The organism is Pseudarthrobacter sp. PH31-O2 (genome assembly GCF_030063265.1).
Lineage (GTDB): Bacteria > Actinomycetota > Actinomycetes > Actinomycetales > Micrococcaceae > Arthrobacter.
Genome location: NZ_JASIST010000001.1, coordinates 697533 through 812875 on the forward strand (window position 1 = coordinate 697533; position 115343 = coordinate 812875).

The window sequence follows — 115343 nt, forward strand, 5'->3', positions numbered from 1 at the left end:
CTGCTGCCGCTGCTTGACCTGCGTGAACAGGTGGTCTCTTTCCCGCCGCAGCCGGTGATCACCGAGGACAACCTCGTCGTTTCGATCGACACGGTGGTCTACTTCCAGGTCACCGATGCGCGGGCAGCCACGTACGAGATCGCGAACTACATCCAGGCCGTCGAACAGCTCACCACCACGACGCTCCGAAACGTTGTGGGCGGCCTGAACCTCGAAGAAGCCCTCACCTCACGTGATCAGATCAACGGCCAACTCCGCGGTGTGCTGGACGAGGCGACCGGCCGCTGGGGCATCCGTGTCTCGCGGGTGGAGCTCAAGGCGATTGATCCGCCGCACTCCATCCAGGATTCGATGGAGAAGCAGATGCGCGCCGAACGGGACCGGCGCGCCGCCATCCTGACGGCGGAGGGCACCAAGCAGTCCGCCATCCTCACCGCTGAAGGCCAGCGGCAGTCCTCGATCCTGAAGGCCGAAGGCGACGCCAAGGCGGCGATCCTTCGGGCCGACGGTGAAGCCCAGGCCATCCAAAAGGTGTTCGGTGCGATCCACAAGGGCAACCCGGACCAGAAGCTCCTGGCCTACCAGTACCTGCAGACCCTGCCGAAGATCGCCGAAGGCTCGGCGAACAAGCTGTGGATCATTCCGAGTGAAGTCGGCGAGGCGCTCAAAGGTATCGGCAGCGCCCTCGGCGGAAGCAAGGACGGCCAGGCCAACGATGGGCTTTTTGGGCCTGATTCTGACGCGGCCAAGGCCGAAACCGCCGGACCGGCAGCGTCCGCGGGAGGCCCCGCCGACGGCGGAGTGGATCTCAAGGGCCGGCAAGAGCCCTAAGCGTTCCCGGTCAAGGGGAGGTATCCGCCGCTGGCGGGTGCCTCCCCTTTCCGCATCCCGCGAGGGCAGCCCGTTCCCTAAGCTTTACCGGGGACGGCCCGTTCGCGTATACTTAAATATTTGTCCGGCCGGTTCGGTCCGGCGGAACATTTAAGCTTCGCAAAGCGTTTTCTTTAGTGACGTTGTATCCGTTAAGGGTCCTGTGAGAATGCGCAATGCAAACCGTAGTCCGGCGCGGCCCCACAGCCCCCGGCTCACGCAGGGCCTGACCCTGCGAACCGAATAGAGGGAGAAAAGATGAGCGATCGCAGCCTGCGGGGTATGCGCCTTGGCGCCCAAAGCATGGAGACCGAGTCCGGTGTCGAGCCGGCTCCGCGCCAGCGGGTCGAGTACCGGTGCGCGGACGGCGAGCAGGTTTTTGTGACCTTCTCCTCCGAAGCCGAGATCCCCCCGGTGTGGGTCTCCAAAACAGGCAAAGAAGCCCTGCTCGTTGATGGCGAACGCCCGGTGAACCTCAACGAAAAGGCCGTTCGAACGCACTGGGACATGCTCCTGGAACGTCGCTCCCTGCCGGAACTTGAGCAGATCCTCGAAGACCGCCTGACGATCCTGCGCGAACGCCGGGGCGAACGGCGCTCCGCCTAAGGAACCCGCAGTCCAGGCACAGCAAAGGGGCCGGCCCGCACCGTCACAGACGGTGCAGGCCGGCCCCTTTTTTGTCCCCGGACGGGCGAGGGCTAGCGCTTGTGGCTGCCAAGCTTGCCGGACAAAGTGTTCCAGCGTGCGGCCAGGCCCCACTTGGTGACGTTGATCATGGCTTCGACCACGATGTTTCCGCTCATCTTCGAGGCGCCCAGTTCGCGTTCAACGAAGGTGATGGGCCGTTCGACAATTGTCAGACCCAGCTTGGCCACGCGCCAGGCAAGGTCCACCTGGAAGCCGTAGCCGACGGAATCAACCGCGTCCAGGTTCAGCTTCTCCAGGGTGCTGCGCCGGAACGCACGGAAACCGCCGGTAACATCCTTGATTTTCAAACCCAGCAGGAGCCGGGCATAGGTGCTGCCGACCCGGGAGATGGCTTGCCGGTACAGCGGCCAGTTGACGACGCTGCCGCCCGGTACCCAACGCGAGCCCATGGCGAGGTCGGCGCCTTGTTCGACGGCCTCGAGCAGTTGCGGAAGTTGCTCCGGCTGGTGCGAACCGTCAGCATCCATTTCGACGAGCACGTCGTAACCGGCGGCGAGGCCCCATTTGAACCCGGCGATGTACGCTGCGCCCAGTCCGGCCTTTCCCGCTCGGTGCAGGACGTGGACCTGGCTGTCCTCAGCGGCAAAGCGGTCCGCAAGCTGCCCGGTGCCGTCGGGGCTGTTGTCGTCGACAACCAGGACGTCGGAGCCAGGCACAGCCGTGCGCAGGCGCCCGAGAGTCTTGGGCAACGATTCCAGCTCGTTGTAGGTCGGGATGATCGTGAGGACACGCACAGCGAGGCCTTTCCTTGGAGGGAGCGGTCAAACGCCCGGCCAGTCACTTCAGAACTGACACCAGGCGCAACTCTCCATTATAGGCAGTCACCGGGCCCGCTGGGTCCGCGGCAGGTCCCGGGGCAGATCCACCCGCTTCGGGCCAGTTGCGGCGGCCAGCGGATAGGGCCGCAGAAACCGTTTTCTGCTGCGAAGTGGACCTGCCCCCTGTGGTACCCGTGGCCATGACCAAGTCAGCTGCCGGCTTGCGGCAACCTGGAAATGACCGGGGGACGTCCGGAGTCTGCGGCGTACGCAACCCTCCGTTGACCCTCAATGCTACGGGCCGGCCCCGATCTGTCAACCGCTTCCTGACCTGCCGGTTTATCCGTTGCCGCAGGTCAGGCGGGCTTGTCGGGGCTCGAATTTTCCGCTGGCAGCGGCCGGATCCGCAGTCGGTCAGCCTCGCAGCGAGCCGCTGGAATATAGTTCGCGGCCGTCCTTGACTGTCTGCAGGCAGACCGGCTCGGAGCCGGTATCCAGGGCAGGCAGCAGCGGCGTCCTGGCGCGGGGGTCCGTGCTCCAGGACTGGACCCGGCCGTCAGCTACCTGCACCATAAGTTCCTCTACTTCCCAGACTGCGAAGCTGGCCGGGGCGCCAGGTACCAGCTGGCCGGCCATCGGGTTGCGATACCGGGCGGCGCGCCAGCCTGCCCGGGTGTGGCCGAGGAACGCCGCGCGGGCCGAGATCTGCTCCGCGGGGTTGTTGTGCTGCAGGCAGGCCCGGACGCTTGCCCAGGGCCGCATCGCAGTGACCGGACTGTCACTGCCAAAGCAGATCGGCACACCCGCGGCGTAGAAGGATGCAAAAGGATTCATGCCGTCCCGCCGGGACCCGAGGCGCTGCTGGTAGAGACCGTCCCCGCCGCCCCATGAAGCATCAAAGCCGGGCTGGACGCTGACCGTCACCGAGTAGGCCGCCAGCCTGCGGATGGAGTCGGCGTCAGCGAGCTCGACATGTTCGAGACGGTGGCCCGCTGCCCGGACCCGTTGTTCACCGACGTCTGCCGCCGCCAGGTCCAGGGCCTCCAGCGCCGCATCCAGACCGGCGTCGCCAATGACGTGGAAGCCCGCCTGGATGCCCAACAGCGAGCATACGGACAGGTGCGCGGCGGCTTCCGCGACCGACAGATAAAGGCTCCCGCGTTCGCCTGGGGCGTCACTGTAGTCCGCCCGCAGTGCCGCGGTCCGCGAACCGATGGAGCCGTCCATGTTCAGGTCCCCTGCCAGCCCGAGTACCGGCACGCCCAGGCTGTCGAGCAGAGACCGGGCCTGGTCTGCCGAGGTTGCCAGTTCACCCCAGTAGGGCAGGACCTCCGGAACGGCGTCTGCGCCCGAGTTCCAGGCCGCGGCGAGCTGCAGGTCCTCGATACTGCCAATATGCGGCGCGGCCATTTCCGCCACGGCGACATAGCCGTTGGCCGCTGCCTCGGTGAGCGCCCGCCGCTGGTAGCCGCGCAAGGCGGCGGCCGGCAGTTGACGGGCAGCGAGCCGGGCGGCGGTGTGCGCCGCGCGCTTGACCTGGCTGCCCTCGCCAAAACCGTCCCTCCCGTGCAGACCGGCGGTTGCCGCCAACGAGGAGGAGACGATTGCCGAGTGCACGTCAACACGGGACAGGTAGACGTCCCGTCCCCCGGCGGCACGTTCCAATTCTTCGCGGGAAGGCAGTGCTGAGTCCGTCCACTGGGTGTCGTCCCAGCCGTGGCCGAGCACTGTGCCGTTGGCTGTGGAACCGGCGACGGCGTCGAGCAGTTCCCGGGCAGAGCGGACGTCGCCGAGCTGCAGCGAGTCCAGGGCAATCCCGGTTTCCGTGAGATGGACGTGGGAATCGACAAATCCGGGGGCCAGGAGCGCACCCTTAAGGTCGATGATCTCCATCGAGGCGTCCGCGATCGAGCCGGCAGCCTGCTCGGACCCGACCCAGGCGACGGTGTCGCCGTCGACCAGCAGCGCCGTCGCGAAGGGATCCGCGGCCGTGTAGACGGAGCCGTTGCGGTAGAGCGTTACCTTGCGCGGCGCGGGGATGGCCGGTGAATCTGTCATGGGTCTTGGACTCCTTGCAACTGGTGGCCGGTGTGGCCGGACATGTTCGACGACGGTGGGGGCCCGGCCCGACGGCCGGCAGCGGCGGTCAGGCCACTGAGGAGTACGCGACGACGCCGCGCTTGATGAGTTTGATGGCCTCGGCGCACAGCCGCGAGACCCGCGGGTCCAGCGTCGGGATTTTCGCCAGCTGGTCCAACAAATCGATGACCTGTTTCACCCACCGGACAAAGTCGCCGGCGGCCAGGTCCGTCCCGCTGAGGACCTCCTGCAGGTGACGGCCTTTGGCCCACTTAAACATCGGCCAGGCCAGGCCCAGTTCGGGTTCGCCGGTCAGCGGGAGCTTGTTGGCTTCCTCAACATCCTCCAGGGCTGACCATTCGCGCACCACAATGTCGACGGCGGATTCCAGCGAAACACTCGGCAGCTTGGGCCGGAGGCCACGTTCCTCACGTTTGGCCTGGTAGACCAAAACGCTGGCCAGGGCGGCCACTTCGGCGGCGTCCAGGTCATTAAAGGCGCCGAGGCGAAGCGACTGCGAAATGAGCAGGTCCTTTTCGCCGTAGATCCGGCGCAGCCGTTGACCATCCGCTCCGATGGTGAGCACGCCGTCCTCCGACGTCTCCAGGTACCCGTAGCCGGAGAGGACTCCGCACACCCGGTCGAAGGTTTTGGCGATGGTGTTGGTCCGGCCCTGGATCTGGCGCACCAGCCCGTCCGTCTCCTGCCGAAGCTTCCAATAGCGCTCCGACCAGCGCGCGTGGTCCTCCCGTTCGCTGCACCCGTGGCACGGGTGGGCGCGGAGTTCGCGGCGCAGCTCAGCGATCCGCTTTTCCTGATCCGGCTGCGCAGCGGCGCGGCCAAAGTCATCGTTCCTGCTCGGCGGCGCCGGCGGCCGGTTTTCCCGGAGGGCGTTGCGGACCGAGGACGCCAGGTCCCGGCGTGACTTGGGCACCTTGGCATTGAATGACTTAGGGATCCGGACCCGGGTAATCGGGGCCAGCGGCCCTTCCACGTCCTGGGTTCCGATCCGCCGCAGCTGGTTGTCCAGCGTCATCACCGCCGGCCGCGGCTCGCGGGAGTGGTGGTCGGAGCTGAGGACCACTGCAAGTCCGGGTGCCCGCCCGGTCGGTACGTCCACCACGTCCCCGGGAAGCAACCGGCTCAGGGAGTCCTCGGTGACCGACTTCCGGGCCCGGGAGCTGGTCTTGGAAGCGTTCTTCTCTGCATCGGAGAGGGCGCGGCGGATTCGTGAGTAGTCGGTGAAATCACCCAGGTGGCAGCTCATCGATTTACTGAAGCCGGCCAGGGACTCCTCGCGTCCGCGTACCTGTTTCGCCAGCCCGACGACGGACCGGTCGGCCTGGAACTGGGCGAACGAGGACTCGAGGATTTCCCGGGCCCGGGGGCGGCCGAACTGCGCCAGCAGGTTGATGGACATGTTGTAGGTGGGCCGGAAGCTCGAATTCAGCGGATAGGTGCGGCGTGAGGCGAGCCCGGCTACTGCCGCCGGGTCTGTCCCGGGCTGCCACAGCACCACGGCGTGGCCCTCGACGTCGATCCCGCGGCGCCCGGCGCGTCCGGTCAGCTGGGTGTACTCCCCCGCGGTGATGTTAACGTGCGCCTCACCGTTGAACTTATCCAGCTTTTCCAGGACCACGGAGCGCGCCGGCATGTTGACGCCGAGCGCCAGGGTCTCGGTCGCGAACACGGCTTTGACGAGTCCGTCGACGAAGAGCTTCTCCACCACTTCCTTGAAAGTGGGCAGCATTCCGGCGTGGTGGGCCGCGAGGCCGCGGAGCAAGCCGTCGCGCCAGCTCCAGAAGCCCAGCACGTCCAGGTCGTCGGGCGGGATGTCTTGCGCCGCTTCATCGACGCGCCGGGCAATGATGAGCTGTTCCTGCTCGGTGGTAAGCCACAACCCTGCCGCGACGCACTGAGCCACGGCGGCATCGCAACCGGCCCGGGAAAAGATGAACGTGATGGCCGGCAAGAGGTCCTGTCTGTCCAGGCTGGCGATGACCTGGGGGCGGCTGGCTTTCCGGACGGGGCTGCGCGGGTCGCCCTGCGGGGCCTCGTCGCGCCGGCTGCTTTGGCGCCGGACGTTCCGGCCGCCGTGGCCAAAACGTCCGCGGAAGTTCATCTGGCTCTCGGCGCGGGCCATGGAGAGCAGCTCGGGATTGACGTCAAAGCCCGGCCGTTCGGTGCTGACGGCGCCGGAGCCCGCGGCCTTCAGCCGGGCGGGCACGGCGGACACGGCGGCCTCGCCGGCCGGAGCGATCTCATCGAAGCTGGTATCGCCGGCGAAGAGGTCCACGATCTTCCGGCCCACCATCACGTGCTGCCACAGCGGAACGGGACGGTGCTCGGAGACGATGACGTCGGTCTGGCCGCGCACAGTATCCAGCCAGGCGCCGAACTCTTCGGCATTGGAGACCGTTGCGCTCAGCGAGGCAAGCTGGACTTCGCTGGGCAGATGGATGATGACTTCCTCCCAGACCGCGCCGCGGAAGCGGTCCGCAAGGTAGTGGACCTCATCCATCACGACGTAGCCGAGGTCGCCCAGAGTGCTCGAGTCGGCGTAGAGCATGTTGCGGAGCACTTCGGTGGTCATCACCACCACCGGGGCGTCCCCGTTGATGTTGGTGTCGCCGGTGAGTAGGCCCACCTGGTCCGCACCGTATTTGTCCGCGAGTTCAGCGTACTTCTGGTTGGACAGCGCCTTGATCGGTGTGGTGTAGAAGGCCTTGAGGCCGCGCTGGAGCGCCAGGTAGATGGCGAACTCCCCCACGATGGTCTTGCCGGCACCGGTAGGGGCGGCCACCAGGACACCGCGGCCGGACTGCAGTGACAGGCACGCTGCACGCTGGAAGTCATCGAGTTCGAAGGCGAGCGAACGGATAAATCCGCCCAGGTAGGTTTTGGCTTCGGCGGCCCGCTCGGCACTGGCGCGGTAGCGTTCAGATGGCGATTCCGGACCGGGTAGTGAGGACATGCTTCCAGCCTAGTGCGCCGGGAGCTAGAGATTCTCCAGCTCGGAGCCGGGAGTCGCCTGGTCTGCGGTGGCTTCGGTCTCGGCGGCCCGTTTGACGGCACGCCGTTCCCGCCGGCGGTCGTTCAGCAAACACAGCCCGATGGCGCTGAAGAAGAGCACAAGCATGGGTCCGGCAAGGTAGAACATGCTCATCGCGTCGGCGCCGGGTGCAGCCATGGCGGCGAAGAGGCAAACCAGGAAAACTGTGATCCGCCAGCTTTTGACGAGCTGCTTTCCCTTGACGATTCCCGCCAGGTTCAGCCCAACAAGGACAACGGGCAGCAGGAAGGCGATGCCGAAGGCGAGCAGGAGCCGCAGCACGAACGAAAGGTACACCTGGGCGCTGATGAAGTTGGATCCGCCGGATGGCGTGAAATCGGTCAGCACCCGGACGGCGTTCGGAAGCACCAGCCACGCCAGCAGGACTCCGCCAATAAAAAGTGGAACCGCGACTGCCACGAAGGACAGCGCCATCCTGCGTTCCTTTTTGTGCAGCCCGGGCACAATAAACGCCCACAGCTGGTAAAGCCAGACCGGGCTGGCGACGATCAGGCCAAGGAACACCGAGACCTGGATCATCAGGTCAAACGAGCTTGCCACGCCGTCGAAGTTCAGCGATGCCTGCCGGCCGGAGTGCTGGTTGAGGTCGCTGATCGGCTTGATCAGCGCCGCGAGCATCGGCTGATAGACGAGGAACCCCACGACGGTGCCCAGGATCACGGCGATCGCGGACCGGAAGAGCCGGTTGCGCAGCTCTTTGAGGTGATCGAGGAGCGCCATCTTCCCCTCGGGGTTCGACCGGCGGCCCATTGTTACTGCCATTCGGTGTTAGGCGCGGTTCGGCGGCGGAACGTCGGTTCCGCTTTCGGCGCGGGATTCCGTGCCGGCGGATTTCGGATGGTTGACGACCTTGCCCTCGACAGGCTCGGAGCCCTCTTTGTCGTCGGTAGCGCCGTCCTTTTTCATTTCCCGGACTTCCGACTTAAAGATCCGCATCGACTGGCCCAGGCTCCGGGCCATGCCGGGCAGCTTGGGTGCCGCGAAAAGCACCAATGCCAAAACAACGATGATGATGAGATGCCAGCCTTCAAGTCTCATGACAGGAGGTCCTTTCGTTTGGTTACATCTTACGTCTTAGTGAATTCGATGTCGCTTAGCCGTTGGGGCTGGCCGCGGTCCATCTTGCGCCTGACGCGCCGCCGCCGGCGGGCTTCCTGCCGCGCGGTTTTGGCTGCCCGGTAATCGTGCCGCAGCTGGTCCGGAGAGGCAAATACGGCCGATCCGGGTTCCCCCGCGAGCACGGATCGGTCCTTGCCCCCGGCGTCACCCGCGCCGTCCGGCCGGGTGTTTTCGGAGTTGCTTCCCGACGCCGGACCGGCCGACGGGAAGCTGGCGAACCTCTCGGCTGCTTCCCCGAGCTCCTTGACCGTGGCCATAAAGGTCCGGAACAAGCGGACGCCGAGCGCGACGAAGAGCAAGAGCGACAGCGCGACGAGCGCTATCCAGATCACGATCCAGGACCACCAAGGCATGCTGACTACTCTAGCCGCCGGAGCGGCTGGTCTTCATATTGGGCAAGTGCGGCTGCGAGCCATTCGCGGGAACTGCCGGCAAGTTCTTCGGGCTCCAGGATCCGTGCAGTCCCGCCGTGCTGGGCCACGAACATCGGCAGCCAGCCAGTGCTGCCGAAGCGGATTTCGGCCAGCAGACCGCCGTCGGTCAGCTGTGCCGTCCGTTCGGCGTAGTATTCGTCGGCGAGGCCGGCGCCTTGCCGGGTCAGCTGGACCACCACCACCGCGTCGTCGTCGTTCGGGGTGAAGAGTTTGACCGGCAACTTCCCGTCTGGAGCTGCCTCACCGGACACTGGCTGGCCGGTGGTTTCCAAGGCGTCGATCCGGTCCAGCCGGAAGTTCCGCAGGGCACCCGCGGAATGGCAGAACGCCTCGAGATACCAGGTGTTGTCCAGCGAATACAGCCTGAGCGGATCAATGTTGCGGGTAGAGGCGGTATCGCGGAGCGGTGAGAAATAACGCAGCCGCAGCTGGGCGCCGTTTCGGATGGCCTGGCGGGCCGTCTCCAGGGCCGCAGTATTCCCCGGGGCCACCTCGGGTCCGGACAGGACGGCCGCCTTCAGGCCTTCCTCCCCGGCCGCGGCCAAAAGTTTGAGCGTAACGGATTCCAGTGCCCCGCCCTCGGCAAGTTCGGGCAGGCTGTTGAGTGTTTCCAGCCCGGTCAGCAGGGCGCAGGCCTCTTCCACTGTGAAGCGGACGGGCCGGTTCAGGTCGAGGTCCTGGGTGATGGTGACGTGGTCGTCCTCCCACTGGATATCGAGCAGGTCATCAGGGTAGCCCTCCGGAAGGCCCGAGCAGATCAGGATGCGCAGGTCAGCTTCCAGCTCTTCCCGGGTGATGCCGAAGTTCGCCGCTACCTCCGAGATGTGCAGTCCCTGGTGGTGCACCAGGAACGGCACAAGCTGAAGCATCCGGGTGAGTTGGTCTTCGGATGTGCGCTTGCGGCCGTGCCGTGCCGAACCCGTTGCCGGGAACGCAATCGGCGGGGCCGGCGCCGCCGCGAAGTCGGCGGCGCCGGCCAGGCGCCGGCGCACGGACGTCACCAGACCGGGCGGGGATACCACCTGTACCCGGGGACCGTAGGAGGCGAGTTCCTCCGCCAGCGTCTCAGCGTCCCGGTACGGGACACTGAGGCGGTCCCGCCCGGCGGCGGTCACCCCGGCGTCTTCCGGCCCGCGGACGGCGGTGGCCCGCCTGCGGAGGCCGTGGACGCTGCCGGCCCGGACGTCCACGACGGCGGTCTGTACCGGCAGCTCCGTCAGCGTGGCAAGTTCTGCGCGTACGTTGAAGTCCGGCGGAGCCGTGAAGTTCTCCTTCGCAAGGACGTCAACGGCCGAGGTGAGCCGGGACAAGCGGAAGAAACGCTTGGCACCCCGGGTCCTGTCATGGCCGACGAGGTACCACTGGCCAAACCGGCTTCCGAGCCCCCACGGCTCCACGAGCCGGGCCTCCTCCCGTCCGGTGCTGCCGGCCAGGTAGCGGAAGCTGACGGGGTGCCGGGCGTGCACAGCGGCGACGAGGTCCTCGAATGCCTGGCCCGCGGGCCGGATCCGCGGCTGCAGCCCGGCGGGGAGCTCGGCGTCGACCAGCCCGCCGGATGCCTGCAGCTTGCGCACCGCGTTGACGGCCGCCGAACCGAGGGCTGCATGCTCCCAGAGCTGGGCTGCCAGGATGAGCACAGTGCACTCTTCCGGGGTGAGGCTGACATCGGGCAACCGGTTGGAATCCTTGCCGATCCGGTATCGGGTGGTGGCCGGATCATCCGAACCCCAGCCCTTGTCCGTCACGGTCTCGACCTCGAAGCCGAAGCGGCGCAGCTCGCCCTTGTCGCGTTCGAACATCCGGCCGAAAGCGACGTCGGTGCTGGTGGTGTCGTGATACACCTTTTGCCGCAACTCACCGCGGCGCAGGCCGTACGTGGTGTTGAGCAGGGCTATCAGGAGGTTCAGGAGGCGTTCGGTACGTGAGGCTGACACCCCGCTAGGGTACTAAAGTCTGCTCCCGAATATGGCAAAAGCGCGGCACCAGCCGGAAGAACTTCCCGGATGGCGCCGCGCCCAGCGGCTCAGGACCGCAGCCGGCGGGGCCGGCTGCGGTCACAGTGTGCCGGTGCTTAGCGGACTGCGACGAGGTCGACGACGAAGATGAGCGCCTCGTTCGGGCCGATCGCCCCGCCGGCGCCGCGGGCACCGTAAGCGAGCTCGGCGGGGATCTCAAGCCGGCGGCGGCCGCCGACCTTCATGCCCAGCAGACCCTGGTCCCAGCCCTGGATGACCTGGCCGACGCCGACACGGAAGTCGAGCGGCGCGCCGCGGCCCCAGGAAGCGTCAAACTCCTCGCCGGTGGACCAGGCCACACCGACGTAGTGGGTGGAGACGGTGTCACCGGCCTTGGCTTCGGCGCCGTCGCCTTCAATCAGTTCGGTGATGACAAGTTCGGTGGGAACGGCGCCGTCCGGGAAATCAATTTCCGGCTTCTGGCGGTCGATGTTTCGCTGTCCAAATGACATGGGTGCTCCTTCTAGCGTGACTTAGGTAGTGGGGGTGCAGCAGTTACTTCTTGCCCAGGATGTCAACGACGAAGACGAGGTCGCCCTTTGCGTCGCCCTGGCCTGCGTCGCCGTAGGCGAGGTCCTTCGGGACAACCAGCAGGACGCGGGAACCAACCGTCTTGCCGGCCAGGCCCTGGGTCCAGCCTTTGATAACGCCGGTCAGCGGGAAGGTGGCCTTTTTGCCGCTCTCAAAGCTGGAGTCGAAGACCTTGCCGGTGGCGAGGGCAACGCCCACATAGTTCACGGTAATGGTGTCCGCTTCGGTGAGTGCGGGTCCGCTGCCCTTGATCAGGTCCTGCGAGACAAGCGCTGTCGGGGCGGCGACGCCTTCGACAGAAATCTCCGGGATGCCCTTGTCGTTTTCCTTCACGGTGGGCAGGCCTGCCGGCGGGCTGACAGTCTCACCCTCGGGCTTGTCGAGGACGGGGGGTGCGTCCTTGGCGGAGATGACCTTGACGATCAGGAGCTGGGTGGGCTTGGCCTCGGCACCTTCGGCACCTTCGGCGGCTGCGGCACCGGGGACAGCGAGGGCCAGCTGGGAGCCGATCTTCGTACCGACGAACGCGTTGTAGATCACGGCGCTGTTGGTTTTGAGCTCGTCGTTTAGTTCGAGCTCCTCCGGGTCCTTCGGGAAGGTGTCTTCCAGGGTGGAGCCGTCAGTGCCGTTGAGGGCAATGATGGAAATAGCAGCGATCTGGTTCGCCTTGACCCGGTCGCCGTCGCCCTCGCTGACGACCTTGACGGTCGGTTCCTTGACGTCGAGCGGCTTGGTGAATTCAACACCGGGTGCCTTCTTGTCGCCGTTCTCCGTGAGCTTGAGGGAGTCCAGCTTGGCCGTTTCGCCGGCGGACTGGCTGGAGGGCTCCGGGGCGGCCGGTTCGCCGCCGCCGCAGGCGGTCAGGAGCAGCAGCCCGGGAAGAAGAATTGCTAGTAGTCGGCGCACTTAAGAACTTTCGTCGGGGCAGGATGGACGCCTTGCCGGGCACAGGCCAGCGGCAAAGCAAGCGGTGGCCGCGAGCGGCACTCGTCCAGAATAACGCGGAAAGCTGGGTATCAGCCCATAGAGTCCAGCAAGGCATCGACCCGTTCGTCCACACTGCGGAACGGATCTTTGCACAAAAGTGTCTGATGGGCGCGGTCGTTGAGCTTCAAATGCACCCAATCGACGGTGTAGTCGCGGCCCAGTTCCTGCGCCCGCCGGACGAAGTCCCCGCGGAGCTTGGCGCGGGTGGTCTGCGGCGGAGCGTCCACAGCATCCTTCACTGCGGTGTCATCGACCACGCGGCGGACGGCACCGCGGGCCTGGAGGAGGTAGTAGAGCCCGCGCGTGCGGGAGATGTCGTGGTAGGTCAAGTCAAGCTGCGCGATCCGGGGCGCGTCGAGGCCCAGATTGTGACGTGCGCGGTAGCTGTCCATCAGCTTCTTTTTGATCGCCCAGTCCACTTCGGTGTCGATTGTGCTGGTGTCGCCGCTTTCGATCGCATCAAGGGTGCGTTCCCAGAGATCCAGGATCAGCGGAACGTGGGCGTTGTGGGCCCCTTGCTCGGCGACGAACGCCGTGACCTTTGCCAGGTATTCGCGCTGGATCTCGAGCGCGGTGAGCTGCCGGCCGTTGGCGAGCCGGACGAGTGCGCGGCCGCTGAGGTCGTGGGAGATCTCCCGGATGCTGCGGATCGGGTTTTCCATCCGCATATCGCGCATGATCACGCCCGCTTCGATCATCCGCAGGATCAGGTCAACGGTTCCGACCTTCAGCAGGGCTGTGGTCTCGGACATGTTGGAGTCGCCCACAATCACGTGCAGCCGGCGGTAGAATTCGGCGTCTGCATGCGGTTCGTCGCGGGTGTTGATGATCGGGCGGGACCTGGTGGTGGCGGAGGAGACACCCTCCCAGATGTGGTCGGCGCGCTGCGAGAACGCGTAGGTCGCCCCGTGCGGGGTCTTGAGGATCTTGCCGGCGCCTGCGATCAGCTGCCGGGTCACAAGGAACGGAATCAGGATTTCGGCCAGCCGGGAGAACTCCCCCCGCCGCGGAATGAGGTAGTTCTCATGGCTGCCGTAGGAATTTCCGGCCGAATCGGTGTTGTTCTTGAACAGGTACACCGTGCCGTTGAAGCCCTCGGCCGCGAGCCGCTGCTGCGCCTCGTCGACGAGGTCGTCCAGGATCAGTTCCCCGGCCCGGTCATGTGCTATTAGCTGGGCGAGGTCGTCGCATTCCGCTGTGGCATACTCCGGGTGCGAACCGACGTCGAGGTACAGCCTGGAGCCGTTGGTCAGGAACACATTGGAGGACCGTCCCCAGCTGACAACCTTGCGGAAGAGGTAGCGGGCTACCTCTTCCGGCGCCAACGGACGGGACTCCGGACTTGAATAGGAAATTCCAAATTCGGTCTCAATGCCGAAAATACGCTTGTCCATCTCAGTTCTCCTCCACCAGCACTGCCGTGATGTCTGCGTCGTCCAGCCTGCGGAAGGCGCGGCGGGTACCGCGGCCGCTCTCCGAACCCCGGTCCAGTACCGCCACCTCAACGGCCGAGGCCGGCAGCGTGTTGGCCTCCTTGTCCGCGACGAGGCCCGCCAGTGCCAGCCTGATGGCCGCGGCGAAGTCGAGTTCGCCCTGCCAGCCGGCCGCCACCTCTTCGGAGACCTTGTCGGCCTGGCCGCCCATCACGATAAAACCCTTCTCGTCCGCGATGGAACCGTCGAATGTCAGCCGGTAGAGGTGGTCTTCGTCCGGGGAAGTGCCGACCTCGGCGACGGCCAGTTCGACTTCAAAGGGCTTTTGTTCGGCCGTAAACACTGCGCCCAGGCTTTGGGCGTAGACACTCGCGAGGCCCCGGGCTGTGACGTCCTCCCGGTCGTAGGAGTAGCCGCGCACATCCGCGTAGCGCACCCCGGCCTGGCGGAGGCTTTCGAATTCGTTGTATTTCCCCACGGCCGCAAAGGCGATCTTGTCGTAAATCTCACCGATTTTGTGCAGCGACGGGGACGGGTTTTCGGCCACCAGGGCGATCCCGTCACGGCAGCTGATGACCACCACGGAACGCCCCCGTGCGATGCCTTTCCGCGCGAAATCCGCGCGGTCCTTCATCAGCTGCTCGGGCGATACGTAGAACTGCTGGGTCATCTCAAGCCTCCCGCCGGGCTGCGGTCCGGGACTCTATAACGGTGCCGGCCGCTGCCGCGAGCTGACGCTCCGGAACCCGGAAGGCACCTGAGCGGTTGACGATGTAGACCACGGGCCAGAGCTGCCGGACCGGATCGGGTCCGCCGGTGGCGGAATCGTCGTCGGCGGCGTCGTAGAGGGCCTCGACGGCGACGGCCACGGCTTCCGGCTCCGTGAGGTTGGGGCGCCAGAGCTTCTTCAGCGAGCCGCGCGCGAACACCGAGCCCGAGCCGACGGTGTGGTGTTCCTGCTCCTCATAACGTCCGCCGGTGACGTCGTAGGAGAAGAGCCGGCCCAAGCCCGCCGGGCGGTCGAATCCCGCAAACAGCGGCACAACGGCGAGGCCCTGCATCGCCATCGGAAGATTGCTGCGGATCATCGCCCCAAGCCGGTTGGCTTTGCCGTCCAGGCTCAGCAGCGTCCCCTCGATCTTTTCGTAGTGTTCAAGTTCGACCTGGAAAAGCCGGGTTATGTCAAGGGCGATTCCCGCGGTTCCGGCGATGCCAAGCACGGAATACTGGTCGGCCGGGAACACTTTTTCGATGTTCCGGCTGGCGATGACGTTGCCCATGGTGGCGCGGCGGTCCCCCGCCATCAATACGCCGCCCGCATATGTCAGCGCCACAATCGTTGTCCCGTGCGGCGCTTGCAGCGGCGCGGCAGGCAGCCCGGCCGGCAGTTGTTGGCCGGAGCCTTGCAGGCCGAACGGCAACAAATCGGGGCGTTGGCGTTGAAGGTGTTCAGCGAAGGAGGACGTGGCGTTGGCGGCTACCTGGTTGGCGGTGGTTTCCTGCACTGGTGCACTCCCTCAACGTAGTGAATCAACGGCTTCCGGTCCGGAGCCCTGAGCCCGGTGCCAGCCGCGCTATTGGCCGCCCTTTTGGACAAAAGCGCGGACAAACTCCTCGGCGTTGGATTCCAAAACGCCGTCGATCTCATCAAGCAGGTCGTCGACGCCCTGGGTTGCGGCCGAGGCCTGGCCCTCCGCGGGGGCCGGCGGGGCGGCCGGAACGTCTTCGTCGACTTCCGCGTCCCGCGACTGCGGCTGCTGCTGCTCCTGGCCTGCCATGATTTTCTCCTTTTGTCCGTCCCTCCTTCGCAAGGGACTTCCTGTAAGCCATAGTGCCACGCCCGGCGGCGCTGCGGGGTCCTTTGTCCCTAGGAACCGGGTGGGAGCCCGAGGAGTTCGGCGAGGAACGGTCCGGCTTCCCGGTGCCGGGCGAACAGAGGCCCGGTGAGGGCCTCTGTTCCGCGCAGCGGTTCCCGGGTGGGGACCCGCTGCAGCCTGCCGCGGCCGGGCACATCGAAGATCACCGAGTCCCAGCTGGCACCGACCACGCCGGTCCCGAAACGGCTGATGCAGCGGCCCCTGAAGTACGCCCGGGTATCCGACGGCGGTTCCGTGACCGCGCGCTGGATCGCGCCGTCGTCGACCATCCGCCGCATTCGGTCCCGGGCCAGCAGCCGGTAGTAGAGTCCCTTCTCGGGCCGGATATCTGCCCATTGCAGGTCCACCAGGCCCAGCCGGGCGTGGCCCCAATCCAGTCCGTCGCGGTCCCGGTAGCCCTCCAGCAGCGAGAGCTTCGCAAGCCATTCCACCGAGGAGGCGGCGGCGGCGCGGTCGCTGCCCAGCTCGGAAAGCGTCGCCGACCAGCGTTCCAGCACCCCGTGTGTGTGGCCGTCACCGTCCACGGAATCGGCGACGCCGGTGTCCTGGGCATGTTTTGCGGCCGCCTCGAAGTAGATCCACTGCAGGTCCAGGGCGGTGATCCGCCGCCCGTCGAGCAGCCGCAGGGTGGCCGTGAGCGAGGTGTCATGGCTGACAGCCTGCAGCGCGGCGACCGGCTCGTGGACTTCAATGCGGGGGGCAAGCCCGGCCTCGATCAGGCTGAGCACCAGCGCGGTGGTGCCGAATTTCAGGTAATTGGACGCCTGGCTGAGGTTGGCGTCGCCAATGATAACGTGCAGGCGCCGGTACTTGTCCGCCGTCGCGTGGGGTTCATCCCGGGTGTTGATGATGGGCCGGCGGATGGTGGTTTCCAGGCCGACCTCCGTTTCGAAAAAATCTGCACGCTGGCTGACCTGGTAACCCGGGAGGGAGCCGTCCTGCTTGATACCAACCCGGCCGGCGCCGCAAAGAACCTGCCTGGTGACGAAGAACGGGGTCAGCCCCCGGACAATGTCGCCGAAGGGCACACTGCGCGGCATCAGGTAATTTTCGTGGGACCCATAGGAGACCGATTTGTTGTCCGTGTTGTTCTTGTACAGATTCAGCGGGGGCAGGTCGGGGTCGGCAGCGAGCCGCCGCACCGCCGCCAGCGCAACGAGGTCTCCAGCGGCGTCCCAGGCGACGACGTCCAGCGGGCTGGTCACTTCCGGGCTGGAGTATTCGGGGTGGGCGTGGTCGACGTAGAGACGGGCACCGTTGCCGAGCACCATGTTCATCAGCAAGGTGCCGGACTCGTCCTCGCCGTCGGCTTCCAGCTCCTGCCGTCCGTAGGCGAGGGCAACGGCTTCGGCGTCGAGCACGGGCGGCTGATCGGTCAGCTGGTCCGGTTCGGCCCGGCTTCGTTCCAGCGTCCAGCCGCGGGCATCGCGCAGCGGTTCCTCGTCGGAGTAGTCCCAGCGCGTTTCGGCCCCGCCGGCGGCGCGCTGCCGTGTCACCTGGGCATACGCCTGGATCACCCGGGCCGACATCATCGTGGCGTTCGCCCCCGGCGCGGACGGTGCGTGGATGCCGTATTCGGTCTCAGAGCCCATCACCCGCATGGCACCGCCGACGGGAAGCCCGCCGGGACCGCCGGCGGGCTTCCCCGGCACAGCGGATGTCACAGGTACTGGCCAGTGCTCGGCATTGTTTCGATGGACTTGCCGGGTTCCTGGCCGGCCTTGCCCTGGACAATGGTGCGGATATACGTGATGCGCTCGCCCTTTTTACCCGAGATGCGCGCCCAGTCATCGGGGTTTGTGGTGTTGGGCATGTCCTCATGCTCACGGAATTCGTCAATGACGGCACGCAGCAGGTGGTCGATGCGGATGCCCCTTTGGCCCACCGTCAGCAGGTCCTTGATGGCGTACTTTTTGGCCCGGTCCACCACGTTCTGCACCACGGCGCCGGAGTTGAAGTCCTTGAAGTAGAGCATTTCGGTGTCGCCGTTCGCATAGGTGACCTCGAGGTATTCGTTGGACTTGTCGGTCGAGTACATGGCCTCGACCGTGCGCTGGACCATGGCGTCCACGGTGGCCTGGATGTCCCCGCTGTATTCGGCCAGGTCCGACTCGTGGAAGGGCAGGTCGGCGGTGATGTACTTGTTGAAGATGTCCGCGGCGGCCTCGGCATCGGGGCGGTTGATCTTGACCTTGACGTCCAACCGGCCCGGGCGCAGGATCGCGGGGTCGATCATGTCTTCGCGGTTGGATGCGCCGATGACGATTACATTGTCGAGGCGTTCGACTCCGTCGATCTCGCTGAGCAGCTGCGGGACAATTGTGGTTTCGACGTCGGAGGAGATGCCGGTGCCGCGGGTCCGGAACAGCGAGTCCATTTCGTCGAAGAACACCACCACGGGGCTGCCTTCCGATGCCTTTTCACGGGCCCGGGCAAAGATCAGCCGGATGTGGCGTTCGGTCTCGCCGACGTACTTGTCCAGCAGTTCCGGGCCCTTGATGTTCAGGAAGTAGCTTTTCATGTCCGTTTTGCCGGTGCGTTCGGCCGCCCGGGCGGCCAGGGAGTTGGCTACCGCCTTGGCGATGAGCGTCTTGCCGCAGCCGGGCGGGCCGTAGAGCAGGATCCCTTTGGGCGCCTTGAGGCCGTGTTCGCGGTACAGGTCCGGGTGCAGGAACGGCAGTTCCACGGCGTCGCGGATCTGTTCGATCTGCGGCCCCAGGCCGCCGATGTCCTGGTAGGTGATGTCCGGTACTTCCTCGAGGACCAGGTTCTCGACCTCCGAGCGCGGGATCTTCTCGAGGGCGTAGCCGGTACGGGAATCGATCGAGAGTGCGTCGCCGACGCGGAGTTTCTGCGCGAGCAGGGCGCCCGAGAGCCGGATGACCCGTTCCTCGTCGGCCCGGCCAACTACCAGCGCCCGGTCCGGTCCCAGCAGTTCCTTCAGCGTGACCAGGTCGCCGGCCCGTTCGTATCCCAGCCCGGCGACCACCAGCAGTGCCTCGTTAAGCAGGACTTCCTGGCCGGCCGCCAACTGGTTTATGTTCACCAGCGGACTGATCCCCACACGCATCTTCCGGCCCGCGTTGAAGATGTCCACGGATTCCTCGGTGGCGGCCTGGCCGCCGTTCCCGGCGGCAGGTTGGCGCTTTGGATTCAGCTGCAGCACCGTGCCGAAGCTGTACGGCGGCTGGCCCTCCTGGTCGAGGGCATTCTTCAACCGCATGATTTCCGCTTTTGCGGTCTCCAGCATCGAGACCAGTTTGGAGTTGTTTTGCGTCGCAGCGCCAAGCTGGCGGTCAATCTGCCGGAGCTTGTCCCGGAGGATATTGAGCTGGCGCTCGGCCATCGACAGTTCGCCAATCGGGGGGCCAGCACCGTCAGTGGTATGCGCTTGTTCCCCGGCTGCCGCCGCGTCCTGCGCCGGCGTCCGGCCCGGATCGGTGTTCGGAGTCTCCATGGTGCATCAGCCCCTTCGTACGCTTCTCCTTAGACACTAGTCCCAAGAAGACCGGTGACGCGGGAGAGTTCCGAAATGCGGACTACTTCGTGATCTCCGGATCGTCCTTGACGTTGGTTCCGGCGATGGCGTCCCGGGCCGCCCGGCGCAGCTTCTTGTCCGACACGGCGCGCTCCCCTACGGCACCGGGCGTCCAGGCATTTACATCCTCTTCGTTGAAGCCGGTCTTCGACGGACGGCGCTTCAGGGAGATGCCCGTGACGCCGTCCGCGAGCCGCCGGGTGACGAGCAGGAAGCCGGTGTGCGCGACCATCCTGTGGTCCGGACGCACGGCGAGACCCTCGAGGTGCCAGCCGCGGACCATGGATTCCCAGGCGTCGGGTTCGGTGAAGCGGCCGTCGGCGCGGATGGCCTCCGCGGTCCGGGACAGCTGCGTGACGGTGGCGACGTAGTTGATCCACACGCCGCCCGGTGCCAGGACAGTGGCTACGGCGTCAAGGCATTCCCACGGGGCCAGCATGTCCAGGACCACCCGGTCCACCGAACCGGGCTCCTCGGTGCGGACCACTTCCTCCTGGAAATCGCCAATGCTGATCTGCCAGGCCGGGTGCGGGCCGCCGAAGATCGTCTCGACGTTGCCGCGGGCGATGTCGGCGAATTCCTCCCGGCGCTCAAAAGAGTGCAGGTAGCCGTTGTCGCCCACCGCACGAAGCAGCGAGATGGACAACGCGCCGGAGCCGACGCCTGCCTCGACCACGCGGGCGCCCGGGAAGATGTCCGCCATGGTGACAATCTGGCCGGCGTCTTTGGGGTAGACGACGGCCGCGCCGCGCGGCATGGACAGGACAAAGTCCGAGAGCAGGGGCCGCAGCGTCTGGTACTGCTGGCCAACGTTGTTGACTACGACGGATCCATCCGGCATGCCGATGATCTCGTCATGGTTCAGGAAGCCGCGGTGGGTGTGGAAAGCACCGCCGGCTTCAAGGCTGATTGTGTTCATCCGGCCGCGTTCGTCGGTGAGCTGGACACGCTCACCCTCCCGGAAGGGTCCGCGTCGGCGCGCTGACCCGACGGGGGCGGCGGCCATTCGTGCGGTCTCCGTTGCCGGTGCGCTGCTGACGGCAGCGCCGTCGGCCGTTCCGGCGTCGTCTGGGCTGATGCTGGCGGCGGTGTCGCTGCTCATGAAGATGTTCCTCGCTCCTGGAAAGCTGTGTGGACGCCGATGGTGCCGGAGGTCCGGCCCCGGGTGCCCGGGGCCGTGGCCCGGGCACGGAAATACACGACCGGCAGGTAACTCTACCGGCTTTGGCCGAACATCCGCTTGCCGGGCCCCGGACGCCGGCCCTTGAGGGCTGCCAGCACAACTGATTGTCGGAGCAGTCCGGTGACGGTGCCGTCGCGGTCCACCACGGCGTACTCCACGCCGTCGAGCTGGGCCAGGTACTGGAGCAGTTCCTGCCCCTTTGACCAAGCGGGCACGTACGCGCCGGGTCCAAGGGCGTAGGACACGGCGGTGAGGGCGGTGGTGGCAGCCGCGCCGGCAGGAACGGTGGCCACTGCCGCGCCGTCGACCACTCCCGCCGGACGCCCGTCCGGACCGTAAAGGACAATAGCCGGAACTGCCCCGGTGGCCGGATTCGGGGCCAGCGCCAGCAGCTCGGCCACGGTGGCCGACTCCGGGAAGCCGAGCGCGGGTTCGGCCAGCGCCCCGGCTTCCACCAGGGGTAGCCGGCCCCGCAGCCGTGCCTGCACAATCGAGGCGCCGGCGCCCATCCAGAGGAAGCTGCCAACGAGGGCTGTGATGAGCATCAGTGAAACATCCGGCCGGCCGCCGCTGAGCAATGGCAGCGCCACAAACCACAGCACGAGGGCGATCACAATGATCCTGCCGCCCCAGCCCGCCGCCACGGTGCCCTTCTCCTGGCTGCCCGTCAGTTTCCACACGGCGGACTCCACCAGCCGGCCGCCGTCCAGCGGCAACCCGGGCAGAACGTTGAAGAGGCCGATCAGCAGGTTGGCCCAGACGAAGATGTTGGCCAGGATGCCCGCGACTCCGCGCAGGTCGGCGCCGGTCAGCAGGAGCCAGCCCGCTGCGGCCAGGACAAAGTTCGCCGCAGGACCTGCCATCGCCACAAGGACCGACCGGCCGGGCGAAGCCGTGAAGCTTTCGAACTGGGTGTGCCCGCCCCAGAGGTTCAAGACGATCTTTTCGCTGGGCCAGCCGAAGATCCTGGCAGTGAGTGCGTGCGCGAGTTCGTGCACCAGGACTGAAATCAGCAGCAGGACAGCGTAGGCGAAGGCGACAAGGTACGCGCCGATGCCCAGCAAGGGGTTGTTCGCCTGCAGCACCGGGCCGTAGGCGATCACGGTGAAGGCGGCAATGATGAACCACGAATAGGCGAGGATTACCGGCACACCAAAGATACGCCCCAGCGCGATTCCTTCTTTGCGGCCTTGTTTCCGGGGATTCTGCCCATTGCGTCCGCGGGTTTCGGTGTCAGTCATGGTCAGGCACCTTCGCAGCGTCGGGTTCCAGTTCGAGGGGCGCACCCGGGAACTCGTGCCGCAGCGCCACGAGTTCTTCGAGGTCGGCCACCGTACGGCCCGCCAGGGTGTCCCAGCTGGCGTGGCGGGGGTCCGGCGGCAGGGGCACAATGTGCGCAATGGCGACCGTCAGGACTCCGGAGGCGACGGCGGCCGCCACTCCCGGTTCCGAGTCCTCGAGTGCGATGCAGTGGTGCAGGGCCAGCGAGGGGTCCTGCTCCTGGAGCAGTTCGACAGCCTTGAGATAGGCCTCGGGATGCGGCTTGCCCTGTGTGACGGTGTCACCGGTTACCAGGAAATCGAAGTATGGCTTGGGAAGGCTCGCCACGATCTCGCGTGCCAGCGGGGCCTCGGACATGGTCACGAGGGCACAGCGGATGCCCGCGGTGTGGAGCTCGTCCAGGAGCTCCCGGGCCCCGGGCCGCCAGGGCACGAGGGTACGGACCCGGCTGATGACATGGGCCGTGAGGATGTTGATAATCTCACGGCGTTCCAGCGCGACGCCGGCGTCCTGCAGGATGCCCGCGGAGAAGTCCAGGGACTGGCCTACCAGCTGCATCGCCTGCGGATGGGACCACTGCCCGCCGTGCGCCTCGACCAGGGCATGCTCGGCCTCAATCCAGTACGGTTCAGTGTCGACGATGGTGCCATCCATATCCCAGAGCGCGGCTTTGAGGAGGGGCTGGGAAACTGTGGATTGCATACTTTCCAGTCTACGGTGCGGGCCTGTGCGGGGCCCGAGAGTACGCCTGTGGCGAATATCCACCGCGGGACGGCGATTCCCGGCGCTTCATTCCATGCGGCGGCCGGGTCCTTGGACGTAGGGTGAAGAGATGAACAGCTTTGAGGTAGACCCCACGGAAACGGGCAGCGTGCCCGAGCCGGAACGGCTGCTGCAGCCCGTTCCCGAGGGCAGGCGCATCACCGTAATGCTCGCCGCCTTCGAAGGCTGGAACGACGCCGGTGAGGCCGCGAGTGATGCCTTGCGCTACCTGAACAAGCTCTGGGGCGGCAAAAAAGTCGGATCGGTCGACGCCGACGAATACTACGACTTCCAGTTCACCCGGCCCACCATCCGCCGCACGGCGACCGGGGAGCGGAAGATCAAGTGGCCCTCAACCCGGATCTTCAAGGCGAGTGCTCCCGGGTCCAACGTGGACGTAATTTTTGTCCAGGGCACGGAGCCGTCCTACAAATGGCGCGCCTACACCGCCGAACTGTTGGTCCACGCCGAAGCTCTCAACGCCGACTACGTGATCCTCGTCGGCGCGCTGCTCGCCGACGTGCCGCACAGCAGGCCGATTCCGGTAAGCACGTCCACCGATGACCCCGCGCTGCGGGAGCGGATGGACCTTGAAGCATCGCAGTACGAGGGTCCCGTGGGAATCGTCGGGGTCCTCGCTGAAGTAGCACTGCTCGCCGGACTGCCCACGGTCTCGCTCTGGGCCGCGGTCCCGCACTACGTGGCCCAGGCGCCGTCGCCGAAGGCCCAGCTCGCCCTGCTGCACCGGATCGAAGAGTTGCTGCAGGTTCCGCTGGACACCCAGGACCTCGTTGAGGAGTCCGACGCCTGGGAACGCGGCGTGGATGAGCTGGCCACCGAGGACCCCGAAATAGCTGCCTATGTGCGCCAGCTGGAGGAGGCAAAGGACACTGCTGACCTCCCGGAGGCCAGCGGCGAGTCGATCGCCCGGGAATTTGAGCGTTACCTCAAGCGCCGCGGCAAGGACAAGCCATAGCGCAAGGCCGGGTTCGGGCCCTAGAGTTCGACGCCCAGCAGCGCATTGATGGCGTCGCTGACCAGGGCGCCCTCCGCCGGGGATCCCGGCCGGCCGGCTGCAAGGGCGGACGTCGCCCAGTCGTCCACGGCCGCGACCGCCCCGGGAGCGTTCAAATCGTTCGAGAGTTCGGCCCGCAGGCGGGACAGCAGCCCGGCACCTGAGCCCTCCGGCGCGGCGTCGGCCGCAGCCCGCCAGGTGCGGAGCCTGTCCTTGGCAGCGGCGAACCCGGCCCCGGTCCAGGACCAGTCACTGCGGTAGTGGTGGGCCAGAATGGCCAGCCGGATGGCGGCCGGCTCCTCGCCGGCGGCGCGGAGTTTCGAAACCAGGACCAAGTTTCCCTTGGACTTGCTCATTTTCTCGCCGTCCAGCCCGACCATCCCGGCGTGCGCAAAGTGCTGCGCCAGCGGGACGCCGGAGAGGGAGTGTGCGTGCCCGGCACTCATTTCGTGGTGCGGGAAGACCAGGTCCGAGCCGCCGCCCTGCACCGTAAAGGGCGCCGGCAGGTACTCGTGCGCGATGACTGTACATTCGATGTGCCATCCGGGCCGGCCCTCCCCCAGTTCCCCGCCGGGCCAGCTGGGTTCGCCAGCCCGCGCAACCCGCCAGAGCAGCGGGTCCAGGGCCTGATGCTTGCCGACGCGCCCGGGGTCCCCGCCGCGTTCGGCGAAGAGTCCCAGCATTTCGGCGTCGGAGAGTCCGGAGAGCGCGCCGAGGGTCCAGGCATCGGTGGCCTCGGCGGCGTGCTTGCTGGCGGCTTCGACGTCGTAATAGACATCACCGTCAGGCTCGCCGGCTGTGCCGGGGACCCGGTAGGCGAGACCCCGGTGCAGCAGCCGCTCAATGGCCGGCACAATCAGCGGGACAGATTCAACGGCGCCCACATAGCGGTCCGGTGCCAGTACATTGAGGGCCTCCATGTCGGTCTGGAAGAGCTCGATTTGGCTGGCGGCAAGCTCCCGCCAGTCCACGCCGGTCGCCGTAGCGCGCTCCAGCAGGGGGTCGTCGACGTCGGTGACGTTCTGCACGTAGGCGACCTGCTGGCCGCCGTCCCGCCACGCTCGGTTGAGCAGGTCGAACGCGACGTAGCTGGCGGCGTGGCCCATGTGGGTGGCGTCGTAGGGGGTGATTCCGCAGACGTACATCGATTGTTCACCCGCTGCCCCAAGGGTGACGACGCTGCCCTGGGCAGTGTCGAAGAGGCGGAGGGCAGGCATGTTGCCCGGCAGGTGGGGGACGGGGCGGGAGATCCAAGACTTCACAGTCCCAGCCTAGTGCTAGGCGCTGATGACGTTAAAACCGAGCAGCACGTACAGGGCCAGGCCCAGGCCGATCCGGTACCAGACGAAAAGACGATAGCTGTGGGTGGATACATATTTCAGGAACCAGCCGATGATGATGTACCCCACCACAAACGCCACGGCGGTGGCGAGGGCCGTTTCCGGGAGACCGTACGGGCCGCTGATGCCGTCCTTGGAGACCACCTTGTAGAGCTGGTACAAGCCGCTGCCAAAGACGGCAGGGATCGCCAGCAAAAACGAATAGCGGGCTGCCGCCTCGCGGGTGTAGCCCATTAGCAGCCCGGCTGTGATCGTTCCGCCGGAGCGCGAGACCCCGGGGATCAGGGCCATGGCCTGGGCCAGGCCGTAGAGGATGCCGTGTTTGTAGCTGAGCCGGGTCAAGTCGCGCTGCTGGCGTCCGACGGCGTCGGCGACTGCGAGGATCATGCCGAAAACAATCAGTGTGGTGGCAACGATCCAGAGGCTGCGGAGCACGGATTCGATTTGGTCCTGGAACAGCAGCCCGAGGACGATGATCGGCAGGCTGCCGAGGATCACCAGCCACCCCATCCTGGCGTCAGGGTGCTGCCGGGACACCCTGCCGGTCAGGGATCCGGCCCATGCCCTCACGATCCGCACAATGTCGCGGCGGAAATACACAATGACAGCGGTCTCCGTGCCGAGCTGGGTGATGGCGGTAAACGCGGCACCGGGATCGGCCGCCGTGGGCAGGAACGAGCCAACGATCCGCAGATGGGCGCTAGAGGAAATCGGAAGGAATTCAGTCAGACCCTGTACAAGGCCCAGAAAGGCCGCTTCAAACCAGTTCACGTTTATAGACCCTACGTTATGAAGCCGTCCTAATCCCCGTAAGCTTGCTGACATGCAGCAGCGTTATGTCGGCAACAGTGGGTTGCGCGTGTCCTCCCTTTCCCTCGGCACCATGTCCTGGTCCCGGGAAACAGATGAGCAGGATGCCTCGGCCCTGCTCCGCACTTTTCTGGACGGAGGCGGGACCTTGCTGGACACTGCAGCGTCCTACGGCGAAGGCCGGGCCGAGGCGATGCTGGGCGGCATGCTGGGCGACGTCGTGGCGCGCTCGGAGGTAGTCATTTCCACAAAAGCCGGGCTGTCGACGGCGGATGGCCGGCGCAGCGTGGACACCTCGAGGAACGGAATGCTTGCCGGCCTGGATGCGAGCCTTGCGCGGCTGGGGACCGACTACGTGGACCTCTGGTTCGCTCAGGCCTGGGATCCGAACGTCCCGTTGGAGGAGACCTTGTCCGCACTTGAATTCGCGGTGCGCTCGGGCCGTGCCCGCTATGCAGGCGTCTCGAACTTCAACGGCTGGCAGACGGCAAAGGCGGCAGCGGTGGCTGGTTTCCCGCTGGTCGCCAACCAGTCCGAATACTCCCTCCTGTGCCGCTCCCCCGAAGCCGAACTTATACCGGCCGTCGAGGACGCCGGATTGGGCCTGATGGCTTGGGGCGCGATGGGACGGGGGGTGTTGAGCGGGAAGTACCGCGGCCAGATTCCCGCGGATTCTCGGGCCGCCCAGGAGCGGTTGGCAGGATATGTCGAGCCGTACCTTGAAGGTTCGGCATCCAGCGTGGTGGAGGCTGTTGCAATGGCGGCGAAGGGCCTGGGCCGGACAGCCATGGACGTCGCCCTGAGCTGGCTGTTGTCCCAGCACGGTGTGGCAACGGCGGTCGTGGGACCGCGGACCCCGGTCCAGCTCAAGGAGATCCTGGATGCGACACTGGCGCCCCTCCCGCCGCAGATCGCGCAGGCCCTCGAAGATGTGTCCCGCCCCGTTTAGGCGGCGACCCCAGCCGGCTTCACCGCCGGATCAGTTCTGGAGGATTTCGAGGTCTTCTTCTTCGTCGGTCTCGTCCTCGTCCTCAGCACCGCCGTCGTCCATAACCTCAAGCCCGGTCACTTCGCCGTACGCTTCATAGAGGGCATCGTCGTAGACTTCAAAAGCATCGGCAAGGGTGAAAAACGCCGCCTCGACTGCTGGGTCCCCGGGCCGCCGCTGGGATGACGCCGCGGCAAGGTGTTCTTCCAGCGCAGCCGTGAGGGCTCCAAGCGCGACACGCGGATCGATGCTCATGACTTCACGTTAGCCGGAAATGGACGAAAATGGAGAGCAATGAAAGAACATTTTCTCAACAGCTCAGTCCGGCGGGAACGGGGCTACGCCAAGCAGTACGAGTACCTCGTGGTGACGGTCAGTCCTGACGATTCCCTGCCCGAGGCGCACCGCCGTCTGGTCGAACATTCCGAGTACGGAAAATGGGAGCTGGAACGCAGTGTGCTGTATCTGGGCGGCGGCCGCCGCTTCTGGCTCCGCCGCCGGGTGACGCAGGTCCAGCGAACCGTTTAGGGCGCCTCCAGCGGACCACCTAGGCGTCGGGGTCCAGCGGACCCAGCCATGCGCTGGCTACGGTGTTGTGTGCCGATTCGTCGTCCGAGGGATGGAACATGCCCGCAAGTACGTCACGGTACAGCCGTTCCAGTTCGGAACCGCGAAAGTAGCTCGATCCCCCGGAGACCCTGATGGCCAGGTCCACGACGGTACGGGCCGTCTCGGTCGCACTGACTTTCAGACCGACCAGTTTCGGGAACCACTGGCCGCCGTGATCGGCAAGCGAGTCGACGTCCGTCGCGACGCTGGCCAGCTGCGGGTATAGCGCGTCCATCGCCATCGCTGCGTCGGCCACCTTCCAGCGGATGTCAGGGTCCTGGGCGTAGCTTCGCCCGCCGTTTTTGAACGACGTCCGTCGCTTAACGGCCTGGACGCCCAGGGACAGGGCGCGTTCGCCGATGCCGGTGTACACCGCGGCAAGGAGCGTCTCGAAGCACGCGAAGATGGCGAAGATCAGCGGATCGGCGTTCGGGCCTACCGGCAACTTCCGGAAGATCCGCTCCGGGGGCACCACGGCGTCCGCCAGGACCGTTGTGTTCGATTGGCTGGCCCGCATGCCCAGCGTGTCCCAGTCGGGCAGGATTTCGTAGCCCGGGGTCTCCCTGGTGATAAAACCGTGGACCAGTTGCCCCGCGCCGTCCGCGGCGGCGGAGTCCTTTCCAAAGATCCCGAGCCGGGTCCACACCGGTGAGAGGCTGGTGAAGATCTTTCGGCCGGTGAAGGCGTAGCCGCCGCCGGCCTGCGGAACAGCTGTGGTGCGCGAATCAAAGAGCACCGAGTCGTTGCCGGGCTCCGAGTTTCCGAACGCGAAGATCTCCCCCTGGCCGGCTTCCTTCAGGACATAGTCCAGCGACGAATCACCGCGGGCCGCCAAAACATGCGCGACGCCGGTCCACACCAGGTGCATGTTGATTGCCAGTGCGGTGGCCGGCGCGGCCGTCGCCAGCCGGCGCTGGAGCGCGGCTGCCGCCGCGAGCCCGAGTCCGAAGCCGCCGTCGGACTCGGGCACGAATATCTTCAGGTAGCCGGCCGCGGCCAGGTCCGCCAGGTCCTCGTGGAAAAAGGCGTTGTCCCGGTCGTAGCCGGCGGCGCGGCCGCGGATCCGGTCCAGCAGGGCGTCGGACAGCACGTCTTCGGGGCGCATGCGCGGTGCCTTTCGGGTGTCTAGTAGTTGGTGAGCAGGGTGTCCAGCACCCGCGAGCCGAACTTCAGGGACTCGGTGGGGACTCGTTCGTCCACGCCGTGGAACATTCCGGTGAAGTCCAGTTCGTCCGGGAGCTGGAGCGGGGCGAAGCCGTAGCCGGTGATGCCGAGCCGGCTTAGGGACTTGTTGTCCGTGCCGCCGGAGAGGGTGTACGGCAAAACCTTCGCGCCCGGGTCCTCCGAGTGCAGCGCATCAATCATGGCATCCACGAGGTTGCCGGCGAACGGAACTTCGAGGGAGACATCGTTGTGGACGTAGCTGACGTCGACGCCCTTGCCTGCGAGTTCGCGGACGATTTCAAGGACCTGCTGCTCCTGCCCGGGCAGGGTGCGGCAGTCGATGAGGGCCTCCGCCGATTCGGGGATCACATTGTGCTTGTAACCGCCTTTAAGCAGGGTGGGGTTGGTGGTGTTCTGCAGCGTGGCACCGACAAAGCGGGCCACGGTACCAAGTTCCTTGAGGATCTTGTCCGGATCGTCTGGATCGAATTCGACGCCCGTGAGTTCCGTCACGCCGTCCAGGAACTGCCGGGTTGTGGGAGTCAGCTCCAGCGGCCACCGGTACTCCCCGATCCGGGACACCGCGCTGGCCAGCCGGGTGACGGCGTTGTCCGTGTTGATCTGGGAACCGTGTCCAGCCCGGCCATGGGCGACAAGCCGGAGCCAGGAAATTCCCTTTTCCGCGGTCTGCAGCAGGTAGGTGCGCTGGCCGCCGATGGTGGCGGAGAAGCCGCCCACCTCGGAGATGGCCTCGGTGGCCCCGTCAAAGAGTTCGGGCCTCTTCTCAATCGCATAGCGGGCGCCGTAAGTGCCGCCGGCTTCCTCGTCAGCGAAGAACGCGAAGATCAGGTCGCGTTTCGGTTTGCGGCCGGTGCGGGCAAAATTCCGCAGGACTGAGAGGATCATGGCGTCCATGTCCTTCATATCCACGGCACCGCGGCCCCAGATCATGCCGTCCTTGAGTTCGGCGCCGAAGGGATCCACCGACCACTGGTCACGCAGGGCCGGGACGACATCCAAATGCCCGTGCACCACGAGGGCGCCGGCGGACGGGTCCTCCCCGGCCAGCCTCGTCACCACGCTGGCCCGGCCGGGAGCGGATTCGAAAATCTCGGCGTCGAGTCCCACTTCGGTCATCAGGCCCGCGGTGTATTCGGCGGCTGCCCGTTCGCCCGGGCCGGAGCCGTCTCCGTAGTTGGACGTGTCGATCCGGATCAGTTCCTGGCAGATCCTGACGACTTCGTCCTCGGGCCTGATTTCAGTCATGGTCGCTCCTCCTGGCGTCGGGTGGTTGTGCTCACTTCAGCCTACCCACCTGCGCCCCGGGGCCCCGATTATTTGTTTCCGGAAACTTCATGCTAGAGTCTTTCTCGCTGCTTCGGAGAAAACCGAAACGCTGAAAGGCGAAAAGGTTCACCGAACACCACCTGCGCGGGTGGCGGAATGGCAGACGCGCTAGCTTGAGGTGCTAGTCCTCGAAAGGGGGTGGGGGTTCAAGTCCCCCTCCGCGCACAACAGGAAAAGGCCCTGGAATCCGTATGGATTCCGGGGCCTTTTTTGGCTTTCAGGACTGGGTGCTTGGTACGGCCACGAGCCACGTGCCCTTCCCACCATCCCGGCCAAGGTCCGGACGGGCCGGTCGGATCTGCGTGGTGCAACTGGGCACATCCGGTTCGCATCTGGGAGCCCGCCTAAGCTATCCGGTACCTGGTCGGCGGGCGCGGCCGGAATCAGGGCCACTGCCCGCCAGCGCTGGCGGTCTCCTCTGGCCCCGAGGGTCTGCCCCGAAGCCCGGCAGGCTCCCCCAAGGCAGCGCGCACGACGGTGAGCAGCGAACGGAAACGGGGGTCTTCCGGCAGCGTGTCCAGCAGCACGGGTCCCCGGGGTCCGGCCAGCGGGATGCGCCAGTTGGGATACTGCGTGCTGGTTCCTGGCTGGTTCTGCGTGCGGGTTTCGCCCACCGCATCAACCAGGGCGACGCCCAGGAGCGACGATGGTGCCAGCGCGGTGAACGCGTACAGCGCCTCGACCGTGCCCTGCACGTCCGGATGCCCCGGCACTTGTGGGCGGCTTTGCTCGGGCAGGAGTCCACGGTCCCGGAGCAGGCTGAGCACCGCAGCCTGCTCTGCGGCGGCCGCGGCCAGTTCCTCATCCACCGGACGCTGCAGCAGCCCCAGGGATTCGCGGAGGGTGACGTGCTCGCCGGCCAGGAAGCCTGCTGTCGGTGGCAGGTCGTGGGTGTTGACGCTGGTCAGGCACTGCTGCCGGTACCGTTCCGGCGGGATGGGGCCCTCGGCGTTGTGCTCGAACCAGAGAATTGAGGTGCCGAAGATCCCGCGTTCGGCCAGGTAGTCCCGGACCCACGGCTCATACACCCCCAGGTCCTCGCCGATCACTATCGCGCCGGCCCGCTGCGCCTCCAGGGCGAGGATGCCGATCAGTGCCTCGTGGTCGTAGTAGACATAGGTGCCGTGTTCGGGACCGGCACCGGCCGGGATCCACCACAGCCGGAAAAGGCCCAGGATGTGGTCCACCCGGATCCCGCCGGCATGGCGCAGCACTGTCCGGAGCATGTCCCGGTACGCGGCATAGCCTGTCTCCGCGAGCCGCCCCGGGTGCCAGGGGGGTTGGGTCCAGTTTTGTCCCTGCTGGTTGAACATGTCCGGCGGCGCGCCGACTGTGACATCGCTGGCGAGTACCCCGGCCAGCGACCAGTTGTCCGAGCCGCCTTGCTTCACCCCGACCGCAAGATCATGGATGACCCCGATTTCCATACCGGCGCGCCGGGCCGAGCGTTGGGCTGCTTCGAGCTGCTGGTCGCAGAGCCACTGCAGCCAGCGGTGGAATTCGATCCGGCCGGCGAGCAGTGTGCGTTGCTCCTTGCAGTAGGCGGTGTCGGGCGCGGCTGCCTCGGCAGTCCACTGCGGTGCCTCCGGGGGCAGTTTCTCGGCCAGGGCGCACCAAAGCGCGAAGTCGTCGAGTCCTTGGCCCTGCCCTGCACAGAAATCCTGAAAAGCCACTGCGCGGGCCGGGCCCCGCGGGACGCCGAACACCAGTTCAAGGGCCGCCAGTTTTCCGGCGAAACTGGAGTTCCGGTCAAGCAGTCCGGTCGCCTGATTGGCGGTGTGCTGCTGACCGGCCAGGTTCTCCACTTCTGCCCGGCCTGCGGAGTCGAGGTAGCCGTACTCGGGGACCTCCTCCACCCGGAGGTAGAGCGGGTTGAAGAAGCGGCGGGTGGTCGGCAGGTATGGCGAGTCTTCGACCGGGGGGCGGGGTTCGGCGGCATGCAAGGGGTTGACCAGCAGGAAGCCTGCACCCTGTTGCCCGGTGATCGCGGCGAGGTCCGCGAGGTCCGCGAAGTCGCCGATGCCCCAGGACCGGGAGGACCGGACCGAATACAGCTGGGCGGTCAGTCCCCAGTTCCGCCGCCCGGCGAGCGCCTCGGTGGTGCTCAGCGTCAGCGGCGTGACGATGAGCGGACAGTGCGCCGCGGTGCCTTCGTTGTCTGCCAGCAGGGTGTGCCAGCCGAGGGGCACCCCGTCCGGAATCACGAAGGTCGCACGGCCGGTGAGGACGCCGTCGACGTCGACGGGGCCATCCCAATTTTCTTGTTGAGTCGTTTTGTACCTGCTTCCGTCCTCGGCGACAATCCACACCCGGACGGCGGTCCCATGGGGTACATGGACATCAATGGCGAGCGGCTGACCTGCACGGGCCACGGCGACCGCTGGCAACAGTCGCCGCCACGGTGCCAGTTGAGCCTCAGCCAGTGAGCGTTCCAGCTCCGCGGGGTCCCCGGCCGGCACACCCAGGGCGCCCAGGACGCTGCGCAGGGTCTCGTCTGCAACGGACCGTTCAACGCCGTCCCAGCCCCGGTAGGAGGTTCCGACACGATGGGCCGCTGCAAGTTCCCTGAGCAGTTCGGCTGTGCCGGTCGAGCTGTTGTGGTGCGTTCGGTCCGCCATGTGGCAACTGTAGACGCTTGCCGTCCGCCCCGTCCCGTCCCGAGGGAAGCAAGTTCTGCCCGGCGGTTCCGGCTAGCTATGCTGGCCCGCCGGCTTTAGGTGCAGGGCTCACCTCCAAGCTAGCGTTGCGTCCTATGATCGACGTCGAACGATTCCGGGTGCTTCTTCAGGAGGAGCGCCGCCGGAAACTTGCCCTCCTCCCCGCACTCAGCAAGGACATCAGCTCGGTCAATGCCGCCCGTCAGGACTCCAACGTCGACGACGAGCACGATCCGGAAGGTGCCACGATCGCGTTTGAGCTCTCGCAGGCGTCGGCCCTGCTGGAACAGAGCCGGCAGGGGCTCGCGCACATTGAAGCGGCCCTGGAACGGATTGAGGCAGGCACGTACGGCGTCTGTGCGGTGTGTGGTGAACAGATCGCAGAGGCCCGGCTGGAGGCCAGGGCGTGGACTCCGTTCTGCATCCGCCACAGTGCAGGTCCTGCGGGCCGGGCCGGAAGAACAGGACAACCGAAGCCATGACCAACGCCGCCGAGACCTGGTGGAGCCGGATCCTGGCAGGGTTCACCCACTCCCCCCTGCCCCACGTCACCGGCATTGAACTGGCGCTGGTGGTCCTGCTCGCTGTTGCGCTGTCCCTGCCACGGGTGACCTGGCGGTATTTCGGCTTGCTGGCCACCGTGACCCACGAACTCGGCCATGCTTTCGCTGCGCTGATGACCGGCCAGCGGCTCGGTGGAATCCGGCTGAGCCTGGACCACTCGGGCACCACCACCACCTACAGCCGCCGCCCGCTGGCAGCCGTCTGGTCGACGTTCTGGGGCTACCCGGTGCCGGCCGTCGTCGGTGCAGCCATGGTCTGGTGCGGTTTCAACGGCTGGGGTCCGGCGGCGATGTCGGTAGGAACCCTTGTGCTGCTGGCCTCATTCCTGTTCATCCGCAACGGGGTCGGACTGCTCATCACCGCGGCCGCTGTCCTTGCCGCCGTGCTGCTGGTGCTCTTCGTCCCGCCCGAATTCAACGGACACGTGGTGATCGTGCTCGGCCTGGCGCTGCTGGTCGCCGCCGTCCGCGACCTTGGGAAGCTGGCCAATGTGCACCTGCGGCACCGGGACCGGCTCGCATCCTCGGACGCGTACCTGCTGGCCCGGGCCACGCGTGTTCCTGCGGGGCTGTGGATCGTGCTCTTCGCCGCCGTCGTCGGGGCCGCCTGGTGGGTGGCCTGGCAGCCGATGTTACAGGTGTTCGACGTGCTGGTCGGGGCCATGCTGCCGGGCTCGGCCGGCTTCCCGGACTTGGGGCATAGGCTGGGACCATGAATATGAAGCATACTGATGACCCGGCATTCAGCACTAAGGGTGCCTACGTCACCGGCGGCGGGGAGTTCACCCGCGACACCAACTACATCGAGGACCGGATTACCCGCGACGGCGCCCCGGGCCTGAAGGGGGAGCCAGGCTGGCCGGTGGAACCCGGACGGTACCGGCTGATAGCGGCCCGAGCGTGCCCCTGGGCCAACCGTACCGTGATCGTGCGCCGGCTCCTGGGCCTTGAGGATGTCATCTCCCTCGGCCAGCCCGGACCAACCCATGACGCGCGCTCGTGGACTTTTGACCTTGACCCCGGCGGCAAGGATCCGGTCCTGGGCATGGAACGGATCCAGGAGGCGTACTTTCGCCGGTTTCCGGAGTACCCCCGGGGCATCACCGTCCCGGCGATTATCGACGTCGGCAGCGGCGAGGTGGTCACAAACGACTTCCCGCAAATCACCCTGGACTTCTCCACCGAGTGGGCCGGTTACCACCGCCCCGGTGCCCCCGAGCTGTACCCGCAGGCCCTCCGCGGCGAAATCGACGCGGTCAACAGGCGGGTCTTCACCGAGGTCAATAACGGCGTCTACCGCTGTGGCTTCGCCGGCTCCCAGCGGGCCTATGATGCTGCATACGACCGGCTCTGGACGGCGCTGGACTGGCTGGAGGAACGCTTGACGGGCCAGCGGTACCTCGTTGGAGACACCATCACCCAGGCCGACGTCCGGCTCTTCACAACACTGGCGCGGTTCGATGCCGTCTACCACGGGCATTTCAAGTGCAACCGGCAAAAACTCAGCGAGATGCCGGCGCTCTGGGGATATGCAAGGGACTTGTTCCAGACCCCCGGCTTTGGCGACACCACCGACTTCGTGCAGATCAAGCAGCACTACTACATCGTCCATGAGGACATCAACCCCACCGGGATCGTGCCGATGGGCCCCGCGCTGGGCAACTGGCTGAGCGCACACGGCCGCGAAGCCCTCGGCGGCCGGCCCTTCGGGGATGGAACACCTCCGGGCCCGGTCCGGGCAGGGGAAGAAGTGGCCCCCGGCCACGGGGCCGGCTGAGGGCGCGGGCTGCTGACGGGAGAGCAACGCTCCCGACAGCACCAGGGGTGAGCTGCTTGGCCGGCTCAGCGTTCTTCCAGTTGTAGCAGCAATACCACCGCCCTAGGGTGGGTTCTGATGACAACTACAGAAGAGGCCACCCAGGCCGGGCGCCCCTCGCTGTTCCGGCGGTCTTGGGGGGTAGTGGCCAGCAACGCTTCCGTTGTGCTGCTGTGGCCCCGATTGCAGCTGGCGGTAAAAGCCGGACTCGCCGCGGGCATTGCGTTCGCCATAGCTCCCCTGATGCCGGGCTCGGCCGCCAATTACCCCTATTACGCGCCGCTGGGAGCCCTGGTGGTGATGTATGAAAACGTTGCGGGCTCCATGCGGCAAGGTGTGCAGACGCTGGTGGGGCTTGCCATCGGCATTGGCTTGGCCTTTGTGCTGTTCCTGCGCGGCAGTCCCACGCCGCTGACAGTCGCTTTGGTGATGGCCCTCGGCGTTGTTTTGGCGGGGCTGCCGAAGCTCGGCGCTGGCCGGGACTGGATTCCGACGGCCGCGCTGCTTGTCCTGCTGGTCGGCGGCCACGACCCGGACCAGTTCTCCTTCGGGTATCTCCTCCAGATGGGAGCCGGGGTCAGCGTGGGCATCCTGGTGAACCTGCTGGTCTTCCCGCCGCTGCACTTCCGCGCCGCTGAGCTTAGTATTGCCGAACTCCGGCTGGCACTCGCCAGTCAGCTCAGCGACATGGCAAAGGCATTAAAGGAGAGTTGGCCGCCGGAGCACAAAGAGTGGTCCCGGCAGTCCGACACCCTTGAAGCGTCCGTCCGCTCCGTTCGGCTGGCCGTGGAGAAGGCCGATGCAAGCCGGCGCGCCAACCCGAGGCGCAGGCTCCATCCGCGGGATATCGAGCGGGACTACCGCAACCTGAGGGACCTGGAGCGGGTGACCTTCCACGTCCAGGACGTGACGCAGGTGCTCTCGGATGTCATTTGGGCCACGGACACGCCCTTTGTGGTGCCGGATGAATACGCAGCACCACTCGCCGACGCCATGTTTGCGGTCGGCGACGTGCTGCGCGCACTCCAGGAGGAGGAACCGGAACGCCAGTCGGAACTAAGTGAAGAAGCCGACGCCGCCGTCAAGTCCCTGACGGCGCGCCTCGGCGCCGAGGACGTGCAAACTGAGGGCCCCAGTGCCGTCGAATCGATCCTTTTGAGCCTGCACCGGATGCTGCGTGTGGCGAGGGCTTTCGCGAACCAGGCATAGCGTCCGGCATTCGCATCCCGCACGGCCGCCTTCGCCCCGGACCGGGGCGAAGGCGGCCGTCGCTGGTTGCCGCGGCGCTACGGCAGGGCAGCAACCGAGCCGCTGAAGTGTTTGCGTCCGGTACGCGGGTTCCAGGCGACGAAGTCGGAGCGCCGCCACGCCCCGTCATCGGTGTGGCCGGTCCCGATCTCAAGGGCCACGCGGGCCGGCAGGAAAACCGGCGCTTCAAACGAAACCTCCCAGCTGAATCCGTCGGCCTTCGCGGCGCCCACGTCCGCAAGCGCCCTCGACGCCAGATACATGCCGTGTGCTATCGACCGGCGCAGCCCCAGGGCCTTGGCCGAGAGGACGCTCAGGTGGATCGGGTTGAAGTCGCCGGACACGGCAGCGTACGCGCGTCCCGTGTCCACGCCCAGCTGCCATAGCGCGGTCGGATTCGGTGCCGCAAAAACGGCCGGAACCGGAGCGGCCGTGGGCTTGTCGATTCCCGGCAGGAACACCCCTTTCGCCAGGTACGTCGAAACACCTCGCCAGCTCACAGCGTCCTCCCCCGCGCTGCGCACCTCGGTGACGAGATCCAGCTGGGTCCCTGAGCGGTGCCCCCTCAGGTTCTCCGCCCAGGAACGGATGTCCAGGGCCTGGGTGAAACGCAACGGCCCGGATTGCACTACCCGGTTCTCCAGGTGGATCATCCCCAGCAGCGGCAGGGGAAAATCATCCCGGTTCATAACGCTCATTGCCAGCGGGAAGGACAGCGCGTGGACAAATCCGGCCGGCAGGATGTCGCTGGCGGTCTCACCGATCAGGTGCTGATAGGCCGTGAGGTTTTCCACCGCCGCCGTGACGCCGCGAACCTCGTGCTGTGTCTCGGGGAGTCCGGCGCCGGCATGGGTGCCCAACACCCGTCGTCGGGCAGCGGTGGCCGCAGCGTTGACGTACAGCTTGGACAGTGACGGCAACTCCCCCAGGATGAGCGGCCGTGATGGGTTCATGCCCCCACCAGGTTCTGCCCGCAGACGCGCAGTACCTCACCGGTTATGCCGCCGGCCGCGTCACTGGCCAGGAACGCGATAGCCTCGGCCACGTCGCCCGGCCGGCCGCCCTGTTGGAGCGAGTTGAGCCTGCGCGCGATCTCGCGGGTGGCAAACGGGATCCTGGCGGTCATCTCCGTTTCGATAAAACCAGGAGCAACGGCGTTGATGGAGCCGCCGTGCGTGCCGATCAGCGGGGCCGTCGCCCGGACCATTCCCATCACGCCACCCTTCGAGGCGGCGTAGTTGGTCTGGCCGCGGTTGCCGGCAATCCCGCTGGTGGACGCGACGGAGACAATCCGCGGTGCGCTCCGAAAGTGTTCGGAGGCGAGCAGTGCCGCATTGATCCGCAGCTGCGCGGCGATGTTGACCCCGATGACGGAGTTCCAGCGGCCCTGGTCCATGTTGGCCAGCAGCTTGTCCCGGGTGATGCCGGCGTTGTGGATAACAATGTCCAGCCGCCCGTGGCGTTCCACGGCGTGGTCAATAATGCGCTGACCGGCGTCCGTGCCGCTGATGTCCAGCTGCAGCGCCGTGCCGTGCACTTCGTTGGCGACTGCTGCGAGGTGATCCCCGGCCGCCGGGATATCAACGGCTACGACTGTTGCACCGTCACGGTGGAGGGTACGCGCAATCGCAGCGCCGATTCCGCGCGCGGCTCCGGTCACGACGGCGACCTTGCCCGCCAGCGGCTTCTCCGCGTCGGCCGGCAGTTGCCCTTCGGTGCTGCTCACGGTCAGAAACTGTCCGTCGATGAACGCCGAACGGCCGGAGAGGAAGAACCGGAGCGCGCCGAGGGCGCTGGGGCTTGTGGTCCGGGCGTCCCCGGACAGCAGGATCCCGTTGGCCGTTGCACCGGCACGGAGCTCCTTCGCAAGCGAGCGCAGGAGACCGTCGACGCCTTGGCGGGCCGCCGCGGCGGCGGGGTCCGCGTTGGCGGTCGCGGTGCGGGAAACGGTGATGACGCGCGAGTGAGCGGCCAGGTCCCGGAGCGAGGCGGCTGCCGTGAGGACCGGCTTCTCGAGGTCCTCCGGCCGGGTCAGCCCATCGAGGACCAGGATGATGGCGCCAAGCTTCTCCTTGGGAACCGCGTGACGGCGAACATCGAGATTCCAGGACAGCAGGATCGACGCGAGATCGTCTGCTCCGCTGCCGGTACCCTGGACCAGAACAGGGCCGCTCACGAACGGCTGCCCCGGTGTGTAGCGCCGCAGAACCACCGGCTGTGGCAGGCCAAGTTTGCGCGCGATGTCCCGGCCGAGCCCCCGGCTCACCAGTGCGGTGTATTTATCAGGCATGGGATCCCCCTAGTGAGATTCAAGAATAGCGACGACGCCCTGGCCGCCGGCGGCGCAGATGGAAATGAGTCCGCGGGCGGGACGGCCATTAACCGGGCCCCTGGCGTGGAGCATCTTCGCGAGCGTGGCGACGATTCGTCCGCCGGTGGCGGCGAACGGGTGGCCGGCGGCGAGGGAGGATCCGTTAACGTTGAGCTTGGACCGGTCAATGCTGCCGAAGGCGCCGTCCAGGCCCAGCCGGGTACGGCAGAATTCCTCGTCTTCCCACGCGGCCAGGGTGCTCAGTACGGTGCCGGCGAAAGCCTCATGGATCTCGAAGAAGTCAATGTCCGCAAGGCTTAGTCCGTTACGGGCCAGCAGGCGGGGAACGGCGAAGGCCGGCGCCATCAGGAGCCCGTCCTTGCCGTGCACAAAGTCGACGGCCGCCGCTTCGCCGTCGACGACGGTAGCCAGCTTGGGCAGGTCGTGGGCGTCGGCCCATTCCTCGGCGGCGAGCAGGACTGTCGAGGCGCCGTCAGTGAGCGGGGTGGAGTTGCCGGCCGTCATGGTTGCCGCTGTGCCAAGGTTTTTGCCGAAAACGGGTTTGAGCGTGGCCAGCTTCGCCAGGCTGGTGTCGGAGCGCAGATTCGAGTCGCGGGTAAGGCCGCGATACGGAGTGAGCAGGTCATCGAAGAAGCCCGCGTCGTAGGCAGCGGCCAGGTTGCGGTGGCTGTTAAAAGCCAGTTCGTCTTGCGCTTCCCGTGTGACCTTCCACTGCGCGGTGGTGAGCGCCTGGTGTTCGCCCATGGACAGGCCGGTGCGCGGTTCGCCGGTGCCGGGGGCGTCCGGGGTGAGATCCTTGGGCCGGAGCCGGCTCAGGACCTGCAGGCGCTGGGGCAGCGTCTTGGCACGATTGAGGTCAAGAAGCACTTCGCGCAGTCCCTCGCTGACGGCAATCGGAGCGTCAGAGGCGGAGTCGACGCCGCCGGCGATGGCCGAATCGATCTGGCCGAGCTTAATCTTGTTGGCCAGGCCGAGGACCGTTTCCAGTCCGGTGGCGCAGGCCTGCTGCACGTCATAGGCGGGGGTCTCTGCGGACAGTGCGGAGCCAAGCACGGCTTCACGGGTCAGATTGAAATCACGGGAGTGCTTGAGTACGGCTCCGGCAGCTACCTCACCGATGCGTTCGTCCTGGAGGCCGAACCGTGCGATCAGCCCGTCCAGCGCCGCCGTCAGCATGTCCTGGTTGGAGGACTTGGTGTACGCGCCACCGGTCCGGGCAAAGGGGATGCGGTTTCCGCCCACGATGACCGCCTTGCGGAGCTGCGGCGCCGCCGTGCGCGCGGCGGGGGCGGTGGCGATTCCCGCTGTGCCTCCTGCCGGCGCCGTGGCTGCGGGAGTCGGTTCCTGCGGTCCGGGTGTGGACTGTCCGTCGACGGTCATGGGCTGTCTCCTTTGATCAAAGCGGGTTACCGATACCCAGCGTACCTGATACGCTGGGTATCGTGAACATTCCCCAGCCTGATCTTCCCGGCGGCAGTACCTCCGGCACCCACGCCGCCGGCAGCGGCAGCGTGGATGGCCGGGCCTCGCGCTGGCAGCCGCATCGCGAGGAGCGGCGCCGGGAGCTGATCAAAGCTGCCCGCAAGGCAGTGCACAGGCTCGGCAGCGACGCTTCCATGGAGGACATTGCCGCCGCGGCCGGTACGTCGAAGTCAGTCTTCTACCGATACTTCGGGGACAAGGCAGGGTTGCAGCAGGCCGTCGGCGAAGTGGTTCTGAGCCAGATGCAGCGCCGCATCCAGGAAGCCGCGCAGGGAGCCCAGACGCCCCGCGAAGGACTGCTTGCGATGGTTTCCGCCTACCTCCAGATGGCGGAGACAAGCCCCGCCGTCTACACCTTCGTTACGCGCTACACCCCCGGCGAGGCGGATGCCGGGGGCGCCAGCATCCCCGCAGCCGGCGCCCTGGGCCACTTTTTTGCGGCCATTAGCGGCATGATCGCCCGGCCCATGCACAGCCACCTCGGCGACTCGACGGGGCGCGAAGCCGTACTCGGGTACTGGCCGACCGCCGCGATCGGCCTGGTCAGAAACGCCGGTGAGCAATGGCTTGCCAGCCCGGCTACGCCTGCCAAGCCCGGCCAGGAAGCGATGGCACGCCAGATCACCGACTGGCTGTGCCTGGGCATAGCCCCGGAGCTCCGCCCGGCCACCGCTGTGTCCGCGCCGGCCGGCGCGGCTCCGGCATCACCGTGAGCCGGCCGGCCCCAGTTCCAGTACCGACTTTTCCAGAATTCAAGTGTTAGAACCCAAGTGTCAGAACCAAAGAAGGAATCGACATGACCGAACTCGCCGACCGCCACGCGGTCCCTGCCACGCCCCGACCTGCTGCGGAGCGCAAGTCCGCCCGGCCGGCGAACTTAACCGGGATGGCGGCTCCCGTCGTCGATGTTGAACTGCTCGGCGAGCTGCTGCTGGGAAAGTGGGCCGACACCCGCCGGACCGCACGGGCGCTCGCAGGGCACCCCGAACTGCACAAGACGGAGGGGCTTACCCATACCGAACACCGCCGGCGTGTCTTCGGCCAGCTGAAGATCCTGGTGGAGAACGGCGCCGTACACCGTGCTTTCCCGGCGGCCGTCGGCGGCGCCGACGAGCACGGCGGCAACGTCGCCGGGTTCCAGGAACTTGTTATCGCGGACCCTTCGCTGCAGATCAAGGCCGGCGTCCAGTGGGGTCTGTTCGGCTCCGCCGTCAACCACCTCGGCACCGAGGAGCACCACAAGAAGTGGCTGCCCGGCATTATGAACCTTGACATCCCGGGCTGCTTCGCCATGACGGAGACCGGCCACGGATCGGACGTCGCCAGCATCGCCACCACAGCCACCTACGACCCGGACACCGCGGAATTTGTGGTCCACACGCCCTTCCGGGCCGCGTGGAAGGACTACATCGGGAATGCCGCCGTCGACGGACTCGCCGCCGTCGTCTTCGCCCAGCTGGTGACGCAGGGCGTCAACCACGGTGTGCACGCCTTCTACATGAACCTCCGGGATCCCGAAACCAGGGAATTCCTGCCCGGCATCGGGGGCGAGGACGACGGGGTCAAGGGTGGACTCAACGGCATTGACAACGGCAGGCTGCACTTCACGAGCGTCCGGATCCCGCGCACCCACCTGCTGAACCGCTACGGCAACGTTGATGACGATGGCAGCTACAGCTCGCCCATCGCCAGCCCGGGCCGCCGCTTCTTCACCATGCTTGGCACCCTGGTCCAGGGCCGGGTCTCCCTTGACGGTGCCGCCGTGACCGCGTCGAAGCTTGCCTTGAAAACGGCGATCCAGTACGCCACAGAACGCCGCCAGTTCAACGCTTCCTCGCCAACCGATGAGGAAGTACTGCTCGATTACCAGCGGCACCAGCGCCGGCTGTTCACCCGTCTGGCCACCACGTATGCCGCCGGTTTCGCCAGTGAGCAGCTGTTGCAGAAGTTCGACGACGTTTTCTCCGGCCGGGCCGACACTGACGAGGATCGCCAGGATCTGGAGACCCTCGCGGCGGCGCTTAAGCCGCTCAGCACCTGGCACGCCCTTGACACCCTGCAGGAATGCCGCGAAGCCTGCGGCGGGGCAGGTTTCCTGATCGAGAACCGCTTTGCCTCGCTGCGTGCGGACCTCGACGTCTACGCCACCTTCGAAGGCGATAACACGGTGTTGCTGCAGCTGGTCGCCAAGCGGCTGCTGGCCGACTATGCCAAGGAGTTCCGCACCGTGAACTTCGGTGTGCTCGCCCGCTATGTGGTGGGCCAGGCCACGGGGGCCGCCATCCACCGGACGGGCCTGCGCGGCGTCGCCCAGTTTATGGCTGATTCCGGGTCGGTTCAGAAGGCGGCCATCGCGATTAAGGACGAAGCCAGCCAGCGCGCACTGCTGACCGACCGGGTGCAAACCATGGTTGCCGAGGTGGGCGCGGCGCTCAAGGGCGCCAACAAGCTGCCCCAGCAGCAGGGCGCCGCCCTGTTCAACAGCCACCAGGACGAACTCATCGAAGCCGCCCAGGCGCACGCCGAGCTGCTGCAGTGGGAAGCCTTTACCGAGGCGCTTGGCACGGTCACGGACCCGGGAACCCGAAAGGTCCTGACCTGGCTGCGCGATCTCTTCGGCCTGGCCCTGATTGAAGACAACCTGTCCTGGTACCTGATGAACGGCAGGCTCTCCATGCAGCGCGCCCGGACCGTGGGCGGCTACATCAACCGCCTGCTGGTGAAGATCCGTCCGCATGCCCTGGACCTGGTCGATGCCTTCGGGTTCGGGCCGGAACACCTCCGCGCTGAGATCGCAACGGGCGCTGAGAAGGTCCGCCAGGATGAGGCCCGCGAGTACTTCCGCAGGCTGCGCGCCAACGGGGATGCCCCCGTGGACGAGAAGATCCTCTTGGCACGCAAGGGCCACGGGAAAAAGTCCTAAGGTCCCTGCCCGGTCCGGAACACCACAACGGCGCCGCCCCCGCAAGGGGGCGGCGCCGTTGTGGTGTGTGGCCGGATGCCTGCGGTCAGGAGTTCGTGGGGAGCACCGAGCGGTAGACCGCAAGAGTGGTTTCGGTGATGGATTCCCAAGAGAAGTGTTCTTCGGCGCGGCGCCGGCCGGCCTGGCCCATGGCGCGGGCCCGGGCGGGATCGGTGACAACTTCGGTCAGCGCGGCAGCGAATTCGGTGACAAATTTCTCCGGATCCAGCGGAGTGCCGGTCCCGTCCGTGACTTGCTCGATGTCCACCAGCAGTCCGGTCTCGCCGTGCTGTACCACCTCCGGGATTCCGCCGGTGGCACTGGCCACCACGGCGGCACCGCAAGCCATGGCCTCAAGGTTTACGATGCCAAGGGGCTCATAGATGGACGGGCAGGCAAAAGCAGTGGCGTGGCTGAGCACCTGGATCAGCTCGTTGCGCGGCAACATCCGCTCCACCAGGATCACACCGCTGCGCTGGGTCTGCAGCTGCGCGATCAGGCGGGAGGTCTCGGCGGCAAGCTCGGGGGTGTCTGCGGCACCAAGGCACAACACCAGCTGCACGTCGGCCGGCAGTTTGGCGGCCGCGCGAAGCAGGTAGGGCACGCCCTTCTGGCGGGTATTGCGGCCGACGAAGACTACGCTCGGCCGTGCCGGGTCAATCCCCAGGGCGCGGACGACGTCCTCTCCTTCGTCCCGGTTCCAGAGGCTCACATCGATGCCGTTGTGCACTACCTTGACCTTGGCGGGGTCCACCTCCGGGTAGCTGCGCAGAATGTCCTGGCGCATGCCCTCGGAGACTGCGATGATGGCGGCTGCGGCCTCGTAGGCAGTCTTTTCCACCCAGGAGGACACGGCGTAGCCGCCGCCAAGCTGCTCGGCCTTCCACGGGCGCAGCGGCTCCAAACTGTGGGCACTGAGCACGTGTGGAATGCCGTGCAGCAACGAGGCGATGTGCCCGGCCATGTTGGCATACCAGGTGTGTGAATGCACGATGTCGGCGCCGGCAATATCCGGCACAATCCGCAAATCCACTCCGAGGGTCTGCAGCGCAGCGTTCGCCGTGCCCAGATCCCCGGGCACGGCGTACGACGTGACGCTCGCGCCGTGATAGTCGGGTTCACGGGCCGCGCCGAAGGCGCGAACCTGCAGATCCACGTGCCGGGCCAGCACACGGCTGAGCTCGGCCACGTGGACCCCGGCGCCGCCATAGATTTCGGGCGGGAATTCTTTGGTCACAATGTCTATACGCACAAACTCCAAGGTAGTCGTTACGGTGGAACTGATCTAGTGTGAAGACGTTCGGGCGAGCCGGACTGTTTGTGGAAGTACAAAGGCGTTCAGGAGCGATCACTATGCCGAATAAGAAAGTTTTGGCCATTGTCCTTGCCGGTGGCGAGGGTAACCGGCTTATGCCATTGACGGCGGACCGGGCCAAACCCGGCGTGCCCTTTGCCGGGAGTTATCGCCTGATTGACTTTGCGTTATCCAACCTGGTCAATTCCCGCTATCTGCAGATCGTTGTGCTTACGCAGTACAAGTCGCACAGCCTGGACCGTCACATTTCCGAAACCTGGCGGATGTCCACCCAGCTGGGCAACTACATCGCCTCCGTCCCGGCGCAGCAGCGAGTGGGCAAAAGCTGGTTCCTCGGCAGCGCGAACGCCATCTACCAGTCGTTGAACCTCATTCAGGATGCCAATCCCGACATCGTCGTCGTCGTCGGTGCAGACCACGTATACCGGATGGACTTCGGGCAAATGGTCGACCAGCACGTCGCCAGCGGCGCCAAGGCCACAGTGGCCGCCGTACGACAGCCGCTGCACATGGCCGACCAGTTCGGTGTGATCGAAGTGGACCCGGATAATCCGGGGAAGATTGCCGCGTTCGTCGAGAAGCCCGCCACCACCCCGGGGCTCGCCGCCGACCCCACCCAGTTCCTCGCCTCCATGGGCAACTACGTGTTCAGCACCGACGCCCTGGTCGAGGCCCTGCACCTCGATGCCGAGCGACTTGATACCAAACACGACATGGGCGGGGACATCATTCCCTACTTCGTTGACCAGGGCGAAGCCGGCGTCTACGACTTCACCCTGAATGAGATCCCGGGCTCCACGGAACGCGACCGCACCTACTGGCGCGACGTGGGCACCATCGACTCGTTTTACGATGCGCACATGGACCTTATCTCTCCCGTTCCGGTATTCAACCTGTACAACTCCGAATGGCCGATCTACACGCGGCAAAGCATTTCCCCGCCGGCCAAGTTCGTCCGCGGCCAGAAAAACACTGTCGGCACAGCGATGGATTCCATCGTTGCCAGCGGCACCGTGATTTCCGGCGGCATCGTGGAGGGCTCAGTTCTCTCCAACGACGTCTACGTCGGCACCTCCAGCCGGGTCCTCGACTCGGTGCTGATGGATAAGGTCACCATTGGCTCCGGCGCAGTCGTCAAGCGCGCCATCATCGACAAAAACGTCAAGGTCCCGGCGGGTGCCGCGATCGGCCTCGACCACGATCTGGACCGGGCCCGCGGATTCAAAGTCACAGACTCCGGCATCACTGTCCTGTCGAAGGGCCAGCATGTTCCCGAACCCGGCGAAGCTGAACGCGCCCTGGCCGCCGCCAACCTGATCCTGGTGCCGAACGCAGTCAAGGCTGCCACGGAAAACTGGCCCGCGCTTCGTGAATCCGTGCACAAGGTAGCCGAAGTGCAGGCTGCCGCGGTGGGCGTGGCTGCTCCACAGCCGACCGAAGCCCACTGATCCGGCGCTGCTGCGCCGGGAGCCCGGTACCGGCGTCGGTCCGGGCTCCCGTCAGGCTGTAAAATTGGGGCAATGAGCTCTCCCGATGTGCCGTCCGATCTGACTCCCGAGGAAATCCGGGCCTGCCTAAAGGTCCTGAACAGCATCCACGTCTACGACGAGGCGCACCCGGACTACGTCTCGGTGCGCCGCGCCACCGGGAAGATGTTCAAGGCCGTGAAGCGGCACCGCCGGGTCAGTAAGCGGGACATGATCGCCGAAGCGGACCGTGCCGTGATCGCACAGACCGCTACGGCGGCCCCGGACCGGATCGACGACGAAACCCGCGGTAACAAACTCGCGCCCTCGGCCACCGGCGAGATTGCCGGGCACTTGATCAAATCCAGGCCCTGCTATATCTGCAAGCAGCATTACACCCAGGTGGATGCTTTCTACCACCAGCTGTGCCCTGATTGCGCCGCCTTCAGCCACAGTAAGCGGGACGCACGGACCGACCTGACCGGACGCGCAGCCCTGCTGACCGGCGGCCGGGCGAAGATTGGTATGTACATTGCGCTGCGGTTGCTCCGCGACGGCGCCCACACCACCATCACCACCCGTTTCCCCAAGGACGCTGCCCGCCGCTTTGCCGCGATGGAAGACAGCAGCGAATGGCTGCACCGGCTCAGGATCGTTGGGATTGACCTCCGCGACCCCTCCCAGGTGATGGCACTGACCGATTCGCTCGAGGCGGCGGGTCCGCTGGACATCATTATCAACAACGCAGCCCAAACCGTCCGGCGCTCCGGCAATGCCTATCAGCCGCTCGTCGACGCCGAGGATGAACCCCTCCCCGCGGCGCTCCAGGCGGCCAATGGCGGCCCGGAACTAGTCACCTTCGGCCACGCCCACGACAAGCACCCGCTGGCCCTCGCCAGCACCGTCCTGGATCACCCGGTGCTGGCTGGAGACGCCATCACCTCGCTGGCGTTGTCCGCGGGTTCCGCATCCTTGGAGCGCATCGCTTCCGGCACCGCCATCGACGCCGGCGGCCTGGTCCCGGACCTGGCCAGTATCAACAGCTGGACCCAGGTGCTGGACGAGGTGGATCCCCTGGAAATGCTGGAGGTCCAGTTGTGCAACGTCACCGCGCCGTTCCTGCTGGTTAGCAGGCTTCGAGGGGCGATGAAACGCTCAACCGCCCGGCGGAAGTACATCGTCAATGTCAGTGCCATGGAGGGCCAGTTCGCCCGAGCCTACAAGGGCCCCGGCCACCCGCACACCAATATGGCCAAAGCGGCGCTGAACATGATGACACGGACCAGCGCCCAGGAGATGCTGGACGCGGACGGCATCCTGATGACCGCCGTCGATACCGGCTGGATCACCGATGAGCGCCCGCACTACACCAAGGTCCGCCTGATGGAGGAGGGTTTCCACGCTCCCCTGGATCTGGTCGACGGGGCCGCCCGGGTCTACGACCCGATTGTGGTGGGCGAGTCCGGCGAGGACCAGTTCGGCGTCTTCCTGAAGGACTACAAGCCTAGTCCGTGGTGAGCGCGGGCTGGTTTCACGCCGGTGCCGGGAGGGTCCGGGCCCTATGGCCCTAATGGGTTCCCGGCAGTGCCCGTAACGTTGGTGCACATGAATACAGAGACGACGCCCGCGCCCGAATTCGGGCTGTCCATTGACCAGTGCTGGGTCCTGCTGGACACGGAAGTGGTGGGGCGGATCGCCCTGATTGTGGATGGGCACCCGGAGATATTTCCGGTGAACTTTGCGCTGGACCGCCGCTCGATCGTCTTTCGCACCGCCGGTGGCACCAAACTCTGGGCGGCTATGACGGCGAAGCCGATCGCCTTTGAGATCGATGGCTACGACGCCCACGAACAGCAGGCGTGGAGTGTTGTTGCCCGCGGCGAGGCGCAGCTGATTGAGAGCCAAGAGGACAAGGACGCCGTCGACGCCCGCCTCCTTGAGCCGTGGCAGCCGGGCGACAAGGGCTACTATGTGCGGCTCTCCCCCAAGGCCTTGACGGGTCGCCGGTTCACAGTGAGGAACCCGGATCTCTGGAACACCCGCCTCTCTGATCCCCGCCGGGCCTCTTTCGAGTAGCTTTCGAATAGCTGCCGCCGGGCTGGAGCCTGCGGGCGCTACCTCGCAGCTTTGGGTTCCGGGGAATGGACCACCAGCACCGGGCAGTGGGCGTGTGCCACCAGGGCGGAGCTGACCGAACCGATGAGCAGTCCGCCGAAGCCGCCATGGCCCCGGCGCCCTACCACCAGCAGTTCGGCGCTCCGGCTGGCCTCAAGCAGGGTATGGCGGGGGTGGCCCTGGACGAGTCGGGTTTCGAGGTTGGCGGGGACGTCCGCCCCGAACGCCTTCTCCACGGCTTCCTGCAGGATTTCATCGGCGCGGACATCGAAGTCGTCGATGCCCATGGCGACATATCCGTCGTAGACCGGGGGGACGTCCCAGCAGGCCAGCGCCACAACCGTCGCGGAGAGCGCTGCGGCGAGACTCTGGGCCTGGCGCAGGGCTTCAACCGATGCATCGGAACCGTCGACTCCCACCACAATGGTCCGGACTTTGGTGGCTTCGGTCATGGCAGATCCCTTCGGTATACAACTGGCACGTCCTGCCTACCATGACCTGCTGGCCGCAGCAGCGCCTAGGGCCAAAAGGCATGGGCAACACACGCCGGAACTGTCCCGGCGGGACCTAGGACCCTTGTCCGGTCCCGGGACACGGAGAAGAATGGCAGTCGTTGGGAACGGAACCGGCGGCCGGAGCGGACAATGGGGAGTCTGGGAATCCCGCGCCGGCATAATCGTCGGAGCGGGCCTCGGAGTATCCGCACCATACACGGCAGCATAAGCCGCCGGACAGGAGAATCATGATTGCCTGGGCAGACGCAGGTCTCACTGCAGCCGACGGGGCACCGGCCGTTATCCGGGTCTTTATCCTTGATGACCACGAACTCGTCCGGCGCGGGCTCCAGGAGCTCCTCGAGGGTGAGGGCTTCCTGGTGGTGGGCAGCTCGGGTTCCGCCGTCGAGGCGACCCGGCGCATTCCGGCCCTCCATCCTGACGTCTGCGTCCTGGACGCCCGTCTGCCGGACGGGACCGGAATTGAGGTCTGCCGCGACGTACGTTCGGTGGACCCGTCGCTGAACTGCATTATTCTGACGAGCTACGACGACGAGCAAGCACTGCGCGGAGCGGTTCTGGCGGGCGCGAGCGGCTATGTCCTAAAGGAGATCGGTGGCACTGACCTGATCGGGGCGCTGCGCCGGGCTGCTGCCGGCGAGTCCCTCTTCGCGGAGGGCGTCGCCGCCGGAATCGTGGACAGCTTGGTGGCGGCCGAAGATGTGGACCCCAGGACTGCCTCCCTGACGCCGCAGGAGCGGCGGGTACTGGAGCTGGTGGGCGGTGGGCTCACCAACCGCCAGATTGCAGCGGAGATGTTCCTCGCCGAGAAGACCGTCAAAAACTACGTTTCGTCACTGCTGGCCAAGCTGGGCTTTGAACGGCGGACGCAGGCTGCGGTGTTTATCGCGAGCCCCGCGTCGCCGGCACCGCAAGGAAGCCACGCGGAAGCACACCGACCCCACAGCGTCCGTTAGCCGGCGGGCCTCGAACCGCGATCACTGCCCGCGACGGCTACTGCTATAGCGGCACGGACCATTCAAGGCTGGTGCCGGCGTCCGGAGCGCTCGTGATGGTGCAGCTGCCGTCCAGCATCCGGGCACGGTCCTCAAGGTTGGCCAAACCCCGGCGTTTTCCGGGTTCGGTGAAGCCTGCTCCGTTGTCCGTGATGACCACTGTCACCCTGCCTTTGACGACACCTACCGACACGGAGATGGCGTCGGCGCCGGAATGCCGAAGTGCGTTGCTGAGGCCCTCCGACACCACAGCCACAACATTGTCCGCTTTATCAGGGGTGACGGCGTCCACCGGTCCGGTGATGGTCAGGCTGGGTGCGAACGGCATGGACTTCGCCGAGCTGCGTGCCACCCGGCGGATCCGTCCGCTCAGCAACTCGGTTTCGCTGCTGCTGCTCTTGAGCGAATAGATCGTGTCCCGCAGGCTGCGGATCGCTTCGTCAAGTTCGCCGGTGATGGTGCGGATCCGATCGGTCGCGAGTTCGTCCTTGGTAAAGCGGGTCAGGCTCTGGACGCTCAGTCCGGCCGCGAACAAGCGCTGGATCACCAGGTCGTGCAGGTCCCGGGCGATGCGTTCCCGGTCCGTGAATACCAGCAGTTCTTCCCGGAGCCGGTGCACGCGGGCCAGTTCGAGGGCGAGGGCAACGTGGGAGCCGAAGACGGCGCCCATCTCGATGTCGGTCCGGGCGTACTGCAAAGAATCCGTGTCCCGGACCAGGATCAGGAGTCCGTGATGGGCGCCCTGGGTGCTCAGCGCCACCGCCAGCAGCGGGCCGGTGATTCCGCCGTCGATCCCGCCGAACAGGGCGGAGGCGTCATCGAGTACAACAGGCTCGCCGCCGTCGAGGACACTTTCCAGCAAGGGCAAATCCAGTGTGAGCGACCGGCCGGAGAACTGCGCACTTTTCGCTCCTGCCACCCCGGCGACAAGATAGCCTCGGCCGCCGGCAGCGGGTGCCACCAGCATTGCGAGCTGCGAGCCGGACTCCTGGAGGGCCCGGCTTGCGATGGGGTCCAATCCGCCGAAGGTGTAGTCGCGGTCATTGCTGAGCATCAGCCCCGAGACGTCCATGCAGGCTTCCAGCCAGCGGGCCCGGCGCCGGGCGTCGTCGTAGAGCCGGGCATTCTCAATGGCAACCCCCGCGGCGGCCGCCAAAGCGACGGCGAGACCCTCGTCTTCTGCAGTGAAGTCGCTGCCGTCCTCCTTTTCGGTCAGATAGAGGTTGCCGAAAACGACGTCCCGGACCCGCACCGGGACGCCGAGGAAGGAGTTCATGGGCGGATGGTCCGCCGGGAATCCATAGGATTCAGGATGGCTGCGCAGGTCATGAAGGCGGAGCGGGCGGGGATCGGAAATCAGCAGGCCCAGGACCCCGTGCCCGGTAGGAAGGGGTCCGATCCGGTGGGCCAGTTCTTCGTCGATGCCGACAGTGATGAAGTGGCTGAGGGCCCGGTCATCGCCGATGACTCCCAGGGCCCCAAAGCGGGCCCGGAGCAAGCGGCAGGCGGACTGGACGACCCTTTCCAGGACGGCGTCCAGGCTGAGGTCCTCGGCAATAGCGACCACGGCCTCCAACAGGCCGGCCATCCGTTCCTGGGACTGGAGCAGTTCCTCTGCCCGGGAAACGAACCCCTTGAACGTGTCGTCAATCATGGGCTCTGGCTCGGCGGTGGTCTGGTCCGGACGGTTCCCTGCTGAATGCATGCTCATGGCCCCAATTCGATACAACGAACACAACTGTCGTCCGCGCTGGCGACGGTGATGCCAGACTACCCTGATGCTGGCGCATCGGCCCTCGGAGCCCAACGATGGAGCTTCGGATTGTGACCTTTTGCCCTATCGGCTGCCCAGTACCTGACGTAGGGTCGCTGACATGAGTACTGACCCGAAGCCGGAAAAAACCCAGCAGGCACATGAAGTTGAGAACCTGGACCACCACGAATGCTGGCGGCTGCTACGCGGCGTGACCGTTGGCAGGCTGGCCGTCTGGGTGGATGGCCATCCCGACATATTCCCGATTAATTACAAGGTGGACCACGGTACCCTGGTCTTCCGCACGGCTGACGGCACCAAGCTGCAGGCTGCCACCGGCGACACACCGGTGGCGGTGGAGGCAGATGGGGTGGACGCCGACAGCGGCATCGCGTGGAGCGTGGTGATCAAGGGCCAGGCGGCCCCGGTGCAGAACGTGGAGGAGGTTCTGGACACCGTGGGGCTGCTCCTGTTCCCCTGGCAAGCGGGCAAAAAGGAACACTTTGTCCGGATCACCCCTGACTCGGTGACCGGACGCCGGTTTAAAGTGGTTCCGCCCCTGACCTGGTGGACACCACTGGATGACGCCACCCGCTCCGGACTCGAATAGCCCCTCCCCAGGGATGCCCGTCGGCTGTGCTGACCCCGGGGCTACCGGAGCAGCCGCAACTGAGAGGGCAACCGGGTGGGGTGCCGGGAATCAGGCCAGCCGGGTGATTTCGACGCTGACATTGAGTGCTGAGCCTCCGCCGCCGGACAGGATGCCCTTAAGCGGTGCCACATCGCGGTAGTCACGGCCCCTCGCCACTGTGACATGGAGGTCGCCCGCCGGTTTGTGGTTGGTGGGGTCCCAACTGCGCCATTCACCGTCCCACCACTCCAGCCAAGCGTGCGACTGCCCGGCCACCGGCTCGCCGAGTTCCGCCGTCGAGCGCGGGTGGAGGTAACCGGACACGTAGCGGGCAGGGATCCCCCGGCTGCGCAGCGCGCCGATGGCAAGGTGCGCCAGGTCCTGGCAGACGCCCTGGCGCTGGCCCCAGGCTTCCGCGGCGTTTGTGGTGACTCCGGTGGTGCCCTTCATGTAGGTCATTTCCCCGCGCATCCAGCCAAAGACAGCCATCGCCGCCTCGTGCGGATTGCGGTCCCCCACCACGCCGGGGATGATCCCGAGCACTTCGGCGCCCGGGCCGGTGAGCTGGGACTGCGGAATCCAGTCGCTGAACTTGTTGAGCGTTTCCGCGGCGCCAAGAACCTTCCAGCCCACAATGTCCGCCTCCGCCGGGACCCGCTCCGCCCGGTGTACCTCCACGGTTGTGGTGGACAGGACCTCCAGGTGCTCGTGCGGCATCTGCATGTCAAAGGCGGTCACCCGGGTGCCCCAGTAGTCGCGGTAACTGCTCAGGGCCGCCTGTGACGGTGAAACCTTCAGCGAGGACTCCAGCACCACCTGTTGGGGGTCCGTCAGCGGGGTCATGCGGGCTTCGTTGTACGAGAGCGTAACGCGCTTGTTGTACTTGTACGCGGTCTTGTGGATGATGCTCAGCCGGGTCATGAAACTTCTCCCACCCAGGCCAGTTCGTCTGCCTGATTGAAGTACTTACGGGAAATGGCGTCCGAGGCCTGCGAGACGGCCTTCTGGACGCGCTCCATGTGCTCCGGAAGTTCGGACATCAGGTCGTCGGTCCGGTGGAACTCCAGGAACGTCCGGGCCTGCCCCACGATCCGGCGGGCGTCGTTGATAAAGCCAACGCGCTGGGCCGAAGGGTCCAGCATGGCGAGGCACTCATCCGCGTCCCGCAGCGCATAGACGATGGACCGGGGGAACAGCCGGTCCAAGAGCAGGAACTCGGCGGCATGCTGATCGCCGAAAGCCGCCCGGCGGGTCCGCAGGAAGGATTCGTAGGCACCGGCGCAGCGGAGCATGTTCACCCAGGACATGCCGGCCGAAAGGACGTCCCGGGTGGAGAGCATCCGCGCTGTCATGTCCGCGCGTTCCAGCGAGCGGCCCAGGACCAGGAACTGCCAGCTCTCGTCGTGGCTGACCGTGGTGTCCGCGAGTCCGCTGACCATGGCGGTCCGCTCCAGCACCCAGTTGCAAAAGCGGTAGGTGCCCACAACGTCCTTGCGGTGCTGGTTGAGCCCGTAGTAGGTCGTGTTGAGGCTTTCCCAGAGGCCTGAGGACACCGTTTCCCGGGCCCGGCGGGCGTTTTCCCGCGCCGCACCGAGTGAACCGGCAATCGACGTGGCACTTTGTTTGTCGTACGCGAGGGCGTTGAGCAGTTCGGGGAGGCCGAAGTCCTCACTCTGTGCCCGGGCGCCCATCACGGCAAGGAGCTCCTGCGCGACGCTGCGCTGTTCCTCCATCGGAAGGTGATTCAGGCGCTCCAGGTGGACGTCCAGGATCCGCGCGGTTCCGTCGGCCCGTTCCACATAGCGGCCGATCCAAAACAGTGACTCGGCGATACGGCTAAGCATGGGCGGTTACCTCCGGCGCATCGGAAACATAAAAAGGACGGGTCAGCGGAAAAGCGATCGACATGGTGCCTCTGGTCATTGCTGCTGCTCCTTCTGGCTGTCGCGCCAGTTGCTCTCTACAGGCCAGACCGAGACCCGCTCGCGGACCTCGATGGCCGGACGCGGGAGGGTCTCCACCGGCACTTCGGGGGAATCCGCCAGCACCCAGGTGTCCTTGGAACCGCCGCCCTGGCTGGAGTTCACAATCAGGGAGCCCTCCTTCAGTGCCACCCGGGTCAGGCCGCCGGGCAGCACCCAGACGTCGTCGCCGTCGTTGACGGCGAAGGGACGCAGGTCCACGTGCCGCGGGCCGAACTTGTCGCCGCTGAGCGTGGGAACGGTGGACAACTGCAGGACCGGCTGCGCGATCCATCCCCTGGGGTCCGCGATAACGCGTTTGCGCAGGGCCTCAAGTTCCTCCCGGGAAGCATCCGGACCGATCACCAGTCCCTTGCCGCCGGAGCCGTCCACGGGCTTGACTACGAGTTCGGCCAGCCGGTCAAGGACCTCTTCGCGGGCCGCTTTCTCCTCCAGCCGGAAGGTGTCCACATTGGCGATCACGGGTTCTTCGCTGAGGTAATAGCGGATCAGGTCCGGGACGTAGCTGTAGACCAGCTTGTCGTCGGCGACGCCGTTACCCACGGCGTTGGCAATTGTCACGCCGCCGGCCCGTGCGGCGTTGACCAGGCCCGGACAGCCGAGCATCGAGTCGGCGCGGAACTGCAGCGGGTCCAGGAACTCGTCATCGATGCGCTTGTAGATCACGTCCACGCGCTGCTCGCCGGCGGTAGTGCGCATGTAGACGCGGTTGCCGCGGCAGATCAGGTCCCGGCCCTCGACGAGTTCGACGCCCATCAGGCCGGCGAGCAGGGTGTGTTCGAAGTAGGCACTGTTAAAGACGCCGGGGGTCAAGACGACGACTGTCGGGTCATCGACGCCGGACGGTGCCGTCTTGCGCAGGGCGGAGAGCAGCCGCCGCGGGTACTCCTCGACCGGCCGGATGAGCTGCTGGCCAAAGGCCTCCGGCAGGCCTTTGGCCATGGCGCGGCGGTTCTCCAGGACGTAGCTGACCCCCGAGGGGACGCGGACGTTGTCCTCCAGGACCCGGAAAGTTCCTGCGGCGTCGCGGACCACGTCGATGCCGGAGACATGGACACGGACACCGCCGGCCGGTTCAAAGCCGTGCACCTGGCGGTGGAAGTGTGCGCTGGTTGTGACGAGCTGGCGCGGGATGACGCCGTCGGCCACTACCGTCATCTTGTCGTAGACGTCGTTGAGGAACGCTTCGAGGGCCCGGACGCGCTGCGCCACACCCTTCTCCAGCACGGTCCACTCATCGGCCGGGATCACCCGCGGCACGATGTCCAGCGGAAAGGGCCGTTCCTCCCCCGCAAAGTCGAACGTAACGCCGCGGTCCAGGAAGGTCCGCGCCATGGAATCTGCCCGGGCAGTGACATCGGCCAGCGAAAGTTCCCGCAGGGCGCCGGCAACCTGCCCGTACGACTGCCGGGGCTGTTGCCCGGGGGTAAACATCTCGTCGTAGGCGCCGGTGCGTTCGGCGGCCACCGAGTAATCCAGGAATAGGTCAGACATGGACACTAGACAACCACCTTTTTGTTGCGAAATCATTTCCGCGCCCGCTGAGCGCGGCGCGTCCGGGCGCGGGGAGCAGTTCGGGCTCGGGCTGCGGGCTGCCCTCGGTGCTGCCGACGTGGCGGTGACGGCTTTTTTCGGGCACTTGCGGGACAGTGGATAGGTGCCTCACTTCCCTCATCCATCGCTCCCGGCTGCCGGTCGCCTGAGCAGGCTGCTGCCGGGGCTGCTGGCCGCCGCGGCCGCCGTCGCCCTGGCCCTCGCGGTCCACACCCAAGTGCCGGCGCTCCCGGCCATGACGCTGGCAGTTGTGTTCGGGCTCCTGGCCGCAAATATCCCCGGCCTGGGCGCCTGGTCCGCCGGGCCCGGGCGGCCGGGGCTGGACTTCGCCGGCAAACACCTGATGCGCGCCGGAATCGTGATCCTGGGCCTGAAAGTCAGCCTGGTGGATGTACTCGGTCTTGGTTGGGCCGCACTGCTGCTCATCACCGGCGTTGTGCTGGCCGCCTTCGCCGGGACGTATGTCATCAGCAGGCTCTTTCGCCTGCCACCCCAGGTCTCCCTGCTGATTGCGACCGGTTTTGCCATCTGCGGCGCCTCGGCCATCGGGGCGATGGCCGCGGTGCGCCGGATCCGGCAGCCGGACACCGTGTTGCCGGTGGCCCTCGTAACCCTGTGCGGCACCCTGGCCATCGGTGTGCTGCCGCTGCTGATTCGGCCGTTGGGACTGAGCCCTGAGGTCTTTGGGGCCTGGACCGGAGCCTCCGTGCATGACGTGGGACAGGTGGTGGCCACGGCGCAGACCGCCGGAGCGGGCGCACTGGCCATCGCCGTCGTCGTAAAACTCACCAGGGTGATCCTGCTGGCACCCATCGTCGCCGCCGCGGGGCTGCACCACCGCAGCCGCGCCGACGCCGGGGACGGACTCAAGCGGCCGCCGATCGTACCGCTGTTTGTGCTCGGTTTTGTGGCCCTCGCAGCCCTGCGCAGCACGGGCTGGCTGGCCCCCGGCATCCTCGAGGGCGCCGCGGTGCTCCAGGACGTGGTCCTGGGGATGGCGCTGTTCGGCCTCGGCTCTGCGGTGCGGGTGGGTCAGCTGCTGCACACCGGTGCACGGGCGCTGCTGGCCGCCCTCGCGTCCTGGCTGCTGATCGCGGCGCTGGGACTTGGCGCCGCGTTCCTCATGATTAGATAGCGGGGTGTCGAACCAGAACCTGCGCCGCGATGAAGCCGCCGACCGATCCGCCCTGATTGCCACCCACAGCTACGATGTCACCCTGGATGTCCGGGCGGCCGCTGATGCGGACGTCGACGGTTACACAAGCCGCAGCGTCATCACCTTCTCCGCCCGTGAACCGGGCCGCTCAACGTTCCTTGACTTCATCGGCGAGGTGCAGAGCATTTCCCTGAACGGCAACCGGCTCGCCGTTGCCGACGTTGTGGACGGGTCCCGGATCCGGCTGGAGAACCTGCAGTCGGAGAACCAGGTCGCCGTCACCGGGACCGCGCTGTACAGCACCTCCGGGGAGGGTATGCACCGTTTCTTCGATCCGGCCGATGACGAATGTTACCTGTACACCCAGTACGAGCCGGCCGACGCCCGCCGCGTGTTCGCCAACTTCGAACAGCCCGACCTCAAGGCCGAATTCACCTTTCACGTTCTGGCGCCGTCGCGTTGGCAGGTGTCCTCCAACGGCATCGAGACCCGGCGGACGCCCGTGGCGGGCGAGCCGGACGTGAGCCGCTGGGACTTCGCCCCGACCAAAGCGATGTCCACGTACATCACGACGGTGCTGGCCGGCCCATATTTCAAAGCCGAGGATTCCTGGAAGGGTACCCTGGCCGACGGGAGCAGCCTGGTTGTCCCGCTCGCCCTCTACTGCCGGGCGTCGATGGCACCGTCCTTCGACCCGGAGGTGCTGTTCGCGCTCACGAGGAACGGCCTGGATTTCTTCAACCGGCTCTTCGACTTCCCGTACCCGTGGGGGAAATACGACCAGGCGTTTGTGCCCGAATACAACCTTGGCGCCATGGAGAACCCGGGGCTGGTGACCTTTACGGAAGGCTACGTCTTCACCTCCCGGGCCGCCGATTCGCAGTACCAGGCCCGCGCCAACACGCTGCTGCACGAAATGGCCCACATGTGGTTCGGGGACCTCGTCACTATGCAGTGGTGGAACGATTTGTGGCTCAAAGAGTCCTTTGCCGACTACATGGGAACCCTTGGCGTGGACCGGACCACGGACTGGGCCACGGCCTGGGTGAACTTCGCCAACAACCGCAAGGCCTGGGCCTACATGCAGGACCAGCTGCCGACCACGCACCCGATCGTCGCGGACATCCCCGACCTCGAGGCCGCCAAGCAGAACTTTGACGGGATCACCTACGCCAAGGGCGCCTCGGTACTCAAACAGCTCGTCGCCTACGTGGGCTTCGAGGCCTTTGTGGCCGGCTCGCGCCAGTATTTCAAGGATCACGCCTACGGGAATACGACCCTGGCCGAGCTGCTCGCCGCGCTGGGCGCCGCCTCCGGCCGGGACCTGGCGGGCTGGGCCCGTCAGTGGCTGCAAACCTCCGGCATTTCCACCCTCCGCAGTGAGATCGAGGAGCGCGACGGCGTCATCGGTACTGTGACGCTTCGCCAGGATGCCGAAGACCCGGCCACGGGCCGGCAGGAGCCGCGCCCACACCGGCTGAAGATCGGCCTTTACAACGCGGACGAAGACGGTGCCCTGGTCAGGACCGACAGCGTCGAGATTGACGTCGACGGGGCACACACCGAGGTGACGTCCCTCACCGGCAAGCTACGGCCGGCCCTGCTGCTGGTCAACGACGAGGACCTTAGCTACGCCAAGGTCCGCCTGGACCCCCGCTCGGAAGCCACCGTGCGGTCCTCCCTCGGCGCGCTCAGCGACCCGATGGCCCGTGCCCTGTGCTGGACGGCACTGTGGGACTCGGCCCGAGACGCGGTCACTCCGGCGTCCCTCTACGTGGACGCCGTCAAGCGCTTCGGGCCCGCGGAGTCCGGGATCGGCGTGCTCCTGACCGTCCTGGGCAACGCCGCCACCGCGATCGAACGTTACGTCCCCGCGGCCGGGCGGGACGCCGTCCGCCACGGCTTCCTGACGCTCGCTGCGGACGAACTGCTGCGGGCCGCGCCGGGATCCGACCAGCAGCTGGCGTGGGCCCGCACGGTCGCCACAACCAGCCGCCACAGCAGCGGCCTGCTTGACCTGCTGCGCGGCATCCTGGACGGCAGCACCGTCGTTGAAGGCCTGTCCGTGGATGCGGAGCTCCGCTGGAACTTCTGGCACGCACTGGCCGCCAACGGCGAGGCCACACCCGCCCGGCTCGACGCGGAGCTGGCCCGGGACAACACCGCCGCCGGGAGGGCCGGGCACGCCACCGCCCTCGCAGCCCGCCCCGAGGCGGCTGTGAAAGAGGCAGCCTGGCGCGAGGCGGTGCATGGCAACTCGCTGTCCAACCAGTTGCTGAGCGCAACGATCACCGGTTTCACCACGGCACCGGCGCCGCTGCTGGAGCCGTTCGCGGACCGGTATTTCGACGCACTGGAGGACGTCTGGGCCGGGCGCAGCATCGAAATAGCCAGCCGGATTGTCCGCGGGCTCTACCCGGCAGGTCAGGATCTGGACGCCGGCACTGCAGATACGAACGCCGTTATTGTCCGGACGGACCAGTGGCTTGCCGGCCACCCGGATGCACCGCGGGCGCTGCGGCGGATCATCATCGAACAGCGCAGCCACCTGCACCGGTCGTTGACCGCACAGGCCCGCACCGTATAGGCCAGTACCGCGGAGGCCCGTACGGGCCGGGACCGCGGCTGACCCGGGACCGCCGGGCGCAGCTGGGCTCAGGGCACCCGGTGCAGCCACTCCGCGGTGCCGAACTTGTCCTCAACCCGCTGGTGCGCGGCCGCGAGCTCGGCGTGGGTGATTTCCGAGGGAGTCGCGGCGTAGCGTTCGGCGAAGACATCGATCATGGCCGCGACGATTTCGGCGCGGCTCAGCCCGGTCTGCCGCCGGAGCGGGTCGACCCGCTTTTTTGCGCTCCGGCTGCCCTTGTCGGAAAGCTTCTCCTTGCCGATCCGCAGGACGTCGACCATCTTGTCCGCATCGATGTCGTAGCTCATGGTCACGTGGTGCAGCATGCCGCCGTTCGCGAGCCGCTTCTGCGCCGCACCGCCAATCTTGCCTTGCTCGGTGGCGATGTCGTTGAGCGGCACGTAGAAGGCGCTGATCCCGACCTTCTCAAGGGCTGACATCACCCAGGCGTCGAGGAAACCGTAGGAATCGGCAAAGCTGATGCCGTCCACCAGGCTCTGCGGCAGGTACAGGGAGTACGTGATGCAGTTGCCTGCCTCCATAAACATCGCTCCCCCTCCACTGATCCGGCGGACCACACTGATGCCGTGGCGTTCGACGCCGGCGGGATCCAGTTCGTTGCGGAACGACTGGAAACTACCGATCACGACTGACGGTTCTTCCCAGTCCCAGAAGCGCAGGGTGGGGTTGCGGCGCCCCGCGCCAACTTCTTCCGTCAACACCTCGTCCAAGGCAACGTTGATCCGGGTGGGCAGCACGGACGGGGCGATGATGTTCCAATGGTGGTCCCCCCAGCCGGTGGCCTTAGCGAGGGCGCGCCGGACCGTGACCGCTATCGCGTTGGCGGAAAAACCGAACAGGACGGCGTCCGGCGGCAGGGCCGCTGCCACCGCGGCCGCGAGGTCCGCAGCACTGGTGTCCGCGGCGAGGCCGGTGAGTGCCCGGTTGATCTCCAGCAGCACCTCATCGGGTTCCAGGAAGAAGTCCCCGCTGAGTGAGACGTTCGCGAGCATGCCGTCAACGACGTCGAAATCGGCCACCACCAGTTTGCCGCCGGGGACCTTGTACTCCCCGTGCCGGCGGCCGTCGTCGTCAGGGGAGGTGGAAGGGGGGGCCGGGGTGGGGGAGGGGGACGTCATGTCCTTAATCCTGCCACGCGGTGACCGCACCGCAACCACGCTGCAGCGCCGCACTGCCCGGGACGCAAAAAGCCCGCACCGTCACCGGTGCGGGCTTTTCCAAAAGACCTTGGGGAGAAGAAGTTACTTCTTGCCGCCGAAGCCCTTGAAGCGAGCGTTGAAGCGCTCGACGCGGCCTGCAGAGTCCATAATGCGCTGCTTGCCCGTGTAGAACGGGTGGGACTCGGAGGAGATTTCGACGTCGATAACCGGGTAGGTGTTTCCGTCTTCCCACTCGATGGTCTTTTTGGAAGACACGGTGGACTTGGTCAGGAACTTGACGCCGGAAGCCAGGTCGTTGAAAACAACAGCTTCGTACTTCGGGTGAGTATCAGACTTCATAATTGGACCTTTGTTCGCACAACTGGATTTTGCCAGTTGCCAGGTATGAATGGGATGGCCAGCGGAATGCACCGGACGGCCAGCTATCAATCATAGCGGAAAGCCGGCGCCTTCGCCGCCTGGCAGGTGATGCTGTTCAACCGCGCGGACGAAGCTCCCAGAAGGCTACGGCGGAGGCAGCAGCGACGTTGAGCGAGTCAACGCCGGCGCGCATCGGGATTTTGACGGCGAGATCGACGGCGGCGAGAGTGGACGCGCTCATCCCGGCGCCCTCGGTACCGAGGACCAGGGCGAGTTTCTGCGGCTGCCGCGCAGCCAGATCGTCCAGGTCCACGGCGTCGTCCGTGAGCTCCATGGCTGCCACGGTAAAGCCATGGCTGCGGAGTACCCGCAGGTCCCCCGGCCAGTCCTCCAGCCGGGCCCACGGCACCTGGAACACCGCCCCCATGCTGACCCTGACGCTGCGGCGGTACAGCGGGTCCCCGCAGCGCGGCGAGATCAGGACGGCGTCGACCCCCAGGGCCGCCGCTGAACGGAAAATCGCGCCCACGTTTGTGTGGTCCACAATGTCCTCCAGCACGGCGACCCGGTGTGCCCCGGCGAGGAGCTCGGGCAGCGGCACAGGTTCGGGGCGCTGCATGGCAGCCATCGCGCCGCGGTGCAGGTGGAAACCGGTGATGTCCTCCAGCAGGGCCGCGGAACCGATGTAGGCGGGAACGTCCGGGTACTGCTCAAAAATGTCCGCGAGGTCTGCACGCCATTTGTCGGCCAGGAAGAAGGAACGGGGCCGGTGCCCCGCGGCGAGGGCCCGGCGCAGTACCCGGGAAGACTCCGCGATATACATACCCTCTGCGGGTTCGCGGAGCTTGCGCAGGTGCACGTCCGTGAGCTGGGTGTAGTCCGAGACCCGGGGGTCATCGGCGGAGTCGAGGCGGTGGAAAGTCACTGGCGGGTCATTTCAGCGGAAGCTATCAACGGTCATCGGGCTACTTGAAGAGGTTGGCGATCATAAAACCGAGGGCCACCAGGCCCAAAACGAAGATGACGCCGCGCAGCACCACCGGGGACAGCCGTCGACCGACTTTGGACCCGACGAAACCGCCGATCAGTGAACTGACCGCAATCAAACCGACGACGGCCCATTCGATCCGGCCGAAGGCAAATAGCAAATAGGAGGCCGCTGCCACGACGTTCACGCCCAGGACCAGGATATTTTTCATCGCATTGGCGTTCTGGATGGTGCCGGTCATAAAGATGCCCAGAATCCCGACCAGCAGGATGCCCTGGGCGGCAACAAAGTAGCCTCCGTAGACACCGGCGAGGTAGACCAGGCCCACGAGGATTACACCGTGGCTGCGGTCCCGGATGGCGTGTTCGGGGTTCTGCTCCCGGACCCTGACCCACTGCTGCAGCCGCGGCTGGAACACCACCATCAGCAGAGCCAGCACAATCAGGGCCGGCGCGGCGTAATGGAAGACCTTTTCCGGCAGATGCAGCAGCAGGTACGCCCCCGTGATGCCGCCCAGCAGCGAGGCGGGCAACAGCCGAAGCAGCTGTTTGCCTCGCCCCGACAATTCCTTGCGGTAGCCCCAGGCTCCGGCGGCGTTCCCGGCGACCAGGCCCATCGCATTGCTGATGGACGCCGTCACGGGCGCGTAGCCGAGCGCGATCAGCACCGGGAACGTCACCAGGGTGCCGGAACCGACCACACTGTTGATGGTGCCGGCCCAGAGTCCGGCGAAAAAAATGAAGACGCTATTGAAGAAATCCACGCGCGCTCAGCCGCCGGTTCAGCGGCGTGCGGTGGCCGTGTACCGGCCTGCCACGACGCTGAGGTCCAGCTGCAGCCCGAACGTTTTACTCAGGTTCGCGGCCGTGAGGACGCCTTCAATCGGGCCCTTGGCCACCACGGCGCCGTCGCGGAGCAGCATGGCGTGGGTGAAGCCCGGCGGGACTTCCTCCAGGTGATGCGTGACCAGCACCATGGCCGGCGCAGCCTCGTCGCGGGCAAGGCTGCTTAGCCGGTAGACCAGGTCCTCCCGGCCGGCCAGGTCGAGCCCGGCGGCGGGTTCATCGAGGAGCAGCAGCTCGGGATCGGTCATCAGGGCCCGGGCGATCTGGACCCGCTTGCGCTCCCCCTCGGAGAGGGAAGCGAAGCTCCGGTTGAGCAGCGGGCCCATGCCCCACTCGTTCAGGAGGGCGAAAGCGCGGCGTTCGTCGTCTTTCTCATAGCCCTCCCGCCACCTTCCGGTGACGCCGTAGGCTGCCGTGACAACGACGTTGAGGACCTTCTCGTGTCCTGGGATCTGGTTGGCCAGTGCCGCTGAGGACAGCCCGATCCGGGGCCTGAGCTCAAAAACGTCGACGGCGCCAAGAATTTCCTCCAGGATGCCGGCCATCCCGGACGTGGGGTGTATCCGCGCGGCGGCCAGTTGGAGCAGAGTGGTCTTGCCGGCACCGTTGGGACCCAGGATCACCCAACGTTCGCCTTCCTTGACCTGCCAGTCGACCTTGTCCAGGAGGGTCTTTGCCCCACGTACAACGCTGACGGCGGCCATTTCAAGAACATCACTCATAGGAGTAGACACTAGGACAAAAAACCGGGCGACTGATAACCGGTACCCCGGGGCCGTGTTGTCCGCCAGCCGAGGCGTCACCGGGACGCAACGAATTCGGAGCCGTATCCGCCGGATCGCTAGGATTACTGCCATGAACCTGTTAGTGACAGCCGTGAGCTATGCCCCGAAACTGAGTCTTCCCGAGGTGCAGCGGATCCGTTCGCTGCTCGCGGCAGCGGGACTGACGCTGGACGCGGAGACCCGCACCGGCGACGGCCGTTTTGATGTTCACATGGCGGACCTGAGCTTTGCCGGGAGCCAGTCCGGGGCGGCGCTCGCTGACCTCCGCCGGGCAGTTGCAGCAAACGGCGCGGCCGGAATCGACACGGCGATCGTGCCGGCCACGCTCCGCAATGCGCAGCGGAAATTCCTCATCCTGGACGTGGACTCCACCCTCATTCAGCAGGAAGTGATTGAACTGCTCGCGGCGCACGCCGGCAAGCGCGAAGAAGTGGCAGCGGTGACCGAGGCCGCCATGCGAGGAGAACTGGATTTTGCCCAGAGCCTGCACGCACGGGTGGCGGTGCTTGCCGGGCTGCCAGCCGACGTCGTCGACGATGTCCGCGCCGAGGTCGCGCTGAGTCCCGGCGCGGCCGAGCTCGTGGCAGCTTTCCGGGCCGCCGGCCATGTGGTGGCGGTGGTCTCCGGCGGCTTTAACCAGATCCTGGAACCGATCGCGGAGGGCCTTGGCCTTGATTACTGGATCGCCAACGAACTGGAAATCGCCGATGGTGCGCTGACCGGGAAAGTCCTCGGTGCGGTCATCGACCGGGCGGCGAAGGAGAAATACCTGCGTGAATGGGCCGCCATAGAAGGCATCCCGATGGAGCACACAATTGCTGTGGGCGACGGCGCCAACGACCTGGACATGCTCGAAGCGGCCGGGATCGGGGTGGCGTTCAACGCCAAACCTGCAGTCCGGGCGGTGGCGGACGCCGCAGTGAACCTGCCCTATCTCGACGCTGTTCGGTTTATCGCCGGCGTTTGAACCGCGGCAGCGGCGGCAAAGGCCGGGGCAGGTGCCCCGGCCTTTGCCGTTAACCGCATAAGCAGCCAGTCATCAGTTGCTGCTCTTGTCGAAGTAGTCGGCCCCGCCGACGTATTCGGTGTGCCCGCTTTCGACGTCGGCAGTGGCCATCTTGGCGACCTCTGCCGCGAACTCCTTCACGGAGTACAACCGTCCGGCCTCGGCGCGGCGGGCTTCGATGGCGCCCGGGTTGGAGCGGTCCAGCAAAGTCGCCGTGACGGTTCCCTCGATCATGTCGCCGGAAACGACGACAAGGGAGATGCCCTTTTCGGCAAGGTTTGGAATGAGTTCGCGGAGTGCGTCTTCACCGGCGCGCTTGCTGCGTGCCACCGGCTCATAGTTCTCCATGGTGGGCACCGTGTTGATGAAATGCGCCTGGTGGCTCGTGACAAAGACCACGCGGGCACCCTCGGGCAGCAACGGCACTGCGGCATTAAGCATATTCACCTGGGCGTCCCGGTTGAGCTTGAGCGCGTAGTCCTCCTCCATGCCGGATTCCATCCCGCCTGAGGCGTTGAGGACCAGGATGTCGAGGGAACCGAAGTTCTCCATCGCGGCACTGGCGAGAGCCTGGACGCCTTCCTGGGTGGTGAGGTCCGCTCCGACGGCGGCAGCGCGGCCGCCGGCCGCCTCGATTTCCGCAACCACCTTGTTGGCGCGGGGCGCCTTCTGGCGGTAGTTCACCACGACGGCGGCGCCTTCGGCGGCGAGGAACTTGGCTACCTCAGCGCCAATGCCCCGCGACGAACCGGTCACGATTGCGGTCTTGTTATCCAGCAGTCCCATTCGAGCTCCTTTGTTCCAAACGTCCAAAAACGGTGGGTCTGCAGACCATCATGCCAGCGCTGCGGGTGATTTCAGTTGTTTGGGGTCAACAAAGAAGCTGCGGCAGGCTAGTGCCGACCAGGGCCGAGGACGCCGGCACGGGTTCCGCTCCTGCGCGGATCACTCCCCGGAACTTCGGTCTGCACCGCCGCAATGGTGCCGTCCGGGAACCACCCGGCCGGTGCCACCACCGCCGGGGGCGCCGCGGCTCCCGCCGGGTCCACGGCGCGTCCGGATCCGGCTTAGTGGCCCATGCCGAGGCCGCCGTCGACCGGGATGACGGCACCTGAGATGTAGGCGGCCTCGTCACTGGCGATCCAGCGGACCACGTTGGCCACCTCGGAGGCCTCGGCAAAGCGCGCAGCGGGAACCTTGGACAGGTAGTCCTTCCGCGTTGCCTCGGGCAGTTCCGCCGTCATGTCGGTGTTGATGAAGCCAGGTGCCACAACGTTGGCAGTGATACCGCGGGCGCCCAGCTCGCGCGTCAGTGAGCGGGCGATGCCGACGAGGCCGGCCTTGGAGGCCGAATAGTTGATCTGGCCCGGTGCGCCGAAGAGGCCCGAGACGGACGAGATCAGGACCACGCGGCCCTTGCGGGCCCGGATCATACCCTTGGAGGCCCGCTTGATCACGCGGAAAGCGCCCGTAAGGTTGGTGTCGATGACAGAGGTGAAGTCGTCCTCGCTCATGCGCATCAGGAGGGTGTCTTTGGTGATACCGGCGTTGGCGACCAGCACCTCGACCGCACCGTGGGCCGCCTCCACGTCCGCGAACGCGGCGTCCACGGATGCTTCGTCCGTAACGTCGGCCTTAACGCCAAGAATGCCGGCCGGGAGATCCGCTTCGCTGCGGTAGGTGACTGCCACTTTATCCCCGTTGGCGAGGAACGCTTCGGCGATGGCGAGGCCAATTCCGCGGTTTCCGCCGGTGATCAGGACACTGCGGCCGGTGCTGGCTGTTTCAGGCATGGTGGGCTCCGGAATTCTGCGGCGGCCGGCGCCGCGCTGGTGGGCGGGATTTTTCCTGCCTTCGATCTTAGCGCCCGGCGGGCCCGCGTTTGGGCGGCCCCGTCGTTGGTGAGAGAATTGAACTGAGCCCTGGGAGCGTGATCTGACAGCCTTGACACTCAAAAACCGACCCCGTGGACCTGCGGACGGGAATCCGGAACTACCGTCCGGTGACTCCGAGGTTCACAGCATTACTGACGCCGCCGCCGCACACTCTGAAGAGATGCGCCAGCGGATGATCAAGTACGCCGTCGCCATGGGTATCCGCATGGTGTGCCTGGTCCTGATTTTTGTGGTGGACGGCTGGCTCAAGATCCTCCCGATCGTCGGCGCCGTGTTCCTGCCCTGGTTTGCCGTTATAGTGGCCAACGGCAGCGATGCGGCCGAGATCCACTCCGATTCGCTGCTGGACTATGCGCCACTGGCTCAGCTTGAAGCGCCCGCCGGTCCGGGCGAGGCGGCCGGCCCGGCTGCCCCTACCGGTCCCGGCGGCCCGGTTGCCCCGGCGCCGGAGGACCCGTCGATGACGCTGCTGCAAGGCGAAATCGTTGATGATGATGACCTCACGCAGGCGTCCGCGGAGGTTCCAGAGCGAAACGCCGGCGGCGACGGGAAACACGGAAGGGCCGCATCATGAACCTCTTTGACCTGACCGGAAACAGCGGTGAGGCCGGTCCGGCCGAAGCTGTCTGCTCCCGGAAGGGCTGCCGGCGCGGCGCTGAATGGCAGCTCCGCTGGAACAACCCCAAAATCCACACCCCGGACCGGCGCAAGATCTGGCTGGCCTGCGGAGAACACCGGCCCTGGTTCGAGGAGTACCTGCAGGCCCGCGGGCTCTGGAAGGACACAGTGGCACTGAACCCGGCAGGCAGGGCAAGCTGAATGTACCGTTTTCTGTTCTCCAGCAAATGGCTGGGGTACCTGTTGCTGGCCGCCATATTTGCCGCGGCCTGCGTCGGCTTGGGCCGCTGGCAGATGGATCGCCGGGCGGAGACCCTGGCCGGCATCAACCGCGTCACGTCGAACTATTCCGCCGCGCCCGTTCCTTTCGCTGAGGTCAAGGGCCAGTTCAGCGCGCTGGCGCCCGAACGCGAGTGGACACAGGTGGAACTGAAGGGCAGCTACGACGTCGGTGGCCAGCGCGTGGTCCGCAACCGCCCGCTCAACGGCCAGCCGGGCTACGAAGTTGTTGTCCCGTTCCGGGTGGACACCGGTGAGACGGTGGTGATCGACCGGGGCTGGTTGCCGATCGGCAACAACACCCCGGGACGCCCCGACGCGGTTCCTGCCCCCCCGCAAGGCACAGTGACAGTCGTCGCCCGCCTGAAGCCGGCCGAGCCCGCTCTCCAGCGCGGCGCCCCGGACGGCCAGCTGGCCTCGATTGACCTCGCCGCCTATTCCGCCCAGCTGGGGTATCCCCTGCTCAGCGGCGCTTACGGGCAGCTTGCGTCAGAGAGCCCGGCCGCGGCGGATATGCCCTTCCCCTTCCCCAAGCCCTCCACGGACGAGGGAACCCACCTCTCCTACTCTCTGCAGTGGTTCGCGTTTGGCGTGCTGATGTTCATCGGCTTCGGGTACGCGGCCAGGCAGCAGGCACGAAACGCGGCCATTGACGCCGAGGACGCCCAAACCGACGGCGGGCCGACCCATTCCAGCGGCACTGCCGTGCGCCGTCGTCCGGTCCCCCGCAAACGGAAGCAAGCCACCGCGGAGGAAGAGGAAGACGCCCTCCTGGACGCCCAGGGGTTCTGAGGCGTGGACGGCCCGCTGCCGGGGCCCGTGGCCAGGGTGCAGCACGCATTGCACGCGCTCGGTGCCGCGGACACCGTTACGGTTTTCGACTCGATTGTCCCGACGGCGGCCGCCGCGGCCGCCGCCCTGGGCTGCGACGTCGCCGCCATCGCCAACAGCCTGGTCTTCGACCTCGAAGGGGTGCCGCTGCTGATCCTGGCCAGCGGGGCGGCGAAAGTTGATCTCCCAAAGGTCAGCGCGGAACTTGGCGCCGGCAGGATCCGCCGGGCCTCGCCCGGCTTTGTGCTCGAACATACGGGCCAGGAAGTAGGCGGCGTCGCACCGGTCGGGCATCCGAAAAAAATCAGGACGCTGCTCGATCAGTCGCTGGCGGCCCACCCCGTTCTTTGGGCCGGTGCCGGAGACCACAACTCGATGTTCTCCATCAGCTACGTTGAGCTGCAGCGGATCACCGAAGCCACAGTGCTGGCCGTACGGTAACGTGCGGCCCGCCCTACGCCAGGGTAATCAGGTCCAGGTAGTCTTCGTTCCAGTGGTCCTCGATGCCGTCGGGCAGCAGCACAACCCGCTCCGGGTTCAGCGCCGCCACGGCGCCTTCATCGTGGCTGACAAGCACAACAGCGCCGGTGTAGTTGCTCAAGGCCCCGAGGATTTCTGCGCGGCTTGCCGGGTCGAGGTTGTTCGTGGGCTCATCGAGGAGCAGTACGTTCGCGCTGGAGGCCACGATGGTGGCGAGGGCCAGCCGGGTCTTCTCACCGCCGGAGAGCACACCGGCGGGTTTGTCGACGTCGTCACCGGAGAACAGGAACGAACCCAGGATGTTGCGCACTTCGGCGTCGTTCATGTCCGGGGCTGAGGAACGCATGTTCTGCAGGACCGTGCGGTCGACGTCGAGCGTCTCGTGCTCCTGCGCGTAGTAACCAACTTTCAGACCGTGGCCTGCCACGACTTCGCCGGTATCCGGCTTGTCGACGCCCGCGAGCATCCGCAGCAGGGTCGTCTTCCCGGCGCCGTTGAGGCCCAGAATGACCACCTTGGAACCGCGGTCGATGGCCAGGTCGACGTCGGTGAAGATTTCCAGCGAGCCAAAGGACTTGCTGAGGCCGTCGGCGGTGAGCGGGGTTTTGCCGCAAGGCGACGGATCCGGGAAGCGCAGCGCCGCAACGCGGTCGGTGGCACGCACGGCTTCCAGGCCGCCGAGCAGACGCTCGGCACGCTTGGCCATGTTCTGCGCGGCCACAGCTTTGGTGGCCTTGGCGCGCATCTTGTTGGCCTGGTCGAAGAGGACCTGGGCCTTCTTCTCGGCATTGGCGCGCTCCCGCTTGCGCGCACGCTCGTCCGTCTCGCGCTGGGTGAGGTAACGCTTCCAGTCCATGTTGTAGAAGTCGATTTGGGCGCGGTTGGGATCGAGCAGGAACACCTTGTTGACGGTGGCCTCAAGCAGCTCGGTGTCGTGACTGATAACTATCAGACCACCCTGGTGGTTCTTGAGGAACTCGCGGAGCCAGGCGATCGAGTCCGCATCCAGGTGGTTGGTGGGTTCATCGAGGAGCATCGTCTCGGCGTCGGAGTAGAGGATGCGGGCGAGTTCGACGCGGCGGCGCTGACCGCCGGAGAGGGTTTTGAGCGGCTGGTTCAGCAGCCGGTCCGGCAGTGCGAGGTTGGAGCAGATCGCCGCGGCCTCAGCTTCGGCCGCGTAACCGCCGGCGGCCAGGAACTCCGATTCAAGCCGGTCGTAGCGGTTCATGGCCTTGCGCTGGACCTCAGCGTCTTCGCTGGCCATGTCCTCGTGGGTCTGCCGGAGTTTGCCGACTGCGATGTCCAGTCCGCGGGCGGACAGGATCCGGTCGCGGGCCAGCTGCTCCATGTCCGGGGTCCGGGGGTCCTGCGGCAGGTAGCCGATCTCGCCGCTGCGGGTGACCTTGCCGCCGGCCGGCTGGCCCTCGCCTGCAAGTACCCGGGTCAGAGTGGTCTTGCCTGCACCGTTACGACCAACAAGGCCGATCTTGTCTCCTTTGTCGATCCGGAAACTCACCTGGTCCATAAGGAGGCGGGCGCCGGCGCGCAGTTCGAGATCCTGGACGGTAATCAATGCAGCTAAGGCCTTTCACAACGGGGAACGCCGCGGCACAACGGTGGAATCTGGTGGGGGCCGGGGCAGTGTGGCCGAGAGAACGGCCGCTTCAAGTCTACCGGCCCAGCCTACGGCTGTTGACAAGGACGCCGCCGGCGGCCCGAATCTCCGGTGGCCAGCTGTTGGCGGGGGCCTCCAGCCGGCGGTCCGCTGGTTAGTAGGGCATCTACAAAAAACCCTTGCCGCTGCGGCCGTAGAGTCAAATCCAGGAGCAGTCCCCGTGTCACTTGCGATAGGAAATCCCATGACAGAGACCACTGGCAGCGACGCCGCCACCCGCGCCCGGCAACGGAACCGCTGGAACGCCACCGACCTGGCACTGATCGCGGTTTTCGCTGCGCTGGTGGCCGGCTCAGCCTTGATTGCCGCCGTTCCGGTGGCCGGGCTGGGTGTTCCCATCACGGTGCAGACGCTCGCCGTGATGCTGACCGGTCTCGCGCTCGGCCCCGGCAGGGCGTTTGCCGCCGTCGGGCTCTATGTGCTCCTTGGTCTCGCCGGGCTGCCGATCTTCAGCGGCGGACGCAGCGGGCTCGGGGTCCTGGCCGGTCCTTCGGCGGGTTACATCATCGGCTTCGTGTTTGCCGCGACGGCGGTGGGCTGGCTCAGCGCAATGGTGCTCCGGCGGACCGCGGGCCGTACCGGCAGGGGCCGCCCGGCGCTTCTCTTTGCTGCTGCGATGGTGAGCAGCATCATCTTCGTCCACGGCCTCGGCATCCTGGGTGTGATGGTTAATGCAAAGCTTGACTTCGAAAAAGCGTTCCTCGGTGACCTGGTCTTCTACCCGGGAGATGTGATCAAAAACGTGCTGGCCGTGACAATTGCGCTGACCCTGCACAAGGCCTTCCCGGACCTGCTGCTCCGCCGGGTCCAAACCGTTCTGCCGGCCGGCCCCGCGGCCGGCAGCAGTTCCAACGCCAAGGCGGCCCAGCGGCCATGAGCACCATCGTGCTGGACCGGGCCGCGGTGCGGGTGGACATCGACGGCCGGGCCGAGCCGAAGACCCTGCTGAAGGGGCTCACCCTGCGATTCACGGAGCAGCGGATCGGAGTGATTGGTGCCAACGGCTCCGGCAAGTCCACCCTGTTGCGGCTGTTGAACGGGCTCGTGCAACCAAGCAGCGGGACTGTCACTGTAGACGGGCAGGACACCGTCCGCGCAGTCCGGGAAGTACGCCGGCGCGTTGGTTTTGTCTTTACGGATCCGCTGTCCCAACTCGTCATGCCGACCGGCCGAGAGGATGTGGAACTTTCCCTCCGGCGTTCGGTCCGCAATGCCCGGGACCGGCGAAGCAAGGCCGAAGCGGTGCTGGAGCGCTTTGGGCTGTTGCCCCTGGCGGACCAGAGCATCTACGAGCTGTCCGGCGGGGAACGCCAATTGTTGGCTCTTGCGGCGGTCCTGGCCGTGGATCCGGCCGTGCTGGTCCTGGACGAGCCGTCGACCCTGCTGGACCTGCGCAACCGGGAACTGCTGCGGCGCACCCTGGCCGGGCTCAGCCAGCAGGTCATCCTCTCCACCCACGATCTGGAGCTGGCGCTGGACCTTGACCGGGTCCTTGTGGTCGACGCCGGCACGGTGGTGTTCGACGGCGGCCCTGCCGCCGCCGTCGAGCACTACCGCGGGCTCTGCGCCGGCGGGCCCTTCGGCTCCTGGCCACGACCCACTCAAGCTCCGGCCCCCGGTCCGGTCCGGCCGAGGCGGGGGCATCCGCAGGCGGAACAGCTATGAGCAACCACGCGTTCCTGCTCGCCAACTATGTGCCCGGAGATACCCTGCTGCACCGCGCACCGCTGTGGCTGAAGTTCCTGCTGGTTGTCGGCTGCGGCCTTGCGTCGTTCCTGATTGTGGACTGGGCCGCTTCGGCAGCAGCTCTGGCAGTGCTGTCCGTGGTGTTCCTGCTGGGCGGCGCAGGCCTGTCGCGGCTGATGCAGGCGGTCCGGCCGGTGCTTCCGGTGCTGCTGGTGATCGGGGTGTTCCAGTGGTGGCAGCTGGGCGGTCCTACCGCGGCACGGATTGTCTTGAACGTGCTGGTCTGTATTGTGGCGGCGTCGATCCTCACCGCCACCACCCCGGTGCAGCGGCTGCTCGACGGGGTTGCTTCGCTGGCGCGGCCCTTCCGGCGCCTCGGTGCGGATCCCGAGCGCTTCGCATTGACCATCGCCATTATGCTCCGCAGCATCCCGTTCATCGCCGGCGCCTATGGCGACGTCCGCGATGCCGCCCGAGCCCGCGGGCTCGAACGCAACCCCCGTGCCCTGATCCTCCCGGTCTTTATCACCACAGTCGCCTTTGCCCGGCAAACCGGAGAGGCGCTCGCTGCTCGCGGCCTGGGCGAAGCCGAGACCGGGACCGGGACCGAGGGGCATGGCGAGCCAGCCCCACCCGCCGCTGGACATGTCCTCCCCTAGCCGCACCCGCCGCTGGACATGTCCTCCCCTGGCCCGTGCCACTGGACCCAGACCTGTTATGTCCACCGGGTGAGCCCGGGGTTGGGCATGTCCATGCGCCGACGGCGGTTGGGCATGTCCACCGGAGGCAGGGACGCAACTACCGAAGACTCCGGTATTCCAGCAGCGCCGCGGTTCCCATTCCGCCGGCGATGCTGATCAGGGCAAGCGCCAGCTGTCCCTGCACCGGGGTGCGGCGGGCCTGGGCCAGCAGCCGGGTGACCAGCACCGCGCCGGACGCCCCGTAGGCGTGCCCGAGGGCCAGGGCCCCGCCATCGAGGTTTGCGCGCTCCGGGTCGATGCCGAGCCGGTCCAGGCACGCAATCGTCTGGGCTGCGAATGCCTCGTTGAACTCGACCAGGCCCAGCTCCGCGGCCGTAACGCGGCTGCGGCCCAGCACCCGCGCGGCCGCCACCGCCGCGCCGATGCCCAGGAGTTCCGGATCCACGCCCGCCGTCTGCGTGCCCCGGACCAAAAGCCCGTCGCGGGCGCCGAGCGAACGTGCCCGTTCGACCGAGGTGATCACGACGGCGGCGGCCGCGTCGGCGTCGAAGCATGAGTTCCCTGCGGTGACGGTACCGGCGGCGGCAAACGCCGGCGGGAACCGGGCCAGCACAGCCGCTGTCAACCCGCGGCGCGGCCCGTCGTCGCTCCGGATGGTGCGCGGACCGTCCGGTCCGGACACCCCGGGGAGTTCAACTATCTCGGCGTCGAAGAGTCCTGCCGCTGCCGAAGCCAGGGCGCGGTGGTGGCTGCGCAGCGCACCGGCGTCCTGGCGCTCCCGGCTGATCCCGAAGCGGGAGGCCACGTTTTCCGCGGCCTGCCCCATATCAGGGTCACCGTATCCGGGGGGGACAAACTGCGCCCGGGAGAAGAACTCCGGGACGCCGGCGCTATTTGTGCGGGCGCGAAGCGGGGCCGTGCTGATGCTTTCCACGCCGCCGGCCAGATACAGTCCGCCGCCGCCTGCGGCCACAAAGCGGGAAGCGAGCACAATTGCGTCGAGACCGGAGCCGCACTGGCGGTCCACTGTGAGACCGGGGACGCTGACGGGCAGCCCGGCTTCGAGGGCCGCTAGCCGGGCCACGTTTCCGCCGCCGCCCACGGCGTTGCCGATCAGAACGTCCTCGACAGCTTCCGGGGCCACGGCCGTGTCGCGCAGCAGGCTTTGGAGGACGGGGGCGAGGAGTTCATGGGCGGGCACGGTCTTTAGGACTCCGTTGGCCCGGCAAATCGGGGTGCGCCTGGCGGCGATGATGACCGGCTGCCGGTCCTCGGGAAGAATCAGTGGGCTGGGGTTAGTCAAGGCGCCGGACCCGGGGGTCGTTGCGGGCGATCCAGTCGAGCATCAGTTCCCGGCTGAGTTTGCCGCGGTCCGTCAGGGGAAGCTCCGCCAGGAGGAAGTACTGCAACGGCCGTTTGCTGCGGGCCAGCACGCCCTCAACGCCCGCCTTCAGCTGGGTCGCTGTCACGCCCCCGTGGGAGGGGACAATGCCGGCGACGACCTTCTGGCCGCGGAGATCATCCGCAGGGCCCGCGGCAACAGCGGCGGCCACGCCCGGAATGGCAGCCAAAGCCAGCTCCACCTCATGCGGGTAGACGTTGGTGCCGGCGGTGATGATCATCTCTGCGCGTCGGCCCAGCATGTGCAGCGTGGCGCCCTCAAGGTAGCCCTGGTCTCCCACGGTGTGCCATCCGTTGACGTTCTGCAGCGCGTGGCCGTCGTCGCCCCAGAGGTAGCCGTCACTGACCATCCCGCTGCGCACGCAGATGTTGCCAACGCTTCGGTCGGGCAACGGGTCTCCGGCGTCGTCGAGGATGCGGATTGCGACGCCGGGAAATGCCGTGCCGATACCGGTTCCGAGCTGTTCCGGGGGCTGCCCGGGCAGGAGGCCCGCGCCGGAGACGAAGCTGAGCTCCGAGGCGCCGTAGTACTCGAAGATGGTGGCATTGGGTGCCCAGCGGCGTGCCGCCTCGAGGGTCCGCGCGTCCAGCTTCGAACCGGCGCAGATGATGCTCCGGATGCCGGCTGCGTCGACACCACCGCTTAGGCCCCGTTCGCTAAGGAGCCGGAGCATCGTAGGGACCAGGACCAGCCGGGTGATTCCGTCGTGGCTGACGGCAGCGTGTGCCTCTCCGACGTCGAACCTGGCCAGGGTGTGGAACTCCGAGCCTGCATACAGGCATTCGGACAGGGCATAGAGGTTCAGGCTGGCGGCCAGCGGGCCGGGCGCCAGGGTCCTGTCCCCCGGTTCCAGGCCGAAGAACTCCACCGAGGCGTCAAAGGACAGCCGCCAGGACCGGCGGGAACGGCTGAATGCCTTGGGAACCGACGTGGTGCCCGAGGTCAGGCCGATCAGGAACGGGGACCCGGCCGGCCCGTCCACCAGAGCGGACCCGGCGACCAGCGCATCCGCGGCCGGAACTGCGTCGCCAATCCGTTTCCTGATTTCGTCCTGCAGGTGCGGCGGCCAGGCCGGGTCCAGCACCGCGCATTGCCGCTCCCCCGCCACCGCGGCCGTAAACGCCGCGGCGAAGTGCAGGGAGTTCTCCTCACAGAGCACCGTCACCGCGGGCGAGCCGTCCACCAGGCCGGCGGCCGCCTCGCGCAGTTCCTCCCAGCTCAGGCGCTGCCCGGCCACCACGACGGCGGTACCGTCGGGGCGGTCATCGGCCCACTGCTGGAGTCTGTTGATAAACGGCATCGAATCAACTTTACCGGCCGGGGAGTGCCGGGCAGCCGGTCCACGATATTGTGACTCCATGAGTTTTAATGACAACGTCCAACTGGACCCATCCCAGGTACAAGACCGCCGCGGCGCGGGCCGCGGAGTCAAGGTCGGCGGCGGGATTGGCGGGGGCATCGTCCTGTTGATCGCGGTCCTGCTCGGCGTAAATCCCGCCCTGCTGGATGGCCTTGGCGGAAGCAGCACGCAGGACCCCGGGCCGCAGGGGCAGGGCGCCGCCGCGGCCTGCCTGACAGGTGCCGATGCGGACGCCCGCCTCGACTGCCGGATCACGGGAACGGTCAACAGCCTGAACGCGTTCTGGCCCGCCTACCTGGCGGAAACCGGCACCCGGTACCCGCAACCGCAGACTGTTATCTTCGCTGCGGCCACCGGCACAGGCTGTGGCAATGCCACCTCGGAGGTGGGGCCGTTCTACTGCCCCGCCGACAGTACCGCGTACTTTGACCCGGGCTTTTTCCAGGAACTGGTGGATCGGTTTGGTTCTTCCGGCGGACCGCTGGCGCAGGAGTATGTGGTGGCCCACGAGTTCGGCCACCATGTCCAGAACATCCTGGGGAACCTGGACCGGGCCCAGCAGGATCCCCAAGGACCCGAATCCGGGGCCGTCCGGGTGGAACTGCAGGCTGACTGCTACGCGGGCTTGTGGGTGCACTACGCCACCACCGCGAAGGATCCCGCGACCGGGGTGCCGTTCCTGGAACCGCTCAAGGAGCAAGACCTCAAGGACGCGCTGTCCGCTGCCTCGGCGGTCGGTGATGACCGGATCCAGAAGGCCGCGACCGGCAAGGTGACTCCGGAGGCCTGGACCCACGGTTCCAGTGCCCAGCGCCAGACCTGGTTCTACCGGGGCTACACGTCCGGGGATATCAAGCAGTGCGACACCTTCACCGGCGCCACCCCGTAGCCGCAGACCCTGCAGGCCGTGAAACGCCGACGGCGGGCCCGCCCCCAGGGGGTGGGCCCGCCGTCGTCTGTACGTCCGGGACGCGGTGCAGACTTAGATGTTGAAGCCGAGGGCCCGCATCTGGTCGCGGCCATCTTCGGTGATCCGTTCCGGACCCCACGGCGGCATCCACACCCAGTTCAGCCGCCATTCGTCGACGACCCCGTCGAGGGCCTTGCCGACCTGCTCCTCGATCACATCGGTGAGCGGGCAGGCAGCCGTCGTAAGCGTCATGTCGATCAGCAGGGCGCCATCGTCGTCCGAGTACTTCAGTCCGTACAGGAGGCCCAGATCAACGATGTTCACGCCCAGTTCAGGGTCGATCACATCCATAAGCGCCTCTTCGACATCCTCGAGGGCCGTGCGGGCCACATTGAGTTCGGTCATCGTATAGTCCTCACTAGGCCTGTGCTGCAGCGGAAGCGGCAGCGATGGTGGCCGCTCCTGCGCCGGTGGCGTAGCGGTCGTAGCCTTCATCTTCGAGGCGGTCGGCGAGCTCCGGGCCGCCCTCTTCGACAACCTGGCCGTCAACAAACACGTGCACGAAGTCCGGCTTGATGTAGCGCAGGATCCGGGTGTAGTGCGTGATCAGCAAGGTGCCCATTTTGCCCTCTGAGTGGGCGCGGTTGACGCCTTCGGAGACAACCTTCAGTGCGTCGACGTCGAGGCCGGAGTCGGTCTCGTCCAGGATGGCGAACTTCGGCTTGAACAGCTCCAGCTGAAGGATCTCGACGCGCTTCTTCTCGCCGCCGGAGAAACCCTCATTGACGTTGCGCTGGGTGAAGTCGGCGTCAATGCGCAGCTGCGCCATGGCAGCCTTGACGTCCTTGGTCCAGGTCCGCAGCTTGGGTGCTTCGCCGTCGATCGCGGTCTTGGCGGTGCGCAGGAAGTTCGTCATGCTGACGCCGGGAACTTCGACGGGGTACTGCATGGCCAGGAATACGCCGGCGCGGGCGCGCTCATCGACGCTCATGGTGAGGACATCCTCGCCGTCCAGCGTGATGGTGCCGGAGGTGACGTTGTAGCGCGGGTGACCGGCGATGGTGGACGCCAGGGTCGACTTGCCGGAACCGTTCGGGCCCATGATGGCGTGGGTCTCGCCCGTGCGGATTGTCAGGCTGACGCCCTTCAGGATTTCCTTTGTGCCCTGCTCGGTGTCAATGCTGACGTGCAGGTCCTTGATCTCAAGAGTAGACATGTGCCTTGTTCTCCTCTGCACGGTGCCCTGTGGCACTGTGCGGTTCTTTGTCGATAAGTTTCTTGTGCGGGGGCCGGCTGCAGGCAGCTAGCTGAAGTTCGGGGCCTCGGCACCGTTCAGGACGTTGGTGAAGTCCACATAGACCTCGTCGTCCAGGACGGTGACGGCAAAGACAGGAACAGGGTCGTACGCCGGCAGCTGCAGCGGCTCGCCGCTGCGCAGGTCGAACTGTGAGCCGTGGCCCCAGCACTCGATCCTGCAGCCCTCCACCTCACCCTCGGAGAGTGAAATGTCCGCGTGCGAGCAGGTATCACCGATGGCGTGGATCTCCCCCATCGAGTCCTTGACGATCGCGACGGGGAAGTCGTCGACCAGGATCCGCAGCGCCTGCTTGAGTTGGATCTCACTGGCTTTGCAGACGAGCTCGCCTTGTGGCTGTTCAGTCATTGCTGGTTTCCGTGTTCTCTCGTGCTGCGCTTTAGTTTTCCGTCGCCGCGAGTTCGCGCTCGACGGCTTCCGTGAGGCGCTCCTCGATGGCCGGGACCTGGATCTGCTGGATGATCTCGTTCAGGAAGCCGCGGACCACCAGACGGCGGGCCACCTCTTCCGGAATTCCGCGGGCCATCAGGTAGAACAGGTGCTGGTCATCGAACCTTCCGGTTGCGCTGGCGTGTCCGGCCCCGGCAATCAGGCCGGTCTCGATTTCCAGGTTCGGCACGGAATCGGCGCGGGCACCGTCGGTGAGGACCAGGTTGCGGTTGGCCTCGTACGTGTCGGTGCCCTCTGCTTCCTTGCGGATCAGGACGTCACCCACCCAGACGGCGTGCGCATTGCGGCCCTGCAGGGCGCCCTTGTAAAGCACGTTGGACTTGCAGTTGGCGACTGCATGGTCCACAAAGAGGCGCTGCTCCAGGTGCTGGCCGGCATCGGCGAAATACAGGCCGAACAGTTCCACTTCAGCGCCGGGAGCCGTGAAGCGGGCCGACGGCGTCACCCGCACCAGATCCCCGCCCAGGCTGACGACGATGTGCTTGAACTTGGCGTCACGGCCGAGCTTCACCTGCTGGGACGAGGCGTGTACGGCGTCGTCGTTCCATTCCTGGAGCGAGATGACCGTCAGCTGCGCGCCGTCCCCGACGAGGATCTCGATGTTTTCCGAGACGACAGCCGTGCCCTGGTGGTCCAGGACAATCACGGACTTGGAGAACTGTTCCGCAACAATCACCAGGTGCTGCGCGGAAGCTTCGGTACCTTGGCCGGTCAGCAGGACGCTGACTTCGCCCTCCACCTGGACCTCGGCCGGAACCGTAATGACGGTGGCTTCGGTGAAATTCTCCCAGGCGTTCGCGGAGACACGGTCCTCGGGGATCGCGGCAGAGCCGATCCGGCGGTCCTCACGGCCGACGGTCTCGACCACAACGCTTTCGGGGGCGGTGACGCTCACGGTCGGCGCAGCGCCGTCGAGGACGTCGGTGTGCAGGCCGCGGAGCCGCTTGAGCGGGGTGAACCGCCAGTCTTCTTCCATCCCGGTCAGCGGCTTAAAGTCCGCCAGTTTGTAGGAGGTCAGGCGCCCGGCGCGCGAGCTGTCCGGAATACCAACGCCGCCGCCGTGCGAGTGGGCCTTGACGGCTTCGCCGGCCAGGGGCGACTTGGACTCCGCAGAGTTCAGCGGGGAGAGGCTTTCGCCTTCCTCGGTGAAACCGTTGATGAACGGCTGGGCGGAGGGCGCGCCGATGCGGGCTTTTTCAGTAGTGATGTCAGTCATTAACCGACCGATCCTTCCATCTGCAGTTCAATCAGGCGGTTCAGCTCGAGGGCGTATTCCATCGGCAGCTCACGGGCAATCGGCTCGATGAAGCCGCGGACGATCATCGCCATGGCCTCGTCTTCGCGCATACCGCGTGACATCAGGTAGAACAGCTGCTCCTCGCTGACCCGCGAGACGGTGGCCTCGTGCCCCATCGTCACATCATCTTCACGGATGTCGATGTAGGGGTACGTGTCCGAACGGCTGATGGTGTCCACCAGGAGAGCGTCGCAGCGGACGGTGTTGGCCGAGTGCTTCGCGCCCTCGCGGACCTGGACCAGACCGCGGTAGGCGGCACGTCCGCCGCCGCGGGCCACGGACTTGGAAACTATCGAGCTTTTCGTGTTCGGAGCGATGTGGACCATCTTGGAGCCGGTGTCCTGGTGCTGGCCTTCGCCGGCAAACGCAATCGAGAGGGTCTCGCCCTTGGCGCCTTCCCCGACAAGGTAGACCGCCGGGTACTTCATGGTGACCTTGGAGCCGATGTTGCCGTCAATCCACTCCATCGTGGCGCCCTCTTCGCAGATGGCGCGCTTGGTGACCAGGTTGTACACGTTGGTGGACCAGTTTTGGATGGTCGTGTAGCGGACGCGGGCGCCCTTCTTGACGATGATTTCCACTACTGCGGAGTGCAGCGAGTCCGAGGTGTAGATCGGCGCCGTGCAGCCTTCGATGTAGTGGACGTAGGAGTCCTCATCCGCGATGATCAGCGTGCGCTCAAACTGGCCCATGTTTTCCGTGTTGATGCGGAAGTAGGCCTGCAGGGGGATGTCCACGTGGACGCCCTTGGGAACGTACACAAACGAGCCGCCGGACCACACCGAGGTGTTCAGCGACGCGAACTTGTTATCGCCCACCGGGATGATGGTGCCGAAGTATTCCTGGAAGATCTCCGGGTGCTCGCGCAGCGCGGTGTCAGTGTCCAGGAAGATCACGCCCTGCGCTTCGAGGTCCTCGCGGATCTGGTGGTAGACAACCTCGGACTCGTACTGTGCAGCCACGCCGGAGACCAGGCGGCTGCGCTCGGCTTCCGGAATACCCAGCTTCTCGTAGGTGTTCCGGATGTCCTCAGGCAGGTCTTCCCAGGTGTTGGCCTGCTTTTCCGTGGACCGCACGAAGTATTTGATGTTGTCGAAGTCAATGCCGGAGAGGTCAGCGCCCCAGGTTGGCATGGGCTTGCGGTCGAAGTACTTCAGACCCTTGAGGCGCAGGTCCAGCATCCATTCCGGCTCGTTCTTCTTGGCTGAAATGTCGCGGACGACGTCCTCGTTGATGCCCCGGCGGGCGTTGGCGCCGACGTCGTTCTTGTCGGACCAGCCGTACTCATAGGTACCGATTCCGTGGAGCTCGGGATTCTTTTCCAGAATCTCCGAAATCACAGTGGATTCAGCAACCTTCTTCTCTGATAGTTGGTCCGTCATCACGGCCTTTCTTGCAGATGGTTGGATACTTCGTCCAGGCTGCCCGGGTTGGTTGCGGTGCTGTGAGGCACCGTGGCCGCCGGACGGCCTGTAGGTATGTGGGTGGTGCAGACGTGGCCGCCGCGGGCCAGTGTGGACAAGCGGCGGACATCAACGCCCACCAGCCGGGAAAACACGTCGGTCTCGACGTCGCAGAACACCGGGAACTGCGCGGCGAGCTGTTGGATGGGGCAATGTCCCTGGCAGAGCTGCACGCTGGAGAGAGCCGCCGGCAGCGGCGCCCGCGCCTCGATCGACGCAGTGGAGGCCACGAACCCGTCGCGGCTCAGCGCCTCCGAAAGCGCCTGGGCCCGGGCAGTGATGTCCTGCCCGGCCGCCTCAATCTCGGGCGCGTAGCGGCGCTCCATTTCGCCGAAACGCTCGACGGCGAACTGCCGCACGGCCTCAGGGCCCGCCATTTCGCCCAGGCGCCGCAGCGCCAGGGAAGCGATGTCGAGGTAGTCGTTTCCGAGTGTTTGCTGGCCCTGTGAACTGAGGACGTAACGGCGCGCCGGACGCCCTGCCCCCGCTCCGGAGCGGGCCGCCCGCTTAACTTCGATCACGCCACCGCTGGAGAGGTGGTCCAGGTGCCGTCGTACCGCCGCGGACGTGAACCCCAGCAGATCCCCGAGTTCAGTTGCGCTGATGGGGCCGTGTTCGAGCACGGCATTCAGCACCCGGTCCCGGGTGCGCTCTTCGGCATCCGCCGCCGGAAAAGCAACTGACGCATCGGCCGCCACGGACCCGGACGATGCCCTTGGCACCGTGCGCGGGAGGCTTGTTCGCCCGGCAGGGCCAACAGACTGGGGTGGGCTCATGGAATACACAACACAATAATGTCGTAATTTAGTCCCCCGATCCAGTAAGGCAGGACTATCCCCGCTGATGCTGTGCGCCGGCCGGCGCCAGCAGCCCGCCTTCGCACCCCGGCTGACGGCCGGAATGCGGGCTACTACATCCCGTAGAATGTTCTGGTGCGATCCCCCCAATCCCCCGTCCTGACCATCAGCGGCCTCGTCAAGGATGTTGGCCCACTCCCCACCCTCGACGGTAAAATGCTGCGGGTGGTCAGCGGGATCTCCCTTGTCGCCGAACGCGGACAGGTCACGGCACTGCTGGGGGCCAACGGGGCCGGTAAGACCACTACGATCGAATGCGCCCAGGGGCTGCAGAAGCGCACCCAGGGAAACATCAGCCTGCTCGGCGAGGACCCGGACACGGCGGGGGCCCGCCTGCGCGCCCGCGTAGGAGTGATGCTGCAGGACGGCGGCCTGCCGCCCTCGGCCCGGCCCATCCCGCTGCTCAGGCATATCGCCGGCATGTACCAGAACCCGCGCCCGGTCGGGGAACTTATTGAACGCCTCGGCATTGACGCTTTCAGCCGGACGTCGGTGCGGCGGCTCTCGGGCGGGCAGAAACAGCGGCTTGCTCTTGCCGCCGCCCTTGTGGGCAATCCCGAAGTCCTGTTCCTGGACGAGCCAAGTGCCGGCCTGGACCCGCAGTCGCGCCAGCTGGTGTTCGAGCTCATCTCCGAACTCCGGAACCTCGGGATGGGAATCGTCCTGACCACCCACCTCATGGACGACGCCCAGCGGCTTGCCGACTACGTCTACATCATCGACGCCGGCCGCAACGTTGCCGAGGGGACGGTTGCAGAACTCCTGCAGCACCCCCTCCCGGCAGGCGCCGGCGAGCAGCACATCCGAACGCTGCTGTTCGAGACCGAGCCCGGACTGGATTTCACCGGTGTGCTGCGGGGTGGCGTCAGCGTCACCGAAACGCGGGCCGGCAGCTATGCCGCGACGGGTGCGCTGACCGCCGAGGACCTCGCGGCGATCACCGCATGGTGGGCCGGCCGGGGAATCATGCCACGCTCGCTGCGCCTGGAAGCGCGCAGCCTCGAGGACGTTTTCCTCGACATTTCCGGAAGGGAAGTCCGATGACCCGCGAAAGTTCCGCCGCCGGCAGTACGTCACTGGGGAGCGTTCCGCCGGGCACCGTCTCGCCGGCCGGTCAGCTGGGGAGCGCCCCCGCACCGCTGCTTCGCCGCATCCTCCTGCAGGGACGGTACGAGACCGTCACCATGCTCCGGAACGGCGAACAGCTGATCCTGGCGATAGTGCTGCCGCTGCTGGCCATGGTGGGCCTGACCGTAACACCGTTGCTGGACGGATTCGGCGCGAGCCGGATCAATGTCGCAGTGCCGGGCATCCTCGCGCTGTGCGCCATGTCCACAGCCTTCACCGGCCAGGGCATCTCGACCGGGTTTGACCGCCGCTACGGTGTACTCCGATTTCTCTCCACCACTCCGCTGGGCCGAACCGGTCTGATAGCCGGTAAGGTCCTCGCGGTCCTGGTGGTCCTGACCCTGCAGGTCCTGGTCGTCACCGCAGTGGCCTTGATGCTTGGCTGGCAACCGAATCTGCTGGGCTGGGCCCCGGGTCTGGCTGTGCTGGTGCTCGGGGCTGCGTCCTTTAGCGCCCTGGGCCTGCTGGTCGCCGGGACGGTCCGGCCGGAGGCGACCCTCGCGATCACCAATCTGCTCTGGATCCTGCTCGGTGCCCTCGGGGGGATTGTGATCCCGGCCGAACGGCTGCCCGTCTTGGCGCAGGCGATCGTGCACTACCTGCCCTCCGGCGCCCTCGGACAGGCTCTAAGGGATGCGTTTCTTTCCGGCAGTGTCAACCCCGCGCCCGTAATTGTCCTGCTGCTCTGGACGGCGATCGCCGGCGGCGCAGCAACCCGTTGGTTCAAATGGAATTGAGAAAACTGTGAGCACGGACTCCCGCCTGCCCCGAACCGCCGCCCGGGTTATCGCCTGGCTGCCCGACACCGTTAACGCGACGGTAAAGCGGCTGGCGGTGCTGTCCCTCATCGGCCAGACCCTCCTGATCGTGACCGGCGGCGCGGTCCGCCTCACGGCGTCGGGACTGGGTTGCCCGACGTGGCCGCGCTGCACGGATTCTTCGCTTGTGAACACCCCGGAAATGGGCATCCACGGCATCATTGAATTCGGCAACCGGCTCCTGACCTTCGCACTGGCTGCGGTCGCGGTAGCCATGCTGGTGTATTTGTGGAAGCTCCGCAAGGAACGCCGCGACCTCTTCCTGCTGGCCCTCGGGCTGCTCGCCAGCATCCCGGCACAGGCAATCATCGGCGGCATCACAGTCCTGACCCAGCTGAACCCCTGGGTGGTTGGCCTGCACTTCCTGGTCTCCATGGCACTCGTGGTCCTCGCAACCCTATTGGTTAACCGCGCCTACGGGCGGACGGGAAAATTCCAGGTGGCAGTGCTGGTGGCGCTTCCGGGGGCCACCCGCCCGCTGATGATTGCCGTCGCAATGCTATCCGCCGTTGCAGTCTGTCTGGGCGTGGTGGTTACCGGCGCGGGCCCGCACGCGGGCGACGCGGACGCCCCGCGCAACGACCTGGATTGGGACCTGTTCGCACACATTCATGCTGTTCCGGCCTACCTGGTGACCGCCGGTGCCCTGATCGCGCTGTACCTCATCGTTAGGGACCGGATCACCGGACCCTTCCGCACCGCCGTCGTGACGCTCCTCGGCGTCACCGTGCTGCAGGCCGCCATCGGCTTCACCCAGTATTACAACGGCATCCCGGCGCTGCTGGTCGCCGCACACATGCTCGGGTCTGCCCTACTGATGAGCGCGGCAACCAACGCCGCCGACCTCGCCCGCAGCAGCCCGCTGAAGTAACAATTCACCACACAAACAACGCGGGGTCACCTGCCGCCCGGGATGGGCGGCAGGTGACCCCGCGTTGTTGTTACGGAGGTCAAGCGGAGGTCAGGATGTGTGGCGGCTAGCGGCCCATGATCGCCGGGCCGATGAACGGATCGACCGCGACGGCGATAAAAAGCAGGGTCAGGTAGCTGATTGAACCGTGGAAGACCTTCATGGCACTCTTGTTGGACACGTCCCCGGCCTGCGCCCGGTTGTGCAGTGAGTGCGATTCGTAAAGGAACCACGCCCCCGCGAGGACCGCCGTCACCGTGTAGACCCAGCCGGCGCCGCCGGCCGGGACCAGCAGCAGCGAGCATGCCACCATGGCCCAGGCGTACAGGACCACCTGCACCGAGACCACCTTCGCACCGGCGATCGCGCCGAGCATCGGAACGTTGGCGTTGCGGTAGTCCTCGCCGTAGCGCATGGACAGCGGCCAATAATGCGGCGGCGTCCACAGGAAGATGACCATAAAGAGCACAACGGCAGGCCACTGCACCGTGTTCGTCACCGCAGCCCAGGCAATGAGCACGGGGAAGCAGCCGGCCGCGCCGCCCCAGACGATGTTCTGGGCCGTGCGGCGTTTGAGGATCATGGTGTAGATAACGACATAAAAGACAATTGCACCAAGCCCGAGCCAGGCCGCGAGCGGATTGGCGCCGAACCAGAGGATGACGATCGCTGCGGCGCCCAACAGCCAGGAGAAGACCAAGGCCTCCCGCGGGGTGACCTCCCCCGTGACGAGCGGCCGGTTCTCGGTGCGGTGCATCAGTTTATCGATGTCGCGGTCGATGTAGCAGTTGAAGGAACCTGCGCTGCCCGCGGCGAATGCGCCGCCTACGAGCGTTGCCAGGATCAGGCCGATCGACGGGAAGCCGCGTTCGGCGTAGATCATGGTCGGCAGGGTGCTGACCAGCAGCAACTCGACGACGCGGGGTTTTGTGAGCGACAAATAGGCCTTGGCTTTGCGGGCAAAGCCGATCCTCCCACGGACGGGAGAAGCGTTCAGCGGCGTATCTGTTGTGCTCACGGTGGCAGTCACTCTGTTCTGTCTGGCTGATCAGTCCGGCTTTTCCGCAACACAGGTTGCATGTCGGCGGGGGCCCACGCGCATTCTACCGGCGCGTCCGCACCCCCACGGGTAGCCACGATCCATCATACCGTGACGGCACGGCGCGCGGGTCCCGACGGTGCCGCCGGCAGCCCCGGGTGTTTCGAACAGGTTAACGCGGGCTCACGGGCGGCCGCGGCGGCCCGTGATTCATATAACCGGAAATCCCGTCCATTTAGTGAGATTCGCGGCCGTCCGAGGGTGGAATGGGGCTAAGCTGTCTGCAGATCAGCGCGCACGGAACGCCCTGCACGGTCCGTTCCAGTGACTGAAGTGCCTGTCCGGAGTTTCCGCGGATGTCCGATTGCACGCGCGACTGAATGATAGATCAACGTTTCGATGGTGAACGGCTGGTACGTACCGCAGCGGGCACCGAACTGTGCCCGGACGGGACTGACCAAACCACCCGCCGTCAGCACAGAGAGGGGCCCGGTTTTCGTGCCACATTTGGAAGAGCAAGAACTGTCTTGGACCAGCTTGGACCAGCGCGCCGTGGACACTGTCCGCGTTCTCGCTGCCGACGCCGTGGAGAAGGTCGGCAACGGCCACCCGGGGACGGCGATGAGTTTGGCGCCTGCCGCCTACCTTCTCTTCCAGAAGTTGATGCGGCACGATCCGAAGAGACCTGACTGGTTGGGGCGGGACCGTTTTGTGCTCTCCCCCGGGCATACCTCACTGACCTTGTATATCCAGTTGTTCCTTTCCGGGTATGGCCTTGAGCTGGAGGATTTGAAGGCGTTGCGCACCTGGGGTTCGTTGACGCCGGGCCACCCGGAATATCAGCACACGGCCGGGGTGGAGATCACCACTGGGCCGTTGGGTCAGGGTCTGGCGTCCGCGGTGGGTTTTGCCTATTCCCAGCGGCGGATGCGCGGGTTGTTCGATGCTGATGCTCCCGCTGGTGCCAGCCCGTTTGATCACACCATCTGGGTTATTGCCTCCGACGGCGACCTGCAGGAGGGTGTGACCAGTGAGGCGTCCTCCCTCGCCGGCCACCAGGAGCTCGGCAACCTCGTTGTCATTTATGACGAGAACCACATCTCTATCGAGGACGATACCGACGTCGCCTTCACCGAAGATGTCCTGGCCCGCTACGAGGCCTACGGCTGGCACACCCAGCGTGTGGACTGGACCCGGACCGGCGAATACAAGGAGGACGTGCAGGAACTCCACGCCGCACTCCTCGCCGCGAAGGCCCAGACGGACAAGCCCTCGATCATCTCGCTGCGCACCATCATCGGGTACCCGGCACCGAAAAAGCAGAACACCGGTAAAATCCACGGCTCCGCGCTGGGCGCGGAGGAAGTCGCGGGCCTGAAGAAAGTCCTGGGATTCGACCCGGAGCGCTCGTTTCAGGTCGACGACGAGGTCCTGGCGCACACCCGGGAAGCGCAAGACCGCGGCGCCGCGGCCCGTTCCGAGTGGCAGGCGTCCTTCGAGGCGTGGCAGGCCGGGAACCCCGAGGGCGCGGCACTGCTCGAACGCGTCGAGGCGCGTAAACTCCCGGCCGGTTTCGACGCCTCCCTGCCGGTCTTTGAAGCCGGCAAGGACGTTTCAACCCGGGCCGCATCCGGGAAGGTCCTGAACGCGATCGGCCCGGTTATGCCCGAGCTGTGGGGCGGTTCGGCGGACCTGGCGGAGTCGAACAACACCACTATTGAAGGCTCCGCGTCGTTCATCCCGGTGTCCCGGTCCACAAACGCGTGGAAGGGCAACCCGTACGGGCGCGTCCTGCACTTCGGGATCCGTGAGCACGCCGCCGCGTCGATCGTGAACGGCATCACCCTGCACGGGGCGACCCGGGCGTTCTCCGGCACGTTCCTGATCTTCTCCGACTACCAGCGTCCGGCCATCCGGCTCGGTGCGCTGATGGGAGTCCCGTCCTTGTATGTCTGGACGCACGACTCAATCGGTCTCGGCGAAGACGGTCCGACCCACCAGCCGGTCGAGCAGCTTGCGTCACTGCGTGCCGTTCCGGGCCTGGACGTCGTCCGCCCGGGCGACGCGAACGAGGTCGCCGCGGCCTGGAAGGTTATGCTCGAAAACCACCAGAACCCGGCCGGGATCGTGCTGACCCGTCAGAACATTCCCACCTGGGCCCGCGGCGGAGGGGACGCCGACGCGGACACGTTCGCGTCAACCGCCGGTGTCGCAAAGGGCGGATACGTTCTCGCCGAAGCCTCCGCCAACGGCCAAACCGCCCAGGCCCGGGTCATCCTGATCGGCACCGGTTCCGAGGTCCAACTCGCCGTCCGGGCCCGCGAAGCACTGCAGGCCGAAGGCATCCCGACCCGGGTCGTGTCCATGCCGTGCGTGGAATGGTTCAACCAGCAGGACCCCGCGTACCGTGAAGCCGTGCTGCCAAGTGCCGTAAAAGCACGTGTCTCGGTCGAGGCCGGGCTTGCCCTGGGCTGGCGGGAGTTCGTCGGCGACGCCGGCCGTTCCATCAGCCTTGAACACTTCGGCGCTTCCGCGGACTACAAGCGCCTGTTCCAGGAATTCGGCATCACCGCCGAAGCCGTCACCGCCGCAGCCAAGGAATCCCTCGCCGGCCTCACGGCCTGACCCGAACTTCATACCTTCCGGGCCGCCGCCCCAACAGGCGGCGGCCCCAGACTCCAGGAGTGAAATATGACCACCACCCCCGCTTCTTCCCCCACGCAGCAGCTGTCCGACGCCGGCGTCTCCATCTGGCTCGATGACCTCTCCCGCGGGCGCCTCGATACCGGTACCCTGCGCAAACTGATCGAAGAGAAAAACGTCGTGGGGGTCACGACCAACCCGTCGATCTTCCACGCGGCTATCACCACCGGCCACGACTACGACGCCGTCATCGCCGCCCAGGCCGCGGCCGGGGCCAGCGTTGAGGACACCGTCTTCGCCATCACCACAACCGACGTCGCCGACGCGTGCGAGCTCTTCGCCCCGGTGGCGGCTGCCAGCAACGGCATCGACGGGCGTGTGTCCATCGAGGTGGACCCGCGTCTGGCCTGGGACACCGCCGGTACGATCACCGAAGCCAAGGAACTCTACGCCCGGGTCAACAAGGACAACGTCCTGATCAAGATCCCCGCGACCCTCGAAGGCCTCGAAGCAATCACGGCCACCCTGGCGGCCGGCATCAGCGTCAACGTCACGCTGATCTTCTCGCTGGAGCGCTACCGTGCCGTCATCAACGCCTTCCAGACCGGCCTTGAACAAGCCAAAGGCAACGGCCACGACATCGCCACGATCCACTCCGTCGCGTCGTTCTTCGTTTCCCGCGTCGACTCCGAGATTGACAAGCGTCTCGACGCGATCGGCACCGACGAATCCCGGGCCCTCAAGGGCAAAGCCGGCCTGGCCAACGCCCGCCTTGCCTACCAGGTTTACGAAGAGCTCTTTTCCACCGAACGCTGGGGCCTCCTGGCCGTCGCCGGGGCCCGCCCGCAGCGCCCGCTGTGGGCCTCCACCGGAGTCAAGGATCCTGCCTACCCCGACACCCTTTACGTCACCGGGCTTGTGGCCCCCGGCGTTGTGAACACCATGCCGGAGAAGACCCTCGACGCGACCTTCGACCACGGCGCCGTCACGGGGGACACGATCAGCCGCGGCTACGACGACGCCAACGCCACGCTGAATGCACTCGATGCCCTCGGCATTTCCTATAACGAAGTCGTCGCGACCCTCGAAACCGAAGGCCTCGACAAGTTCGTGGCAAGCTGGAAGGAACTGCTGGCCGACGTCGGGGTCGCCCTCGCCGCTGCACGGAAGGACGCTTAGTCCCATGACCACACTCAGCTACGACGCCACGGGCGCCGCCCGCCTCGCCCACGAACAGCACCTGCCTGCCCTGCTGGCGGACAAGGTCGCCACCCGGATCTTCGCCAAGGACCCCACGCTGTGGGGTTCCGAGGCCGAAGCCGAGGCTTCCGTCCGGCTCGGCTGGGTCGAGGCGGCCACGGTCTCCCAGTCCCTGGTGGCGGACATCCTGGCCCTGCGTGACGCACTGCGCGCCGAAGGTGTCCGCCGGATCGTGCTCTGCGGCATGGGCGGTTCCTCGCTGGCCCCGGAGGTCATCGCCGGAACCGCCGGCGTCGAGCTGACCGTCCTGGACAGCACCGATCCGGAACAGGTCTCCGCCGCGCTGGCGGACCGGCTGGCCGAAACCGCTGTTGTGGTGTCCTCGAAGTCCGGATCCACCTTGGAGACGGATTCCCAGCGCCGGATTTTCGAGCATGCCTTCACCGCGGCCGGACTCGACGCGAAGAGCCGGATCATCATCGTCACCGATCCGGGATCCCCGCTGGACAAGGCCTCCCGCGAGGCCGGGTACCGCGCGGTATTCAACGCTGACCCAAACGTCGGCGGCCGCTACTCGGCGCTTACTGCGTTCGGGATGGTTCCGTCCGGCCTTGCCGGGGTGGATATCCAGGCTTTCCTGGACGAAGCGGAGGAAGCCGCCGAGGTCCTCAACGAGGACGGCGGGGAAAACATCGGTCTGGCCCTCGGCGCCGCGCTGGGCGGCACCAAGCCGCTGCGCAACAAGATCGTTATTGCCGAGGACGGCTCGGGGATCAAGGGCTTCGCGGACTGGGCCGAACAGCTCATCGCCGAGTCCACCGGCAAACTCGGCACCGGCGTGTTGCCGGTTGTCGCCGGACCGTCTTCCCCGGAAGCGACCCTCGGCGCCGCGGACGTCCTCGTCATCCGCCTTGTGGCGGCCGATGCCGACGTCGACCTCGGTGAGAACGAGGTTGCGATTGCCGGCGGCCTGCCCACCCAAATGATGACGTGGGAGTTCGCCACGGCTGTCGCCGGGCGCCTCCTCGGGATCAACCCCTTTGACCAGCCTGACGTCGAAGCTGCCAAGGTGGCCGCCCGCGGCCTCCTTGACGCGCAGCCGGAGCCGACGCCGGCGGCCTTTACCGACGGTGCTATCGAGGTCCGCGGAGGTTCCTGGCTTGGCGGCGCCCGAACCGCTGCCGGCGCTCTCAGTGCGCTGCTCGGCGAACTGGAGCCGGACAGCTACCTCAGTGTCCAGGCCTACTTTGACCGACTCGCCTACGCACCCCTTGAGGACGTCCGGGACCAACTGGCAGCCGTCACCCGCCGCCCCGTGACGTTCGGCTGGGGCCCGCGGTTCCTGCACTCGACCGGGCAGTTCCATAAGGGCGGACCCGCGATCGGTGTCTTCCTGCAGGTGAGCGCAGCGGCAGCCACCGACCTGGCCATCCCGGATCGGCCTTTCAGCTTCGGGGAGTTGATCTCGGCCCAAGCCGCCGGCGATGCGCAAGTCCTCTCGGAACACGGCCGCCCGGTCCTGCGCCTGCACCTCACGGACCGCGCCGCAGGCGTCTGCCAGTTGCGGGAAATCGTTGCGGCGCTGGCCGGCCAGGCAGTCCCCTCCACCGAAAGCTAAGGCACCCACCCAACCATGCCAGAAAACCACAACGGCAACCGCAATTCCACGGGCCGGGGGCGGAACCCGCTCCGGGACCCGAGGGACCGGCGCCTGAACCGTATTGCCGGACCGTCGTCGCTGGTCCTGTTCGGGGTCACGGGAGACCTCGCCCGTAAAAAGCTCATGCCGGCCGTCTACGACCTGGCCAACCGCGGGCTGCTCCCGCCCAGTTTCGCGCTCGTCGGTTTTGCGCGGCGGAACTGGGAGAATGAGGACTTCGCCGCCGAGGTGAAGACGGCGGTGAAGGCTTACGCCCGCACCCCGTTTGATGAGACCGTGTGGACCCAACTGTCCGAGGGCATCCGTTTTGTGCAGGGCGAGTTCGACGACGACGAAGCGTTTAAGCGCCTCAGTGAAACCATCGACGAACTCGACGAACAGCGCGGAACCCGCGGCAACCACGCGTTCTACCTCTCCATCCCCCCGAACGCCTTCGAACTGGTGTGCCGGCAGCTGTCCAAACATGGCCTGGCGCAGGCCGCCGGAGACAAGTGGCGGCGCGTTGTGATCGAAAAGCCGTTCGGCCACAACTTGGAATCGGCACGCCAGCTCAACAACATCGTGGAATCCGTCTTCCCGCCCGATTCCGTTTTCCGGATCGACCACTATCTGGGCAAGGAGACGGTGCAGAACATTCTGGCACTGCGCTTCGCCAACCAGCTCTTCGAACCGCTCTGGAACGCCAACTACGTCGACCACGTCCAGATCACCATGGCCGAGGACATCGGCACCGGTGGCCGGGCGGGCTACTACGACGGTGTCGGCGCAGCCCGCGACGTCCTCCAGAACCACCTGCTGCAGCTCCTGGCGCTCACCGCAATGGAAGAGCCGATTTCATTCAACGCCGATGACCTGCGCGCGGAAAAAGAGAAGGTCCTTGCAGCGGTCCGGCTCCCCGCAGACCTGTCCACCCACTCGGCCCGAGGGCAATTCACCGGCGGCTGGCAGGGCGGCGAGCAAGTTGTTGGCTATCTGGAGGAAGAAGGCATCCCGGCGGACTCCAAAACGGAGACCTTCGCCGCGATCCGGGTCGACATCAACACCCGGCGCTGGGCGGGAGTGCCGTTCTACCTTCGCGCCGGCAAAAGGCTGGGCCGCCGGGTGACCGAGATCGCTGTGGTGCTCAAGCGCGCACCGAACCTGCTCTTCACCGACCACGGTGAGGACGACTTCGGCCAGAACGCCGTGGTGATCCGGGTCCAACCCGACGAGGGCGCCACCATCCGGTTCGGCTCCAAGGTGCCGGGCACGCAGATGGAGGTCCGGGACGTCACGATGGACTTCGGCTACGGCCACTCCTTCACCGAGTCCAGCCCCGAGGCCTACGAACGGCTGATCCTTGACGTGCTGCTTGGTGAACCGCCGCTCTTTCCCCGCCACGCGGAAGTCGAGCTGTCCTGGAAGATCCTGGACCCGTTCGAGGAATACTGGGCGTCCCTGCCTGAACAACCGGAACCGTACGCCCCCGGAAGCTGGGGGCCGGCTTCCGCCGACCAGCTGCTTGCCCGCGACGGACGAACCTGGAGAAGGCCATGATCGTAGATCTTCCCGACACCACCACCTCGAAGATCTCCAAGAAGATCACGGCACTGCGTGAGCAGGGCGGCGTGATCGCCCTGGGACGGGTACTGACCCTGGTGGTCGTCACCAAGTCCGGGCTCGAGGAGGAGGCTATCGAAGCCGCCAATGAGGCCAGCCGCGAGCACCCCTGCCGGATCATCGTCCTTGCCGACGCTGGCGCCAAGGCTCCCACCCGGCTCGACGCGCAGATCCGGGTGGGCGGTGACGCCGGCGCATCCGAGGTTATTTTGCTCCGCGGTTACGGCGAACTCGCGGAGGAAAGCGAATCGCTCGTTGCGGCGCTGCTGCTGCCGGACGCGCCGATTGTAGCCTGGTGGCCGCACGGTGCCCCGAAGAATGCGTGCGAGACGTCCATCGGCCGGATCGCGCACCGGCGCATCACGGACTCGGGCAACGAGGCGGACCCGCAGCGGGCCCTCGAGAACGTCCGCCGCACCTATAAAGCCGGTGATACGGATCTCGCCTGGACGCGCCTGACCAACTGGCGAATCCAGCTGGCGGCGGTCCTGGACCAGGTGGACAGCTCACCGGTCACGGCCGTCGCCGTCGAAGGCGCCTCGGACTCCCCCAGTACTATCCTGCTCGCCGCATGGCTGACGCTGGCACTGGATGCCCCGGTGACAATTGTCGCTGACCCGGCCGGCACCGGAATCCGGCGTGTCCGGCTGACCCGGTCCAGCGGGGACGTGCAGCTGTTCCGGCCCGGGCAGACAGTGGCGGAACTGAGCCAGCCGGGCCAGCCGGTGCAGCGCATCTCCCTTCCGCGCCGCAGCCTGAAGGACTGCCTGGCCGAGGAGCTGCGTCGGCTCGATCCGGACGAAGTGTTTGGTGAAGTGATTACTATTGGACTGCCACGTACCAACTTAAGGAGTGTCCGTCCCAGTGAGCGCTGAGCCCAGAGTAAGCATCCATCCCGACTCGACCGTTCTGATGGCCGCCATCGCGGCCCGCCTGATCACCAAGCTCGTGGACATTCAGGACAAACACGGCGAAGCGACGGTGGTGCTGACCGGTGGCTCGATGGGCATCGGGTCGCTCAAGGCAGTCGCCGAGTCGCCTGCTGCGCCCGCCGTGGACTGGTCGAAGGTCAATTTCTGGTGGGGTGATGAGCGGTTCCTCGCAGCCGAGGACCCTGAACGCAACGCCCGACAGGCCCGCGATGCGTTGCTCTCCCATATCAACGCCGATCCGGAGCGAATCCACACCCCCGGTTCCACCGCGGACTTTGACACTCCGGAAGAGGCTGCCGCGGACTATTCCCGCCGTCTGGCCGCGGCCGCGGCTGCGGAACACGCCGCGGACATGTCCGACGACCGGCCGGAGCGGCCCGGGGTCCTCCCCCGCTTCGACATCGTGCTCCTCGGCGTGGGTCCGGACGCGCACGTCGCCTCGCTGTTCCCCGAACAGGCCGGCGTCAGGGAGAAGCAACTGACGGTGGTGGGGGTCCGCAACTCCCCCAAGCCGCCGCCGATGCGGGTGTCGCTGACGCTGCCGGCCATTAACACGGCACTGGAAATTTGGATGGTCGTTGCCGGCGAGGACAAAGCCGGTGCGGTCGGACTGGCCCTTGCCGGAGCCAACCCGGTACAGGTGCCGGCGGCAGGTCCAAGGGGCCGGGACGAGACGCTGTGGCTGATCGACGAAAATGCGGCCTCGCACGTTCCGGAACAGTTGGTGCGCAAGGCCTAGGCCGCTCTCTTCCACCGCCTATCCTGCCAATCTATCCTGGCGGGAAGGATCGGCTGGCGCGCAGCCGCTCCAGCGCTCCGGCCAGGACGTCCTCGGCGTCTTGGCTGGAGCGCCGTTCTTTAACGTATTCGAGGTGGCTCTTGTAGCCTTCCGCCGGGACGTCATCGAGTGAGAATTGGGTTTCGTCCCGGGTTGCGGTTCCGCCGCAGTGCCGGCAGTCCCAGACACCGGGGATCTGCTCGTCGGGCAGCTGCGCGAAAACCAGTGCAGTCTCGTGGCCCTTGGCGCAACGGTAGGAGAACCGGGTGCGTGGTATCCGGGCGGCCGCGCTGGCAGGCGGCTCGTGGCGTGCTGGAGCCCCTTCTGTGGCACCTACCCGGGTTCCCCGGAACCCGGAGGCAGAATGAAGCATCGGGAGCTCCTGGCTACTCGAGGGACGGAATGCGCATGCAATCAGCCACAGTGTAGTTGGTGAGCTCCCGATGCCGGGAGGGCCAGAGGACCCGTTATTGAGTTTTCGGCCGTTGGGTCAGGAGTCGCCGGCACCGCTGAAACGCATCAGCAGACCCAGCCCGATGATCACAATGCCCCAGGTGATGCCAAGGATGACCGTAAAGCGGTTCAGGTTCCGTTCGGCGACGCCGGAGGAGCTGAGGCCGGAGGTCATGCCGCCGCCGAACATGTCGGACAGGCCGCCACCGCGACCCTTATGCAGCAGGATGAGCAAGGTCAGCAGCAGGCTGGTGATGCCCAGGAGGACCTGCAGAATGACATGAAGAACGTCCACGACGGCCTTTCAGAAGATTTGGATTGCGGGGGCCACGATGGTGTCCGGACTAATCCGTCAGCAGGTGACTCTCGAACCTGACAATATTAGCAAACTCGGCGGCATCCAGGCTGGCGCCGCCAACAAGCAAGCCGTCCACGTCGTGCTCTTTCATGATGGCGGCAGCGTTGTTGGCCTTAACCGAACCGCCGTAAAGCAGCCGGGTCTTGGCGGCGACGTCGGCACCAAAAAGGGTGGACAGTTCGCTGCGGATCGCGGCACACATTTCCTGCGCGTCGTCCGGACCGGCAACTTCGCCCGTTCCGATGGCCCAAACGGGCTCGTAGGCGACGACGAGTTCCGCGGCCTGCTCGGGGGTGAGGCCCTCGACGCCAGCCCGGAGCTGCGCGAGTGTGTGGTCAACGTGCGTTCCGGCCTGCCGGATTTCCAGGCCTTCGCCGACGCACAGCACGGGGGTAATGCCGTGCCGGAAGGCTGCCTTGGTCTTCGCGTTGAGGACCTCGTCAGCTTCGTGGTGGATGGTGCGGCGTTCGCTGTGCCCGACCAGGACGTAGCTGCAGCCAAGCTTGGCGAGGAACTGCCCGGAAATGTCGCCGGTGTACGCACCGGAGTCGGCCGGCGAGAGATCCTGGCCACCGTAGACAACCTTCAGCTCATCGCCCTGGACGAGCGTCTGGACACCGCGAAGGTCGGTAAACGGCGGGAAAACGGCAACCTCCGCCCGGCTGTAGTCGTGCTTGGCGTCCGAGAGGGTCCAGGCCAGCTTCTGCAGCAGGGTAATGCCCTGGACGTGGTCCATGTTCATCTTCCAGTTGCCAGCGATGAAGGGCGTCCGGTCGAATTTTCCGTTGCTTGACGTAGTCACGTGGTCTCCAAAAAGTTCGTAGCAGTGAAACAGCCGGCAGGGCGCCCGTCCTTTGAGAAGGGGCCCTGCCGGCTGGAGGATTTAGCGGTCCAGGACGCTCAGGCCGGGAAGTTCCTTGCCTTCAAGGTACTCCAGGCTGGCGCCGCCGCCGGTGGAAATGTGCCCAAACTGATCATCGGCGAAACCGAGGGTCCGGACCGCGGCGGCGGAGTCGCCGCCGCCGACGACTGTGAACGCCCCGGTTTCGGTTAGTGCCGCGGCGACGGCCCGTGTCCCGGCGGCGAACGCAGGGAACTCGAATACCCCCATGGGTCCGTTCCAGAACACCGTCCTGGCGCCCTGGATCCGTTCCGCGAACGCGGCAGACGATTCCGGACCGATGTCCAGGCCAATGCCCTGCGCGCCGAAGCTGCTGCCTTCCATCGCGTCCGCACGCACCGTCTCCTGCGCGGCGTCGGCGGCGAACTTATTTGCCACCACGACGTCGGTGGGAACCACAAATTCGGTCCCGGCGGCCGCTGCGCGCGCCAGATAGTCCTGCACGACCGGAATCTGGTCCTCTTCGAGCAAACTGCCGGCCACCTTGTGGCCCGCGGCGGCGAGGAAGGTGAACAACATGCCACCGCCGACCAGGATGGTGTCTGCCTTGCCGATGAGGTTGTTGATCACGGCCAGCTTGTCCGAGACCTTGGAACCGCCCAGCACAACGACGTAGGGCCGCTGCGTGTCGGTGGTGAGCTTGCGCAGCACCTCGACCTCGGTGCGGACCAAGTCGCCCTGGTAGGAGGGCAGGCGGGTCGCGACGTCGTACACACTGGCGTGCTTGCGGTGTACGGCGCCGAAGGCGTCGTCCACAAACGCGCCGTGGGATCCGGTGAGGGCCACCAGCTCATCGGCGAATGCGCCCCGTTCAACGTCGTCCTTTGACGTCTCCCGGGCGTCGAAACGAACGTTCTCCAGGACCAGGGCCTCGCCGTCCTGCAGCGCCGCCGCTCCGGCCGCAGCGGAACTGCCGACGGTGTCCCCTGCAAGGGAGACCTTGAAGGAGGCGAGTTCGGCAAGCCGCGCGACAGCTGGCTTGAGTGAGAACTTGTCCTCGGGGGCGCCCTTGGGGCGGCCGAGGTGGGCTGTAACCAGCACGCGGGCACCGGCATCCGTGAGCTTCGCCAGCACTGGGAGGGAGGCCTTGATGCGGCCGTCGTCAGTGACTGAAGAGCCGTCGAGCGGTACGTTCAGGTCACTTCTGACCAGAACGTACCGCCCGCGGACACCATCAGCGATCAGTTCGTTGAGGGTGTGGAATGTCATGAGTCTTACCCTAGCCCAGCTTGGCTGCGACGAGCTCCGTGAGGTCCACGAGGCGGTTGGAGTAGCCCCACTCGTTGTCGTACCAGGAAACAACCTTGACCTGGTTGCCGATCACTTTGGTGAGCCCGGAGTCGAAGATGGAGGATGCCGGGTCGCCGACGATGTCGGAGGAGACAATCGGCTCGTCGGTGTAGGTCAGCAGGCCCTTGAGTTCGGGAGTTTCGGACGCGGCCTTGAGCGCGGCGTTGACTTCCTCGACGGTCGTCTCTCGCGACACAATAACGGTCAGGTCGGTTGCGGAGCCGGTAGGGACCGGCACGCGGATGGCGTAGCCGTCGAGCTTGCCCTTGAGTTCGGGCAGGACCAGTCCGATTGCCTTGGCCGCGCCGGTGGAGGTGGGAACCATGTTGATGGCTGCGGCACGGGCACGGCGGAGGTCCTTGTGCGGGCCGTCCTGCAGGTTCTGGTCAGCGGTGTATGCGTGGATGGTGGTCATCAGGCCGCGCTCGATGCCAAAGGCGTCGTTGAGCACCTTGGCGAGCGGGCCGAGGCAGTTGGTGGTGCAGGAGGCGTTGGAAATGATGTGGTGAGCGGCCGGGTCGTAAAGCCCTTCGTTCACACCCATCACGATCGTGATGTCCTCGTCCGAGGCGGGGGCGGAAATCAGGACCTTCTTGGCGCCGGCATCGATGTGCTTCTGCGCATCGGCGGCCTTGGTGAAGAAACCGGTGGACTCGATCACAACGTCGACTCCGAGCTCGCCCCAGGGCAGCTTGGCGGGGTCGCGCTCGGCGAGGACCTTAACGGTCTTGCCGTCGACGACGATGTTGCCGTCCTTGACTTCGATGGTCTGGGCCAGACGGCCGCCGACGGAATCGTATTTGAAGAGGTGCGCCAGTGCTTCCGGGCTGGTGAGGTCGTTGACTGCAACGATCTCGAGGTCCGCCCCCTGGGCGAGTGCGGCGCGGAAGTAGTTGCGGCCAATACGGCCAAAGCCGTTAATACCAATACGGGTGGTCACGTTTTCAGTCTCCTTGGTGCTTTTACAAGCACGACTAGTTGAGAAGGCGCTCAAGCCAACTAACAGATCCCGCACGCCATTGGGCAGAGATGATTACCAGATCGGAGGGCGACCAGCCACATTGCTGAAGGCTAACCGCCTTCCGTGATCCATCTTACGTTTAGCTTGGCCCGCCCCCGCAAGTGCGGGGGCGGACCGTCCACAATTTGGGCCGAACGGGCCCAATTGTGAGCTTTGTTACAGCCGCATGACCTGCTACAGCGTGATCAGGCCGGTGGCGTTCTGGCGGGCGGCGTCAAAGCGCTTGGCGACGTCGGCCCAGTTCACGATGTTCCAGAAGGCCTTGACGTAGTCTGCTTTGACGTTGACGTAGTCCAGGTAGAAGGCGTGCTCCCACATGTCCAGCATCAGCAGCGGCGTGGTACCGACAGCGACGTTGCCCTGCTGATCGTAGAGCTGCTCGATCACGAGGTTTCCGCCGATCGGCTCGTAGGCCAGGAACGCCCAGCCGGAGCCCTGCAGGCCCATGGCCGCGGCGGTGAAGTGCGCCCGGAACGCGTCAAAGGAGCCGAAGGCGTCATCGATGGCGGCCGCCAGCTCGCCTTCGGGCTTGTCCCCGCCATCAGGGGAGAGGTTGTTCCAGAACACGGAGTGGTTGATGTGTCCGCCGGTGTGGAACGCAAGGTCCTTGGAGAGGCGGTTGATGTTGGCGAAGTCGCCCTTTTCGCGTGCTTCGGCCAGCTGGGCCAGGGCGTTGTTGGCGCCGGCCACGTAGGCGGCGTGGTGCTTGCTGTGGTGCAGCTCCATGATCCGCGCGGAGATGTGGGGCTCCAGCGCTGCGTAGTCATAGCTGAGGTCGGGCAGTACGTACTCGGTCACAAAATCCTCCAATGTCGTGGACTGGTTGTCCGTTTGGTAAGTCTCGGATTGTGCATCCGGATGTGTTTGCACCCGGAAGTTTCTGGATCGGGATCCAGTGGGCATAGCCTCCGGTCCGGCTGAGGTATTCCCGCTGCCCCATCTGAATTCTGCAGTTGTTTCTGAGGAGAGGCTACTCGTCAAGCATTTCCGGTGTCACATTCGCTTCCGTACCGGGGATGCCGAGGTCCTGCGCCCGTTTATCCGCCATGGCGAGCAGCCGGCGGATCCGTCCCGCGATTGCGTCCTTGGTCATCACCGGGTCCGCGAGCCGGCCCAGTTCGTCCAGGCTGGCCTGCTTGTGCGCGACCCGCAGCTCACCGGCGTACTTCAAGTGCTCCGGTACGTCGTCGCCGAGGATTTCCAGGGCCCGGTCCACGCGGGCTCCGGCAGCGACGGCGGCCTGCGCGGAACGGCGCAGGTTGGCGTCGTCGAAGTTGGCCAGCCGGTTCGCGGTGGCACGGACTTCCTTGCGCATCCGGCGCTCTTCCCAGACCATCAGCGCGTCGTGGGCGCCCATCCGGGTCAGCAGCGCGGCGATCGTGTCGCCGTCGCGGATAACCACTCGGTCCACTCCCCTGACTTCGCGGGCCTTGGCCTGGATGCCGAGCCGACGGGCGGCGCCGACGAGGGCCAGTGCGGACTCCGGGCCGGGGCAGGTGACCTCCATGGCAGAAGAGCGGCCGGGTTCGGTGAGGGATCCGTGGGCAAGGAAGGCGCCGCGCCAGACGGCCTCGGCGTCGGCCGCGGATCCATTCACCACGACCGAGGGCAGGCCGCGGACCGGGCGGCCGCGGGCGTCCAGGAGACCCGTCTGCCGGGCCAACGCTTCGCCGTCGCGGACCACACGCACCACGTAGCGGCTGCCGCGCCGCAGCCCGCCGCCGGACACAACGATGATCTCGCTCTGGTGTCCGTACACTTCGGCGATGGCTGCCCGGAGCCGGCGCGCAGTCGACGCGAGATCCACCTCGGCTTCGATCACAATCCGGCCCGAGATGATGTGCAGCCCGCCGGCGAAGCGGAGCATGGCGGACACTTCAGCCTTGCGGACCGAGGATTTCTTGATGTCCAGCCGGGACAGTTCTTCCTTGACTGATGCTGTCAGTGCCATGGCACCTTTCCTACCTGTTCCCGAAAATGTCGTGGTAAGCCGTTGCCAGCCGCAGGGGGTCGTGGATGGGATGGCGGCGCGACGCCCCCACTTTACCCAACACCACCTCGGCGCCGAGCATCCCGGCGGCCTGTTCGAAGTCGGCGAGGTCAGCCACGGACGCCGGATCGGCCAGGACGACGTCGATCGTAAAGTCCGGCGCGTACTGCCGGAGCACCCGCAGGTGGTCGGCGGCGGACATCCCGAGGGTTTCCTTGGTGTCCGTGGCGAGGTTCATGGTCAGGCACCGGCGGGCTGCCGTGTTGCACAGCGCTTCACGCATTTCCGGCAGCAGCAGGTGCGGCAGCACGGAGGTGTACCAGGAGCCCGGGCCGAGGATGACCCAGTCGGCCAATTCGATCGCGGTGAGTGCCTCGATGCAGGCCGGGGCGTTCTCCGGCAACAGCCGGACGCTTTCCAGTGAGCCCGCGACGGCGCATTTGGCCTGCCCGGACACCGTGTGCAGCGCCGAGGTGCCGTCCGGGGCGGTGACCCGGACCTGGCCCTCGATGGTCAGCGGGAGGCTGGACATCGGCAGGACCTCGCCGCGCGCGCCCAGCAGCGCACCGGCCCATTTGAGGCCCGCCACGGTGTCGCCCAGGAGTTCCCAGAGGGTCACAATCAGCAGGTTGCCCATGGCGTGCTCGTCGAGCGAGCCGCCACGGCCCTTGCCGGGTGCGAATCGGTGCTGCATCACATCCCGCCAGGTGCGGCCCCAGTCGGTGTCGTCACAGAGTGCCGAGAGTGCCATCCGCAGGTCCCCGGGGGGCAGCACGCCATACTCCTCGCGCAGCCGTCCGGAGGAGCCACCGTCATCAGCTACCGTCACGATGGCGGTCAGCTCAGAGGTCAGCAGGCGCAGCGCTGAGAGCGACGCGGCGAGGCCATGGCCGCCGCCGAGCGCGACGACGGAAGGGCCCTTATCCTGCTGGCTGCCGAACGCGGCGCTGGCCGGCGGGACGAGGGGCAACGGCCCGGTGAGCAGCGCCATTATTCGCGGCCCAAGTCCCGGTGGGTGGTGGTCACGGTGACGCGCGGGTACTGCGCGAGCCGGCGGGACAGTTCGACGGCGACGGCGACGGAGCGGTGCTTGCCGCCGGTGCAGCCGACGGCAATGGTCGCGTAGTGCTTGTTCTCCCGGCGGTAGCCGTCCAGGACCGGCTCAAGAGCCAGCACGTAGCGTTCCACAAAATCGCTGACGCCTTGCGCCTTGAGCACATAGTCGCTGACGTCCTCGTCCAGCCCGGTGTGCGGGCGGAGGGCCGGCACCCAATGCGGGTTGGGAATAAAACGGGCATCTGCGACGAAGTTGGCGTCGACCGGAAGCCCGTACTTAAAACCGAAGCTCATCACGTTCAGGCGCAGGGCCACGGGTCCCGTTTCGCTGAAGAGTTCGGTGATCGCCGTCGCGAGCCCGTGCACGTTCAGCGCGGAGGTGTCCAGCACAATGTCGGCAGAGGTTCGCAGTTCGTGGAGCAGTTCGCGTTCCGCGGCGATGCCGTCAAGGATCCTGCCGCCGGCCTGGAGCGGGTGCGGACGCCGGCCCTGCTCGAAGCGGCGGACCAGGACGTCGTCGTTGGCATCGAGGAACAGGACCCGGAACCCGACGCCGCTGGCTTCCAGGTTCCGCAGGGCCGAACGGATGTCGGCGAACAGCTCCTTGCTCCGGACATCCATCACAACAGCAAGCTTGGAAATAGAACCCGGGGCGTGGGAGACAATTTCCGCGAGGGTGCCGAGCATCTGCGGGGGGAGGTTCTCCACGACGTACCAGCCGTGGTCCTCCAGGGCGTCCGCAGCAGTGCTCCGGCCGGCTCCGGACATGCCCGTCACGACAAGAAGTTCCGCCTCAACGGGCTTTACCGGTGTCATGCCGTCCGGCTCTGTACCGGATCCTGCCGTCGACTCTGCCATCAGTGAAGCCCCGTTCTGCTGTGCTGTTGTGCGCTGCCTCTTCAAGGGTGGCGGCCGCGCAGTGTTCCGTCGCGGCCCGCCTCATCCCAAGTCCTAACCCTAGCTAAGTTTGCCGGCGCTAGCTAAGTGTCCAGGATTTCACCGGTGGTCATGTTGACCGCGGGCACTGTGGCGTTCTCGACGTCGGCGGAGAAGTGCCGCACGATCGCCTCAGCCAGGGACGGACCGATCCCCTTGGCCCCGGTCAGTTCCTCGATGTTGGCCGCCTTGATGCTCTTCACCGAGCCGAACCGGGCGAGCAACGCCTTGCGTTTGGAGTCACCGAGGCCGGGCACACCGTCGAGCGCGGAGACGGTCATCGCCTTGCCGCGCTTTTGCCGGTGGAAGGAAATCGCGAAACGGTGCGCTTCGTCCCTGATGCGTTGCAGCAGATACAGCCCGGCGGAGGCCCGCGGTAGGATCACCGGGAAGTCACTGTCCGGCAACCAGACTTCCTCGAGCCGTTTGGCTAGGCCGACAACGTACACGTCGTCGATGCCCAGCTCGGCCAGGGCCCGGGCGGCCGCGTTGACCTGGGGCTTGCCGCCGTCGACGACGACCAGGTTGGGCGGGTAGGCAAATTTGGTTCGCGGCGCCGGAGTGGTGGTATCCGCCACCGTGGTCCCGGCCGCCGGGGCGACGGCGGCGTCTGCCACAGCGTTCAGCAGCGCCTGGTGTCCGGGTTGCCGGGCCGCGTCTGCCTGGACCGCTTTCTCCTGCAGATAGTTCCGGAAGCGCCGGGTGAGAACGTCATGCATGGCGGCAGTGTCGTCAGTTGCGGCGGCGCCGGTGACGGAGAACTTCCGGTACTCGGACTTCTTCGGCAGGCCGTCTTCCACCACCACCATGGAACCAACAACGTTGGTGCCCTGGACGTGCGAGATGTCGTAGCATTCGATCCGCAGCAGCGCGATCGGCAGATCCAACGCCTCCTGCAGTTCCTGCAGGGCCTGGGAACGCATGGTCAGGTCCCCCGCGCGCCGTGATTTGTGCAGTTTGAGGGCATGCTCGGCGTTCTCCCGGACGGTGGACAGCAGCGCGGCCTTGTCGCCGCGCTGCGGGACACGGACGTCCACCCGGGCCCCGCGCAGCCCGCTGAGCCACTGTGCCAGTTCGGCGGCGTTGCTGGGCTCCGTCGCGACGAGGACCTCCCGCGGCAGCCTGCCCTGCAGTCCTGCTTCCTCGCCGTAGACCTGCTGGAGCAAATGCTCCACCAGGTCCGGGGTGGTGGTGTCCTCGACCTTTTCCACCACCCAGCCGCGCTGACCGCGGATCCGGCCGCCCCGGACGTGGAAGACCTGCACGGCCGCTTCGAGCTCATCCTCGTGCAGGGCAAAAACGTCGGCGTCGGTATCCTCGGCCAGGACCACTGCGTTGCGTTCAAAGACCTTTTTCAGCGCAACGATGTCGTCCCGGATCCGGGCAGCCCGCTCGTAGTCCAGTTCCGCGACCGCCGCAGCCATGTCTTTCTCGAGCCGCGTCACGAAGGGTTTGGCTTCGCCGCCCATAAAGGAGCAGAAGTCCTCGGCCAGCGCGCGGTGGTCTTCGGCCGAGATGCGCCCGACACAGGGTGCCGCGCACTTGTCGATGTAGCCAAGCAGGCACGGCCTGCCGCTGGCTTCGGCCCGTTTCAGGACGCCGGGGCTGCAGCTGCGGACCGGGAAAACGCGCAGCAGGGTGTCCATGGTGTCCCGGATGGCGCCCGCGGTGTAGGGGCCGAAGTAGCGGGTCCCCTTGCGGCGCTCGCCACGCAGGACCTGCACCCGGGGGTATTTCTCCGCCATCGATACGGCGAGATACGGGTAGCTCTTGTCATCCCGGAACATGACATTGAACCGGGGTTTGAATTCCTTGATCCAGGTGTACTCCAGCTGGAGGGATTCAAGTTCGCTGCCGACGACTGTCCACTCGACACTGCTCGCGGTATGCACCATCGCATATGTCTTAGGCAGCAGGCCGGCCGGGTTGGCGAAGTAGGAGTTCAGCCGCGAGCGGAGGTTCTTGGCCTTGCCGACGTAGATGACCCGGCCGTGCGGGTCGCGGAAGCGGTAAACGCCCGGATTGGTCGGAATCTCACCTGTCTGGGGTCGGTAACCCGCTGGATCTGCCACGATTCCAGTCTACTGAGCCTGCAGCAGTGCCCTTGACGGCTGCGCTAGTCCACTGCCTTGCTTTGGTTGTAGCTGGTGGAACGTTCCTGGCCGCTGAGTTCGGCGATCGCGTCCATAATGCGGTCGGTGGCCTGCCGGCGGGCCGGCAGGGAGTGGTCCGGTCCGGTTTTGTCGAAATACATCGGTTCGCCGACCCTCATGGTGAAGTGCTGCGGCTTGACCGACTTGCTGTCCGCCGGCTGCAGGTGCTCGGTGCCGATCAGCCCCACCGGGAGCACCGGGGCGCCGGTGGTCAAGGCAAGCCACCCCACGCCGGTGCGGCCGCGGTAAAGAATTCCGTCGCGGGAGCGGGTGCCCTCCGGGTAAATACCGATGCCCTTGCCGGAGTCCAGGATTTCCAGCAGCGTTTTGAGCGCCTGGACGCTGGCTGCCTGCTCGCCCCGTTCCACCGGGATCGAGCCAACGGCTTCGAAGAAGGACTTCATGACCTTGCCTTTGACTCCGCCGGTGGTGAAGTACTCGGCTTTGGCAAAGAAGGCGACCGGGCGGGGCATCAGCGCCTGGACGATCACGCTGTCCAGGAACGAGAGGTGGTTGGGGGCCACGATGAAGGGACCGTGCTTGGGCACGTTCTCAAGTCCGATGACCGTCGGCCGGCAGGTCGAGGTCACCAGACCCCGGGTGGTCCAGCGGATTGCATCAAACATTGCCATCGGTGCACACCTCGTTTACAGCGTCGTTCGTCAGGTTCGGGTTCACGGCAACCGGGTCCAGCGGCTCCGGATTCACGGCGGTGTCCCGCCGGGTAATGCTCCCGTAGAGTTCGGCGCTGCTGTGCACAACCTCCACGGCGCCGGCAGTGTTCAGTTCCCCAGCCGGAGCGAATCCCCAGCCTACGCCGATACAGTCAAGGCCGTTGGCAGCGGCGCCGGCAACGTCCTGGGCACGGTCCCCCACCATCACGGCACCGCGGGTGTCCAGGCCACGGCCGGAGAAATCCGAGAGCGCCGCGGCAACGATCGATTTCTTCCCCGACTGGGTCCCGGCTGCCGCTGCCTCATCCGCGGCCGAGCCTCGGATGGTGAGGAACAGGCCGGCAATCCCGTGGTGCTCCAGCACTGTCCGGGCCAGGCCCTCGGGTTTCTGGGTGGCGACGGCGATGGGCCGGCCTGCGCCGGCAAAGGTTTCCAGCAGCGCGCGAATACCGGGATAGAGCCGGCTTTGGGCGATGCCGGTGGCCAGATAGTGCGCACGGTAGATGCGGATGGCGTCGTCCAGTTGACCGGCAGGCACCCCGGCGATTTCGGTGAGCGAATGGCTGAGTTTGGGGCCAATCATGGCATCCATTCGGGCTTTACCCGGAATGCGGAGTCCGAGCTCTGTGAGGGCCGCCGCGATTCCGTCCGATATTCCGTGCACCGGATCGACAAGAGTGCCGTCCAGGTCGAAAATCACGGGCACTGTTGTTTGGGTCACCGGCTTAGTTTCTCACGAGTCTCCCGATGCCAGAAACCCGTATGCCCCGAAAGGAATGTATCCGACGCGGCAAGGCCGGCGCTTCGGTGGAAGCACCGGCCCCGGCCGGCTTCAGGCCAGAATGTCGGCCAGGAAGGCTGCGGTATGGCTTTGGGTGGACTTTGCCACCTGTTCCGGTGTTCCGGAAGCTACAATTCGGCCACCGCCGGACCCTCCGTCCGGGCCCAGGTCGACGATCCAGTCAGCGCTTTTAATGACATCGAGGTTGTGCTCGATGGTGATGACGGTGTTGCCCTTGTCCACGAGGCCCTGCAGGACCAGCAGCAGTTTCCGGATGTCCTCGAAGTGCAGCCCTGTGGTCGGTTCGTCAAGGACGTAGATGCTGCGGCCGTTGGAGCGCTTCTGCAGTTCGGCTGCCAGCTTCACCCGCTGGGCCTCGCCGCCGGAGAGTGTCGTCGCGGGCTGCCCCAGCCGGACATAGCCGAGCCCGACGTCGACGAGGGTGCTCAGGTGGCGGGCAATCGGCGAGAACGCCGCGAAGAATTCGGCGCCTTCCTCGATGGGCATGTTCAGTACGTCGGCGATCGTTTTGCCCTTGTAGTGGACTTCCAGGGTTTCGCGGTTGTACCGGGCGCCGTGGCACACCTCGCAGGGTACGTAGACGTCCGGCAGGAAGTTCATTTCGATCTTCAGCGTGCCGTCACCGGAGCAAGCCTCGCAGCGGCCGCCCTTGACGTTGAAGGAGAACCGGCCCGGCAGGTAGCCGCGCACCTTGGCCTCAGTGGTGTCCGCGAAAAGCTTGCGGATATTGTCGAAAACGCCAGTGTAGGTGGCTGGGTTGGACCGCGGTGTGCGGCCGATGGGGCTCTGATCGACGTGGACCACCTTGTCGAGATGCTCGAGGCCCTGGATGGACTTATGCCGTCCGGCCACCTGTTTGGCGCCGTTGAGCTTGTTGGCCAGGACCTTGTACAGGATCTCGTTTACCAGGGTGGACTTGCCGGAGCCGCTGACGCCGGTCACCGCGGTGAACAGACCCAGCGGGAACGTAGCGTCAACGTTCAGGAGGTTGTGCTCCTTGGCGCCGACGACCTTAAGCTCACGCTTTTTGTCGTACTTTCGCCGCTTTTTCGGGACTTCGATCCGCTTCCGGCCGGAGAGGTAGTCACCGGTGAGTGACTCGGTGTTCTCGAGCAGCCCCTGATAGGAACCGGAGTGCACCACCATGCCGCCGTGCTCGCCGGCGCCGGGTCCGATATCGACCACCCAGTCGGCCTCCTGGATGGTGTCCTCGTCGTGTTCGACCACAATCAGGGTGTTGCCGAGGTCCCGCAGCCGGGTGAGTGTCTCGATCAGGCGCCGGTTATCCCGCTGGTGCAGGCCGATGGAAGGCTCGTCCAGGACGTAAAGGACACCCACCAGGCCGGAACCGATCTGGGTGGCCAGCCGGATCCGCTGGGCTTCGCCGCCGGAGAGAGTGCCGGACGCCCGCTCCAGGTTCAAATACTCCAGGCCGACGTCGAGCAGGAAGGTGAGCCGGGCCTGGATCTCCTTAAGGACTTGGTTGGCAATCTGGGCCTCCCGTCCGGTCAGCACCAGGTTGTCCAGGAAATGGGCGCAGTCGCGCATTGGCAACGCGGCGACCGCGGCAATGGACTTGCCGTTGATCAGCACCGAGAGCGAGGCCGGGTTCAGGCGTGCACCGTTGCAGGCCGGGCACGGAATCTGCCGCATGTACTCCTCGTAACGGTCCCGGGCCTTGTCCGAGTCCGTTTCGAGGTGCTTGCGGTGGACGTACTGGATGACGCCTTCGAAGCCTGTGCTGTATTTGCGTTCCCGGCCGAAACGGTTGCGGTACTGCACCACCACTTTGTGGTCCTTGCCGTGCAGCACGGTCTGGCGGGTGTCCTCGGAGAGCTTGTCCCACGGGGTTTTCATGGAGAAACCCAGTTCCTTGGCGAGTCCGCCGAGCAGCCGGTTCCAGTACTCCGTGGTTGCCGTGCCGAGCGACCACGGAGCGATGGCACCCTCCGCCAGGGACAACTCCCCGTTCGGGATGATCAGTTCCTCATCGACCTCGAGCTTCGTGCCGATGCCGCTGCAGGCCGAGCACGCACCGAAAGGGTTGTTAAAGGAAAAGGAGCGGGGTTCGATCTCATCGATCGCCAGGGGGTGCTCATTTGGGCAGGCGAGGTGTTCGGAGAACGCCCGGACCCGCTCCGGGTCGTCAGCTTCGAGGTCGACGAACTCGGCGAGGATCCTGCCCTCGGCAAGGCCCAAGGCAGTTTCCACCGAGTCCGTGAGGCGCTGGCTGATGCCGTCCTTGACCACAAGGCGATCCACCACCACCTCGATGGTGTGTTTGAACTGTTTGCCCAGCTTGGGCGGGTCGCTGAGTTGGATCAGCGTGTCATCGACCCGGGCACGCGAGTAGCCCTTGGCGGTGAGCTCCTTGAACAATTCGACGAATTCGCCCTTGCGGCCCCGGACAACCGGTGCCAGGACCTGGAAGCGGGTGCCTTCCGGCAGCTCCAGGAGCTGGTCCACGATCTGCTGCGGGGTTTGCTTCGCGACGGGCTCCCCGCAGATGGGGCAGTGTGGGCGGCCAACGCGGGCCCACAGGAGCCGCATGTAGTCGTAGATTTCGGTGATGGTACCCACCGTGGAGCGCGGGTTTTTGCTGGTGGACTTCTGGTCGATGGACACCGCGGGCGAGAGGCCCTCGATGAAGTCGACGTCGGGCTTGTCCACCTGGCCGAGGAACTGCCTGGCGTAGGCGGAGAGGGATTCGACGTAGCGGCGTTGGCCTTCGGCAAAAATAGTGTCGAACGCCAGGGACGACTTGCCCGAGCCGGAGAGGCCGGTAAAAACGATCATGGAGTCGCGGGGCAGGTCCAGGTCCACGTTGCGCAGATTATGCTCGCGCGCGCCTTTGACCACCAGCCGCGACATGTCCGGACGCTTCACCGCGGGGCGCGCATCGTCTGCGCGGCCCGGTTTTGCGGACTCCGTCGGGAGGACTGCGGACTGGGAATCTACGGCTGGATCGTCAGCTACGGCTTTAGGCACGCTACCAATGCTAATCGAAAACTTCTTCGAAGATCCATTTCCGGGGCGCCCCGTGCCGCGAAATCCCGCGCGGCAACTTAGCGCCGGTCCTAGGAGCGGTCGTACGCGGCGGCGAGCAGCTGCACGGCCTCGGCGAAGCTGGCGCCCTGGGCTTTCGCGGCATCGGCGAACCCGGCAGCCACAGCGGAGAGCGAGCTCCAGGCTTCGTCCCGTGCGCACATCACAGTGCCGTTTCGGCCCCGGGTGACCACAACGCCGGCGGCCTCGAGTTCCTTGTAGGCGCGGGCCACGGTATGGGGTGCGACCCCCAGCTCGCCGGCAAGGCTGCGGACGGCAGGGAGCTTGGTCCCGGGCGCCAGCGCGCCGTTGTCGGCCCGTTCAATAATGTTGAGCCGGAGCTGATCAAACAACGGGACCGTGCTGCCGGGGTTGGGCCGCCAGGCACCGGGAAACGGGACCGTCGATGCGTCCGTGGGGGTCACTGTCCGGGCTCCCGGCCGGAGGTGGCCTGTTCGCGGCGGGCGAACTGTGCCTTATACAGTTTCAGGTACATCCCACCCCTGGAGATGAGTTGGCGGTGGGTTCCTTGTTCAACGATCCGTCCTTGATCCATGACCAGAATTAGATCAGCGTCGCGCACGGTGGACAAGCGGTGGGCAATCACGAAGCTGGTGCGTCCCTGCCTGAGGCCGCGCATCGCCCGGCGGATCTGGACTTCGGTGCGGCTATCCACCGAGCTGGTCGCCTCGTCCAGGACCAGGATGCTGCGCCCGGCGAGTTGCGCACGGGCAATCGAAATCAGCTGGCGCTGTCCGCGGCTGAGCGAGTCTCCGTCGTTGCCGAGCATCGTGTCGTACCCCTCAGGCAGCGCCCGGACGAACTGGTCAACATGGCTGGCCTGAGCAGCGGCAATCACTGCGGCATCGCCCGCGCCGGGGCGGCCGTATTCGATGTTCTCCCGGATGCTGCCGGTGAAGAGCCAGGAGTCCTGCAACACGGTCCCGAACCTGGCCCGCAGTTCGTCGCGTGTCAGTTCCGCGATATCCGTGCCGTCGACAGTAATCCGGCCCGAATCGAGTTCGTTGAAGCGCATAAGCAGGTTCACAACAGTGGTCTTGCCGGCTCCGGTATGGCCAACAATTGCCACGGTCTGGCCGGGTTCCACGGTAAAACTCAGATCCTGGACCACCGGTGAACCGGGCCGGTAACCGAACGTCACACGCTCAAACGTGACCCGGCCCGCGGCATGGGGCGGCGCAATTCCGGCCCCGTGCCGGCCCGGGTCCGGGTCCGGCGGGATCTCCGGTGCATCCAGGAGGTCAAAGACCCGCCCGGCCGAGACCAGGCAGGACTGCAGCAGGGTCAGCATGCCGCCAATCTGCCCCATCGGTTGGCTGAAGAGCCTGCTGAATTGGATGAAGGCCTGAAGGCCGCCAATCGTCATGGCCCCGGACAGCACCTGAAGCGCCCCGACGACGGCGACGGCGATGTAGTTGAGGTTGGAAACCAGGACCATCAGCGGCTGAACGACGCCGGACACGTACTGGGCGCGTGCGCCCGCGCGGCACAATCGGTCGTTGGCGTCCCTGAAACTGGACGCAGCTGCCTCCTGCCGGCCGAAGGCCTTGATCACCTCATGTCCGGTGAATAGCTCCTCGAGTTGTGCGTGCAGCTCCCCGGTGCTGCCCCATTGCTCAGTGAAATGGCCCTGTGACTTCCGGGCCACCAGGACGGTGATGAGGGTCGACACCGGGACGGACACCAGCGCGATCACTGCCAGCACCGGGGAGATCCACAGCATCATGCCCAGCGCCCCGGAGAGCATCAACAGCGACATAATGAGCTGGTTGAGCAGCTGGTTGAGCGCCTGGGCAATGTTGTCGACGTCGTTGGTGGCTCGGCTCAGAACGTCGCCACGGTGCTGCTCGTCGAAGTGGCCCGACGGCAGGACGTGCAGTTTGACCTCCACCGACGCACGCAGCCCGCTGCTGAGTCGCTGCGCGGCAACGGCCGTCAGGGTGCCCTGGATCCAACTGAAGGCCGAGGCCCCCAGATACATCAGCGAGACCTCCGCCAGCAGGGCAGCCAGCTGATCCTGGTCGAAGGTTCCGCCGGTGACGCCAGCAACAACGACGTCGGTGGCGTCGCCGAGGACTTTGGGCGCCAGCACGTTGAGCACCACAAATGCGCAGGTGGCAGCGAGGACGCCTGCCATCAGCAACCTCGACGGGCGCAGCAGCCCGAGTAGCCGCCCTGCCGTGCGCCAGCGAAGCCGGCCGGCGCCCGGGGTCGTTCCGGGAGGCGCTGACGGGAGGGCAGCGCGCCGGCCGTCCGGTTGTGTGTCCAGCACGGGTTGCTCTGTGGTCCCGCCGGCGGCGGGAGTGCCGGTCCCGGCGTCGGGGGGCGGCTCCGGCTTCACGGGGTCTCCTCAAGCACCAGCTGGGAGGCTGCGATCTCCTGGTAGCTGGGCGAGGACTCCATCAGCTGCTGATGTGTTCCCTGTGCCACGAGCCGGCCGTCCTCGAGGACAAGGATCAGCCCTGCGTCCTCGATCGTGGCAACACGTTCGGCCACGATCAGGACAGTGGCCGAATGCAGCAGCGGCGCCATCGCCTGTCGGAGCCGGGTGTCCGTACCGTAGTCCAACGCCGAGAAACTGTCATCAAACACGTACACCGCCGAACGCCGGAGCAGAGCCCGGGCGATGCAAAGCCGCTGCCGCTGGCCGCCGGAAAAATTCGTTCCGCCCTCCGTCACCGGTGCCTGCAGCCCCTGCGGCAGCCGCCGGACAAAAGCACCGGCCTGCGCATTCCCCAGTACCTGCCAGAGTTCCTCGTCCGTGGCTGCCGGCGCGGCCATTCTCAGGTTCTCGGCAAGCGTCCCGGAGAACAGGTAGGAGTGCTGGGGAACGAAGGCTATCAGGCTGCGCAGCGTCGCCAGGGACAGCCCGCGGACTTCGGATCCGCCGATGCTGATCGTCCCGGCGGTGGCATCCAGGAACCTTGGCAGCAGGTTCAGCAGGGTGCTCTTACCGCTGCCGGTGGCGCCGATGACCGCCGTGACGGTTCCGGGAAGGGCTGTGAAGCTGACACCGTCAAGGACGGGGACCTCAGCCCCCGGGTATGCGAAGGAGACGTTTCGGAACTCCACGGTGTTGCCCACCGGCGCGGCTCCCGCCGGGCCGTCCGTGATCGCTGGCACCGTGTCGAGGACAGCCTGGATTCGTTCGGCGCAGGCAGCCGCGCGGGGAGCAGTCATCACAACGTACATCGCCATCATGATCGCGATCAGGATCTGCAGGATGTAGGCGATGAAGGCCGTCACGGCTCCCAGCCGCATTTCGCCGGACTGGATGCGGTGCCCGCCGAACCAAACCACACCAACGGAGGAGAGATTCACCACGAGCATTATCAGCGGCATCATCCCGGCGACCAGCAACGCGGAGCTCAGGTTGTTCCGGGTCAACTCCTTGTTTGCCCCTTCGAAGCGCCGGATCTCATGCGCCTGCCTGACGAATCCGCGGATAACGCTGGCGCCGATGATCTGCTCGCGCAGCACCCGGCCGATCCGGTCGATGAGCTCCTGGCCCTGCCGGTAGAGCGGAACGAGGCGGCGCACGATCAGGACCATAATGACCACAAGCACCGGAATCACCGCGACGACGATGCCGGAGAGTGCAATGTCCTGGTGGACGGCGAGCACCATGCCGCCGATGAAAATGGCCGGTGCCGCGATCAGCATCGTGAACACAAGAACCATGAGGTTTTGCACCTGTGCGACGTCGTTTGTGGCCCGGGTCACGAGGCTGGCGGCCCCGAACTCGCCGATTTCCTGCGAGGACAGGGATTGTACTTTTACAAACAGCTCTTCCCGCAGTTTCCGGCCAAGTTCCATAGCCGTGACAGCGCCCAGGTAGCCGGCGCCGATGGCAGCTACCACCTGGACGCCGGCAATCGCCGCCATCCAGGACCCTAACCGCAGGATCTCCGGGACATTTCCGCGGACGATTCCGTTGTCGATAATGGCGGCGTTCAGGGTAGGAAGGAGGAGGCTGGCAGTCGTCTGCACGAGCTGCAGGGCCACAATTGCCAAGACGGAACCTTTATGGGCTCCCAGAATGCGTCGTGTCAGGCCAATAAGCACCGAACCTCCATCGCTAGCTCGGGGCGCCGATCGGGATATTTCAAGGCAGCTGCCCCCTGGCCGCCCCGCCATTGTAACCACGCTCACACTGTGCTCGAGTGTAACCCGGTGCCCGGCTGCCCGATGGGCCGCCCGCCAGGGCCGGTCATCCCGGGGTGCGGGCCACAGCGAAAATCCGGCGAAACCCGAACACTGTGCCGTGCGGGCCGGCAGGATAGGCCCGGGCCAGCAGTGCGGAGTAGTCGGCTTCGAAAGCACGGGCATCGGCGGCGGACAGTGCGGCCAGGACGGGCCGCAGCCCGGTCCCGCGCACCCATTCGAGCACCGGGTCCGGGCCGGGAAGGAGCTGCAGGTAAGTGGTCTCCCACACGTCCGCCGCACAGCCGGCGTCGAGCATGATGTTCAGGTATTCTTCCGGGCGGCCCACTGCGTCCGCGTGGCGCAGCACACCGGCGAGCCGGCCCGACCATGTCACCGATTCCGCCAGGCCGCGCATCAGCGTGTGCGAAGGCGAGCGGAAATTCCCGGGCACCTGCAGCGCGAACCAGGCGCCGGGCTTGAGCGCGGCGAGCCAGCGGGCCAGCAGGTCCCGGTGGTCCGGAACCCATTGCAGCGCGGCGTTGGTCACCACCACGTCGGTGTCATCGGAAGGCATCCAGCCGGCAATGTCCGCGTGGCTGAAAGAGAGATTCGGCAGCGGCTCCGCAGCGGAATCGGACCGGGCCAGCATCTCCGCAGAGGAGTCCAGGCCGGTCACCTGCGCCATAGGCCAGCGCCGGGCGAGGGCGGCGGTCAGGGCCCCGGAGCCGCAGCCGAGGTCAACGACGTTCCGGGGTGCATCCGCATGGATCCGGGCAGTCAGGTCAAAGTACGGCCGGTCACGGTACTCCCCGAACTTCGCGTACTTGGCGGGATCCCATTTCACTGCGTTCCTCCAGACACCGGCAACGACGCGCCGTGCGAAGCCTAACCCCGGCCCGGGCAGCAGCCCAAGAGGTGTCCGGCCCGGCTGCGCGGCGCCGGACACTAAGCTGGGAGGCAATGAAACTCGTTGATCAGCTCCCCGCCCCGGCCGCCCGGGTCCCAGGCCGGACCGGCCTTGACCCGGACGAGCTTTACACCCGCTTTGTCGAGTGGACCGAAACCCGCGGGCTGGCCCTGTACACCGCTCAGGACGAAGCCGTGATGGAGCTTGCCTCCGGCGCCAACGTGATCCTGGCAACCCCCACCGGATCCGGAAAGTCCCTCGTCGCGATCGCGGTTCACTTCCAGGCCATGGCCCGCGGCCAGCGCAGCTACTACACGGCCCCGATCAAGGCCTTGGTCTCGGAGAAGTTCTTCGCACTGTGCGATATTTTCGGCGCCGAGAATGTCGGTATGATCACCGGCGACTCCGGCGTTAACCAGGACGCCCCCATTATTTGCTGCACGGCGGAGATCCTGGCCAACATCGCCCTCCGCGAAGGGGCCGACGCCGAGCTCGGCGCCGTGATCATGGACGAGTTCCACTTTTACTCCGACCCGCAGCGCGGCTGGGCCTGGCAAGTCCCGCTGCTGGAACTCCCCCAGGCGCAGTTCCTGTTGATGTCCGCCACGCTTGGCGACGTTAGCCGCTTCGAAGCCGGAATCACCGCGCTGACCGGACGCCCGACGACGACCGTCAGCTCGGTGGAGCGGCCCATCCCGCTGCACTATTACTACGAGCAGACACCTGTACACGAGACGCTCGAAGAACTCCTTGCCACTAAGCAGGTGCCCGTATATGTGGTGCACTTCAGCCAGGTGGAGGCGATCGACCGGGCCCAGAACCTGATGAGCGTCAACGTCTGCAGCCGCGAGGAAAAGGACAAAATCGCCGAGCTGATCGCCGGCTTCCGCTTTGCCGCCGGCTTCGGCAAGACCCTCAACCGGCTGGTCCGGCACGGGATCGGCGTCCATCACGCCGGTATGCTGCCCAAGTACCGCCGGCTGGTGGAGCAGCTCGCGCAGGCCGGGCTGCTTAAGGTCATCTGCGGCACCGACACGCTCGGCGTTGGCATCAACGTCCCCATCCGCACCGTGCTGCTGACCGCGCTGAGCAAGTACGACGGCGTCCGAACCCGGCTGCTGAATTCCCGGGAATTCCACCAGATCGCCGGCCGCGCCGGGCGGGCCGGTTACGACACGGCGGGGACCGTGGTGGTCCAGGCGCCCGAGCATGTCACGGAGAACGTCAAGGCCATGGCCAAAGCCACGGCCAAGTTCGGGGACGATCAAAAGAAGCTCCGGCAGGTGGTTAAGAAGAAGCCGCCGGAAGGCTTTGTCTCCTGGGGCGAACCGACTTACAAGCGCCTGGTGGAATCCGTCCCGGATCCGCTGACATCCAGTTTCTCCGTGACCCATTCGATGTTGATGAACC

The 115343-nt window shown here is 66.2% G+C and carries 103 protein-coding genes, 1 tRNA gene and 1 pseudogene (2 of these 105 cut by a window edge); 38 read left to right on the forward strand and 67 right to left on the reverse strand.

Annotation, left to right across the window (positions count from 1 at the left end; translation table 11 throughout):
- Together QMG72_RS03160 and QMG72_RS03165 are read left to right on the forward strand one after the other, a co-directional pair.
- On the forward strand, window positions 1-831 hold the 3' portion of the coding sequence (locus tag QMG72_RS03160; RefSeq protein WP_226775835.1) for an SPFH domain-containing protein. It extends 174 nt beyond the left edge of the window; only the last 831 of its 1005 coding nucleotides appear in the window; the start codon falls outside the window, past its left edge; its stop codon occupies window positions 829-831.
- 297 nt (window positions 832-1128) lie between these two features.
- Window positions 1129-1476 carry an RNA polymerase-binding protein RbpA gene (locus QMG72_RS03165; protein WP_024367218.1) on the forward strand — a complete coding sequence of 116 codons (348 nt, stop codon included), beginning with the start codon at window positions 1129-1131 and terminating at the stop codon, window positions 1474-1476.
- A gap of 92 nt (window positions 1477-1568) precedes the next feature.
- Here the strand turns inward: QMG72_RS03165 and QMG72_RS03170 are convergent, their stop codons facing one another.
- The 18 genes from QMG72_RS03170 to QMG72_RS03255 all read right to left on the reverse strand — a co-directional run bounded on the left by QMG72_RS03170 (window position 1569) and on the right by QMG72_RS03255 (window position 22588).
- Window positions 1569-2312 (reverse strand): polyprenol monophosphomannose synthase, encoded by a 744-nt coding sequence (locus QMG72_RS03170; protein WP_226775836.1) that lies wholly within the window; start codon window positions 2310-2312, stop codon window positions 1569-1571.
- A gap of 438 nt (window positions 2313-2750) precedes the next feature.
- Window positions 2751-4394, reverse strand: coding sequence for an amidohydrolase (locus tag QMG72_RS03175; protein ID WP_282359911.1), 1644 nt, complete (start codon window positions 4392-4394; stop codon window positions 2751-2753).
- A gap of 88 nt (window positions 4395-4482) precedes the next feature.
- On the reverse strand, window positions 4483-7389 hold the full coding sequence (locus tag QMG72_RS03180; protein WP_226775838.1) for a DEAD/DEAH box helicase: 2907 nt from the start codon (window positions 7387-7389) through the stop codon (window positions 4483-4485).
- A 24-nt stretch (window positions 7390-7413) separates the two neighbouring features.
- Entirely contained in the window at window positions 7414-8250 is an 837-nt protein-coding gene (gene tatC, locus QMG72_RS03185; protein WP_226775839.1) for a twin-arginine translocase subunit TatC, read from the reverse strand.
- Between the two features lie 6 nt (window positions 8251-8256).
- Window positions 8257-8526 carry a Sec-independent protein translocase subunit TatA gene (tatA, locus tag QMG72_RS03190; protein WP_226775840.1) on the reverse strand — a complete coding sequence of 90 codons (270 nt, stop codon included), beginning with the start codon at window positions 8524-8526 and terminating at the stop codon, window positions 8257-8259.
- 29 nt (window positions 8527-8555) lie between these two features.
- A complete protein-coding gene (locus QMG72_RS03195) occupies window positions 8556-8960 on the reverse strand; it encodes an alkaline shock response membrane anchor protein AmaP (RefSeq protein ID WP_226775841.1) in 405 nt (134 codons plus the stop codon).
- 5 nt (window positions 8961-8965) lie between these two features.
- On the reverse strand, window positions 8966-10975 hold the full coding sequence (locus tag QMG72_RS03200; RefSeq protein ID WP_282359913.1) for a helix-turn-helix transcriptional regulator: 2010 nt from the start codon (window positions 10973-10975) through the stop codon (window positions 8966-8968).
- A 137-nt stretch (window positions 10976-11112) separates the two neighbouring features.
- Entirely contained in the window at window positions 11113-11508 is a 396-nt protein-coding gene (locus QMG72_RS03205) for an FKBP-type peptidyl-prolyl cis-trans isomerase (protein ID WP_282359914.1), read from the reverse strand.
- Window positions 11509-11551: 43 nt separating this feature from the next.
- Window positions 11552-12493, reverse strand: coding sequence for an FKBP-type peptidyl-prolyl cis-trans isomerase (locus tag QMG72_RS03210; RefSeq protein WP_282359915.1), 942 nt, complete (start codon window positions 12491-12493; stop codon window positions 11552-11554).
- Between the two features lie 110 nt (window positions 12494-12603).
- Window positions 12604-13968 carry a Pup--protein ligase gene (gene pafA / locus QMG72_RS03215; protein ID WP_282359916.1) on the reverse strand — a complete coding sequence of 455 codons (1365 nt, stop codon included), beginning with the start codon at window positions 13966-13968 and terminating at the stop codon, window positions 12604-12606.
- A gap of 1 nt (window position 13969) precedes the next feature.
- Window positions 13970-14677: a proteasome subunit alpha gene (gene prcA, locus QMG72_RS03220; RefSeq protein ID WP_253032757.1), complete on the reverse strand. Its 708-nt coding sequence runs from the start codon at window positions 14675-14677 to the stop codon at window positions 13970-13972.
- Window position 14678: 1 nt separating this feature from the next.
- Entirely contained in the window at window positions 14679-15512 is an 834-nt protein-coding gene (gene prcB / locus QMG72_RS03225) for a proteasome subunit beta (protein WP_282359917.1), read from the reverse strand.
- A 69-nt stretch (window positions 15513-15581) separates the two neighbouring features.
- Window positions 15582-15785 carry a ubiquitin-like protein Pup gene (locus tag QMG72_RS03230; RefSeq protein WP_282359918.1) on the reverse strand — a complete coding sequence of 68 codons (204 nt, stop codon included), beginning with the start codon at window positions 15783-15785 and terminating at the stop codon, window positions 15582-15584.
- Window positions 15786-15874: 89 nt separating this feature from the next.
- Entirely contained in the window at window positions 15875-17485 is a 1611-nt protein-coding gene (gene dop / locus QMG72_RS03235) for a depupylase/deamidase Dop (protein ID WP_283479737.1), read from the reverse strand.
- Between the two features lie 59 nt (window positions 17486-17544).
- Window positions 17545-19230 carry a proteasome ATPase gene (arc, locus tag QMG72_RS03240; RefSeq protein WP_396021308.1) on the reverse strand — a complete coding sequence of 562 codons (1686 nt, stop codon included), beginning with the start codon at window positions 19228-19230 and terminating at the stop codon, window positions 17545-17547.
- Between the two features lie 193 nt (window positions 19231-19423).
- Window positions 19424-20524, reverse strand: coding sequence for a tRNA (adenine-N1)-methyltransferase (locus QMG72_RS03245; RefSeq protein WP_282359920.1), 1101 nt, complete (start codon window positions 20522-20524; stop codon window positions 19424-19426).
- A 113-nt stretch (window positions 20525-20637) separates the two neighbouring features.
- On the reverse strand, window positions 20638-21846 hold the full coding sequence (locus tag QMG72_RS03250; protein WP_282359921.1) for a site-2 protease family protein: 1209 nt from the start codon (window positions 21844-21846) through the stop codon (window positions 20638-20640).
- Window positions 21839-22588: an HAD family hydrolase gene (locus QMG72_RS03255; RefSeq protein ID WP_282359922.1), complete on the reverse strand. Its 750-nt coding sequence runs from the start codon at window positions 22586-22588 to the stop codon at window positions 21839-21841. The genes QMG72_RS03250 and QMG72_RS03255 overlap by 8 nt, the downstream gene beginning before the upstream one ends.
- 130 nt (window positions 22589-22718) lie before the next feature.
- Here QMG72_RS03255 and QMG72_RS03260 point away from each other — a divergent pair, with 130 nt between their 5' ends.
- Window positions 22719-23624: a PAC2 family protein gene (locus QMG72_RS03260; protein ID WP_226775854.1), complete on the forward strand. Its 906-nt coding sequence runs from the start codon at window positions 22719-22721 to the stop codon at window positions 23622-23624.
- Between the two features lie 20 nt (window positions 23625-23644).
- Here QMG72_RS03260 and mshC read toward each other — a convergent pair whose 3' ends face one another.
- Complete coding sequence (gene mshC / locus QMG72_RS03265) at window positions 23645-24925, reverse strand: cysteine--1-D-myo-inosityl 2-amino-2-deoxy-alpha-D-glucopyranoside ligase (protein ID WP_226775855.1); 1281 nt, start codon at window positions 24923-24925, stop codon at window positions 23645-23647.
- A 15-nt stretch (window positions 24926-24940) separates the two neighbouring features.
- Complete coding sequence (locus QMG72_RS03270; protein ID WP_283479632.1) at window positions 24941-25774, reverse strand: undecaprenyl-diphosphate phosphatase; 834 nt, start codon at window positions 25772-25774, stop codon at window positions 24941-24943.
- A 52-nt stretch (window positions 25775-25826) separates the two neighbouring features.
- Here QMG72_RS03270 and QMG72_RS03275 point away from each other — a divergent pair, with 52 nt between their 5' ends.
- On the forward strand, window positions 25827-26762 hold the full coding sequence (locus tag QMG72_RS03275) for an aldo/keto reductase (protein ID WP_282359924.1): 936 nt from the start codon (window positions 25827-25829) through the stop codon (window positions 26760-26762).
- A 30-nt stretch (window positions 26763-26792) separates the two neighbouring features.
- On the opposite strand, the gene QMG72_RS03280 is transcribed toward QMG72_RS03275, so the two are convergent.
- Entirely contained in the window at window positions 26793-27056 is a 264-nt protein-coding gene (locus QMG72_RS03280) for a hypothetical protein (protein ID WP_226775858.1), read from the reverse strand.
- A gap of 39 nt (window positions 27057-27095) precedes the next feature.
- On the opposite strand from QMG72_RS03280, the gene QMG72_RS03285 reads away from it, so the two are divergent.
- The gene (locus tag QMG72_RS03285; protein ID WP_283479634.1) at window positions 27096-27329 is read left to right on the forward strand and encodes a DUF5703 family protein; all 234 of its coding nucleotides are present in this window, start codon (window positions 27096-27098) and stop codon (window positions 27327-27329) included.
- A gap of 19 nt (window positions 27330-27348) precedes the next feature.
- Here the strand turns inward: QMG72_RS03285 and QMG72_RS03290 are convergent, their stop codons facing one another.
- Both QMG72_RS03290 and QMG72_RS03295 read right to left on the reverse strand, forming a co-directional pair.
- On the reverse strand, window positions 27349-28515 hold the full coding sequence (locus tag QMG72_RS03290; protein ID WP_226775860.1) for an acyl-CoA dehydrogenase family protein: 1167 nt from the start codon (window positions 28513-28515) through the stop codon (window positions 27349-27351).
- A gap of 20 nt (window positions 28516-28535) precedes the next feature.
- On the reverse strand, window positions 28536-29840 hold the full coding sequence (locus QMG72_RS03295; RefSeq protein ID WP_226775861.1) for a M20/M25/M40 family metallo-hydrolase: 1305 nt from the start codon (window positions 29838-29840) through the stop codon (window positions 28536-28538).
- Window positions 29841-30003: 163 nt separating this feature from the next.
- Between QMG72_RS03295 and QMG72_RS03300 the strand changes: the two genes are divergently transcribed.
- Window positions 30004-30086 (forward strand) — tRNA-Leu (locus QMG72_RS03300).
- 218 nt (window positions 30087-30304) lie between these two features.
- Here the strand turns inward: QMG72_RS03300 and malQ are convergent.
- Window positions 30305-32539 carry a 4-alpha-glucanotransferase gene (gene malQ, locus QMG72_RS03305; RefSeq protein WP_226775862.1) on the reverse strand — a complete coding sequence of 745 codons (2235 nt, stop codon included), beginning with the start codon at window positions 32537-32539 and terminating at the stop codon, window positions 30305-30307.
- Window positions 32540-32673: 134 nt separating this feature from the next.
- Between malQ and QMG72_RS03310 the strand changes: the two genes are divergently transcribed.
- From QMG72_RS03310 to QMG72_RS03325, 4 genes are all read left to right on the forward strand, one after another.
- Entirely contained in the window at window positions 32674-33060 is a 387-nt protein-coding gene (locus tag QMG72_RS03310; RefSeq protein WP_253032769.1) for a TraR/DksA family transcriptional regulator, read from the forward strand.
- Window positions 33057-33857, forward strand: a complete 801-nt coding sequence (locus QMG72_RS03315) for a M50 family metallopeptidase (RefSeq protein ID WP_283479635.1) — start codon at window positions 33057-33059, stop codon at window positions 33855-33857. Before QMG72_RS03310 ends, QMG72_RS03315 begins: the two co-directional genes overlap by 4 nt.
- Entirely contained in the window at window positions 33854-34918 is a 1065-nt protein-coding gene (locus tag QMG72_RS03320) for a glutathione S-transferase family protein (protein ID WP_283479637.1), read from the forward strand. The genes QMG72_RS03315 and QMG72_RS03320 overlap by 4 nt, the downstream gene beginning before the upstream one ends.
- Before the next feature lie 117 nt (window positions 34919-35035).
- Window positions 35036-36166 (forward strand): FUSC family protein, encoded by a 1131-nt coding sequence (locus tag QMG72_RS03325; RefSeq protein WP_226775866.1) that lies wholly within the window; start codon window positions 35036-35038, stop codon window positions 36164-36166.
- A 77-nt stretch (window positions 36167-36243) separates the two neighbouring features.
- On the opposite strand, the gene QMG72_RS03330 is transcribed toward QMG72_RS03325, so the two are convergent.
- The 3 genes from QMG72_RS03330 to QMG72_RS03340 are packed head-to-tail and all read right to left on the reverse strand — an operon-like array spanning window position 36244 to window position 39917.
- Window positions 36244-37158: a MaoC family dehydratase gene (locus tag QMG72_RS03330; protein ID WP_226775867.1), complete on the reverse strand. Its 915-nt coding sequence runs from the start codon at window positions 37156-37158 to the stop codon at window positions 36244-36246.
- Window positions 37155-38495 (reverse strand): 3-oxoacyl-ACP reductase, encoded by a 1341-nt coding sequence (locus QMG72_RS03335; RefSeq protein WP_226775868.1) that lies wholly within the window; start codon window positions 38493-38495, stop codon window positions 37155-37157. Before QMG72_RS03335 ends, QMG72_RS03330 begins: the two co-directional genes overlap by 4 nt.
- Window positions 38496-38504: 9 nt before the next feature.
- Window positions 38505-39917, reverse strand: coding sequence for an acetyl-CoA C-acetyltransferase (locus tag QMG72_RS03340; RefSeq protein WP_282359929.1), 1413 nt, complete (start codon window positions 39915-39917; stop codon window positions 38505-38507).
- A gap of 68 nt (window positions 39918-39985) precedes the next feature.
- Between QMG72_RS03340 and QMG72_RS03345 the strand changes: the two genes are divergently transcribed.
- The gene (locus tag QMG72_RS03345; protein ID WP_226775885.1) at window positions 39986-40732 is read left to right on the forward strand and encodes a TetR/AcrR family transcriptional regulator; all 747 of its coding nucleotides are present in this window, start codon (window positions 39986-39988) and stop codon (window positions 40730-40732) included.
- 83 nt (window positions 40733-40815) lie between these two features.
- Window positions 40816-42942 carry an acyl-CoA dehydrogenase family protein gene (locus QMG72_RS03350; RefSeq protein ID WP_282359930.1) on the forward strand — a complete coding sequence of 709 codons (2127 nt, stop codon included), beginning with the start codon at window positions 40816-40818 and terminating at the stop codon, window positions 42940-42942.
- Between the two features lie 85 nt (window positions 42943-43027).
- On the opposite strand, the gene glgA is transcribed toward QMG72_RS03350, so the two are convergent.
- Window positions 43028-44233, reverse strand: a complete 1206-nt coding sequence (gene glgA / locus QMG72_RS03355; protein WP_226775871.1) for a glycogen synthase — start codon at window positions 44231-44233, stop codon at window positions 43028-43030.
- Window positions 44234-44328: 95 nt separating this feature from the next.
- Between glgA and glgC the strand changes: the two genes are divergently transcribed.
- From glgC to QMG72_RS03370, 3 genes are all read left to right on the forward strand, one after another.
- Entirely contained in the window at window positions 44329-45744 is a 1416-nt protein-coding gene (gene glgC / locus QMG72_RS03360; protein ID WP_226775886.1) for a glucose-1-phosphate adenylyltransferase, read from the forward strand.
- A gap of 72 nt (window positions 45745-45816) precedes the next feature.
- On the forward strand, window positions 45817-47280 hold the full coding sequence (locus tag QMG72_RS03365; RefSeq protein ID WP_283479638.1) for an SDR family NAD(P)-dependent oxidoreductase: 1464 nt from the start codon (window positions 45817-45819) through the stop codon (window positions 47278-47280).
- 87 nt (window positions 47281-47367) lie between these two features.
- Window positions 47368-47838 (forward strand): pyridoxamine 5'-phosphate oxidase family protein, encoded by a 471-nt coding sequence (locus QMG72_RS03370; protein ID WP_226775873.1) that lies wholly within the window; start codon window positions 47368-47370, stop codon window positions 47836-47838.
- A 38-nt stretch (window positions 47839-47876) separates the two neighbouring features.
- On the opposite strand, the gene QMG72_RS03375 is transcribed toward QMG72_RS03370, so the two are convergent.
- Entirely contained in the window at window positions 47877-48329 is a 453-nt protein-coding gene (locus QMG72_RS03375; protein WP_226775874.1) for a universal stress protein, read from the reverse strand.
- A 290-nt stretch (window positions 48330-48619) separates the two neighbouring features.
- On the opposite strand from QMG72_RS03375, the gene QMG72_RS03380 reads away from it, so the two are divergent.
- Window positions 48620-49348 carry a response regulator gene (locus QMG72_RS03380; RefSeq protein ID WP_226775875.1) on the forward strand — a complete coding sequence of 243 codons (729 nt, stop codon included), beginning with the start codon at window positions 48620-48622 and terminating at the stop codon, window positions 49346-49348.
- A 43-nt stretch (window positions 49349-49391) separates the two neighbouring features.
- Here the strand turns inward: QMG72_RS03380 and QMG72_RS03385 are convergent, their stop codons facing one another.
- Window positions 49392-51092 carry a GAF domain-containing sensor histidine kinase gene (locus tag QMG72_RS03385; RefSeq protein ID WP_253033580.1) on the reverse strand — a complete coding sequence of 567 codons (1701 nt, stop codon included), beginning with the start codon at window positions 51090-51092 and terminating at the stop codon, window positions 49392-49394.
- A gap of 169 nt (window positions 51093-51261) precedes the next feature.
- On the opposite strand from QMG72_RS03385, the gene QMG72_RS03390 reads away from it, so the two are divergent.
- The gene (locus QMG72_RS03390) at window positions 51262-51750 is read left to right on the forward strand and encodes a pyridoxamine 5'-phosphate oxidase family protein (RefSeq protein WP_226775876.1); all 489 of its coding nucleotides are present in this window, start codon (window positions 51262-51264) and stop codon (window positions 51748-51750) included.
- A 90-nt stretch (window positions 51751-51840) separates the two neighbouring features.
- Here the strand turns inward: QMG72_RS03390 and QMG72_RS03395 are convergent, their stop codons facing one another.
- The 3 genes from QMG72_RS03395 to QMG72_RS03405 form a co-directional block, all read right to left on the reverse strand.
- Window positions 51841-52692, reverse strand: coding sequence for a transglutaminase family protein (locus QMG72_RS03395; protein WP_283479641.1), 852 nt, complete (start codon window positions 52690-52692; stop codon window positions 51841-51843).
- Window positions 52689-53615, reverse strand: a complete 927-nt coding sequence (locus QMG72_RS03400; protein WP_226762129.1) for an alpha-E domain-containing protein — start codon at window positions 53613-53615, stop codon at window positions 52689-52691. Before QMG72_RS03400 ends, QMG72_RS03395 begins: the two co-directional genes overlap by 4 nt.
- Window positions 53616-53690: 75 nt before the next feature.
- Window positions 53691-55247 (reverse strand): circularly permuted type 2 ATP-grasp protein, encoded by a 1557-nt coding sequence (locus QMG72_RS03405; protein WP_253032779.1) that lies wholly within the window; start codon window positions 55245-55247, stop codon window positions 53691-53693.
- 163 nt (window positions 55248-55410) lie between these two features.
- On the opposite strand from QMG72_RS03405, the gene QMG72_RS03410 reads away from it, so the two are divergent.
- Together QMG72_RS03410 and pepN are read left to right on the forward strand one after the other, a co-directional pair.
- Window positions 55411-56442 carry a YeiH family protein gene (locus QMG72_RS03410; protein ID WP_282359933.1) on the forward strand — a complete coding sequence of 344 codons (1032 nt, stop codon included), beginning with the start codon at window positions 55411-55413 and terminating at the stop codon, window positions 56440-56442.
- Between the two features lie 4 nt (window positions 56443-56446).
- The gene (pepN, locus tag QMG72_RS03415) at window positions 56447-59050 is read left to right on the forward strand and encodes an aminopeptidase N (RefSeq protein ID WP_282359934.1); all 2604 of its coding nucleotides are present in this window, start codon (window positions 56447-56449) and stop codon (window positions 59048-59050) included.
- A 68-nt stretch (window positions 59051-59118) separates the two neighbouring features.
- Here pepN and lplAB read toward each other — a convergent pair whose 3' ends face one another.
- The 5 genes from lplAB to QMG72_RS03440 form a co-directional block, all read right to left on the reverse strand.
- Complete coding sequence (gene lplAB, locus QMG72_RS03420; protein ID WP_283479642.1) at window positions 59119-60228, reverse strand: lipoate-protein ligase LplAB; 1110 nt, start codon at window positions 60226-60228, stop codon at window positions 59119-59121.
- Between the two features lie 123 nt (window positions 60229-60351).
- The gene (locus tag QMG72_RS03425) at window positions 60352-60609 is read right to left on the reverse strand and encodes a type B 50S ribosomal protein L31 (RefSeq protein WP_024365679.1); all 258 of its coding nucleotides are present in this window, start codon (window positions 60607-60609) and stop codon (window positions 60352-60354) included.
- A gap of 136 nt (window positions 60610-60745) precedes the next feature.
- Window positions 60746-61555: a TrmH family RNA methyltransferase gene (locus QMG72_RS03430; RefSeq protein ID WP_282359936.1), complete on the reverse strand. Its 810-nt coding sequence runs from the start codon at window positions 61553-61555 to the stop codon at window positions 60746-60748.
- A gap of 40 nt (window positions 61556-61595) precedes the next feature.
- On the reverse strand, window positions 61596-62381 hold the full coding sequence (locus QMG72_RS03435; RefSeq protein WP_226774917.1) for a sulfite exporter TauE/SafE family protein: 786 nt from the start codon (window positions 62379-62381) through the stop codon (window positions 61596-61598).
- A gap of 18 nt (window positions 62382-62399) precedes the next feature.
- On the reverse strand, window positions 62400-63185 hold the full coding sequence (locus QMG72_RS03440; RefSeq protein WP_282359937.1) for an ABC transporter ATP-binding protein: 786 nt from the start codon (window positions 63183-63185) through the stop codon (window positions 62400-62402).
- A 133-nt stretch (window positions 63186-63318) separates the two neighbouring features.
- Between QMG72_RS03440 and serB the strand changes: the two genes are divergently transcribed.
- Window positions 63319-64215 (forward strand): phosphoserine phosphatase SerB, encoded by an 897-nt coding sequence (gene serB, locus QMG72_RS03445; RefSeq protein ID WP_282359938.1) that lies wholly within the window; start codon window positions 63319-63321, stop codon window positions 64213-64215.
- A 72-nt stretch (window positions 64216-64287) separates the two neighbouring features.
- Here serB and QMG72_RS03450 read toward each other — a convergent pair whose 3' ends face one another.
- The gene (locus tag QMG72_RS03450) at window positions 64288-65040 is read right to left on the reverse strand and encodes an SDR family oxidoreductase (RefSeq protein WP_226774914.1); all 753 of its coding nucleotides are present in this window, start codon (window positions 65038-65040) and stop codon (window positions 64288-64290) included.
- A 281-nt stretch (window positions 65041-65321) separates the two neighbouring features.
- Window positions 65322-66047 (reverse strand): 3-oxoacyl-ACP reductase FabG, encoded by a 726-nt coding sequence (gene fabG / locus QMG72_RS03455; RefSeq protein WP_226774913.1) that lies wholly within the window; start codon window positions 66045-66047, stop codon window positions 65322-65324.
- A gap of 151 nt (window positions 66048-66198) precedes the next feature.
- On the opposite strand from fabG, the gene QMG72_RS03460 reads away from it, so the two are divergent.
- Genes QMG72_RS03460 through QMG72_RS03475 form a run of 4 tightly spaced genes read left to right on the forward strand, consistent with a single transcriptional unit; the run spans window position 66199 to window position 68318 of the window.
- The gene (locus QMG72_RS03460; RefSeq protein WP_226774912.1) at window positions 66199-66723 is read left to right on the forward strand and encodes a DUF3099 domain-containing protein; all 525 of its coding nucleotides are present in this window, start codon (window positions 66199-66201) and stop codon (window positions 66721-66723) included.
- On the forward strand, window positions 66720-66968 hold the full coding sequence (locus tag QMG72_RS03465) for a hypothetical protein (RefSeq protein WP_253032785.1): 249 nt from the start codon (window positions 66720-66722) through the stop codon (window positions 66966-66968). Before QMG72_RS03460 ends, QMG72_RS03465 begins: the two co-directional genes overlap by 4 nt.
- Window positions 66969-67838, forward strand: coding sequence for an SURF1 family cytochrome oxidase biogenesis protein (locus QMG72_RS03470; RefSeq protein ID WP_226774910.1), 870 nt, complete (start codon window positions 66969-66971; stop codon window positions 67836-67838).
- A 3-nt stretch (window positions 67839-67841) separates the two neighbouring features.
- A complete protein-coding gene (locus QMG72_RS03475) occupies window positions 67842-68318 on the forward strand; it encodes a YbaK/EbsC family protein (protein WP_226774909.1) in 477 nt (158 codons plus the stop codon).
- Between the two features lie 13 nt (window positions 68319-68331).
- On the opposite strand, the gene QMG72_RS03480 is transcribed toward QMG72_RS03475, so the two are convergent.
- Entirely contained in the window at window positions 68332-69930 is a 1599-nt protein-coding gene (locus QMG72_RS03480; protein WP_226774908.1) for an ABC-F family ATP-binding cassette domain-containing protein, read from the reverse strand.
- A gap of 286 nt (window positions 69931-70216) precedes the next feature.
- Here QMG72_RS03480 and QMG72_RS03485 point away from each other — a divergent pair, with 286 nt between their 5' ends.
- From QMG72_RS03485 to QMG72_RS03495, 3 genes and pseudogenes are all read left to right on the forward strand, one after another.
- Complete coding sequence (locus QMG72_RS03485; RefSeq protein ID WP_226774907.1) at window positions 70217-70909, forward strand: biotin transporter BioY; 693 nt, start codon at window positions 70217-70219, stop codon at window positions 70907-70909.
- A gap of 98 nt (window positions 70910-71007) precedes the next feature.
- A pseudogene (locus QMG72_RS03490) lies at window positions 71008-71697 on the forward strand (energy-coupling factor ABC transporter ATP-binding protein); the annotation flags it as partial.
- Window positions 71694-72377, forward strand: a complete 684-nt coding sequence (locus QMG72_RS03495) for an energy-coupling factor transporter transmembrane component T family protein (RefSeq protein WP_226774905.1) — start codon at window positions 71694-71696, stop codon at window positions 72375-72377. The pseudogene QMG72_RS03490 and the gene QMG72_RS03495, both read left to right, overlap by 4 nt.
- Window positions 72378-72516: 139 nt before the next feature.
- On the opposite strand, the gene QMG72_RS03500 is transcribed toward QMG72_RS03495, so the two are convergent.
- Window positions 72517-73722, reverse strand: coding sequence for a thiolase family protein (locus QMG72_RS03500; RefSeq protein ID WP_283479658.1), 1206 nt, complete (start codon window positions 73720-73722; stop codon window positions 72517-72519).
- Window positions 73715-75121, reverse strand: coding sequence for a class I adenylate-forming enzyme family protein (locus QMG72_RS03505; protein WP_283479660.1), 1407 nt, complete (start codon window positions 75119-75121; stop codon window positions 73715-73717). The genes QMG72_RS03500 and QMG72_RS03505 overlap by 8 nt, the downstream gene beginning before the upstream one ends.
- 58 nt (window positions 75122-75179) lie before the next feature.
- On the opposite strand from QMG72_RS03505, the gene ypfJ reads away from it, so the two are divergent.
- Window positions 75180-76070: a KPN_02809 family neutral zinc metallopeptidase gene (gene ypfJ / locus QMG72_RS03510; RefSeq protein WP_226774902.1), complete on the forward strand. Its 891-nt coding sequence runs from the start codon at window positions 75180-75182 to the stop codon at window positions 76068-76070.
- A gap of 93 nt (window positions 76071-76163) precedes the next feature.
- Here the strand turns inward: ypfJ and QMG72_RS03515 are convergent, their stop codons facing one another.
- The 6 genes from QMG72_RS03515 to QMG72_RS03540 form a co-directional block, all read right to left on the reverse strand.
- Window positions 76164-76496: a metal-sulfur cluster assembly factor gene (locus QMG72_RS03515; protein WP_226774901.1), complete on the reverse strand. Its 333-nt coding sequence runs from the start codon at window positions 76494-76496 to the stop codon at window positions 76164-76166.
- Between the two features lie 13 nt (window positions 76497-76509).
- A complete protein-coding gene (gene sufC / locus QMG72_RS03520) occupies window positions 76510-77307 on the reverse strand; it encodes a Fe-S cluster assembly ATPase SufC (RefSeq protein ID WP_226774900.1) in 798 nt (265 codons plus the stop codon).
- A gap of 87 nt (window positions 77308-77394) precedes the next feature.
- Window positions 77395-77754: a non-heme iron oxygenase ferredoxin subunit gene (locus tag QMG72_RS03525; RefSeq protein ID WP_226774899.1), complete on the reverse strand. Its 360-nt coding sequence runs from the start codon at window positions 77752-77754 to the stop codon at window positions 77395-77397.
- A 31-nt stretch (window positions 77755-77785) separates the two neighbouring features.
- Window positions 77786-79072: a Fe-S cluster assembly protein SufD gene (gene sufD / locus QMG72_RS03530; RefSeq protein WP_226774898.1), complete on the reverse strand. Its 1287-nt coding sequence runs from the start codon at window positions 79070-79072 to the stop codon at window positions 77786-77788.
- Window positions 79072-80535, reverse strand: a complete 1464-nt coding sequence (sufB, locus tag QMG72_RS03535; RefSeq protein ID WP_226774897.1) for a Fe-S cluster assembly protein SufB — start codon at window positions 80533-80535, stop codon at window positions 79072-79074. Before sufB ends, sufD begins: the two co-directional genes overlap by 1 nt.
- Entirely contained in the window at window positions 80535-81401 is an 867-nt protein-coding gene (locus tag QMG72_RS03540; RefSeq protein ID WP_502913792.1) for a helix-turn-helix transcriptional regulator, read from the reverse strand. Before QMG72_RS03540 ends, sufB begins: the two co-directional genes overlap by 1 nt.
- Window positions 81402-81548: 147 nt before the next feature.
- On the opposite strand from QMG72_RS03540, the gene QMG72_RS03545 reads away from it, so the two are divergent.
- From QMG72_RS03545 to QMG72_RS03555, 3 genes are read left to right on the forward strand one after another with little or no spacing between them, the layout of a single operon-like run.
- On the forward strand, window positions 81549-82517 hold the full coding sequence (locus tag QMG72_RS03545; RefSeq protein WP_226774895.1) for an ABC transporter ATP-binding protein: 969 nt from the start codon (window positions 81549-81551) through the stop codon (window positions 82515-82517).
- Entirely contained in the window at window positions 82514-83338 is an 825-nt protein-coding gene (locus QMG72_RS03550) for an ABC transporter permease (protein WP_282359940.1), read from the forward strand. Before QMG72_RS03545 ends, QMG72_RS03550 begins: the two co-directional genes overlap by 4 nt.
- Before the next feature lie 7 nt (window positions 83339-83345).
- On the forward strand, window positions 83346-84290 hold the full coding sequence (locus tag QMG72_RS03555) for a COX15/CtaA family protein (protein WP_283479667.1): 945 nt from the start codon (window positions 83346-83348) through the stop codon (window positions 84288-84290).
- Window positions 84291-84396: 106 nt separating this feature from the next.
- On the opposite strand, the gene QMG72_RS03560 is transcribed toward QMG72_RS03555, so the two are convergent.
- Complete coding sequence (locus QMG72_RS03560) at window positions 84397-85359, reverse strand: heme o synthase (RefSeq protein ID WP_226774892.1); 963 nt, start codon at window positions 85357-85359, stop codon at window positions 84397-84399.
- Between the two features lie 516 nt (window positions 85360-85875).
- On the opposite strand from QMG72_RS03560, the gene tkt reads away from it, so the two are divergent.
- The 6 genes from tkt to pgl all read left to right on the forward strand — a co-directional run bounded on the left by tkt (window position 85876) and on the right by pgl (window position 94141).
- Complete coding sequence (gene tkt / locus QMG72_RS03565; protein WP_282359979.1) at window positions 85876-87993, forward strand: transketolase; 2118 nt, start codon at window positions 85876-85878, stop codon at window positions 87991-87993.
- Between the two features lie 66 nt (window positions 87994-88059).
- Window positions 88060-89190: a transaldolase gene (tal, locus tag QMG72_RS03570; protein ID WP_283479669.1), complete on the forward strand. Its 1131-nt coding sequence runs from the start codon at window positions 88060-88062 to the stop codon at window positions 89188-89190.
- Window positions 89191-89194: 4 nt separating this feature from the next.
- Window positions 89195-90829, forward strand: a complete 1635-nt coding sequence (locus QMG72_RS03575) for a glucose-6-phosphate isomerase (RefSeq protein ID WP_283479671.1) — start codon at window positions 89195-89197, stop codon at window positions 90827-90829.
- 15 nt (window positions 90830-90844) lie between these two features.
- Complete coding sequence (gene zwf / locus QMG72_RS03580; protein ID WP_226774889.1) at window positions 90845-92407, forward strand: glucose-6-phosphate dehydrogenase; 1563 nt, start codon at window positions 90845-90847, stop codon at window positions 92405-92407.
- Window positions 92404-93345: a glucose-6-phosphate dehydrogenase assembly protein OpcA gene (locus QMG72_RS03585; protein WP_226774888.1), complete on the forward strand. Its 942-nt coding sequence runs from the start codon at window positions 92404-92406 to the stop codon at window positions 93343-93345. The genes zwf and QMG72_RS03585 overlap by 4 nt, the downstream gene beginning before the upstream one ends.
- Window positions 93335-94141, forward strand: a complete 807-nt coding sequence (gene pgl, locus QMG72_RS03590) for a 6-phosphogluconolactonase (protein WP_226774887.1) — start codon at window positions 93335-93337, stop codon at window positions 94139-94141. The genes QMG72_RS03585 and pgl overlap by 11 nt, the downstream gene beginning before the upstream one ends.
- A 31-nt stretch (window positions 94142-94172) precedes the next feature.
- Here the strand turns inward: pgl and QMG72_RS03595 are convergent, their stop codons facing one another.
- The 17 genes from QMG72_RS03595 to QMG72_RS03675 form a co-directional block, all read right to left on the reverse strand.
- Window positions 94173-94553 carry an RNA polymerase-binding protein RbpA gene (locus QMG72_RS03595; RefSeq protein ID WP_226774886.1) on the reverse strand — a complete coding sequence of 127 codons (381 nt, stop codon included), beginning with the start codon at window positions 94551-94553 and terminating at the stop codon, window positions 94173-94175.
- 117 nt (window positions 94554-94670) lie between these two features.
- The gene (gene secG / locus QMG72_RS03600; RefSeq protein ID WP_226774885.1) at window positions 94671-94928 is read right to left on the reverse strand and encodes a preprotein translocase subunit SecG; all 258 of its coding nucleotides are present in this window, start codon (window positions 94926-94928) and stop codon (window positions 94671-94673) included.
- A 49-nt stretch (window positions 94929-94977) separates the two neighbouring features.
- Window positions 94978-95793 carry a triose-phosphate isomerase gene (tpiA, locus tag QMG72_RS03605; RefSeq protein WP_226774884.1) on the reverse strand — a complete coding sequence of 272 codons (816 nt, stop codon included), beginning with the start codon at window positions 95791-95793 and terminating at the stop codon, window positions 94978-94980.
- Window positions 95794-95874: 81 nt separating this feature from the next.
- Entirely contained in the window at window positions 95875-97101 is a 1227-nt protein-coding gene (locus tag QMG72_RS03610) for a phosphoglycerate kinase (protein ID WP_282359944.1), read from the reverse strand.
- Window positions 97102-97111: 10 nt separating this feature from the next.
- Complete coding sequence (gene gap / locus QMG72_RS03615) at window positions 97112-98122, reverse strand: type I glyceraldehyde-3-phosphate dehydrogenase (protein WP_226774882.1); 1011 nt, start codon at window positions 98120-98122, stop codon at window positions 97112-97114.
- A gap of 255 nt (window positions 98123-98377) precedes the next feature.
- Complete coding sequence (locus QMG72_RS03620; protein WP_226774881.1) at window positions 98378-99001, reverse strand: superoxide dismutase; 624 nt, start codon at window positions 98999-99001, stop codon at window positions 98378-98380.
- 172 nt (window positions 99002-99173) lie between these two features.
- The gene (gene whiA, locus QMG72_RS03625) at window positions 99174-100154 is read right to left on the reverse strand and encodes a DNA-binding protein WhiA (protein ID WP_226774880.1); all 981 of its coding nucleotides are present in this window, start codon (window positions 100152-100154) and stop codon (window positions 99174-99176) included.
- Between the two features lie 10 nt (window positions 100155-100164).
- Complete coding sequence (locus QMG72_RS03630; protein WP_283479677.1) at window positions 100165-101184, reverse strand: gluconeogenesis factor YvcK family protein; 1020 nt, start codon at window positions 101182-101184, stop codon at window positions 100165-100167.
- Complete coding sequence (rapZ, locus tag QMG72_RS03635; protein ID WP_226774878.1) at window positions 101184-102107, reverse strand: RNase adapter RapZ; 924 nt, start codon at window positions 102105-102107, stop codon at window positions 101184-101186. Before rapZ ends, QMG72_RS03630 begins: the two co-directional genes overlap by 1 nt.
- Before the next feature lie 122 nt (window positions 102108-102229).
- Window positions 102230-104257: an excinuclease ABC subunit UvrC gene (gene uvrC, locus QMG72_RS03640; protein WP_226774877.1), complete on the reverse strand. Its 2028-nt coding sequence runs from the start codon at window positions 104255-104257 to the stop codon at window positions 102230-102232.
- A 44-nt stretch (window positions 104258-104301) separates the two neighbouring features.
- Complete coding sequence (locus QMG72_RS03645; protein ID WP_226774876.1) at window positions 104302-104970, reverse strand: lysophospholipid acyltransferase family protein; 669 nt, start codon at window positions 104968-104970, stop codon at window positions 104302-104304.
- Window positions 104957-105733: an HAD hydrolase-like protein gene (locus tag QMG72_RS03650; RefSeq protein ID WP_226774875.1), complete on the reverse strand. Its 777-nt coding sequence runs from the start codon at window positions 105731-105733 to the stop codon at window positions 104957-104959. The genes QMG72_RS03645 and QMG72_RS03650 overlap by 14 nt, the downstream gene beginning before the upstream one ends.
- A 111-nt stretch (window positions 105734-105844) precedes the next feature.
- Window positions 105845-108685 carry an excinuclease ABC subunit UvrA gene (gene uvrA, locus QMG72_RS03655; RefSeq protein WP_283479740.1) on the reverse strand — a complete coding sequence of 947 codons (2841 nt, stop codon included), beginning with the start codon at window positions 108683-108685 and terminating at the stop codon, window positions 105845-105847.
- A gap of 206 nt (window positions 108686-108891) precedes the next feature.
- Window positions 108892-109284 (reverse strand): GntR family transcriptional regulator, encoded by a 393-nt coding sequence (locus QMG72_RS03660; RefSeq protein ID WP_226774874.1) that lies wholly within the window; start codon window positions 109282-109284, stop codon window positions 108892-108894.
- Window positions 109281-111017, reverse strand: coding sequence for an ABC transporter ATP-binding protein (locus tag QMG72_RS03665; RefSeq protein WP_283479741.1), 1737 nt, complete (start codon window positions 111015-111017; stop codon window positions 109281-109283). The genes QMG72_RS03660 and QMG72_RS03665 overlap by 4 nt, the downstream gene beginning before the upstream one ends.
- A gap of 200 nt (window positions 111018-111217) precedes the next feature.
- The gene (locus tag QMG72_RS03670; RefSeq protein WP_283479680.1) at window positions 111218-112945 is read right to left on the reverse strand and encodes an ABC transporter ATP-binding protein; all 1728 of its coding nucleotides are present in this window, start codon (window positions 112943-112945) and stop codon (window positions 111218-111220) included.
- 145 nt (window positions 112946-113090) lie between these two features.
- Window positions 113091-113870: a trans-aconitate 2-methyltransferase gene (locus QMG72_RS03675; RefSeq protein WP_282359947.1), complete on the reverse strand. Its 780-nt coding sequence runs from the start codon at window positions 113868-113870 to the stop codon at window positions 113091-113093.
- Window positions 113871-113986: 116 nt separating this feature from the next.
- Here QMG72_RS03675 and QMG72_RS03680 point away from each other — a divergent pair, with 116 nt between their 5' ends.
- Window positions 113987-115343, forward strand: the 5' portion of a protein-coding gene (locus QMG72_RS03680; protein WP_283479683.1) for a DEAD/DEAH box helicase. Its footprint extends 1190 nt past the window's final position; 1357 of the gene's 2547 nt are visible here — the first part of the coding sequence; its start codon is at window positions 113987-113989; its stop codon lies off the right edge, out of view.

Coding starts and splice junctions, on each gene's coding strand:
- QMG72_RS03165 (WP_024367218.1), top strand. CDS start 1,129: ATGAGCGATCGCAGCCTGCGGGGTATGCGCCTTGGCGCCCAAAGCATG.
- QMG72_RS03175 (WP_282359911.1), bottom strand. CDS start 4,394: ATGACAGATTCACCGGCCATCCCCGCGCCGCGCAAGGTAACGCTCTAC.
- QMG72_RS03180 (WP_226775838.1), bottom strand. CDS start 7,389: ATGTCCTCACTACCCGGTCCGGAATCGCCATCTGAACGCTACCGCGCC.
- tatC (WP_226775839.1), bottom strand. CDS start 8,250: ATGGCAGTAACAATGGGCCGCCGGTCGAACCCCGAGGGGAAGATGGCG.
- tatA (WP_226775840.1), bottom strand. CDS start 8,526: ATGAGACTTGAAGGCTGGCATCTCATCATCATCGTTGTTTTGGCATTG.
- QMG72_RS03195 (WP_226775841.1), bottom strand. CDS start 8,960: ATGCCTTGGTGGTCCTGGATCGTGATCTGGATAGCGCTCGTCGCGCTG.
- QMG72_RS03205 (WP_282359914.1), bottom strand. CDS start 11,508: ATGTCATTTGGACAGCGAAACATCGACCGCCAGAAGCCGGAAATTGAT.
- pafA (WP_282359916.1), bottom strand. CDS start 13,968: ATGGACAAGCGTATTTTCGGCATTGAGACCGAATTTGGAATTTCCTAT.
- prcA (WP_253032757.1), bottom strand. CDS start 14,677: ATGACCCAGCAGTTCTACGTATCGCCCGAGCAGCTGATGAAGGACCGC.
- QMG72_RS03230 (WP_282359918.1), bottom strand. CDS start 15,785: ATGGCAGGCCAGGAGCAGCAGCAGCCGCAGTCGCGGGACGCGGAAGTC.
- dop (WP_283479737.1), bottom strand. CDS start 17,485: ATGCGGGTGATGGGCTCTGAGACCGAATACGGCATCCACGCACCGTCC.
- arc (WP_396021308.1), bottom strand. CDS start 19,230: ATGGCCGAGCGCCAGCTCAATATCCTCCGGGACAAGCTCCGGCAGATT.
- QMG72_RS03245 (WP_282359920.1), bottom strand. CDS start 20,524: ATGAGCAGCGACACCGCCGCCAGCATCAGCCCAGACGACGCCGGAACG.
- QMG72_RS03250 (WP_282359921.1), bottom strand. CDS start 21,846: ATGACTGACACCGAAACCCGCGGACGCAATGGGCAGAATCCCCGGAAA.
- QMG72_RS03255 (WP_282359922.1), bottom strand. CDS start 22,588: ATGCAATCCACAGTTTCCCAGCCCCTCCTCAAAGCCGCGCTCTGGGAT.
- QMG72_RS03260 (WP_226775854.1), top strand. CDS start 22,719: ATGAACAGCTTTGAGGTAGACCCCACGGAAACGGGCAGCGTGCCCGAG.
- QMG72_RS03275 (WP_282359924.1), top strand. CDS start 25,827: ATGCAGCAGCGTTATGTCGGCAACAGTGGGTTGCGCGTGTCCTCCCTT.
- QMG72_RS03280 (WP_226775858.1), bottom strand. CDS start 27,056: ATGAGCATCGATCCGCGTGTCGCGCTTGGAGCCCTCACGGCTGCGCTG.
- QMG72_RS03285 (WP_283479634.1), top strand. CDS start 27,096: ATGAAAGAACATTTTCTCAACAGCTCAGTCCGGCGGGAACGGGGCTAC.
- QMG72_RS03290 (WP_226775860.1), bottom strand. CDS start 28,515: ATGCGCCCCGAAGACGTGCTGTCCGACGCCCTGCTGGACCGGATCCGC.
- QMG72_RS03295 (WP_226775861.1), bottom strand. CDS start 29,840: ATGACTGAAATCAGGCCCGAGGACGAAGTCGTCAGGATCTGCCAGGAA.
- malQ (WP_226775862.1), bottom strand. CDS start 32,539: ATGGCGGACCGAACGCACCACAACAGCTCGACCGGCACAGCCGAACTG.
- QMG72_RS03310 (WP_253032769.1), top strand. CDS start 32,674: ATGATCGACGTCGAACGATTCCGGGTGCTTCTTCAGGAGGAGCGCCGC.
- QMG72_RS03315 (WP_283479635.1), top strand. CDS start 33,057: ATGACCAACGCCGCCGAGACCTGGTGGAGCCGGATCCTGGCAGGGTTC.
- QMG72_RS03320 (WP_283479637.1), top strand. CDS start 33,854: ATGAATATGAAGCATACTGATGACCCGGCATTCAGCACTAAGGGTGCC.
- QMG72_RS03325 (WP_226775866.1), top strand. CDS start 35,036: ATGACAACTACAGAAGAGGCCACCCAGGCCGGGCGCCCCTCGCTGTTC.
- QMG72_RS03330 (WP_226775867.1), bottom strand. CDS start 37,158: ATGAACCCATCACGGCCGCTCATCCTGGGGGAGTTGCCGTCACTGTCC.
- QMG72_RS03335 (WP_226775868.1), bottom strand. CDS start 38,495: ATGCCTGATAAATACACCGCACTGGTGAGCCGGGGGCTCGGCCGGGAC.
- QMG72_RS03340 (WP_282359929.1), bottom strand. CDS start 39,917: ATGACCGTCGACGGACAGTCCACACCCGGACCGCAGGAACCGACTCCC.
- QMG72_RS03350 (WP_282359930.1), top strand. CDS start 40,816: ATGACCGAACTCGCCGACCGCCACGCGGTCCCTGCCACGCCCCGACCT.
- QMG72_RS03365 (WP_283479638.1), top strand. CDS start 45,817: ATGAGCTCTCCCGATGTGCCGTCCGATCTGACTCCCGAGGAAATCCGG.
- QMG72_RS03370 (WP_226775873.1), top strand. CDS start 47,368: ATGAATACAGAGACGACGCCCGCGCCCGAATTCGGGCTGTCCATTGAC.
- QMG72_RS03375 (WP_226775874.1), bottom strand. CDS start 48,329: ATGACCGAAGCCACCAAAGTCCGGACCATTGTGGTGGGAGTCGACGGT.
- QMG72_RS03380 (WP_226775875.1), top strand. CDS start 48,620: ATGATTGCCTGGGCAGACGCAGGTCTCACTGCAGCCGACGGGGCACCG.
- QMG72_RS03385 (WP_253033580.1), bottom strand. CDS start 51,092: ATGCATTCAGCAGGGAACCGTCCGGACCAGACCACCGCCGAGCCAGAG.
- QMG72_RS03390 (WP_226775876.1), top strand. CDS start 51,262: ATGAGTACTGACCCGAAGCCGGAAAAAACCCAGCAGGCACATGAAGTT.
- QMG72_RS03395 (WP_283479641.1), bottom strand. CDS start 52,692: ATGACCCGGCTGAGCATCATCCACAAGACCGCGTACAAGTACAACAAG.
- QMG72_RS03400 (WP_226762129.1), bottom strand. CDS start 53,615: ATGCTTAGCCGTATCGCCGAGTCACTGTTTTGGATCGGCCGCTATGTG.
- QMG72_RS03405 (WP_253032779.1), bottom strand. CDS start 55,247: ATGTCTGACCTATTCCTGGATTACTCGGTGGCCGCCGAACGCACCGGC.
- lplAB (WP_283479642.1), bottom strand. CDS start 60,228: ATGACGTCCCCCTCCCCCACCCCGGCCCCCCCTTCCACCTCCCCTGAC.
- QMG72_RS03425 (WP_024365679.1), bottom strand. CDS start 60,609: ATGAAGTCTGATACTCACCCGAAGTACGAAGCTGTTGTTTTCAACGAC.
- QMG72_RS03440 (WP_282359937.1), bottom strand. CDS start 63,185: ATGAGTGATGTTCTTGAAATGGCCGCCGTCAGCGTTGTACGTGGGGCA.
- serB (WP_282359938.1), top strand. CDS start 63,319: ATGAACCTGTTAGTGACAGCCGTGAGCTATGCCCCGAAACTGAGTCTT.
- QMG72_RS03450 (WP_226774914.1), bottom strand. CDS start 65,040: ATGGGACTGCTGGATAACAAGACCGCAATCGTGACCGGTTCGTCGCGG.
- fabG (WP_226774913.1), bottom strand. CDS start 66,047: ATGCCTGAAACAGCCAGCACCGGCCGCAGTGTCCTGATCACCGGCGGA.
- QMG72_RS03465 (WP_253032785.1), top strand. CDS start 66,720: ATGAACCTCTTTGACCTGACCGGAAACAGCGGTGAGGCCGGTCCGGCC.
- QMG72_RS03470 (WP_226774910.1), top strand. CDS start 66,969: ATGTACCGTTTTCTGTTCTCCAGCAAATGGCTGGGGTACCTGTTGCTG.
- QMG72_RS03485 (WP_226774907.1), top strand. CDS start 70,217: ATGACAGAGACCACTGGCAGCGACGCCGCCACCCGCGCCCGGCAACGG.
- QMG72_RS03495 (WP_226774905.1), top strand. CDS start 71,694: ATGAGCAACCACGCGTTCCTGCTCGCCAACTATGTGCCCGGAGATACC.
- QMG72_RS03505 (WP_283479660.1), bottom strand. CDS start 75,121: ATGCCGTTTATCAACAGACTCCAGCAGTGGGCCGATGACCGCCCCGAC.
- ypfJ (WP_226774902.1), top strand. CDS start 75,180: ATGAGTTTTAATGACAACGTCCAACTGGACCCATCCCAGGTACAAGAC.
- QMG72_RS03515 (WP_226774901.1), bottom strand. CDS start 76,496: ATGACCGAACTCAATGTGGCCCGCACGGCCCTCGAGGATGTCGAAGAG.
- sufC (WP_226774900.1), bottom strand. CDS start 77,307: ATGTCTACTCTTGAGATCAAGGACCTGCACGTCAGCATTGACACCGAG.
- QMG72_RS03525 (WP_226774899.1), bottom strand. CDS start 77,754: ATGACTGAACAGCCACAAGGCGAGCTCGTCTGCAAAGCCAGTGAGATC.
- sufD (WP_226774898.1), bottom strand. CDS start 79,072: ATGACTGACATCACTACTGAAAAAGCCCGCATCGGCGCGCCCTCCGCC.
- sufB (WP_226774897.1), bottom strand. CDS start 80,535: ATGACGGACCAACTATCAGAGAAGAAGGTTGCTGAATCCACTGTGATT.
- QMG72_RS03550 (WP_282359940.1), top strand. CDS start 82,514: ATGACCCGCGAAAGTTCCGCCGCCGGCAGTACGTCACTGGGGAGCGTT.
- tal (WP_283479669.1), top strand. CDS start 88,060: ATGACCACCACCCCCGCTTCTTCCCCCACGCAGCAGCTGTCCGACGCC.
- QMG72_RS03575 (WP_283479671.1), top strand. CDS start 89,195: ATGACCACACTCAGCTACGACGCCACGGGCGCCGCCCGCCTCGCCCAC.
- zwf (WP_226774889.1), top strand. CDS start 90,845: ATGCCAGAAAACCACAACGGCAACCGCAATTCCACGGGCCGGGGGCGG.
- QMG72_RS03585 (WP_226774888.1), top strand. CDS start 92,404: ATGATCGTAGATCTTCCCGACACCACCACCTCGAAGATCTCCAAGAAG.
- QMG72_RS03595 (WP_226774886.1), bottom strand. CDS start 94,553: ATGCTTCATTCTGCCTCCGGGTTCCGGGGAACCCGGGTAGGTGCCACA.
- QMG72_RS03610 (WP_282359944.1), bottom strand. CDS start 97,101: ATGACATTCCACACCCTCAACGAACTGATCGCTGATGGTGTCCGCGGG.
- whiA (WP_226774880.1), bottom strand. CDS start 100,154: ATGGCACTGACAGCATCAGTCAAGGAAGAACTGTCCCGGCTGGACATC.
- QMG72_RS03630 (WP_283479677.1), bottom strand. CDS start 101,184: ATGGCGCTGCTCACCGGGCCGTTGCCCCTCGTCCCGCCGGCCAGCGCC.
- rapZ (WP_226774878.1), bottom strand. CDS start 102,107: ATGGCAGAGTCGACGGCAGGATCCGGTACAGAGCCGGACGGCATGACA.
- QMG72_RS03645 (WP_226774876.1), bottom strand. CDS start 104,970: ATGGCAATGTTTGATGCAATCCGCTGGACCACCCGGGGTCTGGTGACC.
- uvrA (WP_283479740.1), bottom strand. CDS start 108,685: ATGTCGCGGCTGGTGGTCAAAGGCGCGCGCGAGCATAATCTGCGCAAC.
- QMG72_RS03665 (WP_283479741.1), bottom strand. CDS start 111,017: ATGGCAGGCGTCCTCGCTGCCACCTGCGCATTTGTGGTGCTCAACGTG.